113 protein-coding genes (2 of these 113 only partly in view) are annotated in these 115343 nt (G+C 63.5%); 84 read left to right on the top strand and 29 right to left on the bottom strand.

The annotated features are described in order from the left end of the window. Both ABH939_RS16720 and ABH939_RS16715 read right to left on the bottom strand, forming a co-directional pair. Window positions 1-512, bottom strand: partial view of a response regulator transcription factor gene (locus ABH939_RS16720; RefSeq protein WP_165638352.1) — the 5' portion only. It extends 166 nt beyond the left edge of the window; the window shows 512 of its 678 coding nt (coding positions 1-512); the start codon lies at window positions 510-512; its stop codon lies off the left edge, out of view. Then, window positions 467-1681: a sensor histidine kinase gene (locus tag ABH939_RS16715; RefSeq protein WP_230359835.1), complete on the bottom strand. Its 1215-nt coding sequence runs from the start codon at window positions 1679-1681 to the stop codon at window positions 467-469. The genes ABH939_RS16720 and ABH939_RS16715 overlap by 46 nt, the downstream gene beginning before the upstream one ends. A 111-nt stretch (window positions 1682-1792) precedes the next feature. Between ABH939_RS16715 and ABH939_RS16710 the strand changes: the two genes are divergently transcribed. Together ABH939_RS16710 and ABH939_RS16705 are read left to right on the top strand one after the other, a co-directional pair. Then, complete coding sequence (locus ABH939_RS16710) at window positions 1793-1993, top strand: hypothetical protein (protein ID WP_003943331.1); 201 nt, start codon at window positions 1793-1795, stop codon at window positions 1991-1993. Window position 1994: 1 nt separating this feature from the next. Continuing rightward, window positions 1995-2696, top strand: coding sequence for a GAP family protein (locus tag ABH939_RS16705; protein ID WP_404649843.1), 702 nt, complete (start codon window positions 1995-1997; stop codon window positions 2694-2696). A gap of 13 nt (window positions 2697-2709) precedes the next feature. Here ABH939_RS16705 and ABH939_RS16700 read toward each other — a convergent pair whose 3' ends face one another. Then, window positions 2710-3630, bottom strand: coding sequence for a hypothetical protein (locus ABH939_RS16700; RefSeq protein ID WP_404649841.1), 921 nt, complete (start codon window positions 3628-3630; stop codon window positions 2710-2712). After that, window positions 3627-3983: a GntR family transcriptional regulator gene (locus tag ABH939_RS16695; RefSeq protein WP_003943322.1), complete on the bottom strand. Its 357-nt coding sequence runs from the start codon at window positions 3981-3983 to the stop codon at window positions 3627-3629. Before ABH939_RS16695 ends, ABH939_RS16700 begins: the two co-directional genes overlap by 4 nt. Window positions 3984-4128: 145 nt before the next feature. Here ABH939_RS16695 and ABH939_RS16690 point away from each other — a divergent pair, with 145 nt between their 5' ends. The 10 genes from ABH939_RS16690 to ABH939_RS16645 all read left to right on the top strand — a co-directional run bounded on the left by ABH939_RS16690 (window position 4129) and on the right by ABH939_RS16645 (window position 15697). After that, window positions 4129-4881 (top strand): YebC/PmpR family DNA-binding transcriptional regulator, encoded by a 753-nt coding sequence (locus ABH939_RS16690; protein ID WP_007732951.1) that lies wholly within the window; start codon window positions 4129-4131, stop codon window positions 4879-4881. 124 nt (window positions 4882-5005) lie between these two features. Beyond that, entirely contained in the window at window positions 5006-5575 is a 570-nt protein-coding gene (gene ruvC, locus ABH939_RS16685; protein ID WP_003943325.1) for a crossover junction endodeoxyribonuclease RuvC, read from the top strand. Further along, entirely contained in the window at window positions 5572-6171 is a 600-nt protein-coding gene (gene ruvA, locus ABH939_RS16680; protein ID WP_007732953.1) for a Holliday junction branch migration protein RuvA, read from the top strand. The genes ruvC and ruvA overlap by 4 nt, the downstream gene beginning before the upstream one ends. Beyond that, window positions 6168-7265 carry a Holliday junction branch migration DNA helicase RuvB gene (ruvB, locus tag ABH939_RS16675; RefSeq protein WP_003943304.1) on the top strand — a complete coding sequence of 366 codons (1098 nt, stop codon included), beginning with the start codon at window positions 6168-6170 and terminating at the stop codon, window positions 7263-7265. The genes ruvA and ruvB overlap by 4 nt, the downstream gene beginning before the upstream one ends. 139 nt (window positions 7266-7404) lie before the next feature. Then, window positions 7405-7752: a preprotein translocase subunit YajC gene (gene yajC, locus ABH939_RS16670; protein ID WP_200314974.1), complete on the top strand. Its 348-nt coding sequence runs from the start codon at window positions 7405-7407 to the stop codon at window positions 7750-7752. 197 nt (window positions 7753-7949) lie between these two features. Next, window positions 7950-9671 (top strand): protein translocase subunit SecD, encoded by a 1722-nt coding sequence (gene secD / locus ABH939_RS16665; protein WP_007732956.1) that lies wholly within the window; start codon window positions 7950-7952, stop codon window positions 9669-9671. Continuing rightward, entirely contained in the window at window positions 9668-10879 is a 1212-nt protein-coding gene (gene secF / locus ABH939_RS16660) for a protein translocase subunit SecF (RefSeq protein ID WP_404649839.1), read from the top strand. Before secD ends, secF begins: the two co-directional genes overlap by 4 nt. A 2-nt stretch (window positions 10880-10881) precedes the next feature. Next, window positions 10882-12612: an ABC transporter substrate-binding protein gene (locus ABH939_RS16655; RefSeq protein WP_404649838.1), complete on the top strand. Its 1731-nt coding sequence runs from the start codon at window positions 10882-10884 to the stop codon at window positions 12610-12612. Continuing rightward, window positions 12609-13187, top strand: a complete 579-nt coding sequence (locus ABH939_RS16650) for an adenine phosphoribosyltransferase (RefSeq protein ID WP_007732962.1) — start codon at window positions 12609-12611, stop codon at window positions 13185-13187. The genes ABH939_RS16655 and ABH939_RS16650 overlap by 4 nt, the downstream gene beginning before the upstream one ends. Before the next feature lie 98 nt (window positions 13188-13285). Next, window positions 13286-15697, top strand: coding sequence for a bifunctional (p)ppGpp synthetase/guanosine-3',5'-bis(diphosphate) 3'-pyrophosphohydrolase (locus ABH939_RS16645; protein ID WP_003943344.1), 2412 nt, complete (start codon window positions 13286-13288; stop codon window positions 15695-15697). A gap of 52 nt (window positions 15698-15749) precedes the next feature. Here ABH939_RS16645 and ABH939_RS16640 read toward each other — a convergent pair whose 3' ends face one another. Both ABH939_RS16640 and ABH939_RS16635 read right to left on the bottom strand, forming a co-directional pair. Then, window positions 15750-16562 carry a peptidylprolyl isomerase gene (locus tag ABH939_RS16640; RefSeq protein WP_370333875.1) on the bottom strand — a complete coding sequence of 271 codons (813 nt, stop codon included), beginning with the start codon at window positions 16560-16562 and terminating at the stop codon, window positions 15750-15752. Then, window positions 16562-17443 carry a peptidylprolyl isomerase gene (locus ABH939_RS16635; RefSeq protein WP_003943303.1) on the bottom strand — a complete coding sequence of 294 codons (882 nt, stop codon included), beginning with the start codon at window positions 17441-17443 and terminating at the stop codon, window positions 16562-16564. Before ABH939_RS16635 ends, ABH939_RS16640 begins: the two co-directional genes overlap by 1 nt. Before the next feature lie 195 nt (window positions 17444-17638). Between ABH939_RS16635 and ABH939_RS16630 the strand changes: the two genes are divergently transcribed. From ABH939_RS16630 to ABH939_RS16615, 4 genes are all read left to right on the top strand, one after another. Further along, entirely contained in the window at window positions 17639-18319 is a 681-nt protein-coding gene (locus tag ABH939_RS16630) for an MBL fold metallo-hydrolase (protein ID WP_311094821.1), read from the top strand. Between the two features lie 15 nt (window positions 18320-18334). Further along, window positions 18335-19606 carry a histidine--tRNA ligase gene (gene hisS / locus ABH939_RS16625; RefSeq protein ID WP_404649836.1) on the top strand — a complete coding sequence of 424 codons (1272 nt, stop codon included), beginning with the start codon at window positions 18335-18337 and terminating at the stop codon, window positions 19604-19606. Further along, window positions 19596-20225, top strand: coding sequence for a hypothetical protein (locus ABH939_RS16620; protein WP_404649835.1), 630 nt, complete (start codon window positions 19596-19598; stop codon window positions 20223-20225). The genes hisS and ABH939_RS16620 overlap by 11 nt, the downstream gene beginning before the upstream one ends. Window positions 20226-20291: 66 nt before the next feature. Beyond that, window positions 20292-21281, top strand: coding sequence for a malate dehydrogenase (locus tag ABH939_RS16615; protein WP_003943334.1), 990 nt, complete (start codon window positions 20292-20294; stop codon window positions 21279-21281). 12 nt (window positions 21282-21293) lie between these two features. Here ABH939_RS16615 and ABH939_RS16610 read toward each other — a convergent pair whose 3' ends face one another. After that, window positions 21294-22529, bottom strand: coding sequence for a hypothetical protein (locus tag ABH939_RS16610; RefSeq protein WP_404649834.1), 1236 nt, complete (start codon window positions 22527-22529; stop codon window positions 21294-21296). Then, window positions 22526-22855 carry a type VII secretion target gene (locus ABH939_RS16605; protein ID WP_287483038.1) on the bottom strand — a complete coding sequence of 110 codons (330 nt, stop codon included), beginning with the start codon at window positions 22853-22855 and terminating at the stop codon, window positions 22526-22528. Before ABH939_RS16605 ends, ABH939_RS16610 begins: the two co-directional genes overlap by 4 nt. Before the next feature lie 173 nt (window positions 22856-23028). On the opposite strand from ABH939_RS16605, the gene otsB reads away from it, so the two are divergent. Further along, window positions 23029-23817 (top strand): trehalose-phosphatase, encoded by a 789-nt coding sequence (gene otsB, locus ABH939_RS16600; RefSeq protein WP_404649833.1) that lies wholly within the window; start codon window positions 23029-23031, stop codon window positions 23815-23817. A gap of 199 nt (window positions 23818-24016) precedes the next feature. Here the strand turns inward: otsB and ABH939_RS16595 are convergent, their stop codons facing one another. The 3 genes from ABH939_RS16595 to ABH939_RS16585 all read right to left on the bottom strand — a co-directional run bounded on the left by ABH939_RS16595 (window position 24017) and on the right by ABH939_RS16585 (window position 26919). After that, entirely contained in the window at window positions 24017-24808 is a 792-nt protein-coding gene (locus tag ABH939_RS16595) for an ABC transporter permease (RefSeq protein ID WP_404649832.1), read from the bottom strand. Further along, the gene (locus ABH939_RS16590; RefSeq protein ID WP_042919882.1) at window positions 24808-25782 is read right to left on the bottom strand and encodes an ABC transporter ATP-binding protein; all 975 of its coding nucleotides are present in this window, start codon (window positions 25780-25782) and stop codon (window positions 24808-24810) included. Before ABH939_RS16590 ends, ABH939_RS16595 begins: the two co-directional genes overlap by 1 nt. An 81-nt stretch (window positions 25783-25863) precedes the next feature. Then, window positions 25864-26919, bottom strand: coding sequence for a serine/threonine protein phosphatase (locus ABH939_RS16585; protein WP_404649830.1), 1056 nt, complete (start codon window positions 26917-26919; stop codon window positions 25864-25866). Between the two features lie 466 nt (window positions 26920-27385). Between ABH939_RS16585 and ABH939_RS16580 the strand changes: the two genes are divergently transcribed. Genes ABH939_RS16580 through ABH939_RS16570 form a run of 3 tightly spaced genes read left to right on the top strand, consistent with a single transcriptional unit; the run spans window position 27386 to window position 31452 of the window. Then, the gene (locus ABH939_RS16580; protein WP_404649829.1) at window positions 27386-28006 is read left to right on the top strand and encodes a TetR/AcrR family transcriptional regulator; all 621 of its coding nucleotides are present in this window, start codon (window positions 27386-27388) and stop codon (window positions 28004-28006) included. Continuing rightward, on the top strand, window positions 28006-29754 hold the full coding sequence (gene kstD / locus ABH939_RS16575) for a 3-oxosteroid 1-dehydrogenase (RefSeq protein WP_404649828.1): 1749 nt from the start codon (window positions 28006-28008) through the stop codon (window positions 29752-29754). The genes ABH939_RS16580 and kstD overlap by 1 nt, the downstream gene beginning before the upstream one ends. 15 nt (window positions 29755-29769) lie before the next feature. Continuing rightward, on the top strand, window positions 29770-31452 hold the full coding sequence (locus ABH939_RS16570; RefSeq protein ID WP_404649827.1) for an ATP-binding cassette domain-containing protein: 1683 nt from the start codon (window positions 29770-29772) through the stop codon (window positions 31450-31452). 17 nt (window positions 31453-31469) lie between these two features. On the opposite strand, the gene ABH939_RS16565 is transcribed toward ABH939_RS16570, so the two are convergent. Continuing rightward, a complete protein-coding gene (locus ABH939_RS16565; protein WP_217018791.1) occupies window positions 31470-32102 on the bottom strand; it encodes a hypothetical protein in 633 nt (210 codons plus the stop codon). 453 nt (window positions 32103-32555) lie between these two features. Here ABH939_RS16565 and ABH939_RS16560 point away from each other — a divergent pair, with 453 nt between their 5' ends. Next, window positions 32556-33110 carry a transglycosylase family protein gene (locus tag ABH939_RS16560; protein ID WP_003944949.1) on the top strand — a complete coding sequence of 185 codons (555 nt, stop codon included), beginning with the start codon at window positions 32556-32558 and terminating at the stop codon, window positions 33108-33110. Between the two features lie 12 nt (window positions 33111-33122). Here ABH939_RS16560 and ABH939_RS16555 read toward each other — a convergent pair whose 3' ends face one another. Next, the gene (locus ABH939_RS16555; protein WP_003944898.1) at window positions 33123-33854 is read right to left on the bottom strand and encodes a TetR/AcrR family transcriptional regulator; all 732 of its coding nucleotides are present in this window, start codon (window positions 33852-33854) and stop codon (window positions 33123-33125) included. Window positions 33855-34051: 197 nt separating this feature from the next. On the opposite strand from ABH939_RS16555, the gene ABH939_RS16550 reads away from it, so the two are divergent. Genes ABH939_RS16550 through ABH939_RS16535 form a run of 4 tightly spaced genes read left to right on the top strand, consistent with a single transcriptional unit; the run spans window position 34052 to window position 39076 of the window. Further along, a complete protein-coding gene (locus ABH939_RS16550) occupies window positions 34052-35611 on the top strand; it encodes an amino acid permease (protein ID WP_404649826.1) in 1560 nt (519 codons plus the stop codon). Window positions 35612-35613: 2 nt separating this feature from the next. Continuing rightward, a complete protein-coding gene (locus tag ABH939_RS16545) occupies window positions 35614-36447 on the top strand; it encodes an urea amidolyase associated protein UAAP1 (RefSeq protein ID WP_404649825.1) in 834 nt (277 codons plus the stop codon). Further along, the gene (locus tag ABH939_RS16540) at window positions 36444-37097 is read left to right on the top strand and encodes an urea amidolyase associated protein UAAP2 (RefSeq protein ID WP_042919877.1); all 654 of its coding nucleotides are present in this window, start codon (window positions 36444-36446) and stop codon (window positions 37095-37097) included. The genes ABH939_RS16545 and ABH939_RS16540 overlap by 4 nt, the downstream gene beginning before the upstream one ends. Continuing rightward, window positions 37094-39076, top strand: a complete 1983-nt coding sequence (locus ABH939_RS16535) for a 5-oxoprolinase/urea amidolyase family protein (protein WP_404649824.1) — start codon at window positions 37094-37096, stop codon at window positions 39074-39076. Before ABH939_RS16540 ends, ABH939_RS16535 begins: the two co-directional genes overlap by 4 nt. Window positions 39077-39191: 115 nt before the next feature. On the opposite strand, the gene ABH939_RS16530 is transcribed toward ABH939_RS16535, so the two are convergent. From ABH939_RS16530 to ABH939_RS16515, 4 genes are read right to left on the bottom strand one after another with little or no spacing between them, the layout of a single operon-like run. Further along, window positions 39192-39974, bottom strand: coding sequence for a Fic family protein (locus tag ABH939_RS16530; protein WP_064688275.1), 783 nt, complete (start codon window positions 39972-39974; stop codon window positions 39192-39194). Continuing rightward, the gene (locus ABH939_RS16525) at window positions 39971-41404 is read right to left on the bottom strand and encodes a putative nucleotidyltransferase substrate binding domain-containing protein (RefSeq protein WP_228232711.1); all 1434 of its coding nucleotides are present in this window, start codon (window positions 41402-41404) and stop codon (window positions 39971-39973) included. Before ABH939_RS16525 ends, ABH939_RS16530 begins: the two co-directional genes overlap by 4 nt. 49 nt (window positions 41405-41453) lie before the next feature. Further along, the gene (locus ABH939_RS16520; protein ID WP_404649874.1) at window positions 41454-42338 is read right to left on the bottom strand and encodes a DUF5995 family protein; all 885 of its coding nucleotides are present in this window, start codon (window positions 42336-42338) and stop codon (window positions 41454-41456) included. 53 nt (window positions 42339-42391) lie between these two features. After that, on the bottom strand, window positions 42392-42757 hold the full coding sequence (locus tag ABH939_RS16515; RefSeq protein ID WP_019748335.1) for a RidA family protein: 366 nt from the start codon (window positions 42755-42757) through the stop codon (window positions 42392-42394). A gap of 98 nt (window positions 42758-42855) precedes the next feature. On the opposite strand from ABH939_RS16515, the gene ABH939_RS16510 reads away from it, so the two are divergent. The 4 genes from ABH939_RS16510 to ABH939_RS16495 are packed head-to-tail and all read left to right on the top strand — an operon-like array spanning window position 42856 to window position 48600. Then, the gene (locus ABH939_RS16510) at window positions 42856-43893 is read left to right on the top strand and encodes an Rv2578c family radical SAM protein (RefSeq protein WP_003944842.1); all 1038 of its coding nucleotides are present in this window, start codon (window positions 42856-42858) and stop codon (window positions 43891-43893) included. Between the two features lie 37 nt (window positions 43894-43930). Continuing rightward, entirely contained in the window at window positions 43931-45355 is a 1425-nt protein-coding gene (locus ABH939_RS16505) for a 3' terminal RNA ribose 2'-O-methyltransferase Hen1 (RefSeq protein WP_404649823.1), read from the top strand. After that, window positions 45352-47895, top strand: a complete 2544-nt coding sequence (locus ABH939_RS16500) for a polynucleotide kinase-phosphatase (RefSeq protein ID WP_404649822.1) — start codon at window positions 45352-45354, stop codon at window positions 47893-47895. The genes ABH939_RS16505 and ABH939_RS16500 overlap by 4 nt, the downstream gene beginning before the upstream one ends. Before the next feature lie 36 nt (window positions 47896-47931). Then, window positions 47932-48600, top strand: coding sequence for a class I SAM-dependent methyltransferase (locus ABH939_RS16495; RefSeq protein WP_404649821.1), 669 nt, complete (start codon window positions 47932-47934; stop codon window positions 48598-48600). Here the strand turns inward: ABH939_RS16495 and ABH939_RS16490 are convergent. Beyond that, complete coding sequence (locus ABH939_RS16490; RefSeq protein ID WP_404649820.1) at window positions 48561-49790, bottom strand: MFS transporter; 1230 nt, start codon at window positions 49788-49790, stop codon at window positions 48561-48563. The two genes, ABH939_RS16495 and ABH939_RS16490, sit on opposite strands and share 40 nt — an antisense overlap. Before the next feature lie 70 nt (window positions 49791-49860). Between ABH939_RS16490 and ABH939_RS16485 the strand changes: the two genes are divergently transcribed. Continuing rightward, window positions 49861-50916, top strand: coding sequence for a LacI family DNA-binding transcriptional regulator (locus ABH939_RS16485; RefSeq protein WP_404649819.1), 1056 nt, complete (start codon window positions 49861-49863; stop codon window positions 50914-50916). Then, window positions 50913-51368: a hypothetical protein gene (locus ABH939_RS16480; protein ID WP_218960183.1), complete on the top strand. Its 456-nt coding sequence runs from the start codon at window positions 50913-50915 to the stop codon at window positions 51366-51368. Before ABH939_RS16485 ends, ABH939_RS16480 begins: the two co-directional genes overlap by 4 nt. Before the next feature lie 95 nt (window positions 51369-51463). Here the strand turns inward: ABH939_RS16480 and ABH939_RS16475 are convergent, their stop codons facing one another. Further along, window positions 51464-52282 (bottom strand): helix-turn-helix domain-containing protein, encoded by an 819-nt coding sequence (locus ABH939_RS16475; protein ID WP_404649818.1) that lies wholly within the window; start codon window positions 52280-52282, stop codon window positions 51464-51466. A gap of 89 nt (window positions 52283-52371) precedes the next feature. Between ABH939_RS16475 and ABH939_RS16470 the strand changes: the two genes are divergently transcribed. Continuing rightward, entirely contained in the window at window positions 52372-52743 is a 372-nt protein-coding gene (locus ABH939_RS16470) for a cupin domain-containing protein (protein ID WP_404649817.1), read from the top strand. Here the strand turns inward: ABH939_RS16470 and ABH939_RS16465 are convergent, their stop codons facing one another. The 4 genes from ABH939_RS16465 to ABH939_RS16450 form a co-directional block, all read right to left on the bottom strand. Then, the gene (locus ABH939_RS16465; RefSeq protein ID WP_404649816.1) at window positions 52744-53472 is read right to left on the bottom strand and encodes an HD domain-containing protein; all 729 of its coding nucleotides are present in this window, start codon (window positions 53470-53472) and stop codon (window positions 52744-52746) included. A 209-nt stretch (window positions 53473-53681) separates the two neighbouring features. Next, entirely contained in the window at window positions 53682-54278 is a 597-nt protein-coding gene (locus ABH939_RS16460; protein ID WP_404649815.1) for a CHAP domain-containing protein, read from the bottom strand. 17 nt (window positions 54279-54295) lie between these two features. Beyond that, a complete protein-coding gene (locus ABH939_RS16455) occupies window positions 54296-55867 on the bottom strand; it encodes an MDR family MFS transporter (RefSeq protein WP_003944867.1) in 1572 nt (523 codons plus the stop codon). A 41-nt stretch (window positions 55868-55908) separates the two neighbouring features. Next, window positions 55909-56541 carry a TetR/AcrR family transcriptional regulator gene (locus ABH939_RS16450; protein ID WP_003944787.1) on the bottom strand — a complete coding sequence of 211 codons (633 nt, stop codon included), beginning with the start codon at window positions 56539-56541 and terminating at the stop codon, window positions 55909-55911. Between the two features lie 104 nt (window positions 56542-56645). On the opposite strand from ABH939_RS16450, the gene ABH939_RS16445 reads away from it, so the two are divergent. From ABH939_RS16445 to ABH939_RS16430, 4 genes are all read left to right on the top strand, one after another. Further along, window positions 56646-56999 carry a zinc ribbon domain-containing protein YjdM gene (locus tag ABH939_RS16445; protein WP_164490578.1) on the top strand — a complete coding sequence of 118 codons (354 nt, stop codon included), beginning with the start codon at window positions 56646-56648 and terminating at the stop codon, window positions 56997-56999. Window positions 57000-57100: 101 nt separating this feature from the next. After that, entirely contained in the window at window positions 57101-58132 is a 1032-nt protein-coding gene (locus tag ABH939_RS16440) for an ABC transporter substrate-binding protein (RefSeq protein WP_230691688.1), read from the top strand. Between the two features lie 51 nt (window positions 58133-58183). After that, on the top strand, window positions 58184-58621 hold the full coding sequence (locus ABH939_RS16435) for a DUF1622 domain-containing protein (RefSeq protein ID WP_404649814.1): 438 nt from the start codon (window positions 58184-58186) through the stop codon (window positions 58619-58621). A 12-nt stretch (window positions 58622-58633) separates the two neighbouring features. After that, window positions 58634-60034: a DUF2252 domain-containing protein gene (locus ABH939_RS16430; RefSeq protein WP_007728051.1), complete on the top strand. Its 1401-nt coding sequence runs from the start codon at window positions 58634-58636 to the stop codon at window positions 60032-60034. A gap of 4 nt (window positions 60035-60038) precedes the next feature. Here ABH939_RS16430 and ABH939_RS16425 read toward each other — a convergent pair whose 3' ends face one another. The 3 genes from ABH939_RS16425 to ABH939_RS16415 all read right to left on the bottom strand — a co-directional run bounded on the left by ABH939_RS16425 (window position 60039) and on the right by ABH939_RS16415 (window position 62385). Further along, complete coding sequence (locus ABH939_RS16425; protein ID WP_058038751.1) at window positions 60039-60755, bottom strand: hypothetical protein; 717 nt, start codon at window positions 60753-60755, stop codon at window positions 60039-60041. Window positions 60756-60757: 2 nt separating this feature from the next. Further along, window positions 60758-61387 (bottom strand): ArsR/SmtB family transcription factor, encoded by a 630-nt coding sequence (locus ABH939_RS16420; protein WP_404649813.1) that lies wholly within the window; start codon window positions 61385-61387, stop codon window positions 60758-60760. A 74-nt stretch (window positions 61388-61461) separates the two neighbouring features. Continuing rightward, the gene (locus tag ABH939_RS16415) at window positions 61462-62385 is read right to left on the bottom strand and encodes a neutral zinc metallopeptidase (protein ID WP_021332960.1); all 924 of its coding nucleotides are present in this window, start codon (window positions 62383-62385) and stop codon (window positions 61462-61464) included. 163 nt (window positions 62386-62548) lie between these two features. Here ABH939_RS16415 and aspS point away from each other — a divergent pair, with 163 nt between their 5' ends. The 3 genes from aspS (at window position 62549) to ABH939_RS16400 (ending at window position 66714) form a co-directional block, all read left to right on the top strand. Further along, a complete protein-coding gene (aspS, locus tag ABH939_RS16410) occupies window positions 62549-64357 on the top strand; it encodes an aspartate--tRNA ligase (RefSeq protein ID WP_404649812.1) in 1809 nt (602 codons plus the stop codon). 18 nt (window positions 64358-64375) lie between these two features. Beyond that, on the top strand, window positions 64376-65341 hold the full coding sequence (locus ABH939_RS16405) for a DUF389 domain-containing protein (RefSeq protein ID WP_058038752.1): 966 nt from the start codon (window positions 64376-64378) through the stop codon (window positions 65339-65341). A 191-nt stretch (window positions 65342-65532) separates the two neighbouring features. Beyond that, window positions 65533-66714 (top strand): kinase, encoded by a 1182-nt coding sequence (locus ABH939_RS16400; protein WP_047270379.1) that lies wholly within the window; start codon window positions 65533-65535, stop codon window positions 66712-66714. 71 nt (window positions 66715-66785) lie between these two features. Here the strand turns inward: ABH939_RS16400 and ABH939_RS16395 are convergent, their stop codons facing one another. Further along, complete coding sequence (locus ABH939_RS16395; protein ID WP_003944973.1) at window positions 66786-67166, bottom strand: nuclear transport factor 2 family protein; 381 nt, start codon at window positions 67164-67166, stop codon at window positions 66786-66788. 96 nt (window positions 67167-67262) lie between these two features. Between ABH939_RS16395 and ABH939_RS16390 the strand changes: the two genes are divergently transcribed. The 11 genes from ABH939_RS16390 (at window position 67263) to aroQ (ending at window position 79134) form a co-directional block, all read left to right on the top strand. Continuing rightward, window positions 67263-68702, top strand: a complete 1440-nt coding sequence (locus ABH939_RS16390; protein WP_370852743.1) for a replication-associated recombination protein A — start codon at window positions 67263-67265, stop codon at window positions 68700-68702. 77 nt (window positions 68703-68779) lie between these two features. Continuing rightward, the gene (alaS, locus tag ABH939_RS16385) at window positions 68780-71452 is read left to right on the top strand and encodes an alanine--tRNA ligase (protein WP_311094830.1); all 2673 of its coding nucleotides are present in this window, start codon (window positions 68780-68782) and stop codon (window positions 71450-71452) included. A 2-nt stretch (window positions 71453-71454) separates the two neighbouring features. Then, complete coding sequence (ruvX, locus tag ABH939_RS16380; protein ID WP_003944838.1) at window positions 71455-71988, top strand: Holliday junction resolvase RuvX; 534 nt, start codon at window positions 71455-71457, stop codon at window positions 71986-71988. Then, window positions 71985-73295 carry an endolytic transglycosylase MltG gene (mltG, locus tag ABH939_RS16375; RefSeq protein WP_042445689.1) on the top strand — a complete coding sequence of 437 codons (1311 nt, stop codon included), beginning with the start codon at window positions 71985-71987 and terminating at the stop codon, window positions 73293-73295. The genes ruvX and mltG overlap by 4 nt, the downstream gene beginning before the upstream one ends. Beyond that, complete coding sequence (locus tag ABH939_RS16370) at window positions 73285-74124, top strand: shikimate dehydrogenase (RefSeq protein ID WP_081557839.1); 840 nt, start codon at window positions 73285-73287, stop codon at window positions 74122-74124. The genes mltG and ABH939_RS16370 overlap by 11 nt, the downstream gene beginning before the upstream one ends. A 197-nt stretch (window positions 74125-74321) precedes the next feature. Then, window positions 74322-74828 (top strand): A24 family peptidase, encoded by a 507-nt coding sequence (locus tag ABH939_RS16365; protein ID WP_307850397.1) that lies wholly within the window; start codon window positions 74322-74324, stop codon window positions 74826-74828. A gap of 225 nt (window positions 74829-75053) precedes the next feature. Further along, the gene (locus ABH939_RS16360; RefSeq protein ID WP_007728030.1) at window positions 75054-75752 is read left to right on the top strand and encodes a S1 family peptidase; all 699 of its coding nucleotides are present in this window, start codon (window positions 75054-75056) and stop codon (window positions 75750-75752) included. A 111-nt stretch (window positions 75753-75863) separates the two neighbouring features. Beyond that, entirely contained in the window at window positions 75864-77051 is a 1188-nt protein-coding gene (aroC, locus tag ABH939_RS16355; RefSeq protein ID WP_081558810.1) for a chorismate synthase, read from the top strand. Window positions 77052-77064: 13 nt separating this feature from the next. Next, complete coding sequence (locus ABH939_RS16350) at window positions 77065-77574, top strand: shikimate kinase (RefSeq protein WP_030536425.1); 510 nt, start codon at window positions 77065-77067, stop codon at window positions 77572-77574. A gap of 25 nt (window positions 77575-77599) precedes the next feature. Then, the gene (gene aroB / locus ABH939_RS16345) at window positions 77600-78709 is read left to right on the top strand and encodes a 3-dehydroquinate synthase (RefSeq protein WP_003944873.1); all 1110 of its coding nucleotides are present in this window, start codon (window positions 77600-77602) and stop codon (window positions 78707-78709) included. After that, entirely contained in the window at window positions 78706-79134 is a 429-nt protein-coding gene (gene aroQ / locus ABH939_RS16340) for a type II 3-dehydroquinate dehydratase (RefSeq protein WP_404649811.1), read from the top strand. The genes aroB and aroQ overlap by 4 nt, the downstream gene beginning before the upstream one ends. An 87-nt stretch (window positions 79135-79221) precedes the next feature. Here aroQ and ABH939_RS16335 read toward each other — a convergent pair whose 3' ends face one another. Continuing rightward, a complete protein-coding gene (locus tag ABH939_RS16335; RefSeq protein ID WP_042919837.1) occupies window positions 79222-79830 on the bottom strand; it encodes a B-4DMT family transporter in 609 nt (202 codons plus the stop codon). Between the two features lie 111 nt (window positions 79831-79941). Between ABH939_RS16335 and ABH939_RS16330 the strand changes: the two genes are divergently transcribed. The 19 genes from ABH939_RS16330 to ABH939_RS16240 all read left to right on the top strand — a co-directional run bounded on the left by ABH939_RS16330 (window position 79942) and on the right by ABH939_RS16240 (window position 100819). Beyond that, on the top strand, window positions 79942-81036 hold the full coding sequence (locus ABH939_RS16330; RefSeq protein WP_003944812.1) for a Xaa-Pro peptidase family protein: 1095 nt from the start codon (window positions 79942-79944) through the stop codon (window positions 81034-81036). A gap of 34 nt (window positions 81037-81070) precedes the next feature. Continuing rightward, window positions 81071-81634, top strand: coding sequence for an elongation factor P (gene efp, locus ABH939_RS16325; protein WP_003944958.1), 564 nt, complete (start codon window positions 81071-81073; stop codon window positions 81632-81634). After that, the gene (gene nusB / locus ABH939_RS16320) at window positions 81635-82132 is read left to right on the top strand and encodes a transcription antitermination factor NusB (protein WP_007728014.1); all 498 of its coding nucleotides are present in this window, start codon (window positions 81635-81637) and stop codon (window positions 82130-82132) included. 173 nt (window positions 82133-82305) lie between these two features. Next, entirely contained in the window at window positions 82306-82947 is a 642-nt protein-coding gene (pyrR, locus tag ABH939_RS16315) for a bifunctional pyr operon transcriptional regulator/uracil phosphoribosyltransferase PyrR (protein WP_003944977.1), read from the top strand. Further along, a complete protein-coding gene (locus ABH939_RS16310) occupies window positions 82944-83888 on the top strand; it encodes an aspartate carbamoyltransferase catalytic subunit (RefSeq protein ID WP_003944883.1) in 945 nt (314 codons plus the stop codon). Before pyrR ends, ABH939_RS16310 begins: the two co-directional genes overlap by 4 nt. Window positions 83889-83914: 26 nt before the next feature. Then, window positions 83915-85222: a dihydroorotase gene (locus ABH939_RS16305; protein ID WP_404649810.1), complete on the top strand. Its 1308-nt coding sequence runs from the start codon at window positions 83915-83917 to the stop codon at window positions 85220-85222. Window positions 85223-85228: 6 nt separating this feature from the next. Then, window positions 85229-85795, top strand: coding sequence for a transporter (locus ABH939_RS16300; RefSeq protein WP_003944773.1), 567 nt, complete (start codon window positions 85229-85231; stop codon window positions 85793-85795). Then, window positions 85792-86967 (top strand): glutamine-hydrolyzing carbamoyl-phosphate synthase small subunit, encoded by a 1176-nt coding sequence (gene carA / locus ABH939_RS16295; RefSeq protein WP_378544355.1) that lies wholly within the window; start codon window positions 85792-85794, stop codon window positions 86965-86967. Before ABH939_RS16300 ends, carA begins: the two co-directional genes overlap by 4 nt. Beyond that, window positions 86967-90323, top strand: a complete 3357-nt coding sequence (carB, locus tag ABH939_RS16290) for a carbamoyl-phosphate synthase large subunit (protein ID WP_003945010.1) — start codon at window positions 86967-86969, stop codon at window positions 90321-90323. Before carA ends, carB begins: the two co-directional genes overlap by 1 nt. Next, the gene (pyrF, locus tag ABH939_RS16285; RefSeq protein WP_007728008.1) at window positions 90320-91141 is read left to right on the top strand and encodes an orotidine-5'-phosphate decarboxylase; all 822 of its coding nucleotides are present in this window, start codon (window positions 90320-90322) and stop codon (window positions 91139-91141) included. Before carB ends, pyrF begins: the two co-directional genes overlap by 4 nt. Window positions 91142-91198: 57 nt before the next feature. After that, window positions 91199-92398 (top strand): glycosyltransferase 87 family protein, encoded by a 1200-nt coding sequence (locus ABH939_RS16280; RefSeq protein ID WP_225320370.1) that lies wholly within the window; start codon window positions 91199-91201, stop codon window positions 92396-92398. 369 nt (window positions 92399-92767) lie between these two features. Then, window positions 92768-93088, top strand: a complete 321-nt coding sequence (gene mihF / locus ABH939_RS16275; protein WP_003944825.1) for an integration host factor, actinobacterial type — start codon at window positions 92768-92770, stop codon at window positions 93086-93088. 36 nt (window positions 93089-93124) lie between these two features. After that, the gene (gmk, locus tag ABH939_RS16270; RefSeq protein ID WP_003944801.1) at window positions 93125-93724 is read left to right on the top strand and encodes a guanylate kinase; all 600 of its coding nucleotides are present in this window, start codon (window positions 93125-93127) and stop codon (window positions 93722-93724) included. Between the two features lie 98 nt (window positions 93725-93822). Further along, window positions 93823-94122, top strand: a complete 300-nt coding sequence (rpoZ, locus tag ABH939_RS16265; RefSeq protein ID WP_003944996.1) for a DNA-directed RNA polymerase subunit omega — start codon at window positions 93823-93825, stop codon at window positions 94120-94122. Beyond that, window positions 94119-95417 (top strand): bifunctional phosphopantothenoylcysteine decarboxylase/phosphopantothenate--cysteine ligase CoaBC, encoded by a 1299-nt coding sequence (gene coaBC / locus ABH939_RS16260; protein WP_003944888.1) that lies wholly within the window; start codon window positions 94119-94121, stop codon window positions 95415-95417. Before rpoZ ends, coaBC begins: the two co-directional genes overlap by 4 nt. 188 nt (window positions 95418-95605) lie before the next feature. Continuing rightward, on the top strand, window positions 95606-96820 hold the full coding sequence (metK, locus tag ABH939_RS16255; protein WP_003944827.1) for a methionine adenosyltransferase: 1215 nt from the start codon (window positions 95606-95608) through the stop codon (window positions 96818-96820). 25 nt (window positions 96821-96845) lie between these two features. Continuing rightward, window positions 96846-98864 (top strand): primosomal protein N', encoded by a 2019-nt coding sequence (locus ABH939_RS16250; protein ID WP_404649809.1) that lies wholly within the window; start codon window positions 96846-96848, stop codon window positions 98862-98864. 172 nt (window positions 98865-99036) lie between these two features. Then, on the top strand, window positions 99037-99705 hold the full coding sequence (locus tag ABH939_RS16245; RefSeq protein ID WP_370852745.1) for a PadR family transcriptional regulator: 669 nt from the start codon (window positions 99037-99039) through the stop codon (window positions 99703-99705). Window positions 99706-99799: 94 nt separating this feature from the next. Next, window positions 99800-100819 (top strand): esterase/lipase family protein, encoded by a 1020-nt coding sequence (locus ABH939_RS16240; protein WP_404649808.1) that lies wholly within the window; start codon window positions 99800-99802, stop codon window positions 100817-100819. Between the two features lie 57 nt (window positions 100820-100876). Here ABH939_RS16240 and ABH939_RS16235 read toward each other — a convergent pair whose 3' ends face one another. After that, window positions 100877-101083, bottom strand: coding sequence for a hypothetical protein (locus ABH939_RS16235; protein ID WP_003944900.1), 207 nt, complete (start codon window positions 101081-101083; stop codon window positions 100877-100879). Between the two features lie 288 nt (window positions 101084-101371). On the opposite strand from ABH939_RS16235, the gene fmt reads away from it, so the two are divergent. The 15 genes from fmt to ABH939_RS16160 all read left to right on the top strand — a co-directional run. Next, window positions 101372-102295, top strand: coding sequence for a methionyl-tRNA formyltransferase (gene fmt, locus ABH939_RS16230; RefSeq protein ID WP_007727991.1), 924 nt, complete (start codon window positions 101372-101374; stop codon window positions 102293-102295). Next, complete coding sequence (locus ABH939_RS16225) at window positions 102292-103740, top strand: RsmB/NOP family class I SAM-dependent RNA methyltransferase (protein ID WP_003944903.1); 1449 nt, start codon at window positions 102292-102294, stop codon at window positions 103738-103740. Before fmt ends, ABH939_RS16225 begins: the two co-directional genes overlap by 4 nt. Before the next feature lie 40 nt (window positions 103741-103780). Further along, the gene (locus ABH939_RS16220; RefSeq protein ID WP_003944924.1) at window positions 103781-104128 is read left to right on the top strand and encodes an MmcQ/YjbR family DNA-binding protein; all 348 of its coding nucleotides are present in this window, start codon (window positions 103781-103783) and stop codon (window positions 104126-104128) included. 64 nt (window positions 104129-104192) lie between these two features. Next, window positions 104193-104876, top strand: a complete 684-nt coding sequence (gene rpe / locus ABH939_RS16215) for a ribulose-phosphate 3-epimerase (protein ID WP_030536417.1) — start codon at window positions 104193-104195, stop codon at window positions 104874-104876. An 8-nt stretch (window positions 104877-104884) separates the two neighbouring features. Then, the gene (gene ribD / locus ABH939_RS16210; protein WP_003945026.1) at window positions 104885-105937 is read left to right on the top strand and encodes a bifunctional diaminohydroxyphosphoribosylaminopyrimidine deaminase/5-amino-6-(5-phosphoribosylamino)uracil reductase RibD; all 1053 of its coding nucleotides are present in this window, start codon (window positions 104885-104887) and stop codon (window positions 105935-105937) included. A 5-nt stretch (window positions 105938-105942) separates the two neighbouring features. Continuing rightward, on the top strand, window positions 105943-106551 hold the full coding sequence (locus tag ABH939_RS16205) for a riboflavin synthase (RefSeq protein ID WP_003944892.1): 609 nt from the start codon (window positions 105943-105945) through the stop codon (window positions 106549-106551). A 110-nt stretch (window positions 106552-106661) separates the two neighbouring features. Continuing rightward, the gene (locus tag ABH939_RS16200) at window positions 106662-107936 is read left to right on the top strand and encodes a bifunctional 3,4-dihydroxy-2-butanone-4-phosphate synthase/GTP cyclohydrolase II (protein WP_003944833.1); all 1275 of its coding nucleotides are present in this window, start codon (window positions 106662-106664) and stop codon (window positions 107934-107936) included. After that, window positions 107933-108430 carry a 6,7-dimethyl-8-ribityllumazine synthase gene (gene ribH / locus ABH939_RS16195; RefSeq protein WP_003944999.1) on the top strand — a complete coding sequence of 166 codons (498 nt, stop codon included), beginning with the start codon at window positions 107933-107935 and terminating at the stop codon, window positions 108428-108430. Before ABH939_RS16200 ends, ribH begins: the two co-directional genes overlap by 4 nt. Further along, window positions 108427-108900: a PH domain-containing protein gene (locus ABH939_RS16190; RefSeq protein ID WP_003944987.1), complete on the top strand. Its 474-nt coding sequence runs from the start codon at window positions 108427-108429 to the stop codon at window positions 108898-108900. Before ribH ends, ABH939_RS16190 begins: the two co-directional genes overlap by 4 nt. A 74-nt stretch (window positions 108901-108974) precedes the next feature. Continuing rightward, on the top strand, window positions 108975-111167 hold the full coding sequence (gene uvrC, locus ABH939_RS16185; RefSeq protein WP_003944805.1) for an excinuclease ABC subunit UvrC: 2193 nt from the start codon (window positions 108975-108977) through the stop codon (window positions 111165-111167). Further along, window positions 111164-112063, top strand: a complete 900-nt coding sequence (gene rapZ / locus ABH939_RS16180; RefSeq protein ID WP_003944872.1) for an RNase adapter RapZ — start codon at window positions 111164-111166, stop codon at window positions 112061-112063. The genes uvrC and rapZ overlap by 4 nt, the downstream gene beginning before the upstream one ends. After that, a complete protein-coding gene (gene yvcK / locus ABH939_RS16175; RefSeq protein WP_047270386.1) occupies window positions 112060-113124 on the top strand; it encodes a uridine diphosphate-N-acetylglucosamine-binding protein YvcK in 1065 nt (354 codons plus the stop codon). The genes rapZ and yvcK overlap by 4 nt, the downstream gene beginning before the upstream one ends. Then, window positions 113121-114098, top strand: a complete 978-nt coding sequence (gene whiA, locus ABH939_RS16170; protein WP_021344225.1) for a DNA-binding protein WhiA — start codon at window positions 113121-113123, stop codon at window positions 114096-114098. Before yvcK ends, whiA begins: the two co-directional genes overlap by 4 nt. Before the next feature lie 158 nt (window positions 114099-114256). Then, window positions 114257-115276 (top strand): type I glyceraldehyde-3-phosphate dehydrogenase, encoded by a 1020-nt coding sequence (gene gap, locus ABH939_RS16165; protein WP_003944851.1) that lies wholly within the window; start codon window positions 114257-114259, stop codon window positions 115274-115276. A gap of 17 nt (window positions 115277-115293) precedes the next feature. Beyond that, window positions 115294-115343, top strand: partial view of a phosphoglycerate kinase gene (locus ABH939_RS16160; RefSeq protein WP_003944901.1) — the 5' end (the start) only. It continues 1162 nt past the right edge of the window; the window shows 50 of its 1212 coding nt (coding positions 1-50); the start codon lies at window positions 115294-115296; its stop codon lies beyond the right edge, outside the window.

Below are 115343 nucleotides of genomic sequence, written 5' to 3'. Positions count from 1 at the left end.
CGTTCACGGTCGGTGAGCTCGTTCAATCCCAGCGGTTCGGTGGGTTTGGGTGCGCGCTGCACGAACTCGCCGATCAGGACACGCGCCGCGCGCGGAGCGAGCACTGCATCTCCGGCCGCGACGTTGCGGATAGCGCTGGTCAGCTCGTCCGCTGTCGCAGTCTTGAGCAGGAATCCCGAAGCACCGGCGCGCAGGGCCGCGAAGACGTATTCGTCGAGGTCAAAGGTGGTCAACACCAGAACCCGGCTGCGGGTCGTCCCGATGATCTGACGCGTCGCTTCGATGCCGTCGGTGCCTGGCATCCGGACGTCCATGAGTACGACGTCGGGTTGATGCGTGCGGGTGACGGTGATCGCCGACGCTCCGTCACCGGCTTCTGCGACGACATCGATGTCGTCGTGCTGCCGCAGGATCATCGCGAGTCCGGACCGGATCGCGGCGTGGTCGTCGACCAGGGCGACGGTGATCACCGATCCGTTCCGTTCGGCGCGGGGACCGGTATCTGTGCGCATACCGTCCATTCTCCGTCGACCGGAAGTGCGTCGAGTGAACCGCCCAGCAGTTCGGCGCGGTGACGCATGTTTGCAAGTCCGTGCGTTCCCGCCCGAAAACTGGATGTGTCGCGACCGATGGGGTTTCGGATCTCGATCTGTAATGCATTGTGCTGGAGAGAGATCGACATCGAGATCGGTGCACCAGGCGCATGCTTGAGCGCATTGGTCAACGCCTCCTGGGTGATCCGGTACGCCGTGTGATCGACCACGCTCGGCAGGTCGGCAGTATCGATGTCGATCGCAACGTGCACGGCGGCGCCGGCTGCCCGAACTGCGTCCAGGACGACGGGCAACTCGGTCAGCCGCGGGGGAGAGGAACGCGGGTCCGGGGTCTCGTCGTCCCCGGCGTGGAGCAGTTCGATCATCGACCGCATCTCGGAAAGGCCCGCGAGACTGCTCGATCTGATCGCTCCGATCATCTCCCTCAATCCGTCGTCTGGTTGGCCCCGTTCACCGGAGAGAGCTGAGGTGGACAGTGCCGCCTCCGAATGGATTGCGATGGCGGAGAGGTGGCTTGCGATGACGTCGTGCAGATCGCGCGCCATGGTTGCTCGTTCGTGAGCGACTGCGGCCTCGCGGTCCAGAGTGGCGAGTGCTTCGTGGACTCTGGAACGCTCGCGTTCGGCCTCGGTCAGTTCGACTTGTCGACGGATGACCAGTGCCCACCACACCGGTGTACCGAAGAACAGAGCGGTCACCACGCCTGCCCCAGCCGCAGCGCGGACGTCCTGGGTGGACAGGTAGACGAGTGCGGTGAGCGCGGCAACCGTCACCGCGGTCAGAGAACACACCACTCGGCCCAGCCGCGCCGTCCCGTACAGAACTGCGGCGTAGGTGAGATCCGAGAGGACCAGCCACATCGGCAGAGTGGGTCCCAGGGCAGCGTCGACCGCGACGATGACGGCCCCCGCCGCCAAAGCTGTTGCCGGACGCACCCGCCGGAACGAGTCGATCGCACACAGCAGAGCCAGCATCCCGATCCGAACCCCGGCGGGAACGTCGGCGACACCTCCGACATCGGTCCACATTTGGTACAGGCCGACCAGGTAGAGGAGTACCCCGATCGCGAACAGGCCGAAGGCGATGAGCGGATCGTTCCACTTGCCGACACTCCGACTTCTGGTCACCACAGACTTATCAGAGCACATCGGGGCGTCTGACTTGTCATACCAAATGATGAGGTCGGCGTTGTTCCGATGGCTGATGTGCGGATTCGATAGAGAAGACAGGCTCGACGTATGAAAATTCGCTTCGAGTTGATGATCGGCATTCTCTTGGTCGTCGGTGGCGGCTGTCTGTGGCTGTTCGCGCGTGACGCCGAGTTCTTCTGGTTTCGCGGCGGACCACTCGGCGTGATCCTCGCGATCATCGGTGCCTTCGACATCGTGAATGCAGTCCGAACGAGGGAGACAGCGATACCCGAGCGCCGAAACGACTGAGGTGGAACTCGTCCTGATCACCACGCTGGGCGGGCTCGCCCTGCTGGACAGTACGAGCATCGGAACATTGGTCGTCCCGGTCTGGATGTTGTTGATGCCGGGACGACCGCAGGTTCGCAGGCTGCTGACGTATCTGGTGGTCATCACGACGTTCTATTTTGTTGTCGGGGTGGCAGTCTGGACGACGGCACGGGCAGGTATGCCTGTCGTCGCCCCGCTGCTCGAAACCCCCGCCGCCCGCGGTGCGCAGTTGATACTCGGTATCGCGTTGTTCGCGTGGAGCTTTCGATTCGATTCCGAGAAGAGGCGCACATCCGGTCAGGCCGATCGAACTCATGTTTGGCGAGAGCGGGTGCTCGGCTCGGGCAGTTCCACGAGAAGTGTTGTACTTCTGGCAATTGCTGCCGGGACCGCCGAGTTGGTGACGATGCTGCCCTACTTGGCGGCGATCGCGATGATCACCGCTGCTGGGCTGTCCGCAGTCACGTCTGCGTCGATACTTGCCGGATACTGCCTGATCATGGCCACTCCGGCAGTGCTTCTGTTGTGCGGGCGGATCGTGGCCGGCGACCGACTGGACAAGCCGCTGAGCGGGGTGGACTCGTTCATCTCACGCCACGGCGACAGCGCGATGGGTTGGGTGTTCGGCATTGCCGGCTTCTACCTCGCCGGCAATGCCGCTGCCGTGTTGTTCGTGAATTGACGTTGTTCGTGAATCAACCAGCCTGAACCAACGAATTGATCAGCTTCACACCGTCTTCCGGGTGATCGACGGTCACGGCGAACAGTCGTCCGTTCTCGAGAGTGACCACGATGGCCTCACCCGAGCGGAGAGTGACGGCTGTTCCGCGCGGTGTAATTCGGTAACCCCATCCGCCCCATTCGGCCGGACGTATCGCGTCGACCGATGCGGACTTCACCTTGGAGATGGGGATCTTCTTCCATCGAACGCCCCAGGAACTGATGCCGACACCGTGTCGGTCGACGCGCACGGTGACCGACGCGAATGCTGTGACGGCGAGGGTGGACACACCCAGGATCACGGCAACCCACCAATCCGAGTACGCGGCAGTCGCGATCACGAGAACTACGAGGCCGGCGGTAACGATCCACGGCCAGATGCTGCGGACCTGCCCGACCCACACTGCACGTTCGGAGGCCGTGAGTGGAGTGTCGAGCGTCGGGGTCGGCAGTGGCGACTCCGGGCCGCTTCGTTGCTGGTCAGGCAGCGCGTATGCCAGAACTCCTACGAGTACCGCCGCGATCGGCGCAAGAATCCACCAGCCGATGCGCGCGTCCTCCGGCGACCCGGCGTCGATCGTCAGGGCGACGCTCAGAATCCAGATCGTCGCCAGTGTCGCACTCGAGATCGAGGTTACGGCGAGAAACAAGGGCGCGTTGTCGCTCGAACGGGCCGCGACGACACACGCGCAAACGACTGCCACCAGTGAAATCACCAGCGCGATGGCGAAAAACGTCGTCGTGGTGCTGAAGCCGTCCGGGGTCGATCCGGACCAATGGCTCGCGACGGTCTCGGGTAGGCGGTCACCCCACGCGAAGCGTGCGAGAACCAGGATCAGGGTCGGGATCAGAGTCAGCGAAGCTGCTGTCCAGAGTCGGATCTTGCTGGTCGTCATTGTGTGCTGGTCTCCTTGATGAGGTCGAGCATGTGCGCAGTGTCGAGTCCGAGATTTCGGGCCTGCCGTACGAACTCGCGCGCAGATTCGTTGAGAGCTGTTCTTCCCGAGTCGAATTCGGCGCGAATGACGGCGCCACGTCCGCGTCGGAGGTCGATCAGGCCTTCGTCGCGGAGTGTTGCGTACGCACGAAGAACCGTGTGGAGATTGACGTCGATCGACTCGGCGAGAGCGCGAGCGGACGGCAGGCGGTCACCTGGTCCGATCTCACCGCGGATGACCGAGCCACGAACCCCGGCTGCAATCTGCTCCGCGAGTGGAGTTGTGGAGGCGTGATCTATTCGGACCAACATGTTTGCATTCTATGCAAACAATGCGCGGTTTGACTAATTCGTGTCGGGGGATGCAGCGAGTTGTGACGTGGGACGGGTAACATCGGCAGAGCTGAAAGACGCGCATTCGGCGTGCGCAACGCAGCAGGAAAGGGGCTTGAATCGCATGAGCGGCCACTCAAAATGGGCCACCACCAAGCACAAGAAGGCTGTGATCGACGCACGTCGTGGCAAATCCTTCGCGAAGCTGATCAAGAACATCGAGGTGGCGGCACGAACCGGCGGTGGCGATCCCACGGGCAACCCCACCTTGTACGACGCCATCCAGAAGGCGAAGAAGACGTCTGTTCCCAATGACAACATCGAGCGTGCGCGCAAGCGCGGCGCCGGTGAAGAAGCGGGCGGCGCAGACTGGCAGACCATCATGTACGAGGGCTACGGACCCAACGGCGTCGCCGTTCTGATCGAGTGCCTCACCGACAACCGCAACCGCGCAGCCGGTGAAGTTCGCACCGCGATGACCCGTAACGGTGGCAACCTCGCTGACCCGGGTTCCGTCTCCTACCTGTTTGCTCGCAAGGGTGTCGTCACGCTCGAGAAGAACGGCCAGTCGGAGGACGACGTCCTGATGGCTGTGCTCGACGCCGGTGCCGAGGAAGTCACCGATCTCGGTGAAACCTTCGAAATCGTCAGTGAGCCACAGGATCTGGTTGCCGTACGGTCGGCACTTCAGGAAGCCGGCATCGACTACGACTCCGCTGAAGCCGATTTCCGCGCTTCCGTCGAGGTTCCCTTGGATGTCGACGGCGCACGCAAGATCTTCAAGCTCGTCGACGCGCTCGAAGATTCTGACGACGTGCAGAACGTCTACACCAACATCGATCTGTCCGACGAGGTTCTCGCGGCTCTCGAAGACTGATTGCTTTTCAACTCAACCCGGTCCTGACGTCCGCGTCCGGGCCGGGTTGCGTGTTGATGCGGGGTAGTAGTCCCGCGCACCGCTAAGCTATCGAACAGCTGTTCGGTATGGAGAGGTGTGACAAGTGCGCGTGCTCGGAGTGGACCCAGGCTTGACTCGCTGCGGGTTGGGAGTGGTCGACGGGAGCAACGGCAGGAAAGTGCGCCCCATTGCGGTCGACGTGGTGCGGACTCCGGCCGAGATGGACCTCGGTTCTCGGCTTCTGCGGATCTCCGATGCGGCTGAACTGTGGATCGAGCAGTACAAGCCGGAGGTCGTCGCGATCGAGCGCGTGTTCGCGCAACACAACGTCAGTACCGCGATGGGGACGGCGCAAGCAGGCGGAGTTGTCGCGCTCGCTGCCGCCAGACGCGGCATTCCGGTGTGTTTCCACACGCCCAGCGAGGTGAAGGCCGCCGTCACCGGCAGCGGTAACGCCGACAAGGCGCAGGTCACTGCGATGGTGACGCGAATCCTGAATTTGAAGACGGCGCCGAAACCTGCTGACGCTGCCGACGCTCTGGCGCTGGCGATCTGTCACTGCTGGCGAGCACCGATGATCGAGCGGATGGCCCGCGCCGAGGCGATGGCCGCTGAACAAATGCGTAAGTATCAGGCAAAATTGGCCGAGACGAAGAAGGCAGGTTCACGATGATCGCGTCGGTACGCGGCGAGGTACTCGATATTGCGCTCGATCACGCGGTCATCGAAGCGTCAGGTGTCGGCTATCGGGTCAATGCCACCCCGGTGACTCTCGGTGCGCTGCACCGGGGAAGCGAAGCGCGACTGTTCACGACGATGATCGTTCGCGAAGACTCGATGACGCTGTACGGTTTTTCCGATACCGAGTCGAAGGACCTGTTCAGCCTCCTGCAGACGGTTTCCGGAGTCGGACCGCGCCTGGCGATGGCAACTCTTGCAGTTCTCGAACCGGACGCGCTGCGGCGGGCGCTCTCGGAAGGCAACCTGACGGCGTTGACGAGGGTCCCCGGTATCGGAAAACGCGGCGCCGAGCGCATGGTTGTCGAACTGCGCGACAAGGTCGACGCCGTCGCGACGACGGCCGGCGCGGCGTCCGGTGTCGTCGTCGGCAGTTCGATCCGTGATCAGATCGTCGAGGCTCTCGAAGGTCTGGGCTTCCCGATCAAGCAGGCTGAGCAGGCCACGGATTCGGTTCTGGCGGAATCGCCCGAGGCCACCACGTCGGTCGCACTGCGTTCTGCTCTTTCGCTGCTCGGTAAGACTCGATGAACTTCGACCCGATCGACGATTTCGACGACGAGTCGCAGGTCTCTGCCGAATTGGTGGCGGGAGACGGTGATGTCGAAGCGAGTCTGCGCCCCAAGAGTCTCGACGACTTCATCGGGCAACCTCGTGTTCGCGAACAACTGCAGCTCGTGCTCACCGGAGCAAAACTTCGTGGCAGCACGCCTGATCACATCCTGATGTCCGGTCCCCCCGGGCTCGGCAAGACGTCGATGGCGATGATCATCGCGGGGGAGTTGGGCTCTTCTCTGCGGTTGACGTCCGGACCGGCGCTCGAACGCGCCGGAGACCTGGCCGCGATGCTGAGCAACCTCGTCGAGGGCGACGTGTTGTTCATCGACGAGATTCACCGAATCGCTCGTCCGGCCGAGGAGATGTTGTACCTGGCGATGGAAGACTTCCGTGTCGACGTCGTCGTCGGTAAGGGGCCGGGTGCCACGTCGATTCCTCTGGAGGTTGCACCGTTCACGCTGGTCGGTGCGACTACGCGGTCGGGTGCGCTGACCGGTCCGTTACGCGACCGCTTCGGGTTCACCGCTCACATGGATTTCTACGAACCCGAAGAGCTGCAACAGATTCTGATGCGTTCGGCCGGAATTCTGGGCGTCGATCTCGAAGTTGACGCCGGTGCCGAAATCGCACGACGCTCGCGGGGGACACCGCGTATCGCGAACCGATTGCTGCGCCGGGTTCGCGACTTCGCCGAGGTGCGCGCCGACGGAATCGTCACCATGGACGTCGCTCAGGCGGCCTTGGCCGTCTACGACGTGGACCAGTTGGGCTTGGACCGTCTCGACCGTTCGGTACTGAGTGCGTTGGTGCGGTCGTTCGGCGGCGGGCCCGTCGGCGTGTCGACGCTTGCGGTGGCCGTCGGCGAGGAACCGTCGACGGTGGAAGAAGTGTGCGAGCCGTTCCTGGTCCGGGCCGGGATGATCGCCCGGACGCCGCGAGGACGTGTGGCTACCGCCGCTGCCTGGACTCAACTCGGAATGACACCGCCGCCGGATGCCGCAGCGGGCGGTATCGAGGTTCGTGTCAACGAACCGCAGGCCACGTTGTTCGATCCGAACGGCGAGTGAAATTTCGACTGGAAAGGCCTACTTGAACGGCCGATCTGTCAGGAATCCTCAGCAACTAATGGCACACTGGTGTATTGCGTAGGTCCATCCGGGACCATCGCGGCGTAAAACGTGCAACACAACCGAGGTTGATCAACACATGTCGAGTTTGCTTTTCCCCCTCTTGATCCTCGCACTGCTGGTGCCCATGTTCCTGGGCATGCGCAAGCAGAAGAAGGCCTTGGCCGCGACTTCCGAGATGCAGGACTCGCTGCAGGTCGGCGATCGGGTGCAGACCACGGCCGGGCTCTACGCCACGATCGCTTCCCTGGACGACGACACCGTGGACCTCGAGATCGCGGACGGTGTCATCACCACCTGGTCGCGTCTGGTCATCCGTGAGCGCGTCGTCGAGACGGCCGAGACCGACGAGTACGACGACGACTCGATTTCCGAGATCGAAGAGTCTGCTGCCGACACCGAAATCCGGCTCACCAAGGAGTCCTGACTTCGTCGAACTGGTACGTGTTCTAGAGTTGTGAACTCGGACACACGTCCAGATCGGTTTGTCCGCTCTTACACCAGCAGCTCAGTTCACCCCGTTGATCAATCGTTGCAGTTCGAACGCCGCAGCTCGGGTGGTCGTCGACCACCCGAGCCGTGCACTTACTGAAGCTCTGCACCTACCGAGGAGACTTAAAGATCGTGGCACCTTCCACCGGAACGGTGCATCCGGTCCGCTACCTGGCCCTTTTCGGGGTGCTGGTAGTGGCACTGTATGCCCTGGTGTTCTTCACTGGAGACAAGTCGGCCACGCCGAAGCTCGGCATCGACCTGCAGGGTGGAACGCGCGTCACGTTGACCGCTCGTACCCCGGACGGCAGCGCTCCCAGTCAGGACAGTCTCAAGCAGGCTCAGGAAATCATCGAGACCCGCGTCAACGGTCTCGGCGTTTCCGGTTCCGAGGTCGTTGTCGACGGTGACAACCTCGTCATCACCGTTCCCGGCGACGACAGTGCGCAGGCTCGCTCGCTCGGCCAGACCGCTCGTCTGTACATCCGCCCGGTGACGGGTTCGATCGACGTCGCCACCCGTGACGCGAATCGGACAGCTACGCCTGAGGCGCCGGCGGCCGAAACTCCGGCCACTGATGCACCGGCCCCCGAAGCACCCGCTGACGGGACGCAGACGCCGCAGAACCGTCCGTTCCTGGCTCAGGACCCGACTACTCCCGAGGCAACGCCCGCGCCGCAGACAACGACTCCGGCCCCCACCGGGGACGCGCCGAGCGACGGCACCGACGAAGGCGACGCAGCAGCAGCGGAAATCGCCGCAGCGCGCGCCCTCCGACAGAGCAGCGATCCGACAGTGCAGCAGCAAGCAGTGGCGAACCTCGACTGCTCCGTCGCGGATCCGCTCCGTGGAAACGACGACCCGACCCTGCCGCTGGTCGCGTGCTCGCAAGACGGACTGAACATCTATCTCCTCGGTCCTTCGATCATCGACGGCCAGGAGATTGCCGACGCGTCTTCGGTCTTCAACTCGCAGCAGTCGCGCCACGAGATCAGCCTCTCGTTCAAGACGACCGGCAGCAACACCTGGGCCGAGTTCACCTCAGCCAACATCGGCAAGCAGGCAGCGTTCACGCTCGACTCGAAGGTCGTCAGCGCTCCCACGATTCAAGGTGCAACGCCTGCGGGTAGCGCCACCTCGATCACGGGCAGTTTCACTGCCGAGAGTGCCAAAGAACTTGCCAACACACTGAAGTACGGTTCGCTTCCGCTCTCGTTCGCAGCCTCTGAGGCCGAGACGGTCTCGGCCACGCTCGGCCTGGCCTCACTGCAGGCGGCATTGATCGCCGGCGCGGTCGGTCTCGTTCTCGTTCTGCTGTACTGCCTCGTCTACTACCGCATGCTCGGCGTCCTGACGGCGTTGTCGCTGATTCTCTCCGGAGTCATGGTCTACGCGATCATGGTTCTGCTCGGCAGATACATCGGCTTCACGCTCGACTTGGCCGGCATGGCTGGTCTGATCATCGGTATCGGTATGACCGCCGACTCGTTCGTCGTGTTCTTCGAACGCATCAAGGACGAAATGCGTGAGGGCCGTAGCTTCCGCTCGGCGGTGCCACGCGGTTGGGCAAGAGCACGCCGAACAATTCTTTCCGGCAACGCGGTGAGCTTCATCGCCGCTGCAGTTCTGTACGTGCTGGCGGTCGGACAGGTGCGAGGCTTCGCCTTCACCTTGGGTCTGACGACCATTCTCGACGTGATTGTCGTGTTCCTCGTGACGTGGCCACTGGTCAGCATGGCGTCCCGTTCGGCGTTCTGGTCCAAGCCCAGCGTCAACGGTCTCGGCGCAGTGCAAGAGGTTGCCCGCGAACGTAAGGTTGCCGCCGCTGCGTCGGCTAAGGAGACACGAGCATGAGCGAGTCCAACAACTCCCCGGTGGGGTCCACCAACAGTTCCGCCGATGCGGCGGCCCGGTCGGAGATCACTGACTCAGGCGTCGATCAGGGCGCGATGCCCAAGCACAGCTGGCTCTCGCGGTTGTACACCGGAACGGGTGCGTTCGAGGTCGTCGGCAAGCGTCGCTTCTACTACGGACTGACCGGCGCTCTGGTCGCCATTGCGCTGCTGAGCATCATTCTGCGCGGCTTCACCTTCGGTATCGATTTCGAAGGCGGATCACGCATTCAGTTCCCGGCCGAGGGCGGAGTCGAGACGTCGGCGGTGGAAACCGTCTACTCCGACACACTCGGGTTCGAACCGGTCAGCGTGCAGACAGTCGGCTCGGGTGCCAGCGCAACCGTGCAGATCCGGTCGGAGACGTTGAACGCGACGCAGATCAACGATCTTCAGTCGGCTCTCTTCGACGAGTTCCAGCCCAAGGACAAGAACGGGAACCCGTCGGCGCAAGCCATCAGTTTTGCGGACGTGAGTGAAACCTGGGGTGGCCAGATCACCAAGAAGGCGCTGATCGCGCTGATTGTGTTCCTGGTGATCGTGAGTATCTACATCGCCATCCGCTTCGAGCGGGACATGGCGGTAGCTGCGATCGTTGCGTTGTTCTTCGACATCATCGTCACTGCCGGCGTCTACTCGCTCGTCGGTTTCGAGGTGACGCCCGCGACGGTGATCGGTTTGCTCACCATTCTCGGCTTCTCGCTGTACGACACCGTGGTGGTGTTCGACAAGGTCGAAGAGAACACCCGCGGTGTTCTGCATCTGACGCGCCGGACGTACGGCGAGCAGGCCAACCTCGCGGTGAATCAGACCTTGATGCGATCGATCAACACGACCGTCATCAGCGTGCTCCCGGTGATCGCTCTGATGGTTGTCGCGGTCTGGATGCTCGGCGTCGGCACACTCAAGGACCTTGCGCTCGTTCAGCTCGTCGGCATCATCGTGGGTGCGTACTCCTCGATCTTCTTCGCGACGCCGCTCCTGGTGTCGATGAAGGAACGCTGGGGACCCGTTGCCGCGCACACTCGTAAGGTGCTCTCGCGCCGGGCTACGCTGGCCGAGAAGGGTACGCAGACGGTTGCCGTCGGCGCACCAGTTGCACGCCGTGCGCCGGTTGCTCCGCAGCCGGGTGCGCGGCCGACCGGAAAGCGAAACAAGAAGGGGCACTGAACATGCTCCCAAGAACACGCACACTGGTTCGATCGATGACGTTCGTTGCGGCCACCGCTGTGGTTGCGGGTTCGTTGGCGGCCTGCTCGGAAAGCGCCGAGCAGGTTCCGTCCATCGGATATGCCATCGACAACTCCATCTCCACTTACAACGCCAACACGACAGCTGGATCGGTGTCCGGGGCGATGGCCGCGTTCGGCCGGGTGCTTCCCGGCTTCACGTTCACCGGCCCGGCCGGAGCACCTGTCTCCGACACCGACATCGGAACGGCGTCGGAGTTGCCCGGTGACGTGCTCACGGTCTCGTACAAGCTCAATCCGGCGTCCGTGTACTCCGACGGGATTCCGATGTCCTGTGACGATCTCGTCCTCACCTGGGCGGCGTCGAGTGGCAAGTTCACCGAAGACGTCGATGGTGCCGTGAAGCCCATGTTCGACACGGCGAACAATCTCGGATACGCGGACATCGACCGGATCGACTGCCAGAGCGGGGCGAAGGACGCGACGGTGTTCTTCAAACCCGGGCGATCGTTCACCGATTGGCGGTCGTTGTTCGGTGCGACTGCGTTGATGCCTTCACACGTCGTGACGCAGCGCACGGGTGTCAGCGACGTGGTGAGCGCGGTGAATGCCGGTGACACCGAAGCGTTGTCGAAGATCGCGGACTTCTGGAACACCGGGTGGAACCTGACTCCAGGTCAGGTGGACACCTCCGTACTGCCCTCCGCTGGTCCGTATCGAATCGACTCGTACAGTACCGACGACGGCCTGGTGCTGGTCGCGAACGAGCGGTGGTGGGGCAACAAGCCGGCGACTGATCGCATCGTCGTCTGGCCACGTGGTGTGAATCTGACCGAGGATCTCGACAAGAACTCGATCGAGGTAGTCGACGTCGCTTCCGGCTCGGCTGGCGAACTCGGTACTCCGTCCGGGTTCGACGTCCAACAGATTCCGTCGCGGTCGATCGAGCAGTTCGTTCTCGCGACCTCTGGTTCGCTGGGGGACGAAGCCGCCCGTCGAGCGTTCGCGCATTGTGTTCCGCGTACGACTCTGTTCGAGAATTTCGGGCAGACGGAGGATGCGCCGCAGGCGGGTTTGGGTTCCGGCGTGGTCGATTCGCGACTGATGGCGCCGGATTCACTCGTTTACAGCGACGCCGCTGCGGTCGACGGTGATCGGTACGCCAATGCCGACATCGAGGCTGCGAAGACGTCGTTGTCGGAAGCCGACCTCGACCAGTTGACCGTCCGGGTCGGGTACCTCGCACCGGACCCGGTGCGGGCGCAGATCGTCTCCGAAGCGAAAGCCGCGTGTGCTCCGGCGGGAATCACGGTCGAGGACGCAAGTAGCGACAGCTTCGATCCCGCGAGTCTGCAGAGTGGGGGAGTCGACGCCGTGCTCTCCGGCATGGCAGGCAAAGTCGGCGCAGGCGGAACAGCGAGCATGATCGATGCGCGCGGAGCGCTGCGATCGGGCAACGGCGCAAACCTCGGTACGTACGGAAATGCCAGGATCGATCAGATCATCGATCAGTTGAACGTGGATGCGAGCACGAGTGCGCAATTGGGACTCTCGGTGGAGGCGGAGAACATCCTGTGGACCCAGGTGCCTACGATTCCACTGTTCAATCAACTACGAACTGTCGCTGTAGCTCCAGGCATGTCGGCAGTGTTGGTCAATCCGACTCGGGCCGCTACCGGCTGGAACATGGACAGATGGGTACTACGCAGATGAGCGTCTCGAATGGTGTTGCCTTGCACACGACTGAAGAATTGATCGCAATCCACCGGGCTGCCGGGGACGCCGTTGTTCGGCTGACCCGCTGGGCGGACAACTTTCCCGGTCCCGGTGTTCGGTTCGCCGATCTGACTCCGGTGTTCGCCGACGCCGAGGGGTTCGGGGCCGTGCTCGATGCCCTTGTCGCCTGTGCTCCGGACGCCGACACGATCGCCGCCGTCGATGCTCGCGGTTTCCTGCTCGGTGCCGGTGCGGCCGCGAAGATGGGTGCGGGAGTCGTTGCCGTGCGGAAGGTCGGCAAACTGCCGCCGCCGGTGCTCTCTCGTTCGTACAGCCTCGAGTACGGATCCTCGACTCTCGAGATTCCCGCAAACGGCTTCGATCTCACCGGGCGGAATGTTCTGGTGATCGACGACGTTCTGGCTACCGGAGGGACACTCGAGGCGGCTGTACAGTTGGTCGAGTTGGGTGGAGCGAACGTCGTCGGCGTCGCAGTGGTGCTCGAGATCGAGGAACTGCGCGGTCGAGATCGCTTCTTGAAGTACCCACTGACATCACTGGTGAAGGTCTGAGTATTAAAGTTGTCTCCTGGGGGTCGAGTTAGACCTCCAGGGCAATTACCCGATGCAGGGCGGTTGCCTCAACCAACTCGGTGGTAGGAGGTGGCGACATGACGTCGAATCTTGATCGATCACAGAACTCGGGTGCAGTGTCGCAGGAGACGGGTGCAGTTCCGGCTCCGGAGACGACACCATCGAAGTCCGCGGTGCCCGACGATTCGGGATCTGCGCAAACTACCGGCAATCGGGGTGGGCAGAATCTGGCCGTGCCCGCTTCCGCCTCCCGTAGGGTGCGCGCTCGGCTTGCTCGGCGCATCACCGGTCAGCGCAACGCCACCATCCGCCCGGTGCTCGAGCCGTTGGTCAGCCTCCACCGTGAGCTGTATCCGAAGGCCGACCTCGCGCTGCTCCAGCGTGCGTACGACGTCGCCGAGGACAGACATTCGAGCCAGCGTCGCAAGTCCGGCGATCCGTACATCACGCATCCGTTGGCCGTCGCAAGCATTCTGGCCGAGTTGGGTATGGACACCACCACCCTCGTCGCAGCCCTGCTGCACGACACCGTCGAGGACACCGGGTACTCACTCGAAGAGTTGACCAAGGACTTCGGTGACGAGGTCGCTCACCTCGTCGACGGCGTCACCAAACTCGACAAGGTCGTTCTGGGCACCGCCGCCGAGGGCGAAACCATCCGCAAGATGATCATCGCGATGGCGCGGGACCCGCGCGTGCTCGTGATCAAGGTCGCGGATCGTCTGCACAACATGCGCACGATGCGATTCCTGCCGCCAGAAAAGCAGGCACGTAAGGCGCGAGAGACTCTCGAAGTCATTGCGCCACTTGCACATCGACTTGGAATGGCGACCGTCAAGTGGGAACTCGAGGACCTCTCATTCGCCATCTTGCACCCGAAGAAGTATGACGAGATCGTTCGACTGGTCGCCGATCGCGCGCCTTCTCGTGACACCTATCTGGCCAAGGTTCGCGCCGAGATCAACTCGACCCTGTCCGCCTCGCGGATCAACGCCATCGTCGAAGGCAGGCCCAAGCATTACTGGTCGATCTATCAGAAGATGATCGTCAAGGGCCGCGATTTCGACGACATCCACGATCTGGTCGGCGTCCGCATCCTGTGTGAAGAAGTGCGTGACTGTTACGCCGCGGTCGGCGTTGTCCACTCACTGTGGCAGCCGATGGCCGGACGCTTCAAGGACTACATCGCACAGCCGCGCTACGGCGTCTACCAGTCGCTGCACACCACCGTCGTGGGACCGGAAGGCAAGCCCCTGGAGGTCCAGATCCGGACCCAGGACATGCACCGGACCGCGGAGTTCGGTATCGCCGCGCACTGGCGGTACAAGGAGACCAAGGGCAAGCACGCGGGCGACATCGCCGAGGTCGACGACATGGCGTGGATGCGTCAGCTACTCGACTGGCAACGTGAAGCGGCCGATCCGGGGGAGTTCCTCGAATCGTTGCGTTACGACCTCGCGGTCAAGGAGATCTTCGTCTTCACGCCGAAGGGCGACGTCATCACGTTGCCTGCCGGATCGACCCCCGTCGATTTCGCGTATGCGGTGCACACCGAGGTCGGGCACCGATGCATCGGTGCCAGGGTCAACGGCCGACTGGTCGCTCTGGAACGAACTCTCGAAAACGGCGAAGTGGTGGAGGTCTTCACGTCGAAGGCTGCCACCGCCGGGCCGAGCCGTGATTGGCAGACGTTTGTCGTCTCGCCGCGTGCCAAGGCGAAGATCCGTCAGTGGTTCGCGAAGGAACGCCGCGAGGAGGCGCTCGAGTCCGGCAAGGATCAGATCGCGAAGGAAGTCCGCCGCGTGGGACTTCCGTTGCAGCGGTTGATGAATGCCGAATCGATGAGCACGATCGCGCACGAACTTCGCTATCCCGACGTCTCGGCGTTGTACACGGCCGTAGGCGAGAGCCAGGTGTCGGCGCACCACGTCGTGCAGCGACTGGTTGCTCATCTGGGCGGCGTTGGCGCCGTCGAGGAGGAACTGGCCGAGCGTTCGACGCCGTCGACCATGCCGGTGCGCACCCGCAGTACGGGTGACTCCGGAATTCTGGTTCCCGGAGCGCCGGGCACGGTGGCAAAACTCGCGAAGTGTTGCACGCCGGTACCGGGCGATTCGATTCTGGGCTTCGTCACGCGTGGCGGCGCGGTCAGCGTGCACCGTACCGACTGCACCAACGCCAACTCGCTCCACGATCAGTCGGAGCGAATCATCGACGTCGAATGGGCACCGTCAGCGACATCGGTGTTCCTGGTCGCGATCCAGATCGAGGCGCTCGATCGTCATCGGTTGCTTTCCGACGTCACCAAGGCGTTGGCAGACGAGAAGGTGAACATCCTGTCGGCCTCGGTCACCACGTCCGGCGACCGGGTGGCGATCAGCAAGTTCACCTTCGAGATGGGCGACCCGAAGCACTTGGGTCATGTTCTCAACGTGGTTCGTAACGTGGAAGGCGTCTACGACGTCTACCGCGTGACCTCTGCCTCGTAAACTGCTGTGCGCCTTTATTAACCGCGGGCGGTTAATAAAGGCGCACAGGGGGTCAGGCGACTACTGCAGTCTCGATGGTGATCGGGGTGTTGGGTGCACCGCCGCCGGTTGCTCCCATGCCACCGTCGTCGCCGTCGGCCGCGATCTTCTCGATCGTCGCCAGGCCGGCGTCGTCGATCTTTCCGAAGACCGTGTAGTTGGGCGGCAAGACCGAATCCTCGTAGACGAGGAAGAACTGACTGCCGTTGCTGCCCGGTTTACCCGAGTTGGCCATTGCCAGCGTGCCGCGGGGGTAGACGGCAGGCAAGGAGAGTGCCGGATCGTTAGCCGGGTAGGCAGTGGTCGGGTACTCGTTGTCGAAGCCGTAGCCCGGTCCGCCCGTGCCCTTGCCCGAGGGATCGCCGCACTGCAGGATCTGTAGACCGGGTGTGGTGACGAGTCGATGGCACGGGGTGTCGTCGAAGTACTTCTGCTCGGTCAAGCTCACGATGCTGTTGACCGTGCAGGGGGCTTCCGCCCGGTTCAGTTCCATCCCGATCGGGCCGGCCGTAGTCGTGAGCGCGACGTTGACGGTTCCCTCGGTGGACACACCCGTGGAGTTCGGCGGATTGACGGTTTTTGCTGCACCCGCCGCGCTCGGGTACGAGCAGTCGACGGTCGCCGAGGCCGGAGTCGGGACAGGCGGGAGTGCGTCGAACTGTGACATGTCGAGCGGCGGCATGGCAGCCGTTGTCGTCTTCGCCTTGGAGGTGCTGGACGGCGAGTCCGAGCTACCGGAATCACTGGAACAACCAGCCAGAAGCAGCGCCGCGGCGCTTGCGGCGGCAATAACTACAGGAAAGCGCATCACAGGATTACGTCGCATCAGTCGAGCCTTACTGTCTTGATGTCGGTGGTCAGATTCGGCTTGCCGTCACCCTCTGGCGTCGATCCGCCGGCCGCGACCTTGTCCAAAGTGGCGAGCCCGGTTTCGTCGATCGTGCCGAAAACCGTGTACTGCGGGGGGAGTTGTGAGTCGCCGTAGACGAGGAAGAACTGGCTGCCGTTGCTACCGGGTGCCCCGGTGTTGGCCATCGCAACCGTGCCGCGCGCGTAGGTGACGGGCTCCTGCGCTGCCGGGTCGGTGGTGGAATACGCCGTGGTGGGGAATTCGTTGTCGAAGCCGTAGCCCGGTCCGCCGGTGCCGGTGCCCGACGGGTCACCGCACTGCAGCACCTGGAGCGAGGGGCTCGTCGTCATGCGGTGGCAGGTGGTGTCGTTGAAGTAGTCCTGCTGCGCCAAGCTCACGAAGCTGTTGACCGTGCACGGAGACTTCGTTCCGTCGAGTGTGAGCCCGATGTTTCCCTGCGAGGTCTCGACGCTGATGCTCGGCGTCGCGTCCGGCGCGGTGGTGGGAATCCCGTCGGTACGAGGAGGGTTGTTGGCCTTGGACGCGGTAGCGCCGTCGGCTGGATACGAGCAGGAGACCGTGTCGGCCAGTGGCGTCGACAGACCGGCCGGCATTGCACCCGCGGTCTGTGGCGTGAGGCTCGAGTCGTCGGCAGCAGTGTTGGTGGTGTTCGCGTCGTCGTCACTGCGATTGCTCAGCCAGATGAGTCCACCGACGACGCCGACTACGACGACCACGCCGAGCGCAGTTCCGGCTATCGTCATCTGCTTGCGCTTGCGGGCACGTTCTGCGCGACGTTCGAGCTGACGCTCGAGCTTGCGTTTCGCCGCCTCGCGGCGTTGCTCGTTACTCGGCACTGCTGTAGTCCTCCGTATCGCGGGTGGATCGTGGTCGGCCGGCCGAGCAACACCCTGGGGGTCGGCTTCGGCAAGCGGCTCTACTCGTCGTCAGAGTCTCCCATTGCAACCTGAGAACTTACTGGCGGGGCAGCAGCTTAGGCTGTAACCGACAGCGTGTTGTTCGTTTCCACCCTTCGAAGAGGAGTTGCCCCCGTGCTCGTCACTGGTTTTCCGGCCGGGATGTTCCAAACCAACTGCTACATACTCGCTCAGGACGACGCGTGCGAGTGCGTAGTCGTAGATCCGGGTCAGGATGCAGCTGAGCCGCTCTTCGAATATCTGGACTCCAAGGACATGTCGGTCACGGCGGTCCTCCTGACGCACGGTCATCTCGATCACGTGTGGTCGGCCCGCGAGGTCTGTGAGCGGTATTCCGTACCCGCGTACATCCATCCCGAGGATCGCTACATGCTCAGCGATCCGGCACGGGGGATCGGCCCGACGATGAAGGAATTCATTCAAGGCATGACGTTCGTGGAGCCGGACGAGGTGATCGAACTGGCCGACGGAGACAAGATCACCGAGGCCGGAATGACGTTCGTCGTGGACCACACACCCGGGCACACGCAGGGATCGGTGGTGTTCCGCACCCAGGCGCACACCGAGAGCGGGCCCGTGGATTTGGCGTTCACCGGTGACACCCTGTTCCAGGGTTCCATCGGGCGCAGCGACCTGCCCGGCGGAAATCACGAGCAGTTGCTCGCTTCGATCGCCCGCAAGCTATTGGTACTCGGTGACGAGACAGTGGTCCTGCCCGGGCACGGCGGCAACAGTTCGATCGGCGCCGAGCGAAGCTCGAATCCGTTTCTCGTTGGACTCAGCGCACAAGAATAAGGAAAAGTACCTCTCGTGAGTAAAGCCAGCACCTTCTCTGCACCCAAGGGCATTCCGGACTACGTTCCGCCGCAGTCAGCCGAATTCGTCGCCGTTCGTGACGGTTTGACGCGCGCCGCGAGGTTGGCCGGATACGGCCACATCGAATTGCCGATCTTCGAGGACACCGGCCTGTTCGCTCGCGGTGTCGGTGAGTCGACCGACGTCGTCAGCAAAGAGATGTACACATTCGCCGACCGCGGTGACCGTTCGGTGACGTTGCGTCCCGAGGGAACCGCCGGAGTCATGCGTGCGGTCATCGAGCACAGCCTCGATCGTGGACAGTTGCCGGTCAAGGTCAGCTACGCGGGCCCGTTCTTCCGCTACGAGCGCCCGCAGGCCGGTCGCTACCGCCAGTTGCAGCAGGTTGGCGTCGAAGCCATCGGGATCGACGACCCCGCGCTCGACGCTGAGGTCATCGCGATCGCCGACGCCGGATTCCGGTCGTTGGGGCTCGACGGCTTCCGCCTCGAAATCACCTCTCTCGGTGACGACACCTGCCGGCCGCAGTATCGCGAACTGCTGCAGGAGTTTCTCTTTGCACTCCCACTCGACGAAGACACGCGTCGACGCGCCGAGATCAACCCGCTCCGCGTGCTCGACGACAAGCGCCCGGATGTGCGCGAGATGACGGCCGGCGCACCGCTCATGCTGGATCACCTGTCCGAGAGCTGCAAGGCGCACTTCGGCGAGGTGCTAGCGCACCTGGACGCATTGGGCGTTCCGTACGTCGTCAACCCGCGCATGGTCCGCGGCCTCGACTACTACACCAAGACAACCTTCGAATTCGTGCACGACGGACTGGGTGCGCAGTCCGGAATCGGTGGTGGTGGTCGTTACGACGGTCTGATGGAACAGCTGGGTGGACAGCCGCTCTCGGGCATCGGGTTCGGAATCGGCGTCGACCGCACGGTTCTCGCGCTCGAGGCCGAGGGCAAGTCCGTTGCGCCACCGGCGCGTGTCGACGTCTTCTGTGTACCGATGGGTGCCGAGGCGAAGGCCGCACTGGTGAAGATCGCACATCAGTTGCGTGCCAATGGGATTCGCGTCGACCTGGCGTACGGAAACCGTGGCGTGAAGGGCTCGATGAAGGCAGCTGATCGTTCGGGTGCCGCGATCGCTTTGGTTCTCGGCGAGCGTGAACTCGAAGAGGGCGTTGTCGTTGTCAAACAGTTGGCAACAGGTGAGCAGGAGGCAGTGGCGCTCGACCAGGTTGTCGACAAGCTCGGGGAACTCGTTGAGCACTGAGGCCGAACCGGTTTCGCTCGATCTGGTTCCCGTGGCGTTGATCGCGCCGCGGCTGAAGAAATTCGCCGTTGTTGTCGTGGTGTTCGGTGTGGTCGTCGGGTTGATCGTCAGTGTGTTCTCGACGGCGACCGTTGGAGTGATCTTCGGTGCCGTCATCGCGGTGCCGACGTCACTTGCGATCCTGATGACGCTGCGCCGGCACATCACGTTGTACGGCAACAGAGTTCGTGCGCAAGCTGGTTTTCGAACCAACGTCGTCGACGTGGCCGAGGTACTCACGGCGGCATTGACGGTGCGATCCGGCCGGATCAGCGAAGTCAGCTTGACGCTCGGCGACGGACGGTCCACCGTGCGGATCCCGCTCGCGTTGTATACCGCGGGGGGTGGGCGCGAGTTGGAGATCCTTGCACTCCGCAAGCTCGCCGACGCGCTGGCGGCCAGCGAGTTGGTACCGGCTGCCGCGTTGTCCTCGGTGCTGATCGAACAGTTGCGTGCCGAAGCCCGCGGCGCCGGACTCGCCGAGCGTCCGCTCTACCGCGCCGTCGAACTCGTGACGGCGGAGGGACGAGTGCCGAGAACCACACTGACAGACCACGAAGTGGCCGGTTTACTCGACTAGCGTGGAAACCGTTCTTACAGCGTTGTAGAACGGACAGTCGTGAAAACGGCAGGTGAGGAGTCGGCAATGAGTATTGCGCCCGTAACCGTCACGGTAACCGGAGCGTCGGGTCAGATCGCATACGGAATGCTTTTCCGCATAGCTGCGGGGGAGATGCTCGGCGCTGACGTCCCGATCAAACTTCGACTGCTCGAGATTCCTGCCGCCGTGTCCGCTGCCGAAGGCGTTGCGATGGAACTCGAAGACGGCGCATTTCCGTTGCTGAGCTCCATCGACATCACTGACGATCCCGATGTCGCCTTCTCCGGCGCGAACGTCGGGATGCTGGTCGGCGCACGTCCGCGGAGCAAGGGGATGGAGCGTGCCGACTTGCTGAGTGCGAACGGCGCGATTTTCACAGCGCATGGGAAGGCGATCAATAACAACGCAGCCTCGGACGTCAAGGTACTGGTCGTGGGAAACCCGGCCAACACCAACGCGCTCATCGCGATGAACAATGCACCGGATGTGCCCGATGCTCGGTTCAGTGCGCTGACACGTCTCGACCACAACCGAGCGATCGCGCAGGTGGTGAAGAAGACCGGGGTTCGTGCGTCGTCGGTGCGCAAGGTGTCCGTCTGGGGAAACCATTCGGCGACGCAGTACCCGGACCTGTCCCACGCGACTGTCGCAGGTGAGCCTGCACTCGCGGTGATCGACGACCGCGACTGGGTGGAGAACGATTTCATCCCGACTGTGCAGGTGCGAGGCACCGCCATCATCGCTGCGCGGGGATCGTCCTCTGCGGCGAGTGCGGCCAGCGCGTCGATCGACCACGTCCGCGACTGGGTGATCGGTACCGCCGAGGACGACTGGGTATCCATGGCCGTCTGTTCGGACGGTTCCTACGGAGTGCCCGAAGGATTGATCTCTTCCTTCCCGGTGACCTGTGCCGATGGCGAGTTCGCTATCGTTCCCGACCTCGCGATCGACGACTTCTCACGCGAACGGATCGACCTGTCCGTCAGCGAACTGGAGCAGGAGCGTGCGGCGGTGCGGGAGTTGGGCTTCGTCTGAGGTTTGTCTTGATCAGAGATCTCGGAACAGGTACTGATCGGGATCGTCAGCCCCGAGCACGGGCGGCGACACCATCGGCAGATCGTCGACCATCGAATTCTCGTCGCCGGCAGTGACGAGATACCTCGGGGTAGTGCGTGACGACTCGTCGTCCCGAGATCCGCGGGGTCCACCGCCCAGCATGCCGCCCGGCGACATGCCGCTACTGCCGACTGTCGACGATGGTGCACCCAGGCCGGGCGTTGCTACCGGAACCGGTTGAACTGCAGCAACTCCCGCTGCACCCCTCACCATTCCGCCGGTAGTGCCACCGCTTCCGCTCACCCATGCTCCGCCAGAGCTCGCCGTCGCACTGGGTGACGGCGACGCGCCGGCTGCGAGTGACGTCGACGGATTGCCTGCGCCCCACAGCTTGTCGACGCCGGTCGGAAGCCCGGCGCCGGCCTGTGCAGCCGAGGTTCGAACAGCCCCGGTGCCTGGCTGAGTGGAGTCCGGGTGGGTGGAGTACGGCGCATCACCGGCATCGGTTGAGGCAGAAAGAGGTTGGGCGATCTGACGGGCGGCGTTGTTGATTGCCTCCGCAGTGACCAGGTTGGAGAGTGCCTCACTGGTCGGTGGGGTCGGCACGGGGATCGGTCCGGCAAGGGCGTTCATGGCTGCGGTGTGCCCGAGCATCTCCCCACGCGTCCGAGTCACCGCCGCGACGGCTGCCTGCATGTGTTCAGCTGCCGAGGCAAGCAACATCGCCTGTCCGGGTGGTGTCCACGCGATGGGCGCGGCAGCTGCAACCGTGGTGGCGAAGGACTGCGCGATTGCCGCGAGATTCGCGTTGCCTCGCTGCACCGATTCCGCGGCGGCGGCAGCAGTTTTCGATATCGCGGTTCCGCGTTCGCTCAATTCTGCGCCGCTGTTCTGGGCGGATCGCGACAGTTCGGTCGCGGCGTCACTGCCGGTGCTGTTCCAGGTCTGGCCTACCTCGGCGACCGCGCTTCGGGAAAGTCCCATGGCGTGGTCGATGAGAGTGGACGCCTGATCGAAGATGCCGACGGGATCGATGCCCGCAAAAGTGCCTGTGCCGAGACTCTTCCCGAGTTCGATCAAGGGCGCGAACAGATCTTCGATTCCGAGGAGTGCCGGTACCGGTATGCCGGCGAGCATCGATTCGACCACATTGTTCGGCAGTACCGGGGCAGGAGCGCCACCGTGAAGGAATTCGATGACGGTCGTCGAGTCGTCTTCGGTGCTCACGCGGTCGCGCCCGTCGATCCGGCCGCAGCGGTCAGATCTGTTGCGATTGCATGATCTGTGGTGTCGTAGGCCTGCGCGGCTGCACCGGCCGTCGCGGCGTTGCCGGCGTAGAACATGGCGAGTGCTGCAACATCTTTGGTGTGTGTGGCCTGAGCGCGCGCGAATGCTTCGAGAAATTCGATCCCGACGGGGCCCACGGCCGGTGCGACTGCTGCGATGTTTGCACCCAGATCGACGGCGGCGGCCTGCGCGATGCGTCCTGCCGCTTCGGTCGACGTCGAGCCGTACTTTCGGATGCCGTCAGTGGCGACAGTCAATTCGCTCATCATTACCCCCCAGTTGGTAAGCGTCGTGAGAACTTTAGCGGACCACTGTGGGCCCTTACAGGGAGACGACGCGACCTACTCAGCGGTTCCGGACAACCTGGACGAAGTGGCAGAGATTACATTCGGCTCCGGTGTTGGTATTGCGAGTGCGATCGATTTGGCACACTCGAACCATGCGAACCGCTTCGGACGTCATCCTCCGACTCACGTCCGATCCAACTCGCTGTGGACTGGTGATGGATTTCGACGGCGTGCTTGCACCCATCGTCGACGATCCGTCGGCGAGTGCACTACTGCCCGGCGCCGAAGACGTGCTTGCGACCCTGGCCGAGCACCTCGGTGTTGTCGGCTTGCTCTCGGGACGGCCTGTGTCGTTCTTGCGAGAGCGGCTCAGCTTGAATTCCGTTGTGCTCATGGGTTCCTACGGTGTCGAGACCTGGACGGACAACGGAATCGAGGTGCTTCCGCCCGTCGCGGCGTTCAGTGATGCCGTCGCTGAAGCAGAAGCCGACCTGCGCCGCTTGTTCGACTCTCCGGCAGTTCCTGGCATCCATGTCGAGAGCAAAGGCCTTGCGGTGGCCGTGCATTGGCGTCGGGCTGCAGATCGAGCGGCCGCGCAGCGTCTGGTGGAAGCAGCGACAACTGAAATCGCGAGCCGGACCGGGTTGCGGCGTGAGCCCGGCAAGTTGGTCGAGGAATTGCGCCCACCCGTTGAGGAGGACAAGGGGACAGGCCTCCTTCGCGCGATCGCGGCCGCAGGGGTCGACGTCGTCGCGTACGCGGGCGACGACCGGGGTGACCTACCGGCCTTTGCCGCTGTCCTTGCCTCGGGTGGAGAAGCGTTGGTGGTCAAGGGCGACGACATCGCACCGGAAGTGGCTGCTGTCGACGGCGTCCAGTTCGACGGCCCGCAGGCATTCCTCGATTGGATGAAAGAGCTTGCCGCGCAACTGGAACGCTGACATGTGAGGTCAGTCTGCCAAGAACTCGACCAGGTCTTATTTCGAGGTGCCGCGTCCGCGGGGCAGAGTGACGCGAACCCGCGCGTGCCCTGTTCCCTGGCGTGATCGACAAGCGCTGCGGGTTCTGTCAACGCGAAACTGGCCGCACCGGAAGGGCTCCGGTGCGGCCAGTTTCGGTCTTGGTCGGTTTGCGACTCGGTCAGGCGTCGCGCTTGTTGACGACGGCGATGCTGATTCCGAATATCACCAGCACAAACGCTGCGAAGTAGAACAAGCTTCCCCAAGGGCCCCAATGGAAATTGGTGCTCGAACCCGAAGAGAGGAAGTGGTCGGCGTTGGCGAACGGGAGGAACGGTGTGACGTTTCTGCCGAAGGATCCGAACATGCCGAACAGGCTCTCGATGAGCAGTGGCCACAGCAGCAGTAGTGCAATGGCGCCGGCGGACTGACGAAGGAGTGCTCCGACGGCGATGGCAAGGGCAACGCAGAGGAACGCGAAGATCGGTACGCCGTAAACGGCGCGCCAGGCGTCGGCGTTTTCCAGTGCCAGATTGGTGGAACCTTCAGAGCCTGCCGCAGCTTTGGTGATGAATACCGCGCCGAGCATGAGAACGAAGGACAGCACCGCGCCGAAAGCCCCGATCAGGCCGGCTTTGGCGATCAGAACCGAAGCCCGACTCGGGATGGCCTGGAAGGTGGTACGGATGATGCCGAAGCGGTACTCGCTGGTGATCGCGAGCGCCGCCATGATCATCAGGACCATGACGCCGAATCCGGATACTCCTAGCCCCGCGTCGTTGAACGTGGGGAGGAATTTCTCGAAATCAGGAGTTCCTGATGCGGCTTCGTCGTTGTACGCCTGAATGCTCGAACTCGACGAACGCCCGATCATCCAGGCGACGCCCAACCCTAGGACGATGATTGTGATCGTGCACCACAGCGGCGACTTGGTCGTGGTGATCTTGATACGTTCAGCACTGAGAACAGCCATTACAGTGCACCTCCCATAGCGTGCTGTGTGTTTGCGTGGTGGGCTCCGGCGCCCGGATCGATACCGGATGCGTGGTACTGGACATCGTCCCCGGTCAACTTCATGAACGCATCCTCGAGCGACCCCTGCACAGAAGCCAACTCGTGCAACACGATTCCCTGCGAACCAGCTAAACCACCGATCACATCGGTGGTCGAATCCACCACCACCAACACCGGCTCCGATCCTGAATGTTCCTCGCGGACAGTCAGTCCCTGGGCAGTCAATGCGGCATGGAGAGCGTCCAATTGTGGGCTGCGCACGCGCACCGTCGACTCCGACGAACGATCCACGAACTCCGCGACCGTCGAATCCGAAATCAACCGACCCCGACCGATCACCACCAACTGCTCCGCCGTGAGCGCCATCTCCGAAAGGAGGTGACTCGACACGAGCACCGTGCGGCCCTCGGCCGCCAACCGCTGCATGAACTTACGAATCCAGACGATGCCCTCCGGATCGAGACCGTTGACCGGCTCGTCGAACAACAACACCTTCGGATCCCCCAACAACGCACCCGCCAACCCCAGACGCTGCGACATACCGAGCGAGAACCCGCCGGCCTTCTTGCCCGCCACCTCGGACAATCCGACCAACCCGAGCACCTCGTCGACGCGGGACTTCGGGATCCCGTTCGAAGCAGCCATCCACTGCAGATGCGCACGCGCACTGCGATTGGGGTGCACCCACTTCGCATCCAACAACGCACCCACCGTCCGCAACGGCGTCTTGAGCTCCCGGTACGGCTTGCCCTCGATCAACGCCGCACCCGACGTCGGCTGATCCAAACCCAGGATCATCCGCATCGTCGTCGACTTACCGGCACCGTTCGGGCCCAGGAAGCCCGTCACGATGCCCGGCTTGACCGTGAACGACAAATCGTCCACCGCTTTCGTCGGTCCGTAAACCTTGGTCAATCCCCTCAGTTCAATCATGAGGAGAACTGTGCCCTACCGGCACTGACCAGCACATCGGTCCCGAGGATGACATGAACCCTGAGATGTGAATACGGCAGTTCAGGGAAAACCCTGTGCTCGACCGGAAGGCGGAACTGGCGCGGCCTGCGGGTAGGGCGGATCGAAGTCGCCGTCGAACAATCGCCAGTAGAAGTCGTTCATCCTCGCAGCGGCGGGCGCGTGCCGTGTCACGATCGCGGCCACCTCTGGTGTCACATCACCTGGAATATGACCTGTGGCGCATCGTCGTACGTACTGGTTGCGGGCGACTGGTCCGCCGCTCGTCGGCCTCGGTACCCCGCAGACCTCGGTCACCAGCCAGTTGACCAGAAGCATGGCGGCGTAGTCGGCGTCATGAGTGGCGTGGCGCCGGACGAAGTCGTGCTCGGCAGTCGACAGGTCGAAGTGTGGGGATGTGGCCAGTCCGAAGTCGGTGAGATAGATCCGCTCCATGTCGGTGCGCATGTTGCCGAAATGTCCGTCCATGTGCAGCAACTGTCGATCGCGCAAGAACGCCACGATCTCCGAAAACTGTCGCTCGACTTCGGCAGCTTTGGCGGACGGGTTGTCTTCCAGCCAATTCGAGATCGGGTGTTCGATGTACTCGCAGAACAGTACGAGGCTGCACGGCGCAGCGGCAAGCGCTTCGAGACGGGTCCGCACTTCACGGCTGGCGCCGGCGGTGTGAACGGAATCGATGTCGGCGTGTTCGACCGCAACGGGCGAACGTCCGGGAAGTATCCGCCAGTGGTAAAGCATTGGGAACGACTGTGTTTCGCCGGCCAGAACGGCATCGGTGACCACGAGGTTCGTGGCCAGTTCTCGCCAGGCGTTGAAGCTTGGGCCACCAATGCCGTACTGGCAGAACGTCGGCAGATCGAAATGGTTGGAAGTAGAGCCCACCTCGGCGATTTCCCGCACGCTCAGTGGGATGCGTTTGGTGAATACCGGAACGCCGTTGAGCCTGTTGTCATAGACCCTGATCACTCCTGCGGCGCCACCTACGCCGACACTCGAGATTTGAACGGTGTCGACCAGTCGGGCCAGTTCGACATCGTTCTGGGAAGACAGGAACGCCGACAGCTTTCGGTGACGGTCAATCCTGACGTCTGTCATCCCACGACTGTGCCACAGGCTCGTCCGGCTTCGATTTCGCGGAGCCGCCTGTCGAAGTCACCGATTCTGGCGGTGTCCTCGTAGTAGTCCTCTTGCTCGATGATCTTTCCCACTTGGTCCGAACGAGAAGCACTGTTCGATTTCGATACATGACGGCGCCGTCGGGGCCAAGGGCTCGGTCGTCGAAACGGGCGAGCAGGGTCATGCGCCAGAGTGGACCACCGAAATACGCTTCGGTGACCGCGCCTTGAAGCCCCGCATCGACAAATTGTTGGAGAAACGTCTCGATTCGGTCCCCATCGCTTCATCTTCGAAGCTTGTCGTGGCATCGAATGCCCTGTCAACGATGTGCCCGGGTCTGCTGATATCTGACAGAGAATTGGATATTGACAGTGACTGTCACAATAGGTGAGACTCGCATTATCGAGAATGGCCGGATCTCGGCCGAGGCGGGAGGACGTTGCTGATGTCACTACGGGAGAGACAGCGGTTGCAGGTGCGAGCAGACATTCAACGTGCGGCATTCGATCTGTTCGCACGTGACGGTTTCGAAGACGTGACCACTGAGCAGATTGCGTCGGCGGCGGGGGTATCGGCGAGCACGTACTTTCGGCACGTTCGTAACAAGGAGGATCTGCTGTTGGATCCGGTCAGGCAGGGCGGTGCCGGAATCGTGACGCTCCTCGAGGAGCGCCCGGCATCCGAGTCGGCTGATCTTGCGATCTCACGGGCAATCCTCGAGCGTTCCAATGCTTTCGAGTCCTCGGAGATCGATCAGTGGCGATCGGCGTTCCGTACCGCGCCGCACCTGATGGATCGAGTCGCGCTGATCGCGCCCGAACATCGTGATCGGCTGGTCGAGTTGGTGGCACAACGTATGCAACTCGATCCGGAAAACGACAGCCGCCCAGGACTTCTCGTTCATTTGATGTTGGCGGCGGCGGAGTTCGGTTATCGGCAATGGATACGTAACCCTCACAAGCGCGGGGCATCACTTCCCGTGTGCGTCGAGGGGGCGCTAGACGCTGTTCGAGGATCCCGGTGGCACGCGCAGGACGAAGATGACACGAAAGGTCGTGACCAGTGATGGACGAGAACTCTCAGGGCGCCGTGCCGCCCGTAGTGGATGTCGTTGTTGTCGGATCGGGGGCTGCCGGCATGTCCGCAGCCATCACCGCAGCCCGCAACGGACTCTCGACGATACTCGTGGAGAAGTCCGAATACTGGGGCGGTTCGTCGTCCCGGTCCGGGGGCGGCGTGTGGATTCCGGGAAACTCGATACTTCGCCGCGAGGCGCCGACAGATGATATCGACTCTGCGCGAACATATCTGAAGAGCATTGTCGGAGAGGATGCAGACGCCGACCGAATCGACACGTATATCGATCGGGGTCCGGAAGCCCTCGATTTCCTGATTCGTCACTCTGCGTTGGAGCTCGAATGGGTGAAGGGGTACTCCGACTACTTTCCCGAGGCACCTGGCGGACGTGCAAGCGGCCGCTCGTGCGAGCCGCGCCCGTTCGACGCGCGAGCTCTGGGCGACGATCTTGCGACACTTCATCCGCCGTACATGAAGGTTCCGCTCAACATGGTTGTCCAACAATCTGATTACCGTTGGCTGAGCACGGGGATCCGGCATTGGCGGGGTCCGGTGCGGATGCTTCGGGTAGGAATGAGATCCCTGGCCGCAAGAGCTCGGAAGAAGAAGCTGATCGGGCTCGGGCCGGCGCTCATGGCCGAACTGATGCTCGGAGTTCGGGACGCCGGAGTGACGGTGGAGCTCGGGACGAGGCTTGTGGATTTGGTAACCGACAGTGATCGTGTCGTGGGTGTGCGACTCGAGTCCGGGGGAGTGCAGACCACCATGCATGCTCGATGCGGTGTCATCCTCGCGTGTGGCGGATTCGACAACAACGACGACATGCGAGGCGAGTACCAGCGACGGCCGAGTAGCGCGCAGTGGACTCTCGGGGCACCGACCAATACCGGGGATGGCATCCGTGCAGCTCTACGCGTCGACGCCGCAATTTCGTACATGGACGACGCGTGGTGGGCCCCGTCGATTCCACTGCCCAAAGGCCCGTGGTTCGCCTTGGCGGAACGCTCGTTGCCTCGCAGCCTCATGGTCAACGCCAGCGGTCAGCGCTTCATGAACGAGTCGCTTCCCTATGTCGAAGCGGCACACGCCATGTTCGGCGGAAAGTACGGCCGAGGTGAAGGACCCGCTGAGAACATCCCGGCTTGGCTGATCTTCGATCAGACGTACCGTGACCGTTACCTGTTCGCGGGGGTTCCGGCGCGCAGGCCGATACCTCGGTCGTGGATCGAATCGGGTGCGATTGTGCGAGCTGGATCGATTGCCGAACTCGCTGCCGAGATCGGAGTGCCGGGCGATGCGCTGTCCGCCACCATCACACGATTCAACAGCTGTGCGCGCGACGGAATCGATCGCGACTTCGGCCGTGGGACAAGCAGATACGACCACTACTACGGCGATTGCACCAACAAGCCCAATCCCAGCCTCGGAGAACTCACGAAGGGTCCGTTCTATGCCGCGAAGATGGTGCCTGGAGACCTGGGGACCAAAGGCGGCATCAACACGGACGCTCGCGCGCGAGCGTTGCGCGCCGACGGTTCGGTCATCGACGGGCTCTACGCAGCAGGTAACACCAGCTCACCGGTGATGGGTCATACCTATGCCGGTCCAGGTGCAACTATCGGTCCCGCAATGGTTTTCGGATATCTGGCGGCGCTAGATGCGGTCGGACGATCCCAGAACGGTAGTGGACTCGAGACCGAAGGCAGGAATAATGGTTTGGCAGATCGCCGTGGGTAGGGTTCTCTTGACAGCGTGACCCACCTCAACATCGCCGACGTCGACTACTTTCTCCCTGATGGTCGGCAACTGCTCAGCGGTGTCAGCTTTCGGGTCGGCAACGGTGCAAAAACTGCACTGATAGGCCCCAACGGGACTGGTAAGACGACGTTGCTCCGCATTGTCGCCGGAGACGTCGTCGCCGACGAGGGCGCTGTCACTCGATCCGGAACACTGGGCGTGATGCGGCAATTCGTCGGCCAGGTTCGCGACGAGTCCACCGTGCGCGATCTTCTGTTGTCCGTCTCGCCGGCACGGATCCGGGACGCAGCACTGGCGCTCGATACGGCAGAAAACGCGATGATCGAGCGCGACGAGGAATCAACTCAAATGAAGTATTCGCATGCGCTGGCCGATTGGGCCGACGTGGGCGGCTACGAGACCGAAGACTTCTGGGACAAGGTCACTACCGCGGCTCTCGGTGTTCCCTATGACCGCGCGAAGTGGCGCGCGGCCAACTCCCTCAGTGGTGGCGAGCAGAAACGGTTGGTTCTCGAAGCACTGTTCGCTGGGCCCGACGACGCACTCCTGCTGGACGAGCCGGACAACTACCTCGATGTTCCGGGCAAGCGATGGCTGGAGAAGACGATCTCGGAATCGTCGAAAGTGGTTTTGTTCGTCAGCCACGACCGCGAACTGATCGCCAACGCGGCCACCCACATCGTGACGCTCGAGCCCGGAATCAGCGGCGCAACGTCGTGGACCCACGGCGCTGGGCTGGCCAGCTACCACCAGGCCCGCGAGGATCGCAACGCTCGATTCGAAGAACTGCGTCGACGCTGGGACGAGGAGCACGCGAAATTACGTGCCCTGGTTCTGCGATTGCGTGAAAAGGCCAAGTTCAACGACGGCGTCGCTGCGCGGTATCACGCCTCGCAAACCAGGTTGGCGAAGTTCGAGGAGGCAGGGCCACCCGAAGCGATTCCACTTCAGCAGAAGGTGACAGTTCGGCTGGCTGGCGGGCGAACCGCCAAGCGCGCGTTGGTATGTCAGGATCTCGAGCTGACCGGATTGATGAAGCCTTTCGACACCGAGATCTGGTACGGAGATCGCGTTGCCGTGCTGGGCTCCAATGGATCCGGGAAGTCACATTTCCTTCGTCTCTTGGCGGGTGGTGGGACCGATCCGGGGACCGAGCATCTGCCCGTCGAGGCGCTCGACATCGCGCCGGTCGAGCACAGGGGTACTGCGACGCTGGGTGCCCGGGTACGTCCCGGATTGTTTGCGCAGACCCATTCCAGGCCTGATCTGACCGGGAACACGCTGCTCGAGATCCTGCACATGGGCGACGAACACCGCAGCGGAATGGGGCGTGAAGCGGCGAGCCGCGCGCTCGACCGTTACGGATTGTCCCAAGCAGCCGAACAGAAGTACGACGACCTGTCCGGCGGACAGCAGGCGCGCCTGCAGATTCTGCTCCTCGAGCTTTCCGGCGCCACGATGTTGCTGCTCGACGAGCCGACCGACAACCTCGACCTTCATTCGGCTGACGCGCTCGAACAGGGCATCGCACAGTTTGCCGGCACCGTCATCTCGGTAACCCACGATCGTTGGTTCGCGCGCGGGTTCGACAGGTTCCTCGTCTTCGGATCGGACGGGAACGTGTACGAGAGCGAGTCTCCGGTGTGGGACGAGGCCAGGGTCGAACGAGCGCGCTGAGATCGAGCAGCCGCTTGCTACCTGGGGAGTGGCGGCAACTCGTTGATCATCGCGCGCAGGAGGCCCGGATCGCTGCGATCCGATCGAGGTGGGGGACAGCGCGAAAGATCGAGCAGTGTCGGGAAGCCCCACAGAACGCGACCTGGATCCACCCTGTCCACCGCCGAGTACCAGTGGGTGAGCGGCTCGGCGAGCGCCGCGTGAAGCTCGAAATGCCGTCGTCGGCGGCTGGGGTCTCCTTCGCGCTGCAGTCGAAGTTGCTTCGGTGACGGTATCGAGATGACGGTCAGATCCGCGAGACCCAGTTCGAGGCGCGTAAAAGCCGTCTCGACTGCCTCGAGCTCGTACTCGAATCGCTCCCGAGGTGCGGCGCCCACCGCGGCGAGACACCAGCTGTAGTGCAGTTTCAGCGGGTCGCTGTCGCAGAGCGCGATCCCGGTTCTCGATTCGAGTTCTTCCGCTTGCGACCATCGCTTCGAATTGACCGTTGCCCAGTAACTTGCCTGGACGTCGAGATCCGTGCCGTCCGGCTCGCGCCCCGTGGGCTGATACTCGGCGACGAATCCTTCCGCTGCGGTTTGTCCACCGAGTTGGGTTCGGCACCAGGTGGTCTTGCCGGCGGCGCTGGGTCCTTCTACTGCGATGATCACCAGTTGATCTCCATTATGATTGGGGCGGTTGGTTTTTCCCGTTGCCAGGACTCTCTTAACATCCCCAGGATCCTCGTTGGCGGTCCGACACGGCCTGTTTCGGTGCGGTGGGTCACAAAATCACCGTGACGGTTGCCACATAACGGACGGATAACGATCGGTATGGTTGAAGCTCGAATCAATTAGTTGACCTGTGGTTATTGCTCGATTTTCGACTGAGTCTGGTACAGCAGTGCCGGAAAACTGCCCCGTGACCAATCCGTGACCATCGCCTACGGTCGTTGACAGCCCGAAACTACCGGGCAAACACCGACCCGCAACTGCGTGCTTCTGCCCCGCGGGTCCGGTACTCCCGAAACCTTCGCGGGGCAGGAGTGAAACAGACGAGTCGATCGACTAGACGTGAAAGCGTCCGGGCCGACCTCGTCCGCGGTAGCGGAGAGGATTTACCCAATGACCAGCATCACCTTCAAGCGCGCCCTCGGCGCAGTTGCAACCGCAGGCGCAGTCGTCGCGATCCCGCTCGCCATGAGCACCGGCACCGCTTCGGCAGCCGGCCACGACTGGTCCGGAGTCGCAAACTGCGAGTCCTCCGGTAACTGGGCCGCCAACACCGGAAACGGCTTCTACGGTGGTCTGCAGTTCACGCAGAGCACCTGGAACGCATTCGGTGGATCGGGCAACGCTGCCAACGCCAGCCAGGCCGAGCAGATCCGTGTCGCCGAGAACGTTCTCGCAGGCCAGGGCGTCGGCGCATGGCCCGTCTGCGGTCAGTACCTGACCACCGGCACCACCGCAGGCAACTACGAGGCCGCAGCCGCCCCCGTTACCGCTGAGGCTTCCGTCGAGTCGGCTCCGGCAGCAAGCACCGGAAGCGGCAACTACGTGGTCAAGGCAGGCGACACCCTGTCGAAGATCGCTGCTGCACACGGCATCTCGCTCGAGAACCTCGCCAGCCAGGTTCCGAACATCAACCTGATCTTCCCGGGACAGTCCCTCTCGGTCTAGTCTCGTGGCCGTTTAGGTCCTCAATGCGTCGAAATTGTCCGGAGCTGATGCAGCCCCGGACAATTTCGGCGTTTCTGCGTTCGCAATGAGCGTTGCCGCTTCCGTATGGATGGGGTCAAGATCCTGGCGCCACCCAAGAATGTGCAGCGCCGACCCGGCGATGACAGCGGCGTCGGGAATCGGGGTGCCTTCGAGCGCGTCGGCTCGCGCGCTGATCACGCTTTCTACCAGGCGAAACGGAAGCTCGGCCAGGTGCGTTGATGATGGATCGTCAATCGCGTCGAGCACATCCTGGGCGAGTGCCCGGTATTGCTCGCGAAGCCGATCGCGATCGGCTCGGAACGACATGAACCTGTCACTTCTCAGTTCCGGTAAGAGATAAAGGACGCCGAGGTTCCACCGTCCGGTGATCAGTTGTGCCGCGTCGATGTACGAAAGTGCGTACAGCTTGACCTCGGGTGCGGTGTCGAGTGGCCTGAGATTCTCCGCGAAGTCGAGCGCCGGCGTCACGGTGTCGGCGAGCAGTGCAACCAGAATGTCGTCCTTGGTGGCGAAATGGTTGTACAGCGACGCCTGACGCATTCCGACTGCTTCGGCGATGTGGCGTGTGGACGTCGCGGCGAAGCCTCGGGTGGTGAACAGTTCAGCGGCTGCATCCAAGATCTCCGCCCGGGCAGTGCCACCCGGGCGTCGGCGAGCGGTCAGGCGGGGTCGTCCGGGGCCGGCGTTGGTCACGCCTTCCATAGTGGCAGGCTGCGGCCTTACGTGCGGGATGGCCGCCGCTGTGAGCATTCGGTCACGTGCTCGAAACGTACTCAACGAGCCTGTTACAGAATCAGGCGAATCGTATACGCGGGCGTCACCTGCGGCGAGTGGATTTCGCGAAAACTATCAATCGACAGTTATTCGCCTCTGAATCGCTTCGCCGAAGGAGTACGCCGTTGAGTGCAACCACCCCGGCTGCGCAGCCCACCACCGCATCCGCACTCGCCTCTTCGCCTCACGACGACGGTGACCTCGCGGAGTTCGGCTACGAGCAGCAGCTGCATCGATCGCTGGGAAAGTTCGCGTCTTTCGCCGCGGGCTTCTCCTTCGTCTCCATCCTGACCACGATCTTCCAATTGTTCGGCCTCGGTTTCGGTTTCGCGGGTCCGGCATTCTTCTGGACGTGGCCGGTCGTCTTCATCGGTCAGTTCATGGTCGCTCTCAACTTCGCGGAACTTGCTGCCAGATATCCGATTTCGGGTGCCATCTACCAGTGGTCGCGGCGGATGGGTGGTGAGATCGTCGGCTGGTTCGCCGGTTGGTTCATGATTCTCGCTCAGATCGTCACTGCATCGGCCGCCGCGATCGCCTTGCAGGTCGTGCTCCCCAATGTGTGGAGCGGGTTCCAGATCATCGGCGAGGACAGCGCACTCACCTCATCGAGTGGTGCCGCCAACGCCGTGCTGCTCGGATCGGTACTTCTGGTTCTGACCACCTTCATCAACTGCATCGGCGTCAATTGGATGTCGCGTATCAACAACATCGGCGTGACCTGCGAAATCGTCGGTGTCATCGCGGTGATCGGGATGTTCTTCACCCACGCTCAGCGCGGACCGGACGTCGTCTTCGACACCGGCAGTGCCGGCGGTCAGCCCGGATACGCCTGGGCGTGGATCATGTCCGGACTGATGGCTGCTTACGTCATGGTCGGCTTCGGTTCGGCAGGCGAACTGGCCGAGGAGACCCGCAACCCCCGACGCGTCGCACCTCGTACGATCCGGCTTGCACTGTCCGCTTCCGCGCTCGGCGGCGGCTTGATGATCCTCGGCGCGTTGATGGCAGCGCCCTCACTCACCGACGGACGCCTGGCCACGGAAGGTTTGCCGTACGTACTGACATCGATTCTCAGTTCGCCGTGGGGCACGGTCTTGTTGATCGACGTCTCGATCGCAGTGTTCGTGTGCACCTTGGCCATTCAGACTGCTGCTTCACGGCTGATGTTCTCGATGGCCCGCGACGGGCGGCTTCCTGCCTCGCAGGTACTGGCAAAGGTCAACCCCCGCAACGGAACACCTATCGCGCCGTCCGTCCTCATCGGTCTGGTCTGCATTGCCGTCCTGGCCGTCAACGTGGGCAACTCGGCAATTTTTGCAACCCTGTCCAGCGTATGCATCATCTTGATCTACTTGGCCTACCTCATGGTGACCGTGCCGCTGCTGGTTCAGCGTCTCAAGGGATGGCCTCGCACGGCAGTCGGCCCCAAGTTCGACGCCGAAGGCAAAAAGCTTTTCTCCCTGGGCATCTGGGGAGTTCCGGTCAACATCGCCGCGGTTGTGTACGGCGCGCTGATGGTGATCAACCTGTCCTGGCCACGAGCCGAGATCTTCAACCCCACCGGGGAGTACCCCATTCTGCAGTGGGCCGCGCCCATCACGGTAGCGCTGGTCGTGGGGCTGGGAGTCGCTTGCTTCCCACGTGGCCGCGCCACCCCGAATCCCGTCACGATCGGAGCCTGACCATGAGTACTCAGACCACCGCCGGAGCGCGCGAGCATGCCCGGTCCCAAGCTGGAACGATCACCGATTCCATGCCCGTATTGCCGGCAACGCGTTGGCCGAACCCACCCGAAGACGTCGCGCCCGAACGTCTGACCTGGGCTGAGACCGTGCCGGGTGGGCGGTACACGACCAAGGTTCTCGCACGTGGAACCCGAGTGCGACTTCGCGACATCGCTGGCAGCGCCTGCGCAAACATCTTGCTCTATCGCGCCGACGCCCCCTGGGAGCGTCTCAACGTCGCCGATACCGTCAAGGTGCCATGGCAGGCCTATCTCGGCGTCGGGCACCCGTTGCTCTCCGATCAGGGGCGAGTACTTGCGACCGTGGTCGCAGACACGTCGGGTCACCACGACGCGTTCTGCGGAACGACGTCACGCGCCACCAACGAGGCGAAGTACGGGCAGGGTTCGCTGCACAGTGCCTCACCCGCCGGTCGTGAACTGTTCACCGTCGCTGCCGCGAAGAATGGACTCGGGCCGCAGGACATAGCGCCGCCGTTGTCCTTCTTCCATGGTGTCCGCGTCGAGGCGGACGGCGCTCTCACCAGTACGGGGTCCGCCGGCTCAGGCGCAACGGTCGACCTTCTGATTCACCTGCCCGTCATCGTGATGATCGCCAACACCGCGCACCCACTCGATCCGGCGCCGCAGTTTCCCACCACGTCCCTCGAAGTGCTCGCGTGGAAGGCCGCCGACGAACTCGGCAGCCTTGACGATCTCGGGCCGGAATACCAACGCGCAGTGCTCAATACCGAAGATGCCTGGACGGCTTCGAACCTGGAGGAGATCGCATGACCACCACCTTGGATGTCCCCGCCCTCGTTCCCGGAACGGTGATCCTCGACGAGATTGCTGACGCATTCGGGCCGTGGTCCGCAGTTGTCCGTGCCGGTGACGTTCTGACCGTCGTCGATCTACACGGAAATCAAGCCGTCGACACCCTCGTCTACGCCGGTGACGATCACAGCGTTCGGTACTCGGCAGCAGCGACGGTCACAGCCCAGAAGAACCTGTTTCTGTCCACAGGCTCCGTGCTCCGCAGTGACGACGGAACTCCACTCATGACCCTGGTCGCAGACGAGGTCGGAAACCACGACACCGTCGGCGGCGCGTGCTCACAGGAATCGAACACCCTGCGATACGGCCACCACACCAAGCATCAGCACGCGTGCGTCGAGAACTTCCTCGTCGAGGGCGCAAAATGGGGGCTCGGTAAGCGGGACCTGGTGTCCAACATCAACTTCTTCATGAACGTCCCGGTCGACCCCGACGGCACACTCGGAATCGTCGACGGACTGTCGGCACCAGGCAAGCGGCTCGCGTTGCGTGCCGAACGTGACGTGCTCGTCCTCGTGTCCAACTGCCCGCAGATCAACAACCCGTGCAACGGCTTCGATCCCACGGCCGTCCGCATGATCGTCACACGGCCGGGAGCAGACGAATGAACGCAAAACTGACCATCGTGCGTCCCGGAATGCTGACGACGGTTCAGGACTATCCAGGACGCGTCGGATACTGGCAGATCGGAGTCCCACCATCGGGCCCGATGGACGACCTGTCGTTTCGGTTGGGAAACACCGCACTCGGAAACCCCGAAGGCGCCCCCGGCATCGAATGCGCGATGGCCGGACCTGCCATGACGTTCGACGAAGACACCACGGTCTGCATCACAGGTGCCCCGGTGTCGGTGACCGTCGACGGCGTCGTACACGGTCAGTGGCGTCCCGTTCTCGTCCCCGCTGGATCGGTGCTCGACGTCGGAACGGTCAGCGGCCCGGGACTGCGCATCTACGTACTCGTACAGGGCGGAATCGAGACCGACGACTATCTCGGCAGTGCGTCGACCTTCACCCTGGGCAGGTTCGGGGGACACGAAGGTAGGACTCTGCGGGCAGGAGACGTTCTCAAACTCGGACAGGCGACCGGGGTCGCGGGAGCTGTTCCCGCCGAGCATGTTCCGGCGATACACACGTGCTGGGAACTTGCGGTGACCGAGGGCCCGCACGGGGCGCCGGAGTTCTTCACCCGCTCCGACATCGACACGCTGTACGCGACCGAGTACGAGGTCCACTTCAACTCCGACCGCACCGGTGTCCGGTTGATAGGTCCGAAACCAGACTGGGCCAGAACCACCGGCGGCGAAGCCGGACTTCACCCTTCGAACATCCACGACAACGCGTATTCGATCGGTGCACTCGACTTCACCGGCGACACGCCCATCCTCCTCGGACCAGACGGACCGAGCCTCGGCGGCTTCGTCTGCCCGATCACAGTGGTGTCCGCTGATCGCTGGAAGCTCGGACAGTTGGCTCCCGGGAACAAGATTCGCTTCGTGCCGGTCCGCGCCGAACGGGCAGCCTCCCGGCGTGACCTCGGAGTATCGCGTCGAGCGTCCAATTCGGTTGTTCATTCCTCCGGTGGTGACGGCGACGACGGCGTCATAGCCCGTCGTGACGGCGACACCACGGTCACGTACCGGCGCTCAGGCGACGACAACGTTTTGGTCGAATACGGCGACATGAATCTCGACCTGGCGTTACGTGCGCGTGCTCATGCACTGCATCAGCGACTCGACGCCGAGAAGCCGGCCGGACTACTCGATCTCACCCCGGGAATCCGCAGCCTGCAGGTCCGCGTCGACCCGGACGTGCTGCCCGTCGGCAAGCTGATGGGAATGCTCGCCGAGGCGGAGGACACCTTGCCGGCGGCCAACGAACTCGTTGTGCCCAGTCGCACCGTGCGGATGCCACTGTCGTGGGACGACCCGGCTACGCGCGAAGCGATCCAGCGGTACATGCACGGGGTTCGCGCCGACGCGCCGTGGTGCCCGTGGAACATCGAGTTCATCCGCCGGATGAACGGTCTCGAATCCGTGAACGACGTGTTCGACACCGTCTTCGGCGCCGAATACATGGTGCTCGGGCTCGGTGACGTCTACCTCGGAGCGCCGGTCGCGACGCCGCTCGATCCGCGTCATCGTCTGGTCACGACCAAGTACAACCCCGCCCGCACCTGGACCCCCGAAAACGCCGTCGGGATCGGTGGGGCGTACCTCTGCATCTACGGCATGGAAGGCCCAGGCGGGTACCAGTTCGTCGGACGTACGACGCAGGTGTGGAATCACCGCCACCCCGCGAAGTCCGGGCCGTTCGAGGAGGGCACTCCGTGGTTGCTGCGATTCTTCGACCGGATCTCCTGGTACCCCGTCGAGCCGGAAGAGTTGATGGATCTCCGCGCGGACACCGCCGCCGGCCGCGGCGGGGGCGTCGAGATCGAGGACGGCAGCTTCTCGCTGGCCGAGCATCAGGAGTTCCTCGCGTCGAACTCGCGCTCGATCGAGGAGTTCCGCGCGATGCAGTCCGTCGCGTTCGGGGCCGAGCGTCAGCGCTGGTCCGACGCAGGGGAGTTCGCGCTGCCCGGTTGATGGTCGAGTGAGCACCCTTTTCCTCAAGTGAGCACCGCTTCCAGAGTGTCGGAAGCGGTGCTCACTCAGTAGTAAAGGTGTTCAGTCCGCCTGGAACGGGCAGCAGATGTTTGCGTCAGCGAGTCAGCGCGCGATTGAACAGATCGATGAACGGGCGAGGTGACGGGGTTCCGGTGGGCCGGAAAGGCGCAGAATCCCTCGACGCGGATACCCACTCGGTTCTGCTCACCCGCGACAAGTCGAGCTGATACCGGGTGTCCGCGGCGAGTCGGTGCAGGAAGAGGGTTCCGGTTCGCCCGTTTCCTTCCCGAAACGGGTGGGCATGATTGAGCGTCGAGTACACCGATGCGAGCGCGAACGACGCAGCGCCGTTATCGAGCGCTACCCAATCGACGGCGGCGATGATCTCTTCCACCTCGGACAGGTAGTTCCGAATCGCCGAGACCGGAGCAAACGTTGCCGCACCTTTCCTGATGTCGACGGTTCTGATGTGGCCGGCCCACTGGTACAGATCTTGGAAAACGTGCTGGTGAAGTAGGAGAAGTTCGGCTGTGTCTCGCGTGTGCGGTACGAGGTCGCTGCCGAGATGCGCCTCACCCAGGCGAAGCGCGGTCGCCGCGAACTCGAGTGATTGCAGTGCGGCGGGATCTCGTACGTCGAAATTGTTCTCGAGCACCGATGTACCGCGATAGACGTACGGCGCTGATCTTCGCCAGCGGATTCGCGGGGGAATTGCAGACGAGAGGCCGACTGCTCGCGCCAATTCCTGCTCGAAATACTCACGCCGAGAAAGCATCCCGATCATCACGGCCTCGAGTTCCGCGATCTGTTCATCGCTCGGATCCCAGCCTTCGAGGCGCTCCGCCGCCAGAACCTGTTCGAGCGCAGTGCGATTCACGGGTCGATGTCGGGTAGCGCCGACGCGGACGCGGCATATTCGAGTCGTCGTTGCACACCTGCGACCTCGCGCACTGCATTGCTCAGCAAGCTCCGCGAGAGCGGAGTGAGTTCGGAGATCACCACTTCGTCGGTCGGTGGCCGACCTGCCGCGAACTGATCGGTCTGGTGGCGGACACGAATCTGCTGCAACACCTCGAAAGATTCGATCAGTACCTGGGCGTCGTCGTCGAGTAGGAAACCGCTTCCCGCTGCAGCCTTGAGGCGTTCGAGTGTCGAACTCGTGCGGGCGCCCACGGAAATCCCCGCCCAACGAGCGATGTTCACGATCGGTTGGACGGCGCTGGCTTTGAGGTCGACGGTTCCGGTCCGACGCGTCATCACGTCCTTGAACGAATGGAGCTTTGCCTTGTCTCCGACGGCTTCGCGAAGGAGCAGTCGCATGACGGCCGGGTGCAGTCGCAGTTGATCCAACGCCGCAGGGCGAGGATCCAACGCCGGATCGCCCGCGACGACGCGGGCATCCGCCAGCATCGACAACATGACCAGGGCCTGGTCCTGGTACGGATTGGATACCCATTTCCGCAGCGCAGTGCGCCATTGTGGGAGCGTCCGAGCAAACCTGGCCTGGGTCGCGACGGCGTTCTTGGTGTCGCGAGGGAACCCGCAGAGATCGAGGATGTCGTGGATGGTCTTCGCGGCGTCGGCTCCCTCGTGATGAGATTCGCCGCCCCACACCAGCGCACTGTCGATATCCGAAGAGGGGAGCGCTTCACGCCTGGCGACGCTGCCGAGCGACAGCCACGCGAAATCCGGTCGCTCGTCTCCGCCCACCACCAATTCGATGGCTCGCCTGACCGTCACGTCGATCAGCACGGCCAGCGTCGCGCCGATGTCGAGCGGAGAGACCCGTGACGCCACCAATTCCGTCACCAGAACAGGGACCGCGCGGGCTGTTTCGACGAGGTGGGCGTCGTCCTGTGCTGTGGCGAGCGCTGCGCGCAGTTCGAAACCCTGATTGGTGGCCGAAGTCAGGAGGTCGCTGAGTTCGAGCACGCCCATCAGTGCGCCTGCCTCGGTCACGACCGGGAGATGGCGCAATCCGTACTCGAGCATGTCGGTCACGGCGTCGGCGCCCAATCGATCCGGATCGACTGTCACTGCTGACGGCGTCATCACCGTTGATACCGGCTGATTGCTGTCGATACCACCGACTACCACGCGAGCACGTAGGTCACCTTCGGTGAAGATTCCGAAACCGGTTGTCTCCGTCGGGATCACAACAGCGCGGCGGCCCGCATCGGTCATCAACTTCGCGGCCTCGCGGATGGTTGCTCGGCCATCGCAGACAATTGCGGGCCCGCGCAACAGGTCTCGCACCCGGCGCATAGCGGGACTCTGCATGCCTTGCCCCGTCGAGTGCCCCGTCATGGGGTCATTGTCGCAGGTGTGTCCGGTTCAGGCAGCGGAGGGTGAGATGTCAGAGACCACCGAGTCGCGAGAGTACGTCGAGAGCGGAATCCGTAGTACGCCAGAGCGCGTCGATCTCCTGTTCTGCGCCGGGACGTGTCTGCGGATTCTGGAGGGCGAACCCGTTGGCCAGCGTGATGGTGTTGTATCCGCTGTCGGCGGCGCGGAGCAACAGTTCCGAGGGCTGCGAGTTTCCGGCCAATCGGTCGAGTCCTTCGCCGACGAAGTAGAACCGCCAGAGGGGCCCGAGATCGGCGTCGTACTCGGCCTTGGTGAGGGTCACGATCGAACCACCCTTGACGGCAATGGAATCGACGATCTTGTAAAAATCGGGGACATCCTCCGCAGTGGTTCCGGACGTGGCGACGGCGTGAGCGAGGTCGACGGTGAGATGCGCGTTGTAGCCGGCCATGGCGACCCGTGCTGGACTGGCGTCGCACTGACGTGTCAGGGCGAAGTAGTTGCTCCACGCCGGATCGGTGGGAGTACCGGTGAACTCTGCATGGACGTTCACCAGGTACCTGCGCAGCAATTCGAAGCTGACGGAATGGGTCCACTCGTCATCGGCGAAGGCCGCAGGGTCTCGCTGCAGCGGCATCACCGCCTCGTGTTCGACAGCGTCGAGGCCGATGGAGAACAAGCCTCGCCAATCGTGGTGTGAGACGAGGATCGACGTGATCTCACGATGACGTTCGACAGCGGTCTCGAGCCGAGGCAGTCCGGCACCGTTCAGGGTCGTGACGTCGCTGAGTTCGGCAATCCGGCCCACCTCGGCATTGCTCAACTGGCTGCCGCAAGCCGTCGAAAGACTCTCGCCCGGTTCTGCGAGTGCAGAACCGGGCGAGAGGAAAGCGGCGGTGATGCCGAGCGCGAGCGTCAACGGATACAGCCGCATCGGTTTCATCGGCTCAGACTAGGCGCCCATTTCACAAATGTCCGGATTGGCGATCAGCTGAGAACCGCGTCGGCCTCGATCTCGATGAGCAGAGCGGGGTCGATCAGCGAGCTGACCTCGAGGATCGTCGTGGCGGGACGAATCTCGCCGAACACTTCACCGTGCGCGAGAGCGGCCTGCTCCCACTGCGTCATGTCGCGCAGGTACATGCGAGTGCGGATGACGTCGTCGAGCGAGGCGCCGGCCTCGGCAAGTGCTGCCTTGATAGTTTCGAGCGCTGCGCGGGTCTGATCTGTGAGGGTCTCACCAGGAGCGGTGGTGCCGGAGACTGCGATCTGGTTACCGATGCGCACGGCACGGGAGTAACCGATCTTGGGTTCCCATTCGGAACCGGACGAAATATTGATTCTGTTCGACATGCACCGAATTCTGCCAACAACTTCCCGGCCGTGGTGAGGCACGGTCAGGTATTCGCTCCATCTTGACATACCTTAGAACAAGTGTTCGACTTGGGGCCATGAGGTGGTCGGGTCAGGCATTGGATGCAGATGACGGAGCGCTACCCGGACTCGAACGGGCCGGGTTGGTTCGCTCCGTGCAGACTCCCGAGTTCGAGGGAATCACGTTTCACGAGGTGCTCTGCAAGAGCGCGCTCAACAAGATGCCCGAAGAGTCGACGTTGCCGTTCAGCTTCACCGTCAACGCTTTTCGTGGTTGCTCGCACGCATGCCGATATTGTTTCGCGAGACCGAGTCACGAGTATCTCGACCTCGACGCCGGCGCGGATTTCGATTCCCAAGTGGTCGTGAAGACGAACATTGCCGCGGTGCTCCGCAAAGAGTTGGCGCGAAAGTCCTGGAAGCGGGAGGCGGTGGCACTGGGTACCAACACCGATCCCTATCAGCGAGCGGAGGGCCGATACCGCTTGATGCCCGGCATTATTCGCGCGTTGACCGAATCCGGAACTCCCTTCTCGATCTTGACGAAGGGAACTTTGCTCCGACGGGATCTGCCGCTGTTGAAAATGGCGGCGGCGCAGGTCGACGTCGGAATCGGAGTGTCGTTGGCGATCAACGACGCTGCACTTCAGAAGCAGATCGAGCCTGGTACCCCGTCGCCGCGGGCGCGTCTCGAGATGATCCGCGCCATCACCGACGCGGGATTCTCGTGCAATGTCATGGTGGCGCCGGTCATTCCGTTCCTCACCGATTCCACCAGTCATCTCGACGGGCTGTTCGAGGCACTGTCCGAAGCCGGTGCGACGAGTGTGACGGTCTTCCCGATGCACCTGCGGGGGAGTACTCGGGGTTGGTTCATGAATTGGCTTGCTCAGGAACATCCGGCGCTCATCCGTCGCTACCGCGAGCTGTACGGGCGGGGCGCGTATGTCACTCCCGAATACAAGCGTTGGCTCGCAAGCCGTGTCGAGCCATTGGTCGAGCGCCATGGGTTGGGTGGTCGTTCGGAGCATCGAGACGTCAGTGCAGCTGGCAGTGAGCCGCGTGAGGCGCCCCGGGAACTGGTGGGTGCGGGAGCAGCTCTCACTTTGTTCTGACGGCCGCGGGCGCGTAAATCGGAGGCGCCCCGGACGTTTGCCGGGCTACATTCGCCTGGTGCTACTCACACTGACGTCCACCCCGACCCCGCAGACTCCTGATGCGACCGCGTTGAGCTACCTGCTGCACAAACATCCCGACCGCGTGCAAAGCTTCGACTTGGCGATCGGCACCGCCACGGTTCTGTACCCTGAGGCCTCAGCCGAAAAGACCACGGTGGCAGTGATTGTGGACGTCGACCCCATCGAACTTGTGCAGAGTAGGTATCGACGCGGCAAGAGTGGCGACAACTTTTCGCTGGGTGAGTATGTCAACGATCGGCCGTATGCGGCGTCGTCCATACTCTCGGTTGCTCTGTCGAAGCTGTTTCGCACCGCGTTGACGGGAACGTGCAAGTCGCACCCGGAACTCGTCGGAACCGAACTCGCGTTGACCGTCTCGATTCCGGTGGTTCCGTGCGGCGGCGATGCGGAATTGCCTCGTCGGTTGTTCGAGCCGCTGGGCTGGGATGTGACCGCGATACCGGTGCAGCTTGATCCGCACCTGCCGACGTGGGGAAACTCCGACTTCGTGTCGTTGACGCTCACCGGGGAACACACGGTGCAGAGTGCCCTTCGGCACCTCTACGTGCTGTTGCCGGTCCTCGACGACGTGAAGCACTACTGGGTGGGACCCGACGAGGCAGACAAGTTGATCCGCGTCGCTGGAGAGTGGTTGGCGTCGCATCCGGATTCCGCGCTGATCATGTCCCGCTACCTGGCGCGTCGACGCGACCTGGTCGAATCGGTGGTCGATCGACTGATTCCCGACCAAGCAGAGGCGCAGATCGAAGTACCGCGACCGGATCCGCCGCTGGCACGGCTTCGCGTCGACGCAGTTTTGGCGACACTTAAGCGACTGCACGTCAGAACGATTGTCGACATCGGTTGCGGCGAAGGCAAACTGATCGAGGCGCTGATGCCGCACGCTCAATTCGACAAACTTGTCGGCGTCGATGTGAGCGCGCGCGAACTGACACGGGCGCAACGCAGATTGAAGTTCACCGAAATGTCCGACGCCCAACGTGAACGTGCGTCTTTGATGCAGTCGTCCGCGACGTACCGCGACGCACGCTTGAAAGGCTTCGACGCAGCCGTGCTGATGGAGGTGGTCGAGCACGTCGACACGGCGCGCCTGCCGGCGCTGGTCAGATCGGTCTTCGTGGACGCAGCACCGCAGTATGTGCTGCTGACTACTCCGAATGCCGACTACAACGTGCTGTATCCGGCATTGGCCGCGGGAGAGTTCAGGCACCCCGATCACAGGTTCGAGTTCTCCCGAACCCAATTCCGCGACTGGGCATCCGAAACGGCCCGAGTCCACGGCTATTGCGTGGAGTTCGAATTTATCGGAGCAATTGATCCGGTCCTCGGCGGGCCGACACAGATGGCAATCTTCACGAAGGAGGCACGAACGTCATGACGGTGTACGAGATTCCAGATCTCGCCCTGGTAGTACTCATCGGCGTCAGTGGCTCGGGAAAGTCGACCTTTGCGGCGCGCCACTTCGGTGAGTACGAAACCCTCTCGAGTGACACATTCAGAGGGTGGGTCAGTGATGATCCGAACTCACAGGAGTCGACGTCCGATGCTTTCGAAGTGCTGGAGTTCGTCGCGGCCAAGCGTTTGCGACGCGGACGCCTCACGGTGGTCGACGCGACCAACGTCCAGCCCGCCGCGCGCAAGCGACTCGTCGCGTTGGCTCGCGAGCACGACATACTGCCGGTGGCAGTCGTGCTCGATGTTCCGGAATCGGTCTGTTCTGCACGAAACGACGCACGCTCTGACCGGACGTTCGGACGCGACGTGATTCGCCGCCAGCACCAACAGCTGACTCGCTCGCTCCGCGGGCTGGGTAAGGAAGGTTTCCGTTCGGTTCACATCCTCAGAGGTGAGGACGCGGTTTCCGAAGCCACATTCTTGCGCCACCCGCTCCGCAGCGATCTGCGTGTCGAGCGTGGTCCGTTCGACGTCATCGGTGACATCCACGGATGTCGAAGCGAGCTCGAGACGCTCCTCGTGAAACTCGGCTACACCGTCGACTACGGGACGGACGGCAGAGCTGTCGATGCGGTGCCGCCGGAAGGGCGAACTGCCGTCTTCCTCGGTGACTACGTGGATCGAGGACCGGATTCGGTCGGTGTGCTGCGTCTGGTCATGGGGATGGTCGCGGCGGGACATGCGATAGCGGTTCCGGGTAACCACGAGAACAAACTCGTCAAGGCCTTGCGCGGTAAGAAGGTCACGGCCAGTCACGGACTCGCCGAGACCCTCGAGCAGATGGCCACCGAGTCGACGGAGTTCCGCGAAAGCGTCGTCGACTTCTGTGACGGCCTCGTCGCGCACCTCGTCCTGGACGACGGCAAACTCGTTGTCGCGCACGCCGGTCTCAAGGAGGATTACCACAACAGGGCATCCGGTCGAGTCCGGAGCTTTGCGCTCTACGGTGAAACTACCGGTGAGACGGACGAATTCGGCTTACCCGTTCGATACCCGTGGGCGCAGGACTACCGAGGATCAGCGATGGTCCTCTACGGTCACACGCCGGTGCACGAGGTGGAATGGATCAACAACACCGCGTGCCTCGACACCGGGTGCGTCTTCGGTGGATCCCTCACCGCCCTTCGATACCCGGAACGGGAGATCGTGTCGGTTCCGGCGGAGCAGGTTTGGTACGAGCCGGTGGTACCGCTGGCACCGCCGACTCGTGATCCGGATGTGCTCGATCTCGCCGACGTCCTCGAAACGACCGGCGTCGACACCGAACTGCGCGGTCGAGTGTCCGTTCGCACCGACAACGCTGCCGGCGCCTTGGAAGTGATGAGCCGATTCGCGGTCGCGCCGCAATGGCTGCGATACCTACCGCCGACCATGGCGCCCTGCGCGAGCGCCCAATCCGATGACTATCTGGAACACCCGTCGACCGCGTTCGACGCATACCGGGCCGGCGGAATCGGAACAGTGATCTGCGAAGAGAAGCACATGGGTTCGCGGGCAGTGGTGCTCGTGTGCCGTGATCGATCGGTTGCTCAGTCCCGCTTCGACGCACCGGATGCGCTGACCGGGATGGTGCACACCCGCACCGGCCGCCAGTTCTTCGACGACGACCTGACTCAGCAGTTGATCGACGACATCGCCGCCGCAGTCACCTCCGCTGGGTTGTGGGAAGAGCTGGGCACCGACTGGCTGCTCCTCGACTGCGAACTGTTGCCGTGGAACGTCAAAGCGGAAGGTCTGCTGCGCTCGCAGTACGCGTCGGTCGCGGCGGCCGGGCGATCAGACCTCACAGCTCGCGAGGCCGTGCTGGCGCGGGCCGGGTCGCGGGGCCTGGACGTGGCGGAGATGTTCGAACAGACAACTGTTCGGGCCGCCAGTATCGAGCGCTTCGGCGAGGCGTACCGACGGTACGTGTGGCCGACGAACGGACTGGACGGCGTCACCATCGCGCCGTTCCAGATTCTGGCGGCCGAGGGCCAGTCGTACGGGGAACGGGATCACGAATGGCACCTCGGTATTTCGGATCGCCTGGCCGCGGCCGACCCGAGTCGATTTACCACTACACGTCGCCTGGTGGTCGATCTCGGTTCCGAGGACTCGGTGTCCGAAGCGACGAAGTGGTGGGAGTCGCTCACCGGCGACGGTGGTGAGGGGATGGTCGTCAAACCGCTGGCGAATCAGATTCACGGACCGCGGGGGTACAACGCGAAGGTTCAGCCAGGGATCAAGGTTCGCGGCCGGGAGTACCTGCGATTGATTTATGGTGCCGACTACCTCGAACCGTCGACACTTGCTCGGCTACGCAATCGCAACCTCGGGCACAAGCAGTCGATGGCGCTTCGCGAGTACGCGCTCGGCATGGAGGCAGTCTCCAGGCTCGTCGACCGTGAACCTTTGTGGCGAGCGCACCAGGCCGTGTTCGCGGTGTTGGCTCTCGAATCGGAGCCGGTCGACCCGCGGTTGTGACGGCCGGTGCGCGGGCTCGGATTGATACCGTCGGGTATGGGTGTGATTGCTCGCTTGGACGGTTTCAATCGACGCCATCCGTGGAGTCACAACGATCACTACGGCCGGTGGGTTCTACGTAATCTGCGCGGGGTCAGGGCCGGTCGCGCTCTCGACGTGGGGAGCGGGACCGGCAATCTGACCGACCTCTTGCGTCGGCGGTTCGACGTGGTGGTCGGTGTGGAACCCGACCTGACAACCTCGGCCGCCGTGCGCGCAAGGTTTGTCGACGACGAGAACGTGATCATCGACGCGCAGCGGATCGAGGACTTTGCATCCGAGGCGAAGTACGACGCGATCACAGTCGTCGCAGCGTTGCATCATCTTCCACTCGAAGAATCGATGAAGCGGCTGAGTAGCCTGCTCGAACCGGGCGGTCGGCTCGTCGTGGTCGGGTGTTATCGATCGACCACACCCACCGATGCACTCCTGTCGGTATTGGCGACCGTGTGCAATCCCGTCGTCGGAGTCGTCAAGCATCGACGGGTTGCCTTCGAGCCACTGAAGGCGATGACAGCTCCCACCGCGGAACCGGGTGAGTCGATGGCTGACGTCCGGCGCGCGGCCGCGTTGTGTCTGCCAGGTAGCCGGATCAGGAGACGCCTGTTCTGGCGATACACCCTGATCTACGACGAGAGTCCGGCCGGCGCGTCGGTGGGGGAGTGAGTAGACCGTTCCGGTTCCTGGGGAAACGCGCGTCGGCCGAACCCGACTATCGCCAACGAAGCGATCATCAGAGCGACCCCGATGCCCGCCAGATGTGAGAGCCCGCCACTGTCGACGACGGCCGCACCGAGCAGAGCGCCCGTTGCAATCGCGATCTGGAACACGACAACGTAGATGGCCGAGGCACGGTCGGTCCCGATAGGGGCGGCGCGCAGAACCGAGGACTGGAGGCAGATCGGAACGGTGGTGAACGCCGCACCCCACAAGATCGTGGCGACGACAGCGAACGCTCCCATCGATGGCGCCAAGAGCCAGAAGATGGCCAGCGCGCCTGCCACCGTCGCGATCGAGATGAGCGTGAAGAGGCGCGGTCGGCGGTCGTAGTACTTGCCGGCGACCCACACTCCGACGGCGCCGGCGGCACCGTAGACCAGAAGCATCGCGGTACGGATGCCACCGGACGAGCCGAGGCTTTCCTCCACCAGAAGTGTGAAGAACGTGTACGAAGCGAATTGCCCCAGGGCGGCAAACAGCGTTGCCGCGCAGATGACGGCGAGTGCCCGTTTCATCGCCGGCGTCGGCTTCGGTTTGTCTCGCTTGCTCCGATGGTGTTGATCGACCGGCATTTCGGGCAACGCACGATGCAGTGAGAAAGCGATGACCACTGCCACCACACCGATTGCCGCCGATGCGGTCCGCCAACCCCAGGACTGGCCGATCGCCGAAGACAGTGGACCTCCGAGAACAAATGCGAGAGACGTACCGGCATACACCATCGCGATGGCCTTGCCCTGTTGTCCGCGCGGAACCAGAGTGGCTGCGACCGGGGCAACGACAGCCCAGAACACTCCGTGCGTCGCAGCGCAGAGCAATCGTCCGATCACCAGCATCGGATAGTTGACGGCCAATGCTGCGACCAGTTGCGACACCGCGAGGGTGGCCACCGTCAGAACGACGACGCGTCGTCGCGGCCAGGTTTTGACTGCTCCGATCAGCGGAAGCGTCAACGCCGCGACACCGTATGCGTAGAAGGTCAGCAGTAGGCCGACACGCCCTTCGGTGACGTCGAGGTCCGTCGAGATTTCGCTGAGCAGTCCGACGGGGAGCATTTCGGCCGTCACGTAGGCGAAGGCTGCTCCGGCCAGTGTCATCAGCCGTAGCGTGGTTGCCTTCGGCAGTCGAGCAGTCATGGTGTGTAACGATACATGTATCGATACACACCTGCGCAATGGATATTTTTCACTCGCTATGCTGATGCTCATGGCCATACGTGCGCAGCGTTCGAGTCGTCCGACGATGGCCGACGTCGCCAAGGCCGCAGGCGTGTCGGTGATGTCGGTGTCGTACTCCTTCGCGCAGCCCGAGCGCGTGTCTGAATCAACGCGGGCCAAGGTGTTCGCCGCCGCCGAAGAGCTCGAGTACTCGGGCCCGAACCGGGCGGCGCAGTCCTTGCGGAGCGGGAAATTCAACAACATCGCGGTCGTCTTCAGCGAGAAGCTGACGTACGCCTTCGAAGACGCAGTAGCTCGGCGATTCCTCTCGGGAGTCGCCGAAGCGTGCCTGGATGCGAACGCCGGGCTGATGATGCTGCCGAACTCGGGGAAACCGGGAGACGTCGACAGAGTTCGCGAGGCGGCAGTAGACGGTTTTGTCGTCTGGACCACCGTCTTCGACGATCCCATCCTCGACGCGATTGTCGGCACCGGAAAACCCGCATGCATCCAGGGTGGTCCGTTGCACGAGGGTGTGGATCTCGTCGGGATGGACGATGTTGCCGGCGCCGTCGCGATCGCGGCAGTCGGGTTGTCGGGGGCGCAGCGGCCCGCGGTGATCAGCCTTCCGTGGGATCGTGAGCGTCGGTCCGAGATTCGGATGGACGTGGATCCAGGTGAAGCGTTCTTTCCGGTGTCCCGCCATCGGCTCAAGGGCTACGAGCGCGCCGTCCGCGACGCGGGCCTCGATTGGCCCTCGGTGCGGGTAGGGGTCGTCACTGTCAACGAGCGGAGCGAGGGTGCGCGGATGGCTCGGTCCCTGCTCGACGTTCCCGAGAGCCGAAGGCCCGATGTCATCTTGGCGATGAGTGACGAACTGGCTCTGGGGGTTCTGGACGCGATCCGTGAACTCGGCCTCGCGCTGCCCGACGATGTCGCAGTCGTCGGATGGGACGACACAACAGCCGCATCGGACGCCGGCCTGACAACGGTTCGCCAGTCCCTGTTCGATCAAGGGCGCAATGCAGCTCGCGTGGTTCTCGGGCTGGACGATGCGGTCGAGCCGGTCGAATGGTCGGTGCGTCGGCGAACCTCGACACGATGATCACGCCGGTAGTCATCGACGGTCTGCGTTTTCGGTGGTTTGTTCCTCCAGAATTGGGGGAGACCGTCCGGTGGGGACTCTCCTGGAATGTCGACAACCCGCGCCGGTGGGCGGTTGCCGAAGTCGCGGGTGCATTGCACCTACTTGCCGGAACTCCTCGTGACGACCCAAACGCGCGTCAGGCGTGGATAGACTTCGGCGCAGATGCCGCCACGACCGGGGTAGTTCGGCGCCTGCGGCTCATGTCGATCGAGTCCGACATGCTTCCCGACCCGAAGATTCCGCACGGCGCAGATTGGGGTTGGGCTACGAGGCAATTCGTGCCTGGCTCCGAGCGCTTCTACGAGTTGGCCCGTGCACCTCGCGCGTTGCGCTCGTATCAGCTGACCGATCGTGAATACGGGCCGCGGCGCGAGGACTTCCTCCTGGTCGACCTCGAGACGGCTGCTTGATCGTTGGGACCTGACACCGTTTTTATTCAGTGGACACAGACTCCAGCTGACCGGAACCAGTGTCTGCTCGACGAAACCGGTGCCAGGTGCTGCGACTAGCGCGCTCCACTGGCCACGTTCAGTGAGTATTTGCCGGGCGGCGCCCCGACATGCTTGACGAAGTGCCGCGACAGGTGGGATTGATCGTGGAATCCGACGTCGACGGCCACGTCCGCCAATTCGCGCCCGGCGAGGATTGCGCGTCGCGCCAGATCGATTCGACGTCCCGTCACGTACTTGTGAGGCGGAAGCCCGAAATGCTTCGCGAAGTTCTTGATCAGATACGTGGGGTTCCGTTGCAGGATGTTCGACGCTTCCCGCATCGTGATTCCCGTTGTGAGTCGCGCATCGAGCAGGTCCCGAAGTTGATCGGCAACGCGTTCGTCAACGGTCGGCGTGTGAAGGGATCGACCTGTGGCCGGTGTGAGGATCCCGTTCAATCTTTCAGCGAGGAACCCCAGGCGACTTTCGGCTTCGAGTGATTCGCCGTGTGGGCCGAGTGCAGAGTGCAGTTGATCAATGCGGTGGCGCAGCAGAGGGTCTCGAATCTCGGGGCTGTCCACCGCCGGGCCTATGAGGACCTCGCCGAGAACTGACGTGTCGAGGTAGAGGATTCGTTGACGAAATCCGGCCTCGGTGACCGGAACTCCGTCGTGTGCGATGCCTGGCGGCAACAGAGTCACGATCTCTGGTGCTGCGCCATGAGCGCGATGATCGAGGTCGTATGCAATCGTGCCGCGGTCGACGAGCATCAGGGACCACTGATCGTGCGTGTGTTTGGGATAGGCGTGTCCGACGAAATCGGCATGGAAGACCTCGGTGATTCCCGCGAGGCCCGGTGCCCACGCGGTGATCTGTGCGCCGCGGGGATCCATGTCAGAAACGTACAAGACGCAGCTGCCTCGGGTGACGAAGAGTGGCGGGGTCGTCATCGCAGTGGTGGCGCGCCCGAGGGAGGAACAACATGAACAGTTCGGCAACAGCGGTATCGCTCCGCGAGAAGTTCGGTCAGTTCACCGAGCACTGGTCGCCCAAGAAGATTGCGGGCCTCAATGACTACGAGATCAAGATCGTCAAGATCAAAGGTGAATTCGTCTGGCACTCCCACACCGACACCGACGAAATGTTTCTGGTGACAAAGGGGCAGATCCGAATCCAACTGCGCGACGGAGATGTTTCGCTGGGGCCCGGTGAATTGTTCGTTGTACCTCGCGGAGTCGAGCATTGTCCCATCGCCGACGACGAAGCGGAGGTGATGTTGATCGAACCCGTGGGCGTGGTGAATACCGGGAACGTCGGAGGATCACGAACCGCGGTGCTCGAGGACTGGACGTAGCTAGCGGCTCTTCCAATCCAGGGGATTGGTTCGGAGCGGCAGTGCCATGCCCGATCTCCAGAGCGTCGCCGCGCGAGAGTGCGGACGGAGCTGGACCTCGCGCCGCATCGACTGCGTGAACTCGTCGGTGAACCCTGTTCGCGGGTACTCCGCGATTGTTGCATCAACAGTTGCTCGCGGAATTTCGGGCGCACGCCGACCGGCAACGTCGAAATGCGCTGCGGCATGCAGTAGATAGGCGTCAGCGCCCGCGCCGCGGTCGACGGTCAGATCCATGTGCAGACGGATCGCTTCGCCGATTCGCTGTACCGACCTCTCCGAAGTTCCCACTCTGGTCGCGAGTTCTTCTGCGTCTGCGGCACTGATGTAGGTGAAACACCCGTGCTCGGCCGATCCTTCTGCGCCCAGTCCGACATCGTGAAGGGCGCACGCAGTGAAGAGATCTTCGGGGTCGTACTCGGTCGCATCGATCTGCGCGAAGGCGTCGGCCCAGATCCAGCAGCGCAGGCTGTGGTTCAAGACCGCGGGGGAGAGGGTTCCTCTGGCGTGATCGAGCGCTTCGCTGCACAGCTTGGTGTCGGGGAGTGGGCGTTTGCGCAGCTCGGGTGTGCGAGTGGGGTAGCGGCCGAGCCGCAGTCGGAGCATCGACGGCGTGCTCATGACCTGCGCAGCAGCAGCGCGGGCCATGAGCTGTATCTGCTCGAGGGTGGTCAGCTCACCAGGGCGCATCGGATTCCTGTTCTGGGTGGGGGACAACTGGATACGAATCTAGTTGGCAGGTCTGATCCTTCGTTCGATATAGATATCTGTCGACGACGGAAACACGGAATTATCCGAATATTAGTTGATAGCAAGTGCCATCCAACGGCAACCTCAAATCTGTAGCCTCACCTCTGCACTTCGCAAGAACCATCAAGCAACGACGGTGGGGCTCGGGCTCAGATGACGCCGAACCCGACGATCCCCGGGACTTCCGACGGGACGATGCGATGGAGCATGACCTTGTTGTTCTCGTTGCCGCCGACGGTCGTCAGAGTGCCGGAGTCGTTGACCAGAACGACGTTGACGTGTTGGCCGAAGGGGCTCGAGTCGCCGTACAGGATCGTGTCGCCGACCTTGGGTTGGTAGTCCTGACCGTAGGGGACAAACGCGTCGACGGACTCGTAATACTCCTGCAGCGTGTATACCCCGGGGATGCGCCACGACCCTGAGTTGGGGTTCGAGAACGGCGTGCCGATCTGGTTCATCGACCAGCTCACGAAATCGGCACACCACGATTCTTCGACACCCTCGGCGTATTTGGTGCCGGGACTCCCTGACTCCCACTCCTGCTCGAGGACGCCCAGTAGCGCACTCTGCTGAGCGCTGAGAATGCTGTGGTCGACGGCCGGGAACGAATCGAGATTCTCGCCGGCAAGAGCGTCGTCGCCGCGCGCGAACCACCACAGTGCGCCGGCGACAACGACGACCACCACAACGCCGAATACGCCCAGAACAGCGAGAGTGCGTCTGGGCGTATTCGGTGCGTGCGACATCACGCCACGATAGTCAATTACTCGAGCGGGGGCGCCGAGCGATCGATCGTCGTCGCGAGGGGCTTCTCCTTGACGAAGAGCAACAGGACAACCGCCGCGATGACCAAGGGGACGAGGTACAGGAAGATCGGCGCCAGCGCGTCGTTGTATGCACCGACGATGATCTCGCGAACCTGGCTCGGCAACTTCCAGAGGATTCCCGGGGTCAAGGAGTTCTCGTCACCACCGACCGCGCCGCCATTCGCCGGGAGTCGCTCGGCCAGGAGATTGGTCAGACGCGAGGCGAACAGGCTGCCCACGATCGCGCTGCCCAACGACGCACCGATCTGGCGGAAGAAGTTGTTCGACGCGGTGGCCGTTCCCACTTCGGCCGCGGGGAAGGTGTTCTGCACGATCAAGATCAAGATCTGCATGACGAGGCCGAGTCCGATACCCATGAGTGCGATGTAGCAACCGAAGACCAGCAGTGAGGTCGACGGCGTCAGACGTGAGAGCAGGACCAGAGCAACAGCGACGATGGATGTTCCGACGATGGGGAAGATCTTATAGCGGCCGGTCTTGCTGACCAGCTGGCCGGACCCGATGGAGGCGACGAGCAGGCCCGCCATCATGGGAATCATCATCAATCCAGCTTCGGTGGCGTTCTTGCCGGTCACCATTTGGATGTAGGTCGGCAGGTAGGCGAGCGCACCGAACATGGCGATTCCGATGATCAGGCCGGCGACGGTGGTCAACACGAAGTTGCGCTGAGCGAACAGGTGCATCGGAATCACCGGTTCGTCGGCACGCTTTTCGACGAAGACAAAAGCCACTGCCGTCACGACGCAGCCGACGATCAACCCGATGATGACGGCCGATCCCCAGGCGTAGGTGTTTCCGCCCCAGGTCGTGAACAGGATCAGACACGTCGCTGCCGTCGCGACGAGAACCATGCCCAGATAGTCGATGCGAGGCTTGCCGAGGTTCGGCTTCCGCAGGTGCAGAAATGCCATCGCGCTCGCGATGGCGAGTAGGCCTAGGGGGATGTTGATCCAGAAGGCCCAACGCCAACCGATGCCCTCGGTGAACCAGCCGCCGAGTAGGGGACCGGCAACCGAAGCCAGTGCGAACACCCCGCCCATCGCACCCATGTACCGGCCGCGTTGCCTGGCGGGGACGACGTCGGCGATGATCGCCTGGGACAGCAGGATCAATCCGCCGCCGCCGAGTCCCTGCACGGCTCGACCAGCGATGAGTGTGGTCATGTCGTGGGACAGACCGCCGATCACCGAACCGACGATGAAAATGCTGATGGCGCCGATGAAGAGGCCCTTGCGGCCGATCAGGTCACCGAGTTTTCCGTACACCGGCATCATGACGGTCGAGGCGAGGATGTATGCCGTCGTCACCCAGACCATGTGGTTGACGCCGTTCAATTCGCCCACGATGGTGGGCAAAGCGGTACTGAAGATCATCTGGTCGAGCGAAGCCAGAAGCATCGTGATCATCAGCCCGACAAAAACGAGGATGATCGACCGTTTGTCCGGCGAGGCCTCGGTGTCGGTATGCGTGCCGTCGGGCTCGACGGTCGCAGCTTCTCGAGTGGACATGTAGTTCCTTAGTTGAGTGACGGCGGGTGCGAGAGTGTGGATCAGCTCTCGGACCTCAGTATTCGAGCCATCAGGAGTAGTGCCGGATCGAGCAAATCTGTTCTGGGGCTTGCCCGTTCACTGTTCTGCCATTTTCGGAAGACGTAACGCATCGCGGCGCCTGCGGTGATGACCGTTGCTGTGGCTTCGTCGGCAGCGGCTGTGTCCGAGTGCAGGCGGCGATACTCGGTTCTGTTCGACAACTCCCGCGTGAGGATCCGGGTGAGCGTGTCTTCAAGATCGTGGAAGGTGGCCAGATGTTGTTGCAACAGCGTGGGATGACGCTCGAACAATTCGCGTCGATGCGCGAGCAGATCGGGTCGCTCGTCGACGATTTGCATCGCCGCCTCGAATACCGCGAGAGCGCCGCGCAGCGGATCGTCCGGGTGCTCGCCGATGAGCGTGAGCATGGTCGTCTCACTTGGCACGACGAGCATGAGCCCGCCGATCGCTGCGTCCTTGGTGGGGAAGTAGTTGAAGAACGTGCGGGTCGACAGATTGCAGGCTTCGCAGATTTTCTCGACGGTCACTTCGTCATAGCCCAGGTCGAGAACGAGTTCGACGGCGGTGTGCTCGATCAGCTGCCTCGTCGCAATTCGTTTTCGTTCGCGCAATCCGAGAGTTTCGGTTCCCATTTCATCCATAATTGCACAGAGTGCAAAGTTTCATCGAATGCAATATTTCGCCCAAGGGTGCCTCATGAAATGCAAAAATGGGGATCGGGTGCCTGGTGGATAGGATGAACCGCGTGGAAGACACCTTGCCCCCTTGCCCTGAATGCGCCGGCGAATACACCTACGAGATGGGCGCGTTGATGGTCTGCCCGTCCTGCGCGCACGAGTGGGCGCCGACCGATAGTGCCGGCGAGGACCTGGGTGTGGTGAAAGATGCCGTAGGCAACATTCTTGCGGACGGCGACACGGTGACGGTCGTCAAGACGCTCAAGGTGAAGGGCAGTCCGACCGGCATCAAGTCAGGTACGAAAGTTCGCAACATCCGCCTTGTTCAGGGTGTTGGTGACCACGACATCGACTGCAAGGTCGACGGCATCGGACCGATGCAATTGAAGTCGAGCGTCGTCAAGAAGGTGTGACCGGACAGCGATAGTTGTCGGCTCGAAATCCTGTTCAGTTTCGACGGTTCGATAGCCACAATCGAGGTGATTCTCGACCGCTCGAACGAATGGACCGAACTGTGCCGAACTCGATCTGCCTGGCGCCCGCACTCGATAACACCGCACTCGATACAGACGAGCAGTGGAAACGCATCGTCGATGCGCTGACGCGCAGGGGTTTCCTCGGCGCCGGGCTCGGTGCCGCGGCCGCGACCTTGCTGGCAGCGTGCAGCAGCGACGAAAACGGCTCGGCGCCAAGTGGTCTCGTCACAGTGCAGGATGAGACGGGCAGTGTCGAGATTCCGTCGGACCCGCAGCGAATGGTCATCGCCCATGTCAGCGCCATGGCGACGGTGCTCGACCTCGGTGTGCCGCCGGAGAAGATCGTCGGCGGCTTCTTCGGTCTCGAGGGTGTGAGCGGTGACGCGGTGTTGCGTACGATGCCGGAGGCTGCGAACATCCCGAACCTCGGCACGGCGGGGACGTGGAACAAGGAAGCGATCATCGGCGCGTCGCCGGATCTGATCGTCATGCTCCTGACCGCCGGAAATGCTTATGCGGCAAAGTCCTACGACGAACTCTCCGCGACCGGTGTTCCAGTATTCGCCGGCTTCAACGGGTACCTCACGTGGGACGAGATGAAGAAATTGGTCACCTCGATGGGCGTCGCGGTCCGACGCGAAGACGCGGCGGCCGAATTGAACGCGCGAACGGAAGACCGCCTCCTCACAATCAAGGATCGACTCTCCGCCCTCGGTTCGTTGCCGTCGGTGACCCTCCTCCGCACCGGCGAGAACGGTGTCGTCTACAACCAGGTCGACGCTCTTCTCGACGCCCTCGGTTTCCCCGGCGAACGAGCTACATCGGAGGAGTTCACGCGCACACTCACAGCGGAGCAACTCGATCAGGTGACCAGCGACGTGATCATCGTGGGCGCATTCCAGGACCAGCAGGACGTCCGCGCGCAGTTGGCGATGAACCCGCTCTGGGAGCGTCTTCCCGCTGTCCGCTCGGGGAACGTCCATTACGTCGACGACAGCCTGTGGGGCTCGGGCTATTCTCCCCGCGCGACCGAGCTGCGACTCGACGACATCGAGCGGATCTTCAGCTGACGCCGTCGTGTCACCTCGACTTATCGGTGCATTACCTCGAGAATCATGACCATGGACAAAATCAGGTTCTTCGAGCTGGTCACCGAATGGTTCGAGGTACTCGGTGTTGTCGCCATGGTTCTCGGGTTCGTGTTCGCATTCGTGATCGCGGGGCGCGCATGGAGTCGAACGCGGGACGGTAGTTCGGCGTTTCGTACTCTGCGCGAGACCATGGGCGCGGTCATCCTTCTCGGCCTCGAGATCCTTGTCGCCGCTGATCTGGTGAAGACGGTGACGTCGTCGCCGTCGCTGACAGACGCCGCAGTTCTGGGCATGATCGTTCTTATTCGGACCGTGCTGAGCCTGTCGATTCAGATCGAGATCGACGGGGTACTTCCGTGGCGCAAGGCGTTGGTGTCAAGTCCGGAACTCCTGGTACGCGCAGCGCGCGGATCAGGAGGCCGCACGACGCCGACGCGTCGAGTTCGTAGCGATAGCCGTTGCGAGTGAAAGGTCGGGCAGATGACAGCAGTGCGCACCGAGCATCTCACGGTCGACGAAAGGCGGGCACGCGGCCGTCAGGCGCGTAGAGATACGCCATTGGCCGCGCTCGCGGATCTGGCAGAGAGTGACCGTGATCCGATATCACTGCTCGAATTGCAGGCGAAGTCGCGGGTACAGGACCTGGTGCCCATCCGATACGGGCGGATGTCGGCATCGCGGTTCTCGTTCTTCCGCGGCGCTGCGCTGGTGATGGCCGACGATTTGTCACGCAGTCCGGATTCGGGTCTTGCCAGCCAACTCTGCGGCGACGCGCACCTGAGCAACTTCGGTATCTATGCGACGCCCGAGCGAAAGCTCGCGTTCGACATCAACGACTTCGACGAAACGTACCCGGGACCGTTCGAATGGGACGTGAAACGACTGGCCGCAAGTTTGGTGATCGCCGCAAAGGACAACGGATTTTCGGGCAAGGAGCGGAAGAAGATCGTTCGCGGATGCGCGGCCGAGTATCGGGAAACCATGATCACCCAGGCAGGATTGGGAAATCTTGCAGTCTGGTACTCGCACATCGCACCCGAGGACGGGCTCGAGGCTCTCCAGATCGACCTGAAGAAGCGCATGCTTGCTCGCACACAAGCGACGCTGGACAAGGCTCGTCGCCGCGACAGTGTGCAGGCGGCAGGCAAGTTCACCGAAATCGTCGACGGCCGGCGGCAATTCATCAGTGATCCGCCGCTGATCGTGCCCGCAAACGAGTTGTTCGCAGGGACCGATCTCACGCAGATCGAGGAGTTGCTACGTCAGCGCGTTCGGTCGTATCGGAGCACGCTGCAGTGGGACCGTCGGGTGTTGCTCGAAAGCTTCGAGATGACGCACATTGCGCGGAAGGTTGTCGGTGTCGGGAGCGTCGGAACACGCGCATGGATGATCCTCATGAAAGGCGTCGACGACGACGATCCGTTGATCCTGCAGGTCAAGGAAGCGCAACCCTCGGTATTGTCCGGCTACGTCGATGGTCCGACCTTCAAGAACGAAGGGGAACGCGTCGTCAACGGGCAACGCTTGATGCAAGCGACAAGCGACATCTTTCTCGGCTGGGAACGAGGGCCGGGGCTCGACGAGGGTGAGCACGATTTCTACATTCGTCAACTGCGTGACGGTAAAGGGTCGGCAGTCATCGAAGAGATGGTGCCGCAGGGGCTGGAACTCTACGGGCGCCTGTGCGCCAGGGTCCTTGCCTACGCACACGCTCGCTCGTCCGATCGGATAGCGATCGCCGAATATCTCGGTGACGGAACCGAATTCGATTTCGCGATCGGGGAGTTCGCGGCTGCCTACGCCAAGCGCAATGCACGCGATCATGCCGCTCTGCTGACCGCGATCGACGACGGTCGCGTGTCAGCAGAGCGGGGAGTGTGACGACTCAGGCGAACACGCCGTCGAGCCAGCCCTGCCACGCTGCCGTTGCTGATCCACCGTCAGCGCCCTCTGCGAAGAGGTGATGGGCCGCGTCGACGTTGCCGCCGAAAGCATTTCGGCCGTAGAACCGCAGCAATGCGTCCTCGGTGCGCAAGCCGATGAACCAGTCGTTGATGTAGTCGACAATCGCGTCGACGGTTCCGATTCCGGGGACTTCCACCGACGCGGAGTCACCGACACCGGCGCCCGAGGTGATTCCGAGGGCGCTGCGAAGCGTTCCCATCGCTTGCGGCGCGGACGAGGATTCCGGGCCTTCGGCCGAGACATAGGTGACGGGTTTTCCGGCGAAGTACCGCACGTATTGGCCGAGACTGTGCAGGTAGAAGTCCGTGTGCTTGCTCGCGCCGTCGTACTGGTTGTCCCAGTCATCGGCAAACACTCCGGCGTGGACGTAGCGGACAACGGCGGTGCTCTCGTCGCGTGCTTCGACGACGTATTCGAGGTTGTTGAACCAGCCGTCGGGGCCTTGCATGTGGATGGCGAGTTCGCGGGGCGGCTCCCAGGTCGCGATGATCGGGCTGTCCGGGCGGCTGCCGTCGGCGGGGATCTCGAGAGGGGAGGGGAACATCCAGCCGGCCGTTTCGGCCGAGATGGCGGCCCAGATCTGCTCGGGGGTTCCTGGGACGACCACCTCGCGGCGGATTTCGAATTTCTCGGACATTGCTACTTCTCCGTTTCGGGCGCGTCGATCGCTTGGGTTGTGATGGTTTGGGGTGTGGTGAGGCTGGGATGCAGGGCGACAACGAGGCGGTGTTTGCGTCCGCCTTCGGAATTGCCGTCGTGATACTTGGCGACGAGTGAGTTGATCGACTCGCCGAGTTCGCCGGCGAAGGCGGCACGGTCGGCCGCCGTGGCAAAGGTGATGTCGCTGTCGATGGCAAAGGACGCCAACGGTTTTCCGGCTGCAGTTGCTCCGGCGATCAGTTCGCCGACCTCTCGGACGATCCGCGCTGCGAGACTGACGAGCCAGCGCGCCGAGAGTTGATCGGGGAACCGGCCCGGGTCCGGGGCGAGCGCCGACATGGCGGCAGGGGATATGACGTACGACGCGGCGCTGGCCTGCATGATTCGCTCGGTCATGTTGCCTCGCTTGCGTTCCTCGACGAGCTCGACAAGTCCGTGGTCTTCGAGAGTGCGCAGGTGATAGTTCACCTTCTGGCGTGTCAGCCCGATCCGGGGCGCCAGCGAGGATGCCGATCCCGGCACCGCCAATTCGGTCAGAATCCGTTGCCGAATCGGATCGAGCGACGCCTCGGCAGCTCCGGGGCGATCGATGACTGCTACGTCCAACATGAGAAAACCATCCCACCGACAACTGAATCTGTCAAGACAGAAAAAATTGTCGGTGGGATGGTTTCGGAGGTTCGCTATCGCTTGAGGTCGGGCGGGTTGTTCAGATCCCGCGCCGAGTACGTGTCACACGACGAAATCTGGCCGGTCTGGTATCCGGTCTTGAACCACGCCTGCCGCTGTGCGGAGGAGCCGTGTGTCCAGCCTTCGGGGTTGACCCGACCGGTCGTGGACTTCTGGATGCGGTCGTCGCCCACCGATGACGCCGCCGAGAGGGCGTCTCGAATATCGCTCTCGGACAAGGGCTTCAGGAATGGTTGACCGGTCGCTTCGTCGGGAATCGTGTCCGCAAAATGTGCCCAGACGCCGGCGTAGCAATCGGCCTGGAGTTCGGTGCGAACCGCACCCGACTGCTCACCCTGCGGGTCGGCCTGCGCGCGGCCGATGTCGCCGAGCTGATTCTGGATGTGATGTCCGAACTCGTGCGCGACCACGTACTCCTGTGCGAGCGGTCCGGCGCTGGAACCGAAACGGTCGACGAGTAGTTGGAAGAAACTCGTGTCGAAGTACGCAGTCTGGTCGGCCGGGCAGTAGAACGGACCGACGTCACTAGACGCCTGGCCGCAACCGGTGTTGACCGAACCGCTGAACAGAATGACTTCGGGTCGCACGTACGCCGTGCCGGTCTGCTTGACCAACTGCTGTTCCCAAACGTCGTCGAGGCTTCCGACGGTCAGTGTGACGCGGCAGTTCACATCGGCGTTTGCCTGAGCGCCGGTGCACTCGTCGACCGACGACAGTCCGGTCGACGAACTCGAAGTCTCGGTAGACGTACCCAGGAGTGAGCCGGGGTCACCGCCGAACAACAGCGCCAGGATCAGAACGATAATGCCGCCCGCGCCACCGCCGATCGCGATTTTGCCGCCGCGGCCACCGCCACCCCCGCCGCCTTGAACCTGAACGCGTCCCGCTTCGCCGCGGGCCCCCTCGTTGAAGGTCATCTATGTCCGCTTTCTGCTGTCGTGAACAAGTGCTTGCCGTCACTTCTGGAGATAGCTTCGCATGCGATGCGGGTCCGCGTTTCCGCTCTGTGCAGTTCGCTCCGTAGGATCGCAGGCAAAGTAGTCGGTCGTCGGTTATTGGAAGTAGTTCGAAAGGAATCCCGTGCTGCGCACACATCTCGCCGGTTCATTGCGACCCGAGCAGGCAGAGCAGACCGTAACGCTCACCGGTTGGGTAGCCAGGCGTCGTGATCACGGCGGAGTGATCTTCATTGATCTCCGTGATGCATCCGGAGTTGCGCAGGTAGTTTTCCGGGCAGGTGACGTGGCCGAGCAGGCGCACCGTCTGCGCGCGGAATACTGCGTTCGCGTGACCGGAACGGTCGAGGTTCGCCCAGAGGGCAACCAGAACTTCGAGATCCCCACCGGAGCGATCGAGGTCAACGCCACAGAACTCGAGGTTCTCAACGAAAGCGCACCGCTTCCGTTCCAGCTCGACGATCAGGTCGGCGAAGAAGCGCGCCTCAAGTACCGCTACCTCGACCTGCGTCGTGAAGGCCCCGGCTCCGCAATTCGCTTGCGCTCCAAGGTAAGTGCTGCAGCGCGCGGCGTTCTCGCGCATCACGAGTTCGTCGAGGTCGAGACTCCGACGCTCACGCGCTCGACGCCCGAGGGTGCCCGTGACTTCCTGGTGCCGTCGCGCCTTCAGCCCGGTAGCTTCTACGCACTGCCGCAGAGCCCGCAGCTGTTCAAGCAGCTCCTCATGGTCGGCGGCATCGAGCGCTACTACCAGATCGCACGTTGCTACCGCGACGAGGATTTCCGCGCCGATCGCCAGCCCGAGTTCACTCAGCTCGACATCGAGATGGCTTTCGTCAACCAGGACGACATCATCCTGCTCGCCGAGGAAATCCTGACGGCGCTCTGGAAGCTCGTCGGCCACGAGATCAAGACGCCGATCGACCGCATGACCTACACCGAGGCAATGCGTCGTTACGGCAGCGACAAGCCGGACCTGCGTTTCGACATCGAACTCGTCGAGTGCATGGACTTCTTCAAGGACACGACGTTCCGCGTGTTCCAGGCGGAGTACGTCGGCGCCGTCGTGATGCCCGGCGGTGCAAGCCAGCCGCGCAAGCAACTCGACGCCTGGCAGGAATGGGCCAAGCAGCGTGGGGCCAAGGGTCTGGCGTACGTGTTGGTCGGTGAAGACGGCACTCTCGGTGGACCTGTTGCCAGGAACCTGACCGACGCCGAGCGTGAGGGCCTGGCCGCCCACGTCGGAGCTCAGCCGGGAGACTGCGTCTTCTTCGCAGCTGGTGCAACGAAGCCGATGCGCGCCCTCCTCGGCGCTGCCCGTGGTGAGATCGCCCGCAAGAAGGACCTCATCGATCCTGACGCGTGGGCCTTCGTGTGGATCGTCGACGCTCCGATGTTCGAGCCGACCGCCGACGCCACTGCATCCGGTGACGTCGCTCTCGGCCACTCCGCGTGGACCGCCGTGCACCACGCGTTCACGTCGCCGAAGCCGGAGTTCTTCGACACGTTCGACACCGATCCGGATTCCGCTCTCGCCTACGCGTACGACATCGTCTGCAACGGCAACGAGATCGGCGGCGGCAGTATTCGTATCCACCGCAAGGACATTCAGGAACGAGTGTTCAAGGTGATGGGTATCTCCGAGGAAGAGGCGCAGGAGCAGTTCGGCTTCCTCCTCGACGCCTTCGCCTTCGGTGCGCCGCCGCACGGCGGAATCGCATTCGGCTGGGACCGCATCACCGCGCTCCTCGCCGGCATGGATTCCATCCGTGAGGTCATCGCGTTCCCGAAGTCCGGCGGCGGCGTCGACCCGCTGACGGATGCTCCGGCACCGATCTCGGCTCAGCAGCGCAAGGAATCGGGTATCGACGCGAAGCCCGAGAAGAAGTCAGAGGACAAGAAGTCCGAAGGCGACACCGGCGAAGCCAAGTAGAGCCGACACCGGATCGCCATGCTGCATTTGCGGGTGATCTGCCCGACCGAGCGCACCGAGCAAGTTCTCGGTGCGCTCGCGTCGCAGCGGGGCGCGACACACATCGTCGTGATGCGCGACGTCGCGGTTCATCCTGCCGGCGACATGGTGGAGGCCGACGTCGCCCGTGAGGCGGCAAACGACGTCGTCGATGCCCTGAACGAACTCGGCGTCGCCGAGGACGGCGGAATGACGCTCGTACCGGTCGAGACGGTGTTGTCGGCGGCGGCGCGCAAAGCCGAGCGTGACGTGCCTGGTGATCCCGCGGATTCCGTCGTGTGGGAGGAATTGCTGTCCCGCACTCGCGAAGAGTCGACTCTCAACGGATTGTTCGTCGCGTTCCTGACCATTGCGTGTCTGCTGGCCGCGATCGGCGTCGTGACCGACTCTCAGATCACGATCGTCGGCGCCATGGTCGTCGGTCCGGAGTTCGGTCCGCTGGCTGCTTTGGCAGTCGCACTCGTACGGCGGGATCGACGGTTGCGTCGGCGTTCGATTCTCGCGCTTGCCGTCGGATTCCCTATCGCGATGGGCGTGACGCTTGCCGCAACGTTCGTGGTGAAGTTCTTCGGATGGATGGACGTCGTCAGTCTCGAGTCACTCCACGAGGTCGATTTCGTATACAAGGTCGGGCCCATTTCGTTTGTCGTCGCGCTTCTTGCCGGTGCGGCTGGGATGCTGGCACTCGTCTCGTCGAAGTCCGCTGCCTTGGTCGGGGTGTTCATCTCTGTCACCACGGTTCCTGCCGCCGGTTTCGCGGTGGTTGCGGCAGCAAACGGAGAATGGCGGATCGCCGGGTTGTCGTCTCTGCAACTGGCTGTCAACCTGCTCGGGATCGTCACTGCCTGCGTGATTGTTCTCTGGCTCAGAACCCGGGCCGACGAGGAATTCGAAGCAGCGTTGAAAGGCATTTCTCGATTTGTCGACGAGGACAAAACTCCATGACGTCGCAGGTTCGGAGTTCTGCTCACCGACAGCAAAATTCTCGAGAGAACTGTGAGCCGGTGTGGCGATTAGGGACTTTTGTCATCGCCGCAGGTAGTCGGCAATTTCTGTTGCTGTGAGGCCTTGAATTCTCCGCTGCGAGCGGACGAGCTGGGCATGATCGGAGTCACTAACGGGTAAGTTGGTCGGTGATGACCGCATTACTGGCAGACCCCGTTTCCGAAGTCGTCGCAGCTGCTGAGCAGTTGCTGACACGCCGCACAGGGGCACCCGTAACCCTGGTGGATCCCGTAGATCTCGGGGGGAGTGGCCGCACCGTCGTGCTGCGCGTTCGTGTCGCCGAGAACCCGTTCTCCCTGCCCCGAACTTTGGTGATCAAGCAGGTCCGCGACAACTTCCAGGGAGCTACCAAAACAGCGATTGCGCTCCCGGCCGCGTCCGAAGGTGACTTCGACGTCGAGACCGCATTCCTTCGTGAAGCGGTGTCGTATCAGTTCGCCAACGCGCTTGCCAAGGACGCACGCCCCGGCGCCGAACTGTTGGCGTCCGACCTCGATGCTCGCCTCCTGATCCTGAGTGATCTCGGCGACGCCACCGCAATCAGCGTCCGACTCGAAGACTCCGACCCGGACACCGTCACTTACACGTTGATGGCCATGGCTCAGGCAATGGGACGCATGCACGCCGCGACCGTCGGCCGGGAGGACGACTTCACCGCACTGCTGCGTCGAGCCGAGGTTGCCCATTGCTCCGATGAAGTTGCGGATCAGGTGGGACGCGCAGTGGCCGGTGTTCCCGCGATGCTGGTGGAAAGTCTCGGCATCGATGTGAGTTCGGACATTCTCGAGCAGGTTCAGCATGCGCAGACACTGTTCAGCGGTGGCCGGTTCCGTGCCTTCAGTCCGTCGGACCTGTGCCCCGACAACATCATTGTCAACGACGACGGCGTGCAGTTCCTCGACTACGAGTGGGGTGGCTACCGCGATGCCCTCCTCGACATCACCTACGCGTTGGTGTCTTTCCCCGGTTGCCTGTGCAACATCGACCTGACCGAAGAGCGGGCGTCGGCGATGGTCGATGCCTGGCGGGCCGAGGTAGTGGGGATGTGGCCCGCCCTGGCCGACGAGGCCGAATTGGGCCGCCGGATCGTCGAGGCCCAACTCATCTGGGTCTGGCTCAGTACCTATCTGTACCTGCCCGAGGATCATTCGCGTATCGCCGCCGTCCGCGAACATTATCTCTCGATTCCACGCGCCGACGCACTGGTCGGACGCTGGGCCAGGCTCGCACGCTCGGCTCAGCTCGCCGGCAACGCCGCCGTCGAGGCACACGCCCGCGACGTCGTGGCGGCTCTGCGCACCGAGTTCAGTTGAGTTTCTGACTGACCATATGCAGAAGGGCGCCCGTGCACGAAGCACGAGCGCCCTTTCTCGGTCGAGTCCGCTCAGTTGTCGGAGACCAGATCGTTCTCGGACAGGTCCGTCGCCGCGAGCGCTGTCGCCAGATCGGGATGCCGGAACGTCGACGTCACCTGGTCGGCCACGACTCGGAAAGCAGAGGCCAGGGTCGCGGACTTGTCCGGTTCGGCCGCCCACGTTGCGGTCTGTTCGACGACGACCACGCCGTGGTGGACGTACATCTTTCCGGGGACGAGCGTGATGCCGGCGTTGGTGGCCCACTCGCGCAGGGCAGCGAGTCCCTGGCTCGCGCCCTTGGGGCCGCCTACCTCGATGTCGTCACTCGACAACTGCAGCAGAGTGTCGACGTCTTGGGAGTTGAGTGCATCGTGCCACGCGAGGACGGTGGCGATCTCGGAGGTGCTCATGGCGACAACGCTATCCAATGCGGATTCACGACTGGGTGAGGGCTGGCGGAACAGCGGATTGTGTCGGGCGTCGGTGGTCTCTAGTAGCGTCGATTCGTGAGCGATTGGCAAGCGGAAGACAGTGTGGGGGCGAAAGACGGCGTGGTGGCGGAAGACGGCCTGTTCGAGGCAACTCCGGAGGAATCCGCGATCGTCGACGAACCAGATGTCGTGTCTGTAGCCGAGCGCGCCCTGTCCTCGGTGCCGCCCGGTGCTCCTCTGGCTGTCCGCATGCGTCCGCTCACTCTTGGTGAAGTTGTCGGCCAACAGCACTTACTCGGGCCCGGCGCGCCACTCCGCAGAATGGTCGAGGGGTCCGGCGCCGCATCGGTACTTCTGTACGGACCTCCCGGCACCGGCAAGACCACGCTCGCATCGTTGATCTCGGGTGCTACCGGCCGCCGGTTCGAGGCTCTGTCGGCTCTGTCCGCCGGAGTCAAAGAAGTCCGCGGTGTCATCGAACTCGCGCGCCGCCGCCTGCTGAACGGCGAACAAACCGTCTTGTTCATCGACGAAGTTCATCGCTTCTCCAAGACCCAGCAGGACGCCTTGCTCGCCGCGGTCGAGAACCGCATCGTGCTCTTGGTCGGCGCGACCACCGAGAACCCGTCGTTCTCGGTCGTCTCCGCTCTGTTGTCGCGCTCGTTGGTCCTGCAACTGCAATCGCTCACCGCTGCGGATGTCCAGGAACTGCTCGAGCGCGCTGTCGCCGACGAACGCGGGTTCGGCGGAGCGATCACGATCGACGACGACGCGATGGAACACCTCGTTCGTCTGGCGGCCGGCGACGCCCGCCGAGCCCTGACGGCACTCGAGGCTGCCGCCGGAGCTGCACTGGACACGGCCGGTGACGCTTCGGGCCCGGTGGTGCTCGACCTCGCGACCGTCGAGGCCAGTGTCGACAAGGCCGCGGTTCGGTACGACCGTGCCGGAGATCAGCACTACGACGTCATCAGTGCATTCATCAAGAGCATTCGTGGATCAGACGTCGACGCCGCCCTGCACTACCTCGCACGGATGCTGACCGCGGGCGAAGACCCTCGCTTCATCGCACGGCGTCTGGTGGTTCACGCCAGCGAAGACATCGGCATGGCTGATCCGATGGCGCTGCAGACTGCCACCGCCGCGGCGCAGGCAGTGCAGCTGATCGGTATGCCGGAGGCTCGTCTGGCGCTGGCACAGGCCACCATTCATCTGGCGACGGCTCCCAAATCGGGTGCGGTCATCGCCGCACTCGGCGCGGCCATGGCCGACGTGGCCGCCGGAAAATCCGGACTGGTACCGCCGCACCTGCGTGACGGGCACTACAAGGGCGCCGAGCAATTGGGCAACGCAGTCGGATACAAGTACCCGCACGACACACGTGATGGTGTTCTGCGGCAACAGTATCCACCGGACGATCTGGTGGGTGTCGACTATTACCAGCCCACCGCGCACGGCAACGAGCGGGAGATCGCCGATCGGGTGAGCAAACTTCGCCGAATAGTTCGTGGCTGACGCCTGCCAGGTTCCACCGGCCGACGCGTTAGTCTGGACACCCATAGCTCGACGCTCTTGAAGGTAAGGACCGGTTAGTGCAAACCCACGAGATCCGCAGGCGATTCCTCGACCACTTCGTCAAGGCCGGCCACACCGAGGTGCCCAGCGCCTCGCTGATTCTCGACGACCCGAACCTTCTGTTCGTCAACGCGGGCATGGTTCCGTTCGTGCCGTTCTTCCTCGGGCAGCAGACGCCGTCCTACTCACGGGCGACGTCCGTGCAGAAGTGCGTCCGCACCCTGGACATCGAAGAGGTCGGCATCACCACCCGCCACAACACCTTCTTCCAGATGGCGGGCAACTTCTCCTTCGGTGACTACTTCAAGAAGGAAGCCATCTCCCACGCCTGGCAGTTGCTGACAGGTTCGGTCGAGGACGGCGGATACGGCATCGATCCCACGCGCCTGTGGGCCACCGTCTACCTCGACGACGACGAAGCGTTCTCGATCTGGCGCGACGAGGTAGGAGTGCCCGAAGAGCGCATCCAGCGCCGCGGCATGAAGGACAACTACTGGTCCATGGGCATTCCCGGGCCGTGCGGTCCCTGCTCGGAGATCTTCTACGACCGCGGCGCCGAATACGGCGTCGAGGGTGGCCCCGAAGCCGACGAGGATCGCTACATCGAGATCTGGAACCTCGTGTTCATGCAGAACGAGCGCGGCGAGGGCACCAACAAGGGCGACTACCCGATCCTCGGACCGTTGCCGAAGAAGAACATCGACACCGGCATGGGCGTCGAGCGCGTTGCGTTCCTCCTGCAGGGCGTCGAAAACGTCTACGAGACAGATCTTCTCCGCCCCGTCATCGACAAGGCCGCCGAACTGACCGGCAGTGTCTACGGGACCGACCACACTTCAGACGTCCGTTTCCGCGTCATCGCCGACCACGCACGCACCGCAGCGATGTTGATCGCCGACGGTGTGAACCCCGGCAACTACGGCCGCGGCTACGTCCTGCGCCGGTTGCTGCGTCGCATCGTGCGTTCGGCCAAACTGCTCGGCAGCGAGCAGCCCACCATGCGCGAGTTCATGGTCGTCGTCCGCGACACGATGGCGCCGTCGTACCCGGTTTTGGAAACCGACTTCACGCGCATCGAGAACGTCGCCGTCGGCGAGGAGACCGCGTTCCTCAAGACGCTGGCTTCGGGTTCTGCTCTGTTCGAGAATGCTGCCGAGACGGTCAAGTCGTCCGGAAAGTCGGTCATCGCCGGCGATCAGGCATTTGCACTGCACGACACCTACGGCTTCCCGATCGATCTCACGCTCGAGATGGCGTCCGAGGCCGGTCTCACCGTGGACGAGGACGGCTTCCGCGCGCTCATGGCCGAGCAGCGCAAGCGCGCCAAGGACGACGCTCAAGCGCGCAAGCACGCCCATGCCGACCTCACGGTCTACAAGGAACTGCTCGACCGAGGTGCCACCGAGTTCACCGGTTTCGACGAGCTCGTCTCCGAGGCGCACGTCCTCGCACTGATCGTCGACGGTGTCCGCGTGCCGGTCGCGAAGGCCGGTCAGGACGTCGAGGTCATCCTCGACCGCAGCCCGCTTTACGCAGAGTCCGGTGGACAGATCGCCGACATCGGTTCGCTCACCGCTCCGGGCCTCGAAGCCAAGGTCAACGACGTACAGAAGATCGCCAAGAAGGTCTGGACGCACAAGGTGACGGTGCAGAAGGGCGAGATCACCGAGGGCGACGTCGTACTCGCGCACGTCGACGCCGAGTGGCGCAAGGGTGCAACCCAGGGGCACTCCGGCACCCACATGGTGCACGCGGCGCTGCGTCAGGTGCTCGGCCCCAACGCGGTGCAGGCAGGCTCGCTCAACAAGCCGGGTTACCTCCGCTTCGACTTCTCCTGGCAGGGCGCGCTGTCCGACTCCCAGAAGCAGGACATCGAGGCACTCACCAACGAAGCCGTGGCGTCGAACTACGCGGTCAACACATTTGTCACGGATCTCGACAAGGCCAAGGCGATGGGTGCGATGGCACTCTTCGGTGAGAACTACGGCGACGAGGTTCGCGTCGTCGAAATCGGCGGCCCGTTCTCGATGGAACTGTGCGGTGGCACTCACGTCGGAAGCTCCGCACAGATCGGTCAGGTAACGCTGCTCGGTGAACAGTCGGTCGGCTCCGGAATCCGACGCGTCGAGGCGTACGTCGGTTTGGACTCCTACCGCTACCTCGCCAAGGAACGCGCGCTCCTGGCCGGACTCTCCTCCTCGCTGAAGGTTCCTTCGGAAGAGGTGCCCGCCCGCGTCGAGGCGCTCGTCGAGCGACTCAAGGTGGCCGAGAAGGAACTCGAACAGACAAAGGCCAAGGCAGTGCTGGCGTCAGCAGGCGAGTACGTCGCCAAGGCCAAGCGCATCGGCAGTGTCCTCGTCATCGCCGAGCCTGCTCCCGCCGGAGTCGGCGGAAACGACCTGCGCAGCCTCGTCACGGACATCAAGGGTCGCCTCGGCTCCGAACCTGCCGTCGTAGCTCTGCTCGGTGACGTCGACGGCAAGGTTCCGTTCGTGGTCGCCTCGAGCAAGGCAGCTCAAGGTCTCGGTGTGAAGGCCGGTGAGCTGGTCGCGTCGTTCGGTCCCAAGATCGGCGGCCGCGGCGGCGGAAAGCCCGACATGGCCCAGGGTTCGGGTTCGGACTCCGCAGGAATCCCGGCGGCGCTCGATGCGATCCGGGACAGAGTCGGAGAGCTGGCGGGCGGCAGCTGACGGTGGTGGCTACGCAGCAGGGTCCCGATCGCCCCGGCATCGACGACCCTGGTCGCGGGCGGCGCATCGCCATCGACGTGGGCAGTGTTCGCATCGGCGTCGCGTCCAGCGACCCCGACGGCATCCTCGCGACACCGGTGGAAACGGTTCCACGCTCGAAGGAGCGTGGGCCCGACGCGCCGGATATCCGGCGCATTATCGCCATCGTGTCCGAATACGAGGCCGTTGAGGTTATCGTCGGACTGCCACAGACGCTGCGCGGTGAGCAAGGTAAAGCCGCCGGTATCGCGACTGCATTCGCCAAACGACTGCAGCGGGCCGTCGAACCGATCCCGGTGAGACTGTCCGACGAACGACTGACGACCGTCACGGCTGCGCGCAATCTCCGCGAAAGTGGAGTCAAGGCACGCGGCCAGCGACCGATGATCGATCAGGCTGCGGCGGTGGAAATCCTGCAAGGCTGGCTGGACGAGCGGAGTAGAGCTGTGAAACCAGGGGAGTCGTCGAAGGACGCTGCACTGGAGGGCGATCTGTGAACGCGCGGTGGGATGAGGGCGGCGGAAGCCGGCCCACCAGTTCGTTCGACTTCGACAACGACGAGACCATGGTCATGCGTGCACTGCCGCAGAACATCGATCCGCCGCATATGTCGCGAGCCGAGGCACGCAAGCAACGCGAAGCGCGCAACAAGCGCGCCAAGCGTGGCAAGAAGGTCGGCGTTCTCGCCCTGCTGGTGTTGGTGATCGCAGTCCTCGGTGTCGGTGCATACGGCGCTCTCTGGTACATGGATCGCAACAAGACCGCGGAGGATTTTGCCGGCCCCGGCGGCGCACCCGTGGTCATCCAGATCAACAGTGGAGAAACTGCATCGGAGATCGGTGCGACGCTCGAGGCGAAGAACGTCGTCGCGAGTTCCGCTGCTTTCTACAACGCGGCGATCGCCAATCCGTCTGAGATCCAGAAGGTGCAACCCGGCTTCTACCAGGTGCCGGTGCAGAGTAGCGCCGCGAGCGCACTCGACACCTTGGTTGCCCCGGACTCCCGAGTCGGCAGTGTTGTCATCGCCGAAGGGCGTCAGCTGCACGACAGTTCGGACGCGCAGACCGGCTCGCTCAAGAAGGGCATCTACAACCTCATTTCCGAGGCGAGTTGTGTCGGCCCGGTTTCCGCTCAGAAATGTGTCTCGACAGACGAATTGAACACTGCGGGAGCATCTTCCGATCTGGCTTCGCTCGGCGTGCCCGAATGGGCGATGTCGTCGGTCAAGAGCGTGCCGGACAAGGACCGTCAGCTCGAAGGCCTGATCGCCGCCAGCAGTTGGGATTTCGATCCCACTGCGACACCGACCGAGATCCTGCGGTCGTTGGTCGAGGGTAGCGCCGCCAAGTACGAGGCCACGGGAATTCTGACAGCCGGCAGCGGGGTCGGAATGTCTCCGTACCAGTTGTTGGTGGCAGCGTCGCTGGTTGAGCGTGAGGCGTTGCCCGCTGACATGGCCAAGGTCGCGCGGGTGATCGTCAACCGACTCGCAGTCGATCAGCCTCTGCAGTTCGACTCCACGGTCAACTATTCACTCGACACCACCGAGGTCGCAACCACGGATGCCGACCGTGAGCGCGTCACGCCGTGGAACACGTACGCAATGCCGGGTCTGCCTGCAACGCCCATCGCTTCGCCGAGCATCGACGCACTGAAGGCCGTGGAATCGCCGGCGGCCGGTGACTGGTTGTACTTCGTCACGATCAACAAGGAAGGCCAGACGCTCTTCACCAAGAGCTACGAGGAGCATTTGGCCAACATCGAACTGGCACAGCAAAGTGGGATTCTCGACAGTGGACGGTAGTACCGCGACTTCGCTCGCGACGCCACGTAAGGCGGCAGTTCTCGGAAGCCCGATCGCTCACTCGAAGTCCCCGTTGCTGCATCTTGCGGCGTACGCGGCTTTGGGGCTGAGCGATTGGACCTACGAGCGGATCGAATGCACCGGCGAGCAGTTGCCTGCCCTCGTCGACTCACTCGGCCCCGAATGGATCGGCCTCTCGGTGACGATGCCGGGCAAGATCGCAGCACTCGAATATGCCACCGAACGCACACCGCGAGCGGTGACCATCGGCTCGGCCAACACCCTGGTTCGCATCGACGGCGGTTGGCGTGCCGACTGCACGGACGTCGACGGAGTCAGCGGTGCGTTGATCGCCGGCGGTGTCGGCGATCTCAGCGGCACTTCGGCGGTAGTTGTCGGCGCGGGCGGCACCGCGCGGCCGGCATTGGTCGCGTTGGCCGACATGGGAGTTCGGACAGTCACCGTGGTCGCGCGTGATCCGGGGCGCGCATCCGGTGCCATCGAATGCGGCGGCGCGGTCGGGTTGGACATTGATCTGGTCGCCTTCGACGACGCACAGCTAGGCGGGATCTGTGCCGAATCCTCGGTTTTGGTCAGTACCGTTCCCGCGGAAGCGGCAGCGCCCTTTGCCCAGCAATTGGGGAAGGCGCGATTTGTCCTCGACGCGATCTACAACCCCTGGCCGACGCCACTTGCTTCGGTTGTCGAGGCGGCCGGTGGCACGGTGATCGGTGGCCTCGAGATGTTGCTCAATCAGGCCTTCGGGCAGGTAGAGCAGTTCACGGGCAAGCCCGCTCCGCGAGAGGCGATGGCAGCCGCTATCGCTTAGGTCTGTTCACAGTGTCGAGGTAGTCCACAAGACGATTCGTAGTCTGCCGCTGGCGAACGGCAGACGCCAAGCTCGAAACCATGTGGACATTGATGGTCTTGGCAGGCTCGGGGGTAGTCGCTGGCTTCGGAGCTCGGGCGATCGTCGACAATTGGTTGCGGCGACACGGTTATCGACCAGTCGTGACTTTCTGTTGTGTGCCGCAGTGCGCCGTCGCAACAGGCTGGGTTGTCGTCGGTGCGCTGAATACCTCGGTGGTGCAGTTATTTTCCGGTCTCGCCGTGGTGTGGTGGTGCGTCGCGATCTCGACTGTCGACCTGGCTGTGCGTCGGCTGCCCAACAGTTTCACGCTGCCGGGCTACGCCGTCGTGATGGTCTACGCGACGGTGTCGGGAACGGTGTGGGTGGCGGTGGTGGGGTCGGCACTGCTCGCCGGAATCCACCTCCTGGCGCACGTGATGTCGCCTGGTTCCATGGGCGTCGGCGATGTGAAGCTCTCGCTTCCTCTGGGCGCCGTGACCGGATTGGTGGGAGCGGACGCCTGGCTGTGGTCGTTGGTGTCTGCCTCGGTGCTCACCGCAACGCTGGGCACCGCGCTGGAACTGCGAAGACGAGGGCTGGTAGCCCACAATTCGCCCATTGCGCACGGACCCTCGATGTGCCTGGCAGCCTGCGGTTCGATTGCGTTTGCCTGGCTGACGTGACGAGTGCAACATCCGCGAGAAGTCTGGCGTTATTGACCGTTCAACGACGGACGGTGAACTGCAGGAAAGACGTAACCGTCGGTTTCATAAATGCGGGTATTGCCAGCGCGCGGTCCCAGTATGCGGCGAGTCGGACTTGCCGAATGTCCACATCCTGACGTTCACTGAGGTTTCGGAAATGGGACAAAACGAATCTCGTTTCGCACTCGATTATCGGGGGAACCTATGCGCACAAGGCTTTTCGTCGCTGCGGCAGCCTGTTTGGCGGCTGTGGCTGCAGGAGCGGGCGTCGCCGGCGCCGCGCCTGCACCTTCATCGGTGGCACTGGGCGGGGGCTCAGGAATCCTGCTGCCGGACGTGGATCACTCCGATCCTGACCGAGTTGCAGCATGCACGTTGACTGCGGTCGGCTACGACAACGCCGGTTCTCTCGTGGCACTCACCGCCGGACACTGCGGAGTTGTCGGGGACCGGGTGTTCGCCGAGTACCTGCCCGAGGCCGGACCCATCGGTCGGTTCTCTTACTCGAGTCCGGTCTCGGACATCGCCGTGATCGATCTCGACGACGCCAAGGTAGCTCCGCTGCGTACCGTCGGCGGCACGACGATCAACGGAATCGGCGCCCCGCCGGCACCGGGCACGATCGTGTGCAAGGAAGGCCGTTCGACCGGCAACACGTGCGGTATCACCTGGGGTTACGACTCCGTCTACGGTGAGATCGTCGAGCACACGTGCTCGATTCCCGGTGATTCCGGTGGACCGCTCGTCGTCGGTGACCGCCTGGTGGGCTTGATCAGCAACGGCTACCCGCCGTACTGCTTCGAGCCGCTTCCGCCGCCGTTCCACGCTCCCGACAACTCGGCGGACATCAACATCGGTTTGGCTGACATCAACGCAAACGGTGGAGGATTCCGCCTGTTCTAGACCCACAGGTACCTCTGAGATGGCCCACACGCCTCGTGCGTGTGGGCCATCTGTGTTCACCGGGAGGACCACTGTGACAACTGAGGTCTGCGACGTGGAAAGATGGTCGGCGTGCTGCGTTGGATAACTGCCGGAGAATCCCATGGTCCCGCCCTCGTCGCGATGCTCGAGGGCATGGTCGCGGGGGTCGAAGTGACCTCTGAGGCCATCTCGTCCGAACTTGCCCGTCGTCGACTCGGTTACGGCCGTGGCGCACGGATGAAGTTCGAGGCCGACAAGGTCACCATCATCGGCGGTGTCCGCCACGGATTTACGCTCGGTGGCCCCGTGGCCATCGAGGTCGGCAACACCGAGTGGCCCAAGTGGGAAACCATCATGTCCGCCGACCCGGTCGACCCGGACCTGCTCGCCGATCAGGCTCGCAATGCCCCGTTGACGCGCCCGCGTCCCGGACACGCCGATTACAGCGGCATGCTCAAGTACGGCTTCAACGACGCGCGTCCCGTCCTCGAGCGCGCCAGCGCTCGCGAGACCGCAGCCCGCGTGGCCGCTGGAACCGTCGCACGGTCCTTCCTGCGTCAGGTATTCGGTGCCGAGGTCGTTTCACACGTTATTTCCATCGGTGCTTCCGAGCCGTACGTCGGACCCGTGCCGGAGGGCAAGGATCTCGACGCGATCGACGCGAGCCCGGTCCGCGCATTCGACAAGGCTGCAGAAGAGTCGATGATCGCCGAAATCGAATCGGCGAAGAAGGACGGCGACACCCTCGGTGGCGTCGTGGAGGTCGTCATCCACGGCCTGCCGGTCGGACTCGGCACTTTCGTCAGCGGCGCCGAGCGTCTCGATTCACGACTTGCTGCTGCTCTCATGGGAATTCAGGCCATCAAGGGCGTCGAGGTCGGCGACGGCTTCGAGACCGCGCGCCGTCGTGGCAGCGAAGCTCACGACGAGATCCGTCCGGGCCCGGACGGCATCGTGCGCTCCACGAACCGCGCAGGCGGAATCGAAGGTGGCATGACCAATGGTGAGGCTCTTCGAGTTCGCGCCGCGATGAAGCCGATCTCGACGGTTCCGCGCGCTCTGGCGACGGTCGACATGGAGAGCGGCGAGGAAGCGGTTGCCATCCACCAGCGCAGCGACGTGTGCGCGGTTCCGGCCGCCGGCGTCGTCGCCGAGTCGATGGTCGCGCTCGTCGTGGCTCAGGCCGCACTCGAAAAGTTCGGTGGTGATTCCATTGCTGAAACCACTGCCAACTACCGTCGTTACGCCGAGGGCATCGCAGCCCGACCGCCTCGATAGGACTCACGTATCGATGAAGCCGAAGGCTGTACTCATCGGTCCGCCCGGTGCCGGCAAATCGACCATCGGTCGACGTCTCGCGCAGGCACTCGAACTCGAGTTGGTCGATACCGACGCCGAGATCGAACGGACCACGGGTAGGACGATCCCGGAGATCTTCACCCATGACGGAGAGCCTCGGTTTCGTGAAATCGAGGAATCGGTGGTTCGCGAAGCGTTGCAGGCCACTGACGGAATCGTCTCGCTCGGCGGTGGTGCGATCCTCTCCGATCGCACGCGCGAACTGCTCCAGGGGCACACGGTCATCTACCTCGAGATCAGTGTCGCCGAAGGGCTTCGCCGCACGGGGGCGAACAATCATCGCCCGCTGCTGGCCGGCGGAGATCCCAAGGTCAAGTACCAGGAGTTGATGAGGCGTCGTCGTCCGCTGTACCGGCGTTCGGCCACGATTCGGATTCGGACCGACGGCCGAAGTCCGGCGCGTGTCGTCGGGCAACTGGTGTCGAAACTTCAAGACAAATGAACAACCGGAGCGGAGTAGTGGAGCAGTGACCGAACCCGTACGTGTAGAGGTGAAGACCGCAAGTCCTTACCCGGTCGTGATCGGCCGCGGCCTGCTCGGTGATCTCGTTGCCGAGTTCGACGGCGCGCGCACTGTCGCGATCTTCCATCAGCCGCCGCTGGCAGAGACCGCGGAGGCCGTACGGGCTGCGTTGGCGGAGAAGGGAATCGACGCCCACCGTATCGAGATCCCCGATGCCGAGGACGGCAAGGATCTTGCTGTGGCGGGCTTCTGCTGGGACGTGCTCGGCCGGATCGGCCTGACTCGCAGCGACGCGATCATGAGTTTGGGCGGGGGAGCGGCGACCGACCTCACCGGCTTCGTCGCGGCTACGTGGATGCGCGGTGTCAAGGTAGTTCACGTCCCCACCACCTTGCTCGCGATGGTCGACGCAGCAGTGGGCGGCAAGACCGGTATCAACACCGAAGCGGGCAAGAACCTCGTCGGTTCGTTCCACGAACCGGGAGCGGTGTTCATCGATCTCGCGACGCTCGAGACTGTGCCGCACAACGAGATCGTTGCAGGCATGGCCGAGGTCATCAAGACCGGATTCATCGCCGACCCGGTGATCCTGGATCTCATCGAAGCCGATCCCAAGGCAGCTCTCGATCCGTCGGGAACTGTTCTGCCCGAGTTGATTCGGCGCTCCGTAGAGGTCAAGGCCAAGGTCGTGGCCGCGGATCTGCGCGAGTCGGATCTGCGCGAAATCCTCAACTACGGCCACACCCTCGGCCACGCGATCGAACGTCGTGAGCGCTACAAGTGGCGCCACGGTGCCGCTGTCTCCGTCGGCCTGGTCTTCGCTGCCGAACTCGGACGGCTCGCGGGCCGACTCGACGACGCCACCGCGGATCGTCACAAGTCGATCCTCGATCTCGTCGGGCTGCCGACGTCGTACGACGGTGATGCGTTCGGCGATCTGATGAAGGGAATGCAGACCGACAAGAAGAACCGTGCCGGGCTGCTGCGTTTCGTGGTCCTCGACGGACTGGCCAAGCCGGGTCGCCTCGAGGGGCCGGATCCGAGTCTGCTGGTTGCGGCGTACTCCGCGATTGCCCGCGATGCGCGGCCGGCCGGCGGAACGGTCCTGTTGTGAGGATCAACGTCGTCAACGGACCCAATCTGGGGCGTCTGGGTAAGCGTCAGCCCGAGGTCTACGGCGCGACCACACACGACGATCTGATCGAATTGTGCGTCGCGGCAGGCAAGGAGCTCGGCGTCGAGGTGATCGTCCGTCAGAGCGATCACGAAGGCGATCTGCTCGGTTGGATCCACGACGCGGCGGACGCGGGGGAACCGGTGATCCTCAATGCCGGTGGCTTGACGCACACGTCGGTGGTCCTGCGAGATGCATGCGCCGAAGTGACCGCAGGTCTCGTCGAGGTACACATCTCGAACGTTCATGCGCGAGAAGAGTTTCGGCACCACTCCTACCTGAGTCCGATTGCGACCGGAGTGATCGTCGGACTCGGCGTCGCCGCGTATCCGCTGGCGATCAGGTTCCTCGCCGAGCGAGGCTGAACGAGGCAAGTCGAAAAAACAGTCACACGAATGCGGCCCCGAGGAGAATATCCTCGGGGCCGCATTCGGTTGTGTGGACGGCGGGCGTTACTGCTCGCGCTTGCCCAGATCGATCGCCGGGAAGACCGCGGTATCGGCGTCGGATTCCTCGACGGACATGGCGGCTCCGCTGTATGCGTGCTGCTCGGTGGGGGAGTCGTAGCCCTCGCTGACGGGCACCGGTTCGTGGTGACGCTCGTGGGACGGGGTCTGCGGAGCTGTTCCGTTCTTGCGCTGTTCACGGCTGACGAAGAAGCGTCCGACAGTGATGGCGATCATGGCGGGGACGAAGATGAGAAGGATCGTGAACGCCGCACCGGAGGTCACCTCGAAGAACAAGCCCTGCTGGGTCAGTTCGAGGGAGGGGACGAGGCTGAGTGCCCAGCTGGCAGCGCCGGAGACGAACCCGCCGACCAATGCGGCCTTGAGCCACAGCATGGTCAGATCGGCGCCGTCCTCGGGTTCGGGGAAGTTCCGGCGGTCACGAATGCCGTCGATACCACCCCAGATCGCGGCGAAGACGATGACGATCAACAGGGACAGCCAGCGCAGGGTGGACCCCTGAAGTGGCCACTGTGCGATCGCTGCACCGAGCAACGCACGAAACACAACATGTATCAGGGCCATGCCGAGGCCACGTACCAACCACGCATTCATGGGTACAGCCTAACTAGAACCCATTACACCTTGTGGCCTAACCCACACTTATTGCTGTAACCGCGAGTTTCGAGTTGATCGGCAGGTCTGCGCGGGCGGTAGGTTCGAGGGATGCCGGTCGACTTCAGAACACGCCGTGAATCCCTCAGACGCCTCCTCTCGGAGCGCGAACTCGACGCGATTCTCGTCACAGATCTCCTCAACATCAGATACCTCACCGGTTTCACCGGTTCCAATGCGGCGCTCGTCGTCAGTGCATCCGATTCAGCGTCCGACGAGCGTGAGACGGTGATCTGCACCGACGGCCGCTACGTGACGCAGGTGTCAGAGCAGGTGCCGGACCTTCGGGCCGAAATCGCCCGTTCGAGTGCTGCGCACTTGATCGAGAAGTCCACGGCGCCCGTTCTTGCGTTCGAGTCACATGTGGCGACGTTCGCCGAACATCGGGCTTGGACCGAAGCAGCGCCGAAGATCCGGTTCGAACCGGTGAGCGGACTCGTCGAACAATTGCGCATGGTCAAGGACGAGTACGAGGTGGAGTTGTTGCGAGCCGCGTGCACCGCAGCCGATGTCGCGTTGGCGCAGTTGATCGCTCGCGGTGGCCTGCGACCTGGCCGAACGGAACGAGAGGTCGGCCGCGAGCTGGAAAATCTGATGCTCGACAACGGGGCGGACGGTATTTCCTTCGAGACGATCGTGGCGGCCGGCGCCAACTCGGCGATTCCGCATCACCGACCGACCGATGCGATCCTGGCGTCGGGTGACTTCGTCAAACTCGACTTCGGAGCCCAGGTCGGTGGGTACCACTCGGACATGACACGGACCTACGTGCTCGAGTCCGTTTCCGATTGGCAACGGGAGATCTACGAGCTCGTCGCGCGTTCGCAAGCTGCCGGTTGCGACGCGCTCGCGCCGGGTGTCGAATGTGCGGCAGTCGACGCCGTCGCCCGTGCGGTGATCGACGATGCAGGCTACGGCGAGTTGTTCCTGCACGGCCTCGGCCACGGTGTGGGGCTCGAAATCCACGAAGCACCGGGGATCGGCAAGCTCGGCACCGGTACACTTCTTTCCGGCGCGGCGGTGACCGTCGAGCCGGGCGTGTACTTCTCCGGGCGCGGAGGTGTACGGATCGAGGACACGCTCGTTGTTCGTGAGCAGGGGCCAGAGCTGCTCACACTGACCGCAAAAGACCTTACCGTCGTCTGAGACGGTTTCCCGACCCCTAGGAGACGCGAAGCAAGTGGCTTCCACCAGTGATTTCAAGAATGGTCTGGTTCTGCAGATCGAAGGCCAGCTGTGGACGATCATCGAGTTCCAGCACGTCAAGCCCGGCAAGGGCCCTGCCTTCGTGCGCACCAAGCTCAAGAACGTGCTCTCGGGCAAGGTAGTGGACAAGACGTTCAACGCCGGTGTGAAGGTCGAGACCGCCACGGTCGACCGTCGTGACATGACGTACCTGTACCACGACGGCAGCGACTACATCTTCATGGACGGCGACACCTACGACCAGGTGTCGATCAGCGAATCCACCGTCGGCGACCAGTCGCGTTTCCTGCTCGAGAACATGGCAGTCCAGGTCGCGACCCACGAAGACGTTCCCCTCTTCGTCGAGCTTCCGGTCACCGTCGAGCTCGTCGTCAAGCACACCGATCCGGGCCTGCAGGGCGACCGCTCCACCGGCGGCACCAAGCCTGCGACCCTCGAGACCGGTGCCGAGATCAACGTCCCGCTCTTCATCAACACCGGTGACAAGCTCAAGGTCGATTCTCGTGACGGCAACTACCTCGGGCGTGTGAATTCCTGAGTGTCCGGCACACATAAGAAACTCGGTGCACGCCACAAGGCGCGCAAGCGTGCCGTCGACTTCCTCTTCGAAGCCGAGGCACGTGACCTCGATCCGGTCGCACTGGCGTCGGAGCGTTCCGATCTGTCCGTCAAGGACGACGCGGTAGCACCCGTCGCGGCCTACACCGTCACGTTGGTGTCCGGCGTTGCGGAGAATCTGGACCGGATCGATCAGGTCATCTCCTCGCATCTGCAGGACTGGACGCTCGAGCGTCTGCCCGCCGTCGACCGTGCGATTCTGCGTATCGCCGTGTGGGAGCTCTTCCACGCGACGGACGTTCCGCCGGTTGTCGCCGTGGACGAGGCCGTCGAACTCGCGAAGCAGCTCTCGACGGACGACTCTCCGGGATTCGTCAACGGAATCCTCGGCCAGGTCGTTCTCGTTGCGCCGCAGGTTCGATCGGCTGCGGCCGCGACCTCCCAGCGCGCGCAGGAATCGGATTCGGGTACCGAGTAGCAAGTTTTGTTCCACCACCGCCGTGCGAGTGTCACCGAGCGCGTTGTGTGTCTGCACACAACCGGTCGGAGTCGCTGCTCGCACGGCGGGATCAGGTCTGTCGGCTGATAGGGTGGGGACCGTCAGACATCCTTTAACGATCCGTCCAGTGAGGCGGAGAAGGAGGTCGCTGCATGAGCGTGCCCGAAGGGTCTCGCCCATCCGATCTTGCAGGTCCAGGTAACTCGAAGGCGCCGGTCGGTGCCGAGGCAGGTAGCGAAACCCGCGAATTGTTGTCCGCCCAGGATGTGGGCCGGACCATCGCGCGGATCGCTCACGAGATCATCGAGAAGACCGCACTCGACGGACCCGAGGGAACTGCCCCTCGTGTGGTCCTGATCGGGATCCCGACGCGTGGAACCACCCTCGCCACGCGACTGCGCGCCAAGATCGAAGAATTCTCCGGTGTGCGTCTTCCCATCGGATCTCTCGACATCACCCTCTACCGCGACGATCTCCGGAACAAGCCGCACCGCCCGCTCGAGCGCACGTCCGTCCCCGAAGGTGGCGTCGACAATGCGCTGGTCGTTCTCGTGGACGACGTCCTCTTCTCCGGTCGCACCGTGCGCTCGGCACTTGACGCGTTGCGCGATCTGGGCCGCCCCCGCGCGGTCCAACTCGCAGTGCTCGTGGATCGTGGTCACCGCGAACTCCCGCTGCGCGCCGACTACGTCGGCAAGAACGTCCCGACCGCGAGGTCCGAGGACGTCAAGGTTCTCCTCCAGGAGCACGACGGCAGGGAAGCGGTAGTCATCTCCGGGGGTAAGAGCGCGTGAAGCACCTACTTTCCATCGCGGACCTCGATCGTGAGTCCGCGGTAGAACTTCTCGACGAGGCAGAACGGTTCGAGCAGGCACTTCTGGGACGAGAGGTACGCAAGCTCCCGACGCTGCGCGGACGCACGGTCATGACGGTGTTCTTCGAGAACTCGACGCGCACCCGGGTGTCTTTCGAGGTGGCAGGCAAATGGATGAGTGCCGACGTCATCAATGTCAGCGCATCCAGTTCCTCGGTGTCCAAAGGTGAATCCCTGCGCGATACCGCGATGACCCTGCGCGCGGCCGGTGCCGACGCACTCATCGTGCGCCACCCGGCTTCGGGCGCCGCCCACCAGATCGCAAAGTGGACCGGAGCGGCCGACGACGGTGGCCCGGCAGTCATCAACGCAGGTGACGGCACGCACGAGCACCCCACTCAGGCGCTTCTCGACGCTTTGACCCTTCGCCAGCGTCTCGGCGACATCGAGGGCAAGCGGATCGCCATCGTCGGCGACATCCTGCACAGCCGTGTCGCCCGCTCCAACGCACTGCTGCTCTCGATGCTCGGTGCCGAGGTTGTTCTTGTTGCGCCGCCGACACTGCTGCCGGTCGGTGCGCACACGTGGCCGGTCACGGTCTCGCATTCGCTCGACGCGGAACTGCCCGGACTCGACGCGGTGCTGATGCTGCGGGTTCAGGCCGAACGCATGAACGGTGGCTTCTTCCCGTCGCAGCGCGAGTACTCGATCAACTACGGCCTGTCCGAGAAGCGGCTGGCGATGCTGGCCGATCACGCGGTGGTCCTGCACCCCGGCCCGATGCTGCGCGGCATGGAGATTGCATCCGCCGTTGCCGATTCCTCCAAAACTGCTGTACTGCAACAGGTTACCAACGGCGTACACATGCGCATGGCTGTCTTGTTCCGACTGCTGGTCGGGTCGGAGGACGGTGCGCTGTGACCAGAAACGAGAACGGAGAATCACCCGTGAGTGTCCTGCTCCGCGGAGTCCTGATCTACGGAGAAGGTGAGCCCACCGACGTACTCGTCGGCGACGGCACGATCCTCGAGATCGGCGTGGACCTCGATCCGGCCACGGCATCCGAGGTGATCGATGCCGGCGGGCAGATCCTGCTTCCCGGCTTCGTGGACCTGCACACACATCTGCGTGAGCCCGGCCGCGAAGACACCGAGACCATCGAAACCGGAAGCTCGGCAGCGGCTCTGGGTGGATACACCGCGGTCTTCGCGATGGCCAACACGAGTCCCGTCGCCGATTCGGTGGTCATCACCGATCACGTCTGGCGACGCGGGCAGGAAGTCGGCCTCGTCGACGTCCACCCCGTCGGCGCAGTCACAGCAGGCCTGGCAGGCAAGCAACTCGCCGAGATGGCGACCATGGCCGCAGGCGTCGGCAAGGTCAAGATGTTCTCCGACGACGGCCACTGCGTCTACGACCCACTGATCATGCGTCGCGCGCTCGAATACTCCAGCTCACTGGGCGTCCTGATCGCCCAGCACGCGGAAGAGCCGCGCTTGACCGTCGGTGCGGTCGCCCACGAGGGCCCCACGGCCGCGCGTCTCGGCCTGGCCGGATGGCCGCGCGCAGCCGAAGAATCGATCGTGGCCCGCGACGCACTGCTCGCGCGTGACGCCGGCGCCCGCGTTCACATCTGCCACGCCTCCACCGCCGGAACCGTCGAACTCGTGAAGTGGGCTCGCAGCCAAGGGATTTCGATCACCGCCGAGGTCACCCCGCATCACCTGCTCCTCGACGATTCACGGCTCGAGACGTACGACGCGATCAACAAGGTCAACCCGCCCTTGCGTGAGGCCAGTGATGTTGCCGCGCTGCGCAAGGGTCTGGCCGAGGGAATCATCGACTGCGTCGCGACCGACCATGCTCCGCACGCCGAGCAGGACAAGTGCTGCGAGTTCGCAGCCGCTCGCCCTGGAATGCTCGGCCTCGAGACCGCACTCTCGATCATCGTGCAGACGATGGTCCAGCCCGGCCTGTTGGACTGGCGCGGTGTTGCCCGGGTCATGAGCGAGCGCCCCGCGGCAATCGTGGGCCTCGACGATCAGGGCCGTCCCATCGAGGTGGGGGAGCCCGCGAACCTGACATTGGTCGATCCGTCGGCCGAGTGGACGGTCCACGGTCCCGACCTGGCGAGTGTCGCGCATAACACTCCGTACGAGTCGATGACATTGCCCGCTCGGGTCACGACCACACTGTTACGTGGCCGCATCACCGCACACGACGGGAATGTGCGGCTGCGGAGTAGCGAGGAGTAGCGCGTCATGGACAGAGCACTGTGGATCATCGGTCTGGCGATCTTCTGGGTCGCGATGATCGGCCTGATGTACGTCGGCTGGCGTGGACGCGCTCGACGCCAGAAAGACAAGATCGGCGAACTGCCGACGGTACCGGCAACCCTGGGTGAACTGCTCGTCCTGCCGACCACCGGCCTGTACGTCGGCAGCACCATCGCACCCAGTTGGCAGGACCGTATCGCCGTCGGCGACCTCGGTTTCCGCGCCACCTGCGAGATCAGCCGCTACAGCGGCGGAATTCTGGTCGAGCGTGACGGCGCGTCGGCGATCTGGATTCCGGAGAAGTCGATCCGCGCGATCCGCACGGAGAACGGTCTTGCCGGCAAGGTCATGAGCAAGGACGGCGTCCTGGTGATTCGCTGGGAATTGCCGAGCGGAACCGAGATCGACACGGGCGTGCGCGGTGACGACAAGACGGTTTATCCGGACTGGGTCAAGCCGGTGACTGCTTCGAACAAGACCGCTTCGAACAAGACGAATGACAACGAAGACGCAAGCTCTGGCGACATCGAGCAGAACGGAAAGAACGCATGAGCGGCTTTGACAACAGCCCCGCAGTACTGGTCCTCGAAGACGGACGGGTGTTCCGCGGAACCACCTTCGGTGCGGTTGGACAGACCCTGGGCGAAGCGGTGTTCAGCACCGGAATGACCGGCTACCAGGAAACGCTCACCGATCCCAGCTACCACCGCCAGATCGTCGTCTCCACCGCACCGCAGATCGGCAACACCGGCTGGAACGACGAAGACGACGAGTCGGTCGGACCGACCGGCGAGCGTGCCGGCGCCAAGATCTGGGTTGCCGGGTACGTCGTTCGTGACCCCTCGCGCGTCACCTCGAGCTGGCGTGCAACCGGTTCGCTGCAGGCCAAGCTCGAAGAGCAGGGCATCGTCGGAATCGCCGGGATCGACACTCGTGCCCTGGTTCGCCACCTGCGTACTCGCGGTTCGATGAAGGCCGGAGTTTTTTCCGGTGAAGCCATCGCCGCCGATGACGAACTGGTCCGACGGGTTCAGGATCAGCCGACCATGCTCGGCGCCGATCTTGCCGGTGAGGTCAGCACCACCAGCGGCTACGTCGTCGAGCCGAAGGGCGGGGAGGCGCTGTACACGGTTGCCGCCATCGACCTCGGTATCAAGACCAACACCCCGCGCATGTTCGCCGAGCGCGGTATCCGCGTCCACGTGTTGCCGTCCAACGCGAGTCTCGAACAGATCCTCGACCTGAAGGCCGACGGAGTGTTCCTCTCCAACGGTCCCGGTGACCCGGCCACCGCCGACGGCGCAGTCCACCTCACGAAAGAGGTCATCGGACAGGGCTTGCCGCTGTTCGGTATCTGCTTCGGCAACCAGATCCTGGGCCGCGCCCTGGGCCTGAGCACCTACAAGATGAAGTTCGGCCACCGCGGCATCAACATCCCGGTGATCGAGCATCAGACCGGTCGCATCGCGATCACCGCTCAGAACCACGGCTTCGCGCTCGAAGGCGAAGCCGGTCAGGAATTCGACACCCCGTTCGGCCGCGCGGTGGTCAGCCACACCTGCGCCAACGACGGAGCCGTCGAAGGTGTTCGCCTGCTGGACGATTCGGCCTTCTCGGTGCAGTACCACCCCGAGGCGGCAGCCGGCCCGCACGACGCCGCGTACCTCTTCGACCGCTTCACCAGCCTGCTCTCCGCACGGAAAGAAACCGGAGTCAAGAACTAATGCCACGCCGTACAGATCTCAAGCACATCCTGGTAATCGGCTCCGGTCCGATCGTCATCGGTCAGGCCTGCGAGTTCGACTACTCGGGCACCCAGGCCTGCCGCGTCCTCCAGGAGGAGGGCCTGCGCGTCAGCCTGGTCAACTCCAACCCGGCCACCATCATGACGGACCCCGAGTTCGCCGACGCCACGTACGTCGAGCCGATCACGGCCGAGTTCCTCGAGAAGGTCATCGCCAAGGAAGCCTTGCAGGGCAACAAGATCGACGCCGTCCTCGCGACGCTCGGCGGTCAGACTGCGCTCAACGCCGCAGTGGCGCTGCACGAGCAGGGCATCCTCGAGAAGTACGACGTCGAACTGATCGGCGCCGACTTCGACGCCATCCAGCGCGGCGAGGATCGCCAGAAGTTCAAGGACATCGTCGCCAAGGTCGGTGGCGAATCCGCGAAGTCCGCAGTTTGCTACACGATGGACGAAGTACACGCCACGGTCGCCGAACTCGGTTACCCGGTTGTCGTGCGTCCGTCCTTCACCATGGGCGGCCTCGGTTCCGGCATGGCGTACGACGTCGACGATCTCAACCGCATCGCCGGTGGCGGTCTGGCCGCGTCGCCGACGGCGAACGTCCTGATCGAGGAATCCATCCTCGGCTGGAAGGAATACGAACTCGAGCTCATGCGCGACAGTCGCGACAACGTCGTGATCGTCTGCTCCATCGAGAACGTCGACCCGGTCGGTGTCCACACCGGAGACTCGGTCACCGTCGCCCCGGCGATGACGCTGACCGACCGCGAGTACCAGGCGATGCGCGACCTTTCCATCGACATTCTGCGTGAGGTGGGCGTCGACACCGGCGGCTGCAACATCCAGTTCGCGATGGACCCGAAGGACGGCCGCCTGGTCGTCATCGAGATGAACCCGCGTGTCTCCCGCTCGTCGGCTCTGGCGTCGAAGGCGACCGGTTACCCGATCGCGAAGATGGCGGCCAAGCTTGCCATCGGCTACACGCTCGACGAGATCGTCAACGACATCACCAAGGAAACCCCGGCTTGCTTCGAGCCGACGCTCGACTACGTCGTCGTCAAGGCTCCGCGGTTCGCTTTCGAGAAGTTCCCCGGTGCCGACGGAACTCTGACCACCACGATGAAGTCGGTGGGCGAGGCCATGAGCATCGGCCGCAACTTCACCGAGGCTTTCGGCAAGGTCATGCGTTCGCTCGAGACCAAGCGTGCGGGTTACTGGACCGGCGCCGACATCGAGACGGAGAGCCTGGATGCACTGCTCGCCGATCTGAGCGTTCCGCAGGACGGCCGCATGTACGGCATCGAGAAGGCATTCGCGCTCGGCGCAACTGTCGAGCAGCTCTTCGACGCCACCAAGATCGATCCGTGGTTCCTCGACCAGTTCCAGCAGATTCACGAGCTCGGTGAAAAGCTGCGCGCTGCAGAGTCTTTCGACGAGGCTTCCCTGCGTCAGGCCAAGTACCACGGCATCTCGGACCGCCAGATCGCGGCTCTGCGCCCCGAACTCGGTGGTGACACGCACGCAGGTGAGGACGCCGTTCGCGCTCTGCGTGATCAGCTGGGCGTGCGCCCCGTCTACAAGACCGTCGACACCTGCGCCGCAGAGTTCGAGGCCAAGACGCCGTACCACTACTCGACCTACGAGCTCGATCCCGAGGCCGAGTCCGAAGTTGCTCCGCAGACCGAGCGACCCAAGGTTCTGATCCTCGGATCCGGCCCCAACCGCATCGGTCAGGGCATCGAGTTCGACTACTCGTGTGTCCACGCGGCGCAGACGCTGTCCGAGGCCGGGTACGAGACCGTCATGGTCAACTGCAACCCCGAGACCGTCTCCACGGACTACGACACCGCTGATCGCCTGTACTTCGAGCCGCTGACGTTCGAGGACGTCTTCGAGGTCTACCGCGCGGAGGCGCAGTCGGGCACCGTTGCCGGCGTCATCGTCCAGCTCGGCGGCCAGACCCCGCTCGGACTGGCGAAGCGTCTCGAAGCTGCCGGCGTCCCCATCGTGGGAACCAGCCCCGCAGCCATCGACCTGGCGGAGGACCGCGGCGAATTCGGTCGCGTACTGACCGAAGCCGGTCTGCCCGCACCGAAGTTCGGTACCGCCACCACGTTCGACGGCGCCCGCGAGATCGCAGCAGGCATCGGCTACCCGGTGCTGGTGCGTCCGTCGTACGTGCTCGGTGGACGCGGCATGGAGATCGTCTACGACGAGGCTTCCCTCGCCGACTACATCTCGCGCGCCACGGAGATCTCCGACGATCGTCCGGTCCTGGTCGACCGCTTCCTCGAAGACGCGGTCGAGATCGACGTCGACGCTCTGTGTGACGGCACCGAGGTGTACCTCGGCGGCGTCATGGAGCACATCGAGGAAGCCGGCATTCACTCCGGTGACTCGGCGTGTGCGCTCCCGCCCATCACTCTGGGCCGGGCGGATCTCGAGAACGTCCGCCGCTCCACCGAGGCTCTCGCGAAGGGCATCGGCGTCAAGGGCCTGCTCAACGTCCAGTACGCCCTCAAGGACGACATCCTCTACGTGCTGGAAGCAAATCCCCGCGCCAGCCGCACGGTTCCGTTCGTGTCCAAGGCGACGGCCGTCCAGCTGGCCAAGGCATGCGCCCGCGTCATGCTCGGCGAATCCATCGCGGAACTGCGTGCGAGCGGCATTCTGCCGGCGAAGGGCGACGGCGGAAACACCCCGGCCGGTGCACCGATCGCGGTCAAGGAAGCTGTGTTGCCGTTCAACCGCTTCCGCCGCGCCGACGGTACCGGCGTGGATACCTTGCTCAGCCCGGAAATGAAGTCCACCGGTGAAGTCATGGGAATCGACTTCGACTTCGGTACGGCTTTTGCCAAGTCGCAGACTGCCGCCTACGGTTCGTTGCCCACCACGGGCGCGGTGTTCGTCTCGGTCGCCAACAAGGACAAGCGTTCGCTGATCTTCCCGGTCAAGCGCCTGGCAGACCTCGGATTCACCATTCTTGCCACCGAAGGAACCGCAGATGTTTTGCGGCGCAACGGTATCGAGTGCAAGCAGGTGTACAAGCAGTCGGGTGAAGATGTTCCGGCCGGTGCCGAGACCATCGTCGACCAGATCCGCAGCGGCGAGGTCGCCATGGTCATCAACACGCCGTACGGCAACAACGGCCCGCGTGTCGACGGCTACGAGATCCGAAGCGCAGCGGTTGCGTCGAACATCCCGTGCATCACGACGGTGCAGGGCGCCTCGGCTGCCGTGCAGGGCATCGAAGCAGCCATTCGCGGCGACATCGGAGTTCACTCCCTGCAGGAATTGCACGCAGGTCTTCGTCAGCCGGCACAGCAGTCGTGAGTCACAGTTGGGGGCAGCGTCTCCGGTCCGCGATCGCGGACCGGGGGCGGCTGTGCGTCGGTATCGACCCGCATCCCGCGCTTCTCGACGCGTGGGGACTGCCGCGTACGGCCGAAGGTCTCGAGACTTTCGCCGAGATCTGCGTCGAGGCCTTCACCGGTGAGGTCGGACTGGTCAAACCTCAGGTCGCGTTCTTCGAGGCTTACGGCAGCGCCGGCTTCGCCGTGTTGGAGCGGACCATCTCGGTTCTTCGCGATGCGGGAACTCTGGTCGTCGCGGATGCCAAGCGCGGTGACATCGGTTCGACGATGGACGCGTACGCGCAAGCCTGGTTGGGTGATTCGCCGTTGGCCTCCGACTCGGTCACCGTTTCGCCGTACCTGGGATTCGGGGCGCTGACTCCGACACTCGAACTGGCACGGCAGAACGCCCGCGGGATCTTCGTCCTGGCACGAACCTCCAATCCGGAAGGCGGCGTACTTCAACAGTCGTCGACTGACGGTGTGAGCGTGGCTCAGTCGATCGTCGACGCTGCGGTCGATGCGAACGGCGACGGCCGTGACACCGTCGGACTGGTGGTCGGTGCAACTCGGGACCACGGTCTGGACCTGTCGCAGTTCAACGGCCCGATTCTCGCTCCGGGACTCGGCGCTCAGGGTGCGACGGCAGCGGATCTCGCAGACATCTTCGCGGGATCGACCGAGCTCCTGCTGCCGAACACTTCCCGTGGGGTGCTCAAGCATGGTCCTTCGGTATCGGCACTTCGGGAGGCAGCAATGCGTGACCGAGACGAGATCGAAGCCGCATTGGCGAACTGATCCGTGAGTGACCCCGAGGCTCGTTCGAGCGGTGGAACCCGGTGGTACCGTCCGTCGGTGAATCGTTGGTGGCAGATCGGACTTCTCGTCGCGGCGTGCGCGCTGCTGGCCACCGGGTTCCAATCCGTCACCGGCGTACACGGCGACGATCTCGCCGTGTACCGGACAGCGGGTCAGGCCGTCCTCGACGGCTCGAACCTGTACGACGAGTCGTTCAACGCGAGACTGCCGTTCACGTATCCGCCCTTCGCTGCGCTCGTCGCCGTTCCAGTCGCCCTGGGTTCCTGGGGTGCGGTCCAGTGGGGATGGAGTTTCGTCAGCCTCCTGATGCTGGCCGCGATCATCGTGCTCAGCTATCGCGAAGTCCCGTTCACACGTAAGCGGCCAGTCGTCGTCTACGTGGGTTTCCTGGTCCTGTGGACGGCGGCATCGCCGATCTCCGATCACCTCGGGTACGGCCAGGTCGGGTTGTTTCTGACTCTCCTGTGCTTGATCGACGTGCTGGCTCGACCACGGTGGATTCCCGAGGGCGTGCTGGTGGGGATCGCCGGCGCGGTCAAACTGGTGCCACTCGTCTACATCGGTTACTACGTGATCACCGGGCGCTGGAAAGCAGTTGCGGGCGGCCTCGCCGGCTTCCTCGGCGCCACGGCTCTGGGCTTTGCGGTTCTCCCACGCCAGACGATCGACTACTTCGGCGACATCGCCTCACTCTCGGGGCGCGTCGCCGTCGGTGACCCGTCCGTGTTCGGTAACCAGTCCGTGCGTGGAATGGCCTTGCGGCTACTTCCCGAGGGCCTGGTGGGTCCGGCATGGCTCGTCGCCTGTGCGGTGTTGGGTGTCCTCGGAATTGTCGCGACGCGGCGCGCTCAGCGCCTGCGGGGCGATCTCGCCGGTTTCACGGTGGTGGCTCTGCTGGCGGCAATCGTGACTCCCATTGCCTGGACGCACCACTTCGTGTGGTTGGTGCCGGCGGTCGGTGTACTCCTCGTTCCGATCAAGTCTGGCGTGGGGGAGGGCACTCGATCGGTCCCTGTGTGGTCCTGGATCGCGATCGGTCTCACCGCTGTCGTAGTGCTGTTTCGGCTTCCTCGAGTCGGCGCGGACATGGATATCCCGGTAGTCGGCTTCGTGCTGGAGAATTCATTGCTCTGGGCGAGCCTCGCGGTAGTGCTCGCTCTGGCCGCCCCCGGCGTGAGTCGCATCGAACCCGAGACGGTCGACGCCGGCGATCCGAAATCGTCGCTGCAGACCTGAAAACGGGCCGCGACACGCGCATAGGCGCCGAAAATGCTCGAAAATTTTGGATGTGTCGGCGACCACGTTCATTCCCGCAGGTAACGATTTCGCACACTCGCACGGGGGTGTCGCACGCTATGGGTCGAAATACATTGTGTTACAGTCTATTTCGGTACTGTACGCACGTTCGTGTGGCGTCGAATTCGTCTCGATCCAGCCGAAAACGGTGACGATCCGTGACATCGATTCGACGCGCATAACCCACCGCGATCTGCATCGGACCGCGGGGGGTGGGTTAGCAATTCGCGCCAGGCGTGAGTACGGTCGCTATCGCTGCTGGTTATCAGCGGAATAGACAAAATTTGCACACGACGAGACGGAGGAACCGTGGCCCTTCCCCAGTTGACTGATGAGCAGCGCGCTGCTGCTTTGGAGAAGGCAGCTGCTGCCCGCAAGGCCAGGGCTGAGCTCAAGGAGCGCCTGAAGCGTGGCGGCACCGACCTCAAGCAGGTCCTCAAGGACGCCGAAGACAACGAAATCTTGGGCAAGATGAAGGTTTCGGCACTGCTCGAGGCGCTGCCCAAGGTGGGCAAGGTCAAGGCTCAGGAGATCATGACCGAGCTGGAGATTGCACCGACCCGTCGCCTTCGTGGCCTCGGTGATCGGCAGCGCAAGGCTCTGCTCACCAAGTTCGACTTCGAGGCCTGAGCCGACAAGTGATGATTGCTGACGCGGCAGTGTCTGATGATTGCTGACGCAACAGTGTCAGAGAGTAAGACCGCAGTGCGGAGGGGTCGGCTGGTTGTACTGGCCGGCCCTTCGGCTGTCGGTAAGTCCAGCGTCGTTCGCGAGCTGAGAACTCGGTTGCCTGAACTCGTTTTCAGTGTTTCGGCGACCACTCGCGATCCCCGTCCAGGTGAAGTGGACGGCAAGGACTACCGATTCACCTCCCGTGAAGAATTTCAACGGATGATCGACTCCGGTGAACTTCTCGAATGGGCGGAAATCCACGGCGGCCTGCAGCGCTCCGGCACCCCCGCAGCTCCGGTCGAAGAAGCGCTCGAAGCTGGAAAGCCCGTTCTCGTCGAGGTCGATCTCGCCGGAGCACGAGCTGTCCGCAAGGCGATGCCCGAGGCTCTGTTGGTGTTCATGGCTCCACCGAGCTGGGACGTTCTGGTGCAACGGCTGACCGGACGTGGAACCGAAACGGAAGACGTCGTGGCGCGCCGACTCGAGACGGCCCGAGTGGAATTGGCCGCACAGGACGAGTTCGACACGGTCATCGTGAACGAGGATGTAAGCCGTGCTTGCGATGAGTTGGTATCCTTGTTGGTTGGGAACTGATTCCGCACCCTTCGGGAACCGATTTCCACCCCGTTTCTCAGATATCCGGATCGATAAAACTAGTTCTTCAATGAAGATCTAATTCAGGAGACACAAGAGTGAGCAGCACTTCAGCCGCGTCCGCAGCAGGTCAGGGCGCTCTGCCTGCCTACGACACCCCGCTCGGCATCACCAACCCGCCGATCGACGAGTTGCTCGAACGCACCTCTTCCAAGTACGCCCTGGTCATCTACTCGGCCAAGCGCGCGCGCCAGATCAACGACTACTACAACCAGCTCGGTGACGGCATCCTCGAATACGTCGGACCTCTGGTCGAGCCCGGTCTGCAGGAAAAGCCGCTGTCCATCGCGTTGCGTGAAATCCACGCTGATCTCCTCGAGCACACCGAAGGCGAGTGAGCACCACATCTGCCGCACCCGAACCTCGTTCGGGTGTCGGGGGAGTGTCCGACGCGCCCACATCGATACGTAAGCGCATTGTCGTCGGTGTCGGTGGGGGTATCGCCGCGTACAAGGCGTGCTCGATCATCCGCAGCTTCACCGAGAGCGGTCATCACGTCCGCGTGATTCCGACTGAATCCGCTCTGGAGTTCGTCGGGCGCGCGACGTTCGAAGCACTCTCCGGCAACCCGGTTCACACCGGCGTCTTCAACGACGTCCCGCAGGTTCCGCATGTCCGTCTCGGACAGGAAGCCGATCTGGTCGTCATCGCGCCGGCAACCGCTGATCTGATGGCGCGAGCGGTCATGGGTCGCGCAGACGACCTGTTGACGGCCACTTTGTTGACCGCGCGCTGTCCGGTCGTCTTCGCCCCAGCAATGCACACCGAGATGTGGGAGCACCCCGCAACGGTCTCGAACGTGGCGACACTGCGTTCGCGCGGCGTCCACGTGATCGAACCTGCCTCCGGGCGTTTGACCGGGAAAGACACCGGAGCCGGTCGACTTCCCGAACCCGACGAGATCGTCGGGTTGGCATCGTTGCTCCTCGAGCGCTCGGACGCGTTGCCGCGCGACCTGGAGGGTCGCCGCATTCTGGTCACCGCCGGCGGTACTCGCGAGCCGCTCGATCCCGTGCGCTTTCTCGGTAATCGCAGCTCGGGCAAGCAGGGCTACGCGCTCGCCCGTCTTGCCGCGCAACGCGGCGCGCACGTGACACTGATCGCCGGGTACACGGCTGATCTCGCCGACCCCGCCGCTGTCGACGTCGTGCACATCAAGACGGCCGAAGATCTCCGGTTGGCAGTGGAAAAGCACGCACCGGGACACGACGGAGTCGTCATGGCTGCGGCTGTCGCGGACTTCCGCCCCACCACCGTCGAAGGCAGCAAGATCAAGAAGGGCGCAAACGAACCCGACTCGATCAGCCTCACCAGAAATGCCGACATCCTCGCCGGTCTCGTCGAAGCGCGTCGTGACGGCGACTTGGATGCTCGAACGGTGATCGTCGGATTCGCCGCTGAGACCGGTGACGCCCATGGTGACGTACTCACCTATGCCCGCTCCAAGCTTGCCCGCAAAGGTTGCGATCTCCTCGTGGTCAATGCGGTCGGCGAGGGCAAGGCGTTCGAGGTCGATCACAACGACGGTTGGCTGCTCGGTTCCGACGGCTCGGAGTCCGCTCTCGAACACGGATCCAAGGCTTTGATGGCCAGTCGAGTACTCGACGCCCTGGTCAAGCTTTTTCCCGAGTAGCGACACGCGCCCGGTGGTGAGAGTTACCCCACGATAATCGGGTGAGTACAAGGGTGTTGCGCAGGCGGTCCAACCGTTATCGTCGGCTCAGCCCCCAGCTAACAAAGCATGACAAAACGGTCACCGAACGGTGATTCGGATACTTCAATAAGCTGTAGTCAAGAACTCAGTCGTCGAGAGGGAGATCTGTGAGCAAGTCCGGCAGTCGGCTATTCACCAGCGAGTCCGTCACCGAGGGGCACCCGGACAAGATCTGTGACGCGATCAGCGACTCGATCCTCGACGCGCTGCTCACCCAGGACCCGCGCGCCCGCGTGGCCGTCGAGACACTGGTCACCACCGGCCAGGTTCACGTAGCCGGTGAGGTCACGACCACTGCGTACGCGGACATTCCGAAGATCGTGCGCGACACGGTCCTCGAAATAGGCTACGACAGCTCCGCAAAGGGCTTCGACGGTAACTCCTGCGGCGTCAACGTCGCGATCGGCGCCCAGTCGCCCGAGATCGCGCAGGGTGTCGATCACTCGCACGAGGCTCGCGTCGACGGAATCAGCGACGACGAGATCGACCGTCAGGGTGCGGGCGACCAGGGCCTGATGTTCGGCTACGCCACCACCGACACGCCGGAACTGATGCCGCTGCCCATCGCGCTGGCTCATCGTCTCTCTCGCCGGTTGACCGAGGTCCGTAAGTCCGGCGTGCTGCCGTACCTGCGCCCGGACGGCAAGACCCAGGTCACCATCGAGTACGACGGTGACAAGGCTGTCCGTCTCGACACCGTGGTCATCTCCACCCAGCATGCCGCTGACATCGACCTCGACAACCTGTTGACGCCCGATCTTCGCGAGAAGGTGCTTCACTCGGTGCTGACCGACGTCAACCTCACCGATCTCGACACCTCCGATGTTCGTCTGTTGGTGAACCCGACGGGAAAGTTCGTCCTCGGTGGCCCGATGGGTGACGCCGGTTTGACCGGCCGCAAGATCATCGTCGACACCTACGGCGGAATGGCTCGCCACGGTGGCGGCGCGTTCTCCGGCAAGGACCCGTCAAAGGTCGACCGCAGCGCTGCCTACGCCATGCGCTGGGTGGCCAAGAACGCTGTTGCCGCAGGTCTGGCCGACCGCATCGAGGTTCAGGTCGCCTACGCCATCGGCAAGGCAGCTCCGGTCGGACTCTTCGTCGAAACCTTCGGCACCGAGAAGACCGATCCGGCACGGATCCAGAAGGCGATCACCGAGATCTTCGACCTGCGTCCGGGAGCGATCATCCGCGACCTCGACCTGCTGCGCCCGATCTACGCGCAGACGGCGGCATACGGTCACTTCGGTCGCACCGATATCGACCTCCCGTGGGAGAGCACCGATCGCGCCGACAAGCTGCGCAGCGCAGCTGGTCTCTGATCACTGACGTACAGACGGGGCGCGGGTGGGCGCGGAAAGAGTAGCGGCAGAAGTCGATCCGGTCGCCCGGGTGCTGCCGATGCTCCCGCTCGCTCACCTCGACCGTGAATTCGACTACCTCGTTCCTCGTGAACTCGAAGCGGATGCGCAGCCCGGAGTCCGGGTGCGCATCCGCTTCGCTGGTCGTCTGGTGGACGGTTTCATCGTCTCGCGCGAGGCGACCAGTGACCATCAGGGGAAGTTCGGCTGGCTCGAACGCGTCATCTCGTCCGAGCGGGTCTTGACGGCCGAAATCGCGCAAGTCGTCGATCGTGTGGCGGAGCGTTATGCCGGAACCCGCGCCGATGTTCTCCGTTTGGCGGTACCGCCGCGGCACGCGAAGGTCGAGGCGGAACCGTGGGGGCCCGCCGAGCCGCCGTCCGCTCCTGAACCGATCGAAAATGGTTGGCATCTCTACAGATTCGGTGACGCCTTCCTGTCCGCGATTCGCGAGTCGAAAAGCCCACGTGCGGTCTGGCAGGCGTTGCCTGGTGAAAACTGGCCACTGCGCCTGGCCGAACTGGCCGGGGCCGTAGCGGCAAGTGGTAAATCCGCGATCCTGGTTGTGCCCGATCAACGCGACCTGGACCGCGTCGTCGCCGCTTGTACCGAACTCTCCGGAGCGGATGCGGTGGTAGGTCTGTCCGCGGGCCTGGGGCCGGCCATGCGATATCGGAGGTGGCTCGCTGCACTGCGCGGGACCGCCCGGATCGTCGTCGGCACGCGGAGTGCTGTTTTTGCGCCGACGCCCGAGACCGGTCTTGTCGTCGTCTGGGACGACGGCGACGACAACTTGTCCGAGCCGCGGTCGCCGTATCCACATGCCCGCGAAGTTGCCGTCCTGCGTGGCTACGTCGCCGGGTGCGCCGTCGTGATCGGTGGGTTCTCCCGTACGGCGGAAGCGCAGGTACTCGTCGACTCGGGATGGGCGCACGATCTGGTCGCTACGCGGGACGTCGTTCGTGCCCACGCACCCAAGATCACCGCGCTTGCCGACAGCGATCAAGCCTTGGCCCGCGATCCGGGAGCCAGAGCGGCTCGTTTGCCCGCTATTGCATTCGCGGCCGCCCGGCGCGCTCTGGGTGAGGGCAACGGAGTCCTGGTGCAGGTGCCTCGGCGGGGGTACGTACCGACCCTGGCCTGCGGAAAGTGCCGTGCCCCGGCACGGTGCCGTCGGTGCAACGGCCCACTGGCTCTTCCCGCTGCGGCAGGTCCCGACGGCGCCGGGACACCGGCGTGCCGCTGGTGCGGGGTTGCCGATGCCGCCTACCGATGTCACGCGTGCGGGGCGAAAGCGTTGCGCGCAGTGGTGGTCGGTGCCGGCCGGACCGCCGAAGAACTCGGGCGGGCGTTTCCCGGTGTGAAAGTTGTTCTGTCCGGGGGCAGTGATGTGGTCAAGGAACTGCCACACGGGCCCGCGTTGGTGGTCTCGACAGTGGGTGCGGAGCCGGTGATGACCGGCGGCTACGGCGCCGCGCTCTTGCTCGACGGCTGGGCACTGCTCGGCCGGCCCGATCTTCGCGCCGCCGAGGAAACACTCAGACGCTGGATGTCGGCTGCTGCCATGGTGATTCCGCTGTCCGAAGGCGGTGAAGTTGTGGTTGTCGCAGACTCGGGTATCCCGACGGTGCAGGCGTTGGTCCGATGGGATCCAGTGGGGCACGCACAGTCTCAATTCGAGGAGCGAGACGAGGTCGGCTTTCCTCCGGCCGTTCACATGGCTGCGATCGACGGTGGATCCGCGGCAATTGCGGAGTTGGTGGATTCAGCTGATCTGCCGGCAAGTGCTGTACTGCTCGGACCAGTGGAACTGCCTGCGGGGGAGAGGCTTCCGTATTCCGGTGAGGACGAGAGCGGTGTCGCGCCGGAGCGAATGCTGGTCCGCGTTGCACGCAAGGACGGTCGCGGCCTTGCGGACGCTCTGGCACATGCGAGGGCCGCGCGCAGTGCGCGGAAGTCTTCGGGTCCGGTCCGCATTCAGATCGACCCACGCCGCATCGGCTGAGTTTCGAGTTGTCGGAGGAATCCTTGCGCTACCCGATATGACGATATATCGTCGAACTATCAACGATAGTGATGGAGGTTCGACGATGGATGCAAGTTTCCCGAACGAGGGGATGTTCGGCCGGCGCGGTTTCTTCGGCGGTTTCGGCCGTGAGCAACGGCCACCATTTGTGATGTGGGTGCCGACGGACGACGGCGCGTCGGGCGATGGTCCCGGCGATCGAGACGGTGGACGACGCGGTCGACCGCACGAGCGGCCGGGCTTCGGTGACATGCCACGCAGAGGCCATCGGCGGGGGCGTTTCGGTCCAGACGGCGGACCCGGCCCCGGCTTCGGTCCGGGCGCTCAGTTCGGTCGCGGGCGAGGACGTGGCGGACGAGGTCGTCGAGGAGATGTGCGCGCTGCGATTCTGCTGTTGATCGCGGAAGAGCCGATGCACGGCTACGAATTGATTCAGCAGATCGTCGAGCGCAGCGGCGGCGTCTGGAAGCCGAGTCCGGGCTCCATTTATCCCGCGCTGTCCCAACTCGAGGACGAAGGACTGGTGATCATCGAAAAGGTTGCCGGCCGCAAGACCGCCAAGCTGACAGAAGAAGGCGTCGCGTACGTCGAGGAACATCGCGCCGATCTCGGGGCGCCGTGGGATGACGTTCGTCTCAGCGTAGGGGAGCCGGAGCAGGACCTTCGAGAACTGATCGGCCAGCTGATGGGCGCGGCCGGTCAAGTGGCTGCTGTAGGCACACCAGCGCAGGTCAAGGCCGCAGCCGACGTGCTTGTCGAGGCGCGCAAATCGCTCTACCGAGTGCTTGCCGGTGATGACGCCGATGAAGGCGGCAATTGAGACGTCGGATACCTACTGTTCGGTAGGGTATGCGCCTCGAAGTTTCTGGTGTTACGGTCAGCTCCCTCGTAGGATCAGAGCAGGAGCAGGAACAATGTCTGGCGTCAAACGGTCTGTGGGACTGACATTTTCGGTAGCAGTGGCGCTGCTGATCGGAGCACCGCCGGCTATATCGGGTGCCGCACCGACGCTTCCGTCTGCGAGTGCCGACGCGATGGCCGTTCCTCTCGACGTCGGTCCGGGTCAGGCGACCCGTTCCGTTGCTACGGCATATGCGCATGCTCATCCAGCATCCGCACCTGCCGGATCGAACGATTTCGGCTGTGAGCCTTCCGCCACGCATCCCCGACCGGTTGTACTCGCCCACGGAACCGACACCGAGGCGTACGCGGATTGGGCGGCCCTGTCGCCGGCACTGGCAGCTGACGGCTACTGCGTCTTCGCCCTCAATTACGGCGGTGCGATCAAAGAAGTAGACGGGGACGTCGCACACGAGACCTACGGCGTCGGCGACATAGTCGGTAGTGCCACCGCGTTCGGTTCTTTCGTCGATCAGGTGCTGACCGCGACCGGCGCGGACAAGGTCGACGTGATCGGCTATTCCCAAGGCGCGACGGTGACGCGGTACTACGTCAACAAGATGGGCGGCGACGCCTACGTCGATCATTGGGTCGGTTTGGCTTCGCCGACATACGGTGGGGTGATGTTCGGGTTGGTTCCCATTGTCCGTGCGATCCCCGGCGGAGAAGACTTTGTCGAAGACGTCTTTTCGCGAGCTGTCCGCGAGCAGATGCAAGGGTCGGATATGTTGAACACCCTCAACGCCGGCGGTGACACCGTACCCGGAGTGCGCTACACGACCATCGGGTCCACTGTCGACGAGATGATCCAGCCGTCCTCGAACATCGCGCTCCGCGGTGCCGGTGCAGAAAACATCGTCCTCCAGGATCTGTGCCCGTCTAACCTGACCGGCCACTTCCGCATGCCGTACGACCCCTACGTGATCGACGTCATCCGGACGGTCCTCGACCCCGATGCCGAGCGGCACGCTTCGTGCAGCGTGGTGCCGCTCGGCACGGATATTCCGCAAGTGGTCATCGACGCAAATTCGTGAGCTGCAAATTCGTGAGCTGCTAACTCGTGAGCACCGAGATCACGTGGGTCGGGATGTTTACTCGGCGAGCTTGGCAGTGGCCTGCGCCCACAGGAAGAACTTGTTCGTTCCGAGGTCGCGGACGGTCTTGATGTTGAACGCTGCCTTCAAATGTTCTGCGTCCGAATCGCTTACGCCGTTGAGTGCCGCGACCGGGGCGTCCGCCAATTCTTCGACGGACTTTCCTGCGTAGGCCTTGTCGAACTTACTGTCGATGCCTGCCATCTAAGTTCCTCCGTGTGATCGGTGTATCCCGTATCAGCCTCCGCCGAGTGGCGACGACAGAAACAGTCAATACCGAGGACCTGTGAATGTGCAGGGTTCTGATCAAAGAAATTGCTGAGAAAGTGGTTCGGTGCGGCGCGAGGTAGGTCGTAGCTCTCGCAGTCCTTAGACTGACAGTTCCACCCACCGACACATCCGGGAGCATTTTCGTGAGTTGCAGTCCACCGCGTTCGACAGGCCGATCGGCTGATCAGAGTCCGAAGAGCCCAACGAAACGGGAGAGCTGACATGCGCGTCGTGTTCGCCGGAACACCCGAACCCGCGGTTCCTTCACTGCGTCGGCTCATCGAATCCGCCAACCACGAAGTGGTAGCTGTCGTCACGCGTCCGGACGCTGTGGCGGGCCGCGGTCGAAAAGTCACCCGATCGCCGATCGGTCTGCTTGCCGACGAGCACGGCATCCCGGTGCTGACGCCGGCCAAGGCGTCCGATCCCGACTTCGCGGCCGAACTCGCCCGCCTCGAACCGGACTGTGCACCCGTCGTCGCCTACGGAAACCTGTTGCCACAGAACGTCCTCGACATTCCGAAATACGGTTGGGTCAATCTGCATTTCTCGTTGCTTCCCGCGTGGCGCGGCGCCGCGCCGGTGCAGGCCGCGATCAGTGCCGGTGACGAGGTGACGGGTGCGAGCGCGTTCCGTTTGGAAGCCGGGATGGATACCGGCCCCGTGTACGGAGTGATGACCGAGCGGATTCGCGACACCGATACGGCGGGCGACCTGCTCGGACGTCTCGCGGAAAACGGCGCTGCCCTCCTCGAATCGGTACTCGACGGACTCGAGGCCGGCGAGATCAACGCGGTTCCGCAGTCTGCCGACGGCGTCTCGTATGCCCCCAAGGTGACGGTGGACGCGGCCCGCGTGCGGTGGGAACTGCCCGCTCGCACAGTGGACCGGCATATCCGAGCCGTCACACCCGCACCCGGGGCATGGACGATGATCGGTGATCTTCGAGTCAAGGTCGGCCCGATCACCGTCACGGACGAGACCCTGGCAGTCGGTGAGATCTCGGTACGCAAGGATGGTCTGTACATCGGTACCGCGACCACCGCGGTGCGACTCGGGCAGATTCAGCCCCCGGGCAAGAAATTGATGTCGGCAGGGGACTGGGCACGCGGTGCCCGACTCGACGCGGAGGTACGAGCACAGTGACCGAATCACGACGACCGGCACGGCGGACACAGGGTCCCGGAGCCAAGAACGGCGGCGGCGCCAAGAACACCAAGCCGAAGCAGGCCAAGCGGCCTGATCCGGCAACCGCCGGGCTCGATCAACCGCGTCTGGCGGCGCGTGACGTCCTGCGCGCGGTCCGTGAGCGTGACGCGTACGCGAACCTGGTTCTGCCAGGGCTCCTGCGTGACCGCAAACTCGACGCACGCGACGCTGCGCTGGCAACCGAACTGGCATACGGCGCGGCACGTGCTCAGGGACTGCTGGATGCGGTGATCGCCCATGCAGCGGGTCGGCCGATCGAAGAGATCGACGGAACGCTGCTCGATGTACTCCGACTCGGCTCGTACCAATTGCTGCGCACTCGTGTCGCACCGCACGCTGCCGTCGCAACCTCGGTCGATCTGGTCCGCGCCGAAAACGGCCAGGGCCGAGCAGGATTCGTCAATGCGGTCCTGCGCCGTGTTTCCGAACGCACCCAGGAGGAGTGGGTCGAGCTGCTGGCCCCGAAGGACCCGGTCGGCCGGCTCGCCTTCGAGCACGCTCACCCCCTGTGGATCGCGCAGGTATTTGCCGACTCGCTCGGCGCTGCTGCCGGTGAACTCGAAGACGTCCTGATCGCCGACGACGCCCGCCCTGCAGTACACCTCGTCGCCCGCCCCGGCGAGATCTCCGCCGAGGAGCTAGCACTGGTGACCGGCGGCGAGATCGGGCCGTACTCGCCGTACGCCGTGCATCTCGACGGCGGTGACCCCGGACAGCTCGAGGCGGTCCGCCAAGGCTTGGCGGGCGTGCAGGACGAGGGCAGTCAGCTGGTGGCCCGCGCCCTCAGCATTGCTCCTCTCGAAGGTGAAGACTCCGGACGCTGGCTCGATCTCTGCGCAGGTCCGGGCGGTAAGGCAGCGCTTCTCGGCGCTCTCGCCGGTATCGAAGGCGGGCGACTCGACGCCGTCGAGCCCGTCGAACACCGTGCCGAGTTGATTCGCAAGACCACTCGCGAGCTTCCCGTGGACGTACACGTGGCGGACGGCCGCGAATCCGGGCTCGAACCCGGATACGACCGCATCCTCGTCGACGCTCCCTGCACCGGGTTGGGTGCGCTGCGTCGGCGCCCGGAGGCACGTTGGCGTCGCCAGCCGTCCGATGTGGCTCCGCTCGTGAAGTTGCAGCGTGAATTGCTTGCTGCCGCAATCGAACTGGTTCGCCCCGGCGGAGTGGTGCTGTACTCCACGTGCTCGCCGCACTTGTCGGAAACGCTGGCAGTGGTCGCCGATGCGGTGCGGCGTCACGGCGTCGTGGAACTCGACACCAAGGAATTGGTGCCAGGTGTCCCGGACGTCGGAGACGGATCGTCGGTTCAGTTGTGGCCGCATCGACACGGCACGGACGCTATGTTCATGGCCGCTTTGCGCAAGCCGCTGGCCTGATCGGATGACTTCTGGGCATCGGTAGTCGTATGGTGCCTACATGGTTACGTGGGAACAGGTTGTAGTACTGGGTTCGGCTCTTCCCTCCGTGGAAGAGTCGACCTCGTACAACACCCCGGCACTCAAGGTGGCAGGTAAAACTTTTGCGCGGCTCCGCACCGAAGCGGAGGGTGCTTTGGTCGTGATGTGCGGTCTGGACGAGAAGGAGGCGCTACTCGCCAGTGGCGAGGCGGCTTTCTTCACCACCGATCACTATCACGGGCACGGCTCGATCCTGGTGCACCTCGAACTGATCGACGAGGTGCAGTTGGGTGAGATGCTCGAAGACGCGTGGCGTATCAAGGCACCGGCCAAGGTGCGAAAGCTCCACACCGTCGTCAAGAACTGATCGGATTTCACCGGCTCCGATGTGCATGCACGGTCGGCAATGAGACACAGCTAAACTCGGCGTCGTGGCTTCCCCGATGATTGCACCGTCCATTCTGTCCGCAGATTTTGCTCGACTCGCTGATGAAGCGACTGCCGTGTCCGGCTCCGACTGGCTTCACGTCGACGTGATGGACGCGCATTTCGTTCCCAATCTCACGCTGGGTCTGCCGGTGGTCGAGAGTCTGCTGAAGGCGACGGATATTCCGCTCGACTGCCATCTCATGATCGAGAATCCGGAGCGCTGGGCGCCGCCGTACGCCGAGGCCGGTGCGTACAACGTCACGTTTCACGCCGAGGCCACCGACGATCCGCGTTCGGTTGCCCGCGATATTCGTGCAGCTGGTGCCAAGGCGGGGCTGAGCATCAAGCCTGGAACCCCGATCGACGACTACCTGGAAATCCTCGAGGACTTCGACACCCTCTTGATCATGAGCGTCGAACCCGGATTCGGTGGTCAGTCCTTCATGCCTCAGGTGCTCGACAAGGCACGCGCAGTTCGAAAGCTCGTCGACTCGGGTGAGCTGACGCTCCTTGTCGAAATCGACGGCGGCATCAACGCTTCCACGATCGAGCAGGCCGCCGAAGCAGGGATCGACTGCTTCGTCGCCGGTTCGGCGGTGTACGGAGCGAGTGATCCCGGTGAGGCGGTGCGCAAGCTGCGCGCGCAGGCCGCCTCGGCGTCGCCGCACCTGACGCTGTCGGTCTGAGCCGCTCGATGGCAAAGGGTGGACAGGCGTCGACGGCTGATCTCGACGCCGCGATGCAGATCGCGCTGGCCGCAGCTGATTCCGCGCGCGGATTCACCAGCCCCAACCCACCGGTCGGCGCGGTCATCCTCGCTGCCGACGGAACCATCGCGGGCGTCGGTATGACGCAACCGCCCGGTGGACCGCACGCGGAGGTCGTGGCTCTCGACGAGGCCGGCGATGCGGCACGTGGCGGTACGGCCGTGGTGACACTGGAACCGTGCAATCACCAGGGGCGAACCGGCCCTTGCTCACAGGCATTGATCGACGCCGGAGTCTCGGCGGTTGTCTACGCCGTCGGTGATCCCAATCCCGAGGCTTCCGGCGGCGCAGCGACGCTCATGCGCGCTGGAATCAGCGTCACGGCCGGACTGAGAGCACCCGAGGTGGAAGCTGGTCCACTGCGGGCCTGGCTGCACAAACAGCGCACCGGTCGCCCGCACATCACGTGGAAGTACGCGGCCAGTCTGGACGGACGCAGCGCCGCCGAGGACGGAACGAGTCAGTGGATCACCGGTCCGCAGGCGAGGGCGCGCGTGCATGCGCAGCGAGCGCAGATCGATGCGATCGTGGTCGGTACCGGCACCGTGTTCGCCGACGATCCGTGGCTGACCGCACGTCAGCCCACCGGTGAGCTCGCGGCGCACCAGCCCGTTCGCGTCGTCGTCGGAAAGCGCGAAATACCCTCGACGGCAAGCATTCTCGACGACACCGCACCGACTCTGGTGCTCAACACCGACAACGTCGACGAAGTAGTCGAGGCGTTGGGGGAGTACACGGACGTACTTCTCGAGGGTGGGCCCCGTCTGGCCGGAGCATTCCTTGCCGCCGGATATGTCGACGTCATAGAGGCATACATCGCTCCGATCCTGCTCGGCGCGGGCGCCTCCGCACTCGTCGATGCCGGAGTGCACACCATCACCGACGCCCACCGATTCCGTTTGGAGTCTGCGGTAACGATCGGCCCCGATATTTTGTTGAGTCTGGTTCCGGAGAGTTCTGCTCCGGGGAACGAGGAGTAGGGCGCGTGTTCACAGGAATTGTGGAAGAACTCGGCGAAATCGTCGCCAAGGAAGAACTGGTCGATGCTGCACGTTTCACGGTGCGCGGGCCACTGGTCACCTCCGACGCCGGCCACGGTGATTCGATCGCGGTCAACGGAGTGTGCCTGACGGTGGTCGACGTGCTTGCCGACGGTTCGTTCACCGCAGATGTCATGCAGGAAACCCTGAACCGCTCGAGCCTGGCGAAATTGGATGTCGGCTCTCGCGTCAACCTCGAGCGTGCCGCGGCGCTGAACAGCCGACTCGGCGGCCACCTGGTTCAAGGGCATGTCGATGGAACAGGCCACGTCATTTCCCGCTCGCCGTCCGAGAACTGGGAGGTAGTGCGGATCGCACTGCCCGACTCCATTTCCCGTTACGTCGTGGAGAAGGGTTCGATCACCGTCGACGGAGTCTCGCTGACGGTCTCCGCGCTGGGCGGAGACCGCGGGTTCGAGTACTTCGAGATCTCGCTGATCCCGACAACGCTCGAGTTGACGACGCTCGGAACCGCTGTGGTCGGTACGCCGGTCAACCTCGAGGTGGACGTGATCGCGAAGTACGTCGAGCGGCTTCACTCTGCCGGTCGGTAGGACCAGGCTGATCGGACCCGTCCGATTGGTCGTAGGGTTGTCAGTGCATCCGTCGGATGCACTTGTTGTATTCGATGATGTGAAAAGTCAAGACTTTGGAGTGCGAGCACGTGACCAGGTTCGACAGTATCGAGCGCGCAGTAGCAGATATCGCTGCAGGTAAAGCTGTTGTCGTCGTGGACGACGAGGATCGCGAGAACGAGGGCGACCTCATCTTCGCCGCCGAGAAAGCCACCCCGGAACTGGTGGCGTTCATGGTCCGGTACACCTCCGGCTACCTGTGCGTGCCGCTCGACGGTGACGATTGCGATCGGCTGGGCCTGCCCCCGATGTACGCCACCAACCAGGACAAGCACGGCACGGCGTACACCGTCACGGTCGACGCCCGTGAGGGAATCGGTACCGGCATCTCGGCGTCGGACCGCGCTGCGACGATGCGTCTGCTCGCCAACCCCGAATCCGGTGCCAACGATTTCACTCGCCCCGGTCACGTCGTTCCGCTCCGCGCGAAGGAAGGCGGAGTACTGCGTCGTCCTGGCCACACGGAAGCTGCAGTCGACCTCGCCCGCATGGCGGACCTGCGTCCTGCCGGCGTCATCTGCGAAATCGTCAGCCAGAAGGACGAAGGCGCGATGGCTCAGACCGACGAGCTGCGAGTATTTGCCGACGAACACAACCTTGCTCTGATCTCGATCGCGGACCTCATCGCGTGGCGTCGCAAGCACGAGAAGCACGTGCTGCGCATCGCCGAGGCCCGCATCCCCACCCGCCACGGTGAGTTCACCGCTGTCGGCTACACGAGCATCTACGACGAGGTCGAGCACGTTGCGCTGGTGCGTGGCGACATCGCAGGCCCCGACGGAGACGGTAGCGACGTGCTCGTCCGCGTTCACTCCGAGTGCCTCACCGGCGACGTCTTCGGTTCGCTGCGGTGCGATTGCGGCCCGCAGCTCGACGCCGCACTGGACATGGTCGCCCAGGAGGGCCGCGGCGTTGTTCTGTACATGCGCGGGCACGAGGGTCGTGGCATCGGTCTCATGCACAAGCTGCAGGCCTACCAGCTCCAGGACGCCGGTTCCGACACCGTCGACGCCAATCTCGAACTCGGCCTACCGGCGGACGCCCGTGACTACGGCATCGGTGCCCAGATCCTCGTCGATCTGGGGATCTCGTCGATGCGTCTGCTGACCAACAACCCGGCCAAGCGTGTGGGTCTGGACGGCTACGGCCTGCAGATCACCGATCGTGTTCCGATGCCGTTGCGCGCGAATGCGGAGAACCTCACCTACCTGCGCACCAAGCGCGATCGGATGGGGCACGATCTGATCGGACTGGACGAGTACGAGGCGAACCAGAACACCGCACAGCCGGGAACCGCATTGTGAGCGGGGAAGGTCAGCCGCAGCTCGCGATCGCCGAGGCCAAGGATCTGAAGCTGGCGATCGTTGCCGGGCAGTGGCACGCGACGATCTCCGAGGCTCTGATCGCCGGCGCGCAGCGCGTCGCGCAGGAGGCACAGATCAAGGACGTGACACTGGTCCGTGTCGCCGGCGCGATCGAACTGCCGGTCGTTGCGCAGGCATTGGCGCGCACGCACGACGCCGTCGTCGCACTCGGTGTTGTCATCCGCGGCGGTACGCCGCACTTCGAGTACGTGTGCGACGCGGTCACCGCGGGCCTCACACGCGTCTCCCTCGACGAAAGCACCCCCGTGGGGAACGGTGTCCTGACCACCGACACCGAGCAGCAGGCTCTTGACCGTTCGGGTCTGCCGGGTAGCGTCGAGGACAAGGGCGCACAGGCCTGCGCCGCCGCACTGGACACCGCAGTGACCCTGCGCCATCTCCGAGCACCATGGACCGAGGATTCGTTTCGATGAGTACACCCGGCGACAACGAGAACTGGGAACTGATCGCGTCACCGCGTAAGTCGACGCGATACGCGATCGGAGTTGCCGTCCTCCTGGTGATCGTTCACGTCACACTTGCACTCCTGCTCCGCCAGGGGTCCACCGGCGTGTACTTCCGTGCCGCGGACCAGATCGCGATGGCAGGCATCGGCACCATTCTGGCTCTCGGTGTGCTGATGTTGACGCGGCCCCGGGTCAAGGTGGGCAAGCAGGGTATCGCCGTACGAAACATCCTGGGCGAGAAGATCGTCGACTGGGATCTGTTCGAGGGACTCTCGTTCCCCGACGGTGCCGCCTGGGCACGCATCGAGTTGCCCGACGACGAGTACATGGCAGTGATGGCGATCCAGTCCAACGACCGCGAGTACGCCGTCGACACGGTCGGTAAGTTCCGCGAACTGGCCGACCGCTACGCACCGGTCGCGCACAAGAGCAACTGACGTCTTCCGACCGGTTCGGTGCCCGCATCCTGCGCGTTTCCGAGTCGGTCGGTGGCGGCGACTAACCTGAAACCGTGCCGGATCCCTCGACTTACCGCCCCGCTACCGGAACCATTCCGGCTGCGCCGGGCGTCTACAAATTTCGCGATCCGCATGGTCGGGTCATATACGTCGGAAAGGCGAAAAGCCTCCGTTCACGTTTGAACTCGTACTTCGCGGACGTCACGACACTTCATCCCCGTACTCGGCAGATGGTGACCACCGCCGGCAGCGTCGAGTGGACCGTCGTCAGTACCGAAGTCGAAGCGCTTCAGCTCGAGTACAACTGGATCAAGGAATTCGATCCGCGGTTCAACGTCCGGTACCGCGACGACAAGACGTATCCGGTTCTCGCTGTGACGCTCAACGAAGAGTTCCCGCGCTTGTTCGTCTACCGCGGTCCGCGGCGCAAGGGTGTCCGGTACTTCGGTCCCTACTCCCATGCCTGGGCCATCCGCGAAACACTCGATCTGCTGCTACGAGTGTTTCCCGCACGAACGTGCTCGTCCGGAGTCTTCAAACGACACAACCAGATCGGCCGGCCGTGTCTGCTCGGCTACATCGACAAGTGCTCGGCGCCCTGCGTCGGGCGAGTCAGCGCCGAGGAGCATCGTCAGATCGTCGAAGATTTCTGCGACTTCCTCGCCGGCCGCACGGACAAGTTGGTCAAAGATCTCGAAAAGCGCATGCAGCAGGCTTCCGAGGACCTCGACTTCGAGACCGCAGCCCGTCTGCGTGACGATATCGGGGCTTTGCGCAAGGCGCTCGAGAAGCAGGCCGTCGTACTCGGTGACGGCACCGACGCCGATCTCGTCGCCTTTGCCACTGATGATCTCGAAGCCGCCGTTCAGGTGTTCCACGTGCGGGGCGGACGCGTGCGGGGTCAGCGTGGATGGGTCGTGGAGAAGGCAGGCGACGCCATCGACTGGGCCGCACTCGACGCCGAGTCCGACCTGCCGATCCTGGTCGAGCAGTTCCTCACCCAGTTCTACGGGGAGCAGGCGGCCCTCGACCCGGGAGCGGGTTCCGAGGCCGGGATCAGCGCAGTTCCCAAGGAAGTTCTGGTGCCGGTTCTGCCGGCAAACGCGACCGAGATCCAGGCGTGGCTGAGCAAGCTTCGGGGATCGCAAGTGCAACTGCGGGTTCCGCAACGCGGCGACAAGAAAGACCTCGCCGAAACAGTCCAGCGAAACGCGAAAGAGGCTCTGGCGCAGCACAAGCTCAAGCGCGCCGGCGACTTCACTTCGCGTTCCGCGGCGCTTCAGGGCATCCAGGAAGCACTGGACCTGGACTCGGCTCCGCTACGAATCGAATGCATCGACATCAGTCACGTCCAGGGAACCGACGTCGTGGCGTCACTGGTCGTGTTCGAGGACGGGCTTCCGCGTAAGTCGGACTACCGCCACTACGCGATCAAGGAAGCCGCCGGCGACGGTCATTCCGACGACGTCGCGAGTATCGCCGAGATCACGCGTCGGCGGTTCCTGCGCCACAACCGCGACCTGGGCGTCCTCGCGGCGTCGGCGTCGACCATGGACTCGGACGGTGGGGACCTGGCTCCCGAAGCGGCGATCGACCCGGCGACGGGCCGGCCTCGGCGGTTCGCCTATCCGCCCAATCTGTTCGTCGTGGACGGCGGCGCCCCTCAGGTCACGGCGGCAGCGGCGGTCCTCGACGAGTTGGGGGTGACCGACGTCGCGGTAGTCGGGTTGGCCAAAAGACTCGAAGAGGTATGGGTACCGGGGGAAGAAGATCCGGTCATCCTCCCTCGGACGAGCGAGTCGTTGTATCTACTGCAGCGCATCCGAGACGAAGCCCACCGCTTCGCGATCACGTTCCATCGCAGCAAACGCTCGAGGCGGATGACGGCTTCGGCTCTGGATTCGGTCAAGGGGCTCGGTGAAACTCGTCGAACCGCTCTGGTGGCTCACTTCGGTTCCGTGGCGAAGCTGAAAACGGCAACGGTCGAGGAGATCATGCAGGTCCCCGGTATCGGTGAGACCACCGCCACAGCAGTTCTGGCCGCACTCGGCACGGATTCGGCTGCAGCCGACGCGGGTGCTGAAGCTCGAGCGCTGCCAGCCGCGGTAGGGGATGATGAGCTGGACACGGAATCCGAATCGTCTGTTACGTCTGCTGACGCGCCCAGCGCCGAATCCGGTAGCGGTGACGAAGGCTCCGAGTCGCGAGAATTGTCCATGCCGACGACGGGGCCGAGTGCACAGTGACTACCGACAGCGCCAAAGACAGTCGAACGATGGATTTCCTGCTGGTGACGGGATTGTCCGGAGCAGGTTTGAGTACCGCTGCCAAGGTGCTCGAAGACCTCGGCTGGTATGTCGCGGACAATTTGCCACCTGAGCTCATTTCCCGAATGGTCGGTCTGAGCCTGACCTCCGACCCGCCGGTCGATCGTCTCGCCGTCGTGATCGACGTGCGGAGTCGACTCTTCACCGGCGATCTCGGGTGGGTGCTCACCGAACTCGAGGCGGAACCGATCCATACTCGGGTGCTGTACCTCGAAGCGTCGGACGACGTGTTGATCCGACGGTTCGAACAGGTGCGCCGCAGTCATCCGTTGCAGAACGACGGCATCGACGGCACGTTGTCCGAAGGGATCGCAGCCGAGCGCCGGCAGTTGGCCGTGGTGAAGGCGGCCGCCGATCTGGTCATCGACACGTCGGCGCTGAAGGCGCATCAGCTGCGTCAGAAGATTGAAACGGCGTTCGGGAACGATGCCAACCGCACGATGAAGGTGACGGTCCAGTCGTTCGGATTCAAGTACGGCCTGCCGATGGACGCCGATCTCGTCTGTGACGTTCGTTTCCTGCCCAATCCCCACTGGATCCCTGAACTTCGCCCGCACACCGGTCAGGATGCCGACGTCCGCGACTACGTGTTGTCCCGCGAGGGCGCGGAAGACTATCTCGACACCTACCGACATCTGGTGGATTTGACGATCGCCGGATATCGACGAGAAGGAAAGCGCTACATGACAATTGCGGTCGGGTGCACCGGCGGTAAGCACCGAAGCGTGGCCATGTCCGAAGCTCTCGCGAGGCGTTTGGGTTCCGAGGACGACATCTCGGTCAGCATCGTGCACCGGGATCTGGGGCGCGAATGAGTGAACCGACACATCGCTCGCGGGAGACAACCGAGGGGCCGGCCATCGTCGCGCTCGGCGGCGGGCACGGATTGTTCGCCACGCTCCAGGCCGTCAGACGCTTGACGGTCGACGTCACCGCCGTGGTCACGGTCGCCGACGACGGTGGTTCGTCGGGCCGGCTGCGCGCCGAACTCGGCGTCATCCCGCCTGGAGACCTCCGGATGGCGCTGGCAGCTCTCGCGTCGGACGAACCCGAGATAGTCGACTGGACTCGGACCATTCAGCATCGCTTCGGCGGTGTCGGCGCACTTGCCGGGCACTCGGTGGGCAATCTCATCCTGGCCGGACTGACCGAGGTGCTCGGCGATCCGGTCGTCGCGCTCGACGAGATGGCGCGACTGCTGCGAATCCGTGGCCGTGTGCTGCCGATGTCGCCGATCGCGCTCGAGATCGAAGCCGACGTTCAGGGACTCGAAGAGGACCCCCGCGTCAGCCGCTGCATTCGTGGACAGGTTGCCGTCGCGACCACCCCGGGCAAGGTTCGGCGTGTGAGACTGCTCCCGTCCAATCCGCCCGCGTGCCCCGATGCCGTGACTGCGATCGATCGTGCCGATCTCGTGGTTCTCGGCCCGGGATCGTGGTTCTCGAGCGTGATCCCACACGTCCTGGTACCCGAACTCGTCGAATCACTGTCGTCGACGAACGCTCGAAAGGTGCTGGTGCTCAATCTCGCACCCGAGCCGGGGGAGACCGCCGGATTCTCCGCAGAGCGTCACCTGCACGTACTCTCCCAACACGTGCCCGATTTCCGGGTCGACTACGTGGTGGTCGACTCGGCGTCGGTACCGGCCGGGCGTGAACGTGAACATCTGCAGCGTGCGGCGGATCAATTTTCAGCCGAAGTCAGGTACGCGGATGTCGCGGACACCTCACCGGGCGCAGCGCATGTACACGATCCGGCAAAACTGGCCGATGTACTGGCTGAACTGTCGAGCAGTGCGGCAGTAGGGGATTCGACACAGTCTTCCCTGCAAGAACAGCAATCCGAAGAACAGAGGGAGAACGCTTCGTGGCAATGACAGCGGAGGTCAAGGACGAACTGAGCCGGTTAGTGGTGACTCAGGTCAGCTGCCGCAAGGCAGAGGTCTCCGCGTTGCTGCGCTTTGCCGGTGGGCTCCACATCGTCGGCGGCCGGGTGGTCGTCGAAGCAGAGGTGGATCTGGGCTCCACGGCGCGACGTCTGCGCCGGGAGATATTCGACCTGTTCACCTACAGTGCCGACGTGCACGTACTCAGTGCGGGCGGGCTTCGAAAGTCCGCTCGCTACATCGTGCGTGTAGCGAAGGAGGGTGAGGCCCTCGCGCGCCAGACGGGACTGCTCGATCTTCGCGGGCGCCCGGTTCGCGGCTTGCCTGCGCAGGTCGTCGGCGGAAGTGTCGGCGACGCCGAAGCAGCGTGGCGCGGTGCGTTCCTCGCGCACGGTTCCCTGACCGAACCCGGCCGTTCGTCGGCGCTCGAAGTGAGCTGCCCCGGCCCGGAAGCTGCACTTGCTCTGGTTGGAGCTGCGCGGCGTCTGGGGATCTCGGCGAAGGCACGTGAGGTTCGCGGAACGGATCGTGTGGTGATCCGCGACGGTGAGGCCATCGGCGATCTCCTGACCCGAATGGGAGCCCAGGACACACGTCTGGTGTGGGAGGAGAGGCGGATGCGACGCGAGGTCCGCGCCACCGCCAATCGTCTCGCCAATTTCGACGACGCAAACCTGCGACGCTCTGCTCGCGCTGCCGTTGCGGCTGCTGCGCGCGTCGAGCGTGCGTTGGAGATCCTCGGTGAGGACGTGCCCGATCACCTCGCGGCGGCGGGTGCACTGCGCGTCGAGCATCGGCAGGCGTCCCTCGAAGAACTCGGCCAGTTGGCCGACCCGCCGATGACCAAGGACGCCGTTGCCGGACGTATCCGTCGCCTGCTGTCGATGGCTGATCGCAAGGCCAAGGAAACGGGCATACCCGACACCGAATCCGCAGTGAATGTGGAGCTACTCGAAGAGGGGTGACCTGCCCTCCGTCAGGGTGGGCTGCGCACGTTCGGGCCACGCGCATTAGGGTATGAGTCACATCGACCGATGAACCCCACGTCCGCGTCGTGCACACACGGATTCGGAGTATGCGTGGGTCAAGTTGCACACCAGAATCATGGTCAAAGGAGCGAATTGTGACTGTCCGGGTTGGCGTAAACGGTTTCGGCCGTATCGGACGTAACTTCTTCAGGGCGGTGGATGCGCAGAAGGCGCTCGGAACCACCGATATCGAGATCGTGGCAGTCAACGACCTGACTGACAACGCGACGCTCGCTCACCTGCTGAAGTACGACTCCATCCTCGGCCGTTTGCCGTACGACGTGTCGCTCGACGGTGACGACACGATCGTCGTCGGCGATCAGCGCATCAAGGCCCTCGCACACCGTGGCCCGTTGAACGAACTTCCCTGGGGCGAGCTGGGCGTCGACGTCGTCGTCGAGTCCACCGGCATCTTCACCGACGCCGCAAAGGCCAAGGGACACCTCGAAGCCGGCGCCAAGAAGGTCATCATCTCGGCTCCGGCCAAGGGTGAAGACATCACCATCGTGATGGGCGTCAACGACGACAAGTACGACGGCAGCCAGAACATCATCTCCAACGCGTCGTGCACCACCAACTGCCTCGGCCCCATCGCCAAGGTTCTCGACGACGAGTTCGGCATCGTCAAGGGTCTGATGACCACGATCCACGCGTACACCCAGGATCAGAACCTGCAGGACGCTCCGCACGCAGACCTCCGTCGCGCCCGCGCAGCTGCCCTCAACATCGTTCCCACCGGTACCGGTGCAGCCAAGGCAATCGGCCTGGTTCTCCCGCAGCTGCTCGGCAAGCTCGACGGCTACGCACTGCGCGTGCCGATCCCCACGGGCTCGGTCACCGACCTCACCGCGAACCTGAAGAAGTCGGCCACCGCCGACGAGATCAACGCTGCGATGAAGGCTGCTGCCGAAGGACCCCTCAAGGGCATCCTGAAGTACACCGACGCACCGATCGTCTCCTCGGACATCGTCACCGACCCGCACTCGTCGATCTTCGACTCGGGTCTGACGAAGGTCATCGACGACCAGGTCAAGATCGTCTCCTGGTACGACAACGAGTGGGGCTACTCCAACCGCCTCGCCGACCTCATCGGCCTCGTCGCCAAGTCTCTCTGAGCGGAGTTTCGATAACAGTGGCAGTTCAGACGCTGAAGGATCTGCTGGACGCTGGGGTCGAAGGGCG

It is taken from the genome of Rhodococcus sp. 27YEA6 (assembly GCF_044908235.1).
In the GTDB taxonomy this organism is placed as follows: Bacteria; Actinomycetota; Actinomycetes; order Mycobacteriales; family Mycobacteriaceae; genus Rhodococcus_F; species Rhodococcus_F qingshengii.
The sequence above is the reverse complement of the archived record's forward strand: the minus strand, read 5'-3'. Positions and strand labels throughout refer to the sequence as shown.

Excerpts from the sequence above, each read along its gene's own strand:
- ABH939_RS16710 (WP_003943331.1), top strand. The coding sequence starts at position 1,793 with ATGAAAATTCGCTTCGAGTTGATGATCGGCATTCTCTTGGTCGTCGGT.
- ABH939_RS16700 (WP_404649841.1), bottom strand. The coding sequence starts at position 3,630 with ATGACGACCAGCAAGATCCGACTCTGGACAGCAGCTTCGCTGACTCTG.
- ABH939_RS16695 (WP_003943322.1), bottom strand. The coding sequence starts at position 3,983 with ATGTTGGTCCGAATAGATCACGCCTCCACAACTCCACTCGCGGAGCAG.
- ABH939_RS16690 (WP_007732951.1), top strand. The coding sequence starts at position 4,129 with ATGAGCGGCCACTCAAAATGGGCCACCACCAAGCACAAGAAGGCTGTG.
- ruvA (WP_007732953.1), top strand. The coding sequence starts at position 5,572 with ATGATCGCGTCGGTACGCGGCGAGGTACTCGATATTGCGCTCGATCAC.
- ruvB (WP_003943304.1), top strand. The coding sequence starts at position 6,168 with ATGAACTTCGACCCGATCGACGATTTCGACGACGAGTCGCAGGTCTCT.
- yajC (WP_200314974.1), top strand. The coding sequence starts at position 7,405 with ATGTCGAGTTTGCTTTTCCCCCTCTTGATCCTCGCACTGCTGGTGCCC.
- secF (WP_404649839.1), top strand. The coding sequence starts at position 9,668 with ATGAGCGAGTCCAACAACTCCCCGGTGGGGTCCACCAACAGTTCCGCC.
- ABH939_RS16655 (WP_404649838.1), top strand. The coding sequence starts at position 10,882 with ATGCTCCCAAGAACACGCACACTGGTTCGATCGATGACGTTCGTTGCG.
- ABH939_RS16650 (WP_007732962.1), top strand. The coding sequence starts at position 12,609 with ATGAGCGTCTCGAATGGTGTTGCCTTGCACACGACTGAAGAATTGATC.
- ABH939_RS16645 (WP_003943344.1), top strand. The coding sequence starts at position 13,286 with ATGACGTCGAATCTTGATCGATCACAGAACTCGGGTGCAGTGTCGCAG.
- ABH939_RS16640 (WP_370333875.1), bottom strand. The coding sequence starts at position 16,562 with ATGCGACGTAATCCTGTGATGCGCTTTCCTGTAGTTATTGCCGCCGCA.
- ABH939_RS16615 (WP_003943334.1), top strand. The coding sequence starts at position 20,292 with ATGAGTATTGCGCCCGTAACCGTCACGGTAACCGGAGCGTCGGGTCAG.
- ABH939_RS16605 (WP_287483038.1), bottom strand. The coding sequence starts at position 22,855 with ATGAGCGAATTGACTGTCGCCACTGACGGCATCCGAAAGTACGGCTCG.
- otsB (WP_404649833.1), top strand. The coding sequence starts at position 23,029 with ATGCGAACCGCTTCGGACGTCATCCTCCGACTCACGTCCGATCCAACT.
- ABH939_RS16595 (WP_404649832.1), bottom strand. The coding sequence starts at position 24,808 with ATGGCTGTTCTCAGTGCTGAACGTATCAAGATCACCACGACCAAGTCG.
- ABH939_RS16590 (WP_042919882.1), bottom strand. The coding sequence starts at position 25,782 with ATGATTGAACTGAGGGGATTGACCAAGGTTTACGGACCGACGAAAGCG.
- ABH939_RS16585 (WP_404649830.1), bottom strand. The coding sequence starts at position 26,919 with ATGACAGACGTCAGGATTGACCGTCACCGAAAGCTGTCGGCGTTCCTG.
- ABH939_RS16580 (WP_404649829.1), top strand. The coding sequence starts at position 27,386 with ATGTCACTACGGGAGAGACAGCGGTTGCAGGTGCGAGCAGACATTCAA.
- kstD (WP_404649828.1), top strand. The coding sequence starts at position 28,006 with ATGGACGAGAACTCTCAGGGCGCCGTGCCGCCCGTAGTGGATGTCGTT.
- ABH939_RS16560 (WP_003944949.1), top strand. The coding sequence starts at position 32,556 with ATGACCAGCATCACCTTCAAGCGCGCCCTCGGCGCAGTTGCAACCGCA.
- ABH939_RS16555 (WP_003944898.1), bottom strand. The coding sequence starts at position 33,854 with ATGGAAGGCGTGACCAACGCCGGCCCCGGACGACCCCGCCTGACCGCT.
- ABH939_RS16545 (WP_404649825.1), top strand. The coding sequence starts at position 35,614 with ATGAGTACTCAGACCACCGCCGGAGCGCGCGAGCATGCCCGGTCCCAA.
- ABH939_RS16540 (WP_042919877.1), top strand. The coding sequence starts at position 36,444 with ATGACCACCACCTTGGATGTCCCCGCCCTCGTTCCCGGAACGGTGATC.
- ABH939_RS16535 (WP_404649824.1), top strand. The coding sequence starts at position 37,094 with ATGAACGCAAAACTGACCATCGTGCGTCCCGGAATGCTGACGACGGTT.
- ABH939_RS16525 (WP_228232711.1), bottom strand. The coding sequence starts at position 41,404 with ATGACGGGGCACTCGACGGGGCAAGGCATGCAGAGTCCCGCTATGCGC.
- ABH939_RS16520 (WP_404649874.1), bottom strand. The coding sequence starts at position 42,338 with ATGCGGCTGTATCCGTTGACGCTCGCGCTCGGCATCACCGCCGCTTTC.
- ABH939_RS16515 (WP_019748335.1), bottom strand. The coding sequence starts at position 42,757 with ATGTCGAACAGAATCAATATTTCGTCCGGTTCCGAATGGGAACCCAAG.
- ABH939_RS16510 (WP_003944842.1), top strand. The coding sequence starts at position 42,856 with ATGAGGTGGTCGGGTCAGGCATTGGATGCAGATGACGGAGCGCTACCC.
- ABH939_RS16500 (WP_404649822.1), top strand. The coding sequence starts at position 45,352 with ATGACGGTGTACGAGATTCCAGATCTCGCCCTGGTAGTACTCATCGGC.
- ABH939_RS16495 (WP_404649821.1), top strand. The coding sequence starts at position 47,932 with ATGGGTGTGATTGCTCGCTTGGACGGTTTCAATCGACGCCATCCGTGG.
- ABH939_RS16490 (WP_404649820.1), bottom strand. The coding sequence starts at position 49,790 with ATGACTGCTCGACTGCCGAAGGCAACCACGCTACGGCTGATGACACTG.
- ABH939_RS16485 (WP_404649819.1), top strand. The coding sequence starts at position 49,861 with ATGGCCATACGTGCGCAGCGTTCGAGTCGTCCGACGATGGCCGACGTC.
- ABH939_RS16480 (WP_218960183.1), top strand. The coding sequence starts at position 50,913 with ATGATCACGCCGGTAGTCATCGACGGTCTGCGTTTTCGGTGGTTTGTT.
- ABH939_RS16475 (WP_404649818.1), bottom strand. The coding sequence starts at position 52,282 with ATGGATCCCCGCGGCGCACAGATCACCGCGTGGGCACCGGGCCTCGCG.
- ABH939_RS16470 (WP_404649817.1), top strand. The coding sequence starts at position 52,372 with ATGAACAGTTCGGCAACAGCGGTATCGCTCCGCGAGAAGTTCGGTCAG.
- ABH939_RS16465 (WP_404649816.1), bottom strand. The coding sequence starts at position 53,472 with ATGCGCCCTGGTGAGCTGACCACCCTCGAGCAGATACAGCTCATGGCC.
- ABH939_RS16460 (WP_404649815.1), bottom strand. The coding sequence starts at position 54,278 with ATGTCGCACGCACCGAATACGCCCAGACGCACTCTCGCTGTTCTGGGC.
- ABH939_RS16455 (WP_003944867.1), bottom strand. The coding sequence starts at position 55,867 with ATGTCCACTCGAGAAGCTGCGACCGTCGAGCCCGACGGCACGCATACC.
- ABH939_RS16450 (WP_003944787.1), bottom strand. The coding sequence starts at position 56,541 with ATGGGAACCGAAACTCTCGGATTGCGCGAACGAAAACGAATTGCGACG.
- ABH939_RS16445 (WP_164490578.1), top strand. The coding sequence starts at position 56,646 with ATGAACCGCGTGGAAGACACCTTGCCCCCTTGCCCTGAATGCGCCGGC.
- ABH939_RS16435 (WP_404649814.1), top strand. The coding sequence starts at position 58,184 with ATGGACAAAATCAGGTTCTTCGAGCTGGTCACCGAATGGTTCGAGGTA.
- ABH939_RS16430 (WP_007728051.1), top strand. The coding sequence starts at position 58,634 with ATGACAGCAGTGCGCACCGAGCATCTCACGGTCGACGAAAGGCGGGCA.
- ABH939_RS16425 (WP_058038751.1), bottom strand. The coding sequence starts at position 60,755 with ATGTCCGAGAAATTCGAAATCCGCCGCGAGGTGGTCGTCCCAGGAACC.
- ABH939_RS16420 (WP_404649813.1), bottom strand. The coding sequence starts at position 61,387 with ATGTTGGACGTAGCAGTCATCGATCGCCCCGGAGCTGCCGAGGCGTCG.
- ABH939_RS16415 (WP_021332960.1), bottom strand. The coding sequence starts at position 62,385 with ATGACCTTCAACGAGGGGGCCCGCGGCGAAGCGGGACGCGTTCAGGTT.
- ABH939_RS16405 (WP_058038752.1), top strand. The coding sequence starts at position 64,376 with ATGCTGCATTTGCGGGTGATCTGCCCGACCGAGCGCACCGAGCAAGTT.
- ABH939_RS16400 (WP_047270379.1), top strand. The coding sequence starts at position 65,533 with ATGACCGCATTACTGGCAGACCCCGTTTCCGAAGTCGTCGCAGCTGCT.
- ABH939_RS16395 (WP_003944973.1), bottom strand. The coding sequence starts at position 67,166 with ATGAGCACCTCCGAGATCGCCACCGTCCTCGCGTGGCACGATGCACTC.
- ABH939_RS16360 (WP_007728030.1), top strand. The coding sequence starts at position 75,054 with ATGCGCACAAGGCTTTTCGTCGCTGCGGCAGCCTGTTTGGCGGCTGTG.
- ABH939_RS16350 (WP_030536425.1), top strand. The coding sequence starts at position 77,065 with ATGAAGCCGAAGGCTGTACTCATCGGTCCGCCCGGTGCCGGCAAATCG.
- ABH939_RS16335 (WP_042919837.1), bottom strand. The coding sequence starts at position 79,830 with ATGAATGCGTGGTTGGTACGTGGCCTCGGCATGGCCCTGATACATGTT.
- ABH939_RS16330 (WP_003944812.1), top strand. The coding sequence starts at position 79,942 with ATGCCGGTCGACTTCAGAACACGCCGTGAATCCCTCAGACGCCTCCTC.
- pyrR (WP_003944977.1), top strand. The coding sequence starts at position 82,306 with ATGAGCGTGCCCGAAGGGTCTCGCCCATCCGATCTTGCAGGTCCAGGT.
- ABH939_RS16300 (WP_003944773.1), top strand. The coding sequence starts at position 85,229 with ATGGACAGAGCACTGTGGATCATCGGTCTGGCGATCTTCTGGGTCGCG.
- carA (WP_378544355.1), top strand. The coding sequence starts at position 85,792 with ATGAGCGGCTTTGACAACAGCCCCGCAGTACTGGTCCTCGAAGACGGA.
- carB (WP_003945010.1), top strand. The coding sequence starts at position 86,967 with ATGCCACGCCGTACAGATCTCAAGCACATCCTGGTAATCGGCTCCGGT.
- gmk (WP_003944801.1), top strand. The coding sequence starts at position 93,125 with ATGATTGCTGACGCAACAGTGTCAGAGAGTAAGACCGCAGTGCGGAGG.
- ABH939_RS16245 (WP_370852745.1), top strand. The coding sequence starts at position 99,037 with ATGTGGGTGCCGACGGACGACGGCGCGTCGGGCGATGGTCCCGGCGAT.
- ABH939_RS16240 (WP_404649808.1), top strand. The coding sequence starts at position 99,800 with ATGTCTGGCGTCAAACGGTCTGTGGGACTGACATTTTCGGTAGCAGTG.
- ABH939_RS16235 (WP_003944900.1), bottom strand. The coding sequence starts at position 101,083 with ATGGCAGGCATCGACAGTAAGTTCGACAAGGCCTACGCAGGAAAGTCC.
- fmt (WP_007727991.1), top strand. The coding sequence starts at position 101,372 with ATGCGCGTCGTGTTCGCCGGAACACCCGAACCCGCGGTTCCTTCACTG.
- ABH939_RS16220 (WP_003944924.1), top strand. The coding sequence starts at position 103,781 with ATGGTTACGTGGGAACAGGTTGTAGTACTGGGTTCGGCTCTTCCCTCC.
- ribD (WP_003945026.1), top strand. The coding sequence starts at position 104,885 with ATGGCAAAGGGTGGACAGGCGTCGACGGCTGATCTCGACGCCGCGATG.
- ABH939_RS16190 (WP_003944987.1), top strand. The coding sequence starts at position 108,427 with ATGAGTACACCCGGCGACAACGAGAACTGGGAACTGATCGCGTCACCG.
- yvcK (WP_047270386.1), top strand. The coding sequence starts at position 112,060 with ATGAGTGAACCGACACATCGCTCGCGGGAGACAACCGAGGGGCCGGCC.
- whiA (WP_021344225.1), top strand. The coding sequence starts at position 113,121 with ATGACAGCGGAGGTCAAGGACGAACTGAGCCGGTTAGTGGTGACTCAG.